The organism is Sphingopyxis sp. SE2, assembly GCF_032227185.1.
Taxonomy (GTDB): Bacteria; Pseudomonadota; Alphaproteobacteria; order Sphingomonadales; family Sphingomonadaceae; genus Sphingopyxis.
Genome location: NZ_JAPMXW010000002.1, coordinates 1 through 115,343, shown reverse-complemented (window position 1 = coordinate 115,343; position 115,343 = coordinate 1). Strand labels below are relative to the sequence as shown.

The window sequence follows — 115,343 nt, the reverse complement described above, 5'->3', positions numbered from 1 at the left end:
GATCGCATTGCATCTCTCGTCCAGAACGAGAGAGGCCGTCAACCGACTGGGCGAGGCGATCGACCTGCTTGTCGACGATGGTCAGGAAACACCGCCCGAGCCGTTGCTCTCCGTCCGGCAGATCGGCTCCCAGGCGATTAAATCCATCGGTTTTTCGCTCGGGTTGAAAGGGTTGGTTGGGGACCCCCAGATGCCGCTGGAGAGGCTTTTCGGCTCGACGAGCAGCCTTGAAGAGCTGATTTGGGGAGATCAGCAGCCGGCGCCGCTTGACGTCGTGGCCTTGGTCATGGCCGATCTCGACGTCCAGCTTCCCGAATATCCGCAAATCGCCGAGAGGCTGGCGCGAAGGCTTCGTGAATCGCCTGATCTCCTTGCCCAGAGCACACAGGGTGATCTTTTGACGAAGCTCGCCGTCCGCACACTCGATGTCACTAGCGGGGCTGATGATGCGATCCGCGAAGTTCGCGCTCTGGGTTTTGCGATTGCTGAGAGGGATGCAGGCCGTGACACGGCGGGTCAGAGATTCTCGTCGGCTTCAATCGTAGTCGAGCCGCGGTGGCAGGAGCTCGTCAAGTACCGGCTCCTCGCCCGCATCGTTGCGATGATCGCGGCGGGACGGGCGAGCGCCATCCCGATCGATATCTGGCGAGCCGCCGTCGAAACGGAAGAACTGAGCGACGTCCTCGCAATGGTCGACGACCTTGGACGGATGATCGACGGATCTGAGGATGCTTCAAGCCGCATTATGGGCGGCAACATTGACTGGAACGGCCATCTGCTGGCAGTCTTGATGGCACCCGTCCAACGCCCGATCAGCCCGGATCAACAGTTGGTCTGTCATGCCGTGGCCGCGCGGTATCTCAGTCAGGCAAAACTAGGAGAGTTTTGCGCCGAGCCGTTCTCGACCTTGGTAACCGACGCATGGCTGGACCGGTGCGACAGCCCGGCCCAGCTTGTGACGCCGCGCTTGACGGTTCCCGCAATCCAACGCGCAGTCACCAGTACAGCTACAGGTTGGCCGCGTGTCGTAGCAGTGCTGCAGGAAGCCAAGCATGCTGTATCGGCTTCGGCAGCATCGTCCGTGAACGAAACGCTCCACGAACTCCGGAAGGCCGTGGCCGCTTGAGGCTGTTGGCGACGGGAAGTCGGAAACGGCATCAGATCGCGGGTTTCCTGTCTTCTATCGTGATGCAAATCGGGACGATCTCATCGGTCATATAGCGTCGGGATCCTTAGCTGAAAGGACCAACGGTAAGCGTGGTCAGGAAGCGGCGATCGATTAACTGTCGCGAGATTTGGCGTCAGCGTAGGCTGCTCTTCCTAGCGCCCGGCGCTTGGCGAGGATCGCCATCCGTGCGTTGACCTCGTCGGGGCTAATATCGGCGGGATCGAATATGGCGCCATACCATTGGACCATGGACGCGCGCTCAGGATGGCGCGGCTTCGCCATAGCCTTAAGAAATTCTTCAAACCCCGGCGTGCCGCCGACATCTTCGGGCGGGGCTCGCCGTTCACCATCGACGAACCGTGGATAGTCCGTCGCGGGAATTGCTGACGTCACCTCTTCGATCTCCACACGATGGCGCCAATTGTCCCCGAAATCGTAGGTGTAGATGAAGCTGGTGACCCCGCGCTCGACGAGCGTGGCGATGCGCATATTGGCGGCGTCGCGGGTGCGGACCATGAACGCATCATCGTCGCGGAAGCGGATGCCATAGGCAGCATCGCCGACCTCGAAGCGGAACAGATGGTAGTTCTCGAAGAGCATGCAGGCCTGGATCGCGAGATGCAGGGTCTTGAGGCTGTTGGTGACGGGAAGTTCGACACGGCGCCAGATGGCGGGCTTCATGTCTTCGAGCGTGATACGAATCCGGGCGATCTGATCGGTCATATTGCTATCTTGAGAGCCAACCTTAGTCAAAGAATGCAGGCTTCGTTGTATCGGTGGCATATGCAAAGGCTGCGTGAATGTCGGCCTCGATCGTCCGCCCTCTCGACAAGGGCGGCAAATCGTCGATCCCGAAGAAACGCGCCTCGATGGTTTCGAGACCCGGTTTGGGAATGGCGTTATCAATCCGGTCGCAGAGGAAAAACATTTTGTAAAAGTCGCGGACGTCGGCGGGATAGCCTGAACTGGCTTTGTGCCGTACGCCGAACAGGCGCCGGGCTGAAACCATCAACCCTGCCTCTTCTCTCATCTCCTTCTCGATATTGCGAGCAGGGGAGAGACCAACGTCGGCGAAGCCGCCCGGTAGCGTCCACAATCCATCACATTCCTCGCGCACGAGAAGTATCATGTTCTCTTCGACGAGCGCCCCCCGCACGTCCACCTTGGGCGTCGCATATCCGCGCGCAAAATCCGGTACGAGATCTGAGATTCGTTCGATCGGGACATTGCCGAGAGTGGACAGCATTTCGTTGGCGATCGTGGCGATCTCTTCATAGCGCTCCCGGTCGAACCGATCCCGCGTGAAGTGGAGCCCGGTCGAAGCGATGCTTTGAAGCCGTTTCCCGTAGGTGAGCCATTGTGGTTCCAAGGACCGGTCTCCTTTTCTCCGTTAGGCGGAAATCTTGGCCAGGCTAGCGCCGACATGTCGAGCAGACAATGCCCGATCCTAGTGAATTTCCGTGCGTGTCTGCCTCTGCGGCCACTCTCACGTAGTCATGGCTTATGCGGTGTCGACGCCTTTTCACCATATGCCCGCAGGCGCGTTTCCTGCTCTTCGAGGGATGGAACGCGCAGCGCCTTTCGCATCGCGTCCGAAATCAATGCACGGTCATATGGTTCCTGAGTGACGGCACCCTTTTCCGGAATTGTATATTGCGTGCCAAGTATCTGCGGCTTGCCGACAGCTTGAAGATAGCGGTCGAGTGTCGCGGAGGCGATCCAGACGGCGTCGGGCCGGCCTCTCGCGATCGCGATTGTCGCGAGCAGATGCGCGAGAAGATAGTCGTCGGCCTCGTTGCCGTGCTGAAAAACGAACGCGGCGTGATAATAATCGTCTCCGCTTTGCAGGGCGCCGGCGTCGAGCAGCTGCTTCGTGCGGATCCGGCGCCTGTTGTCCACCGGGCCAATGGCGGACCAGTCAGTATCGGGGGATTGGCGATCCGCCTGATCGGCATCAAAAATCGCGGTCATCTCGGCGTTGGTCGGACGGGTGACCGTAGGGACATAACTGCGCCCGGAATCCCAAGGCCCCAATGGAGGTGCGCCCGCTTGCGCTTTGACGAGCGGGAAAGGCTCGAACGGAGCGCCCTGGAACGACAGTTCCGCATGACCGGCATCGACCGGGTGCAGACGAAGTACCGTCGGATCGGAGCCAGGGTCATCGAAGCTGATCTCGAAATCGGAGTTCACGACGCGAATGTTTCGCGTCTGTCGGCGGATCGTCCGACCTTCGATATGGGAAAATATCTCGCCATTGGTCTGGAAGCGCTGGGGCCGGTCCCATGTTGCCACAGGCCCGCCCGGTTCCTCCTTGATTTCGATACGAAACAGCATCTGGTCGCCCGCTCTCACGTCCCATGTGCCGGTCGGGCCGAGCATCATCGCCGACGCGGCGGTCAGGAGCGATGTCAGGAATGTCGGCATGTCTCACCTTCCATGGCTGCAGGTCTTGACGGTCGGACTCGCAGGATAAACGAAAACAGGTCTTTTAACGACGGTGTCGCGCTTCCGGTTCGCTGCGCCGAACAGGGGAGGAGAGGGGGGTGCGCCTCCCTTCGGGATCGCCGCTTTATCTCCGCTGCGCTTCGACCGAGCCCCGTACCGGGTCTCGTCCGTTCCGGCGACGATCGGCTGGCGGGGCGCGGCGCTGAATCTATGCCTTTGCTTCGGCCTCCAGCGCAGCGATCCGCGCCGAGCAGATTTCGTGAACGCGCTGACCGAGGATCTCGACGCGACCCGACAGCCAGTCCAGCTCCTCGCGCGAGATTTTGTAGTGACGTGAGTATCGCGCCTTCCGATAAGCGTCCTTGAGCTTTTGATACATTGCGCGCTCCGCTCGGGTGCCGCGCGGCCAGACATCGTACAGATGGCGATCCAGCTGTTCGGCCATCTCCCGCAGGAACAGGATATTGTGGTCGTAGGGCGTGTAGAATTTTAAGACCAGAAGCAGACCCTGGTAGAGGTTTTCGACGACCTGATGGAGGAGGAAGGCGCAGAGATTTAGGTGTTCGCGGGCGAGTGCATCTCGATACGCATCGAGAAACTCCGATGCATCTGACATGTATTCTGCGAAATAATCCTGCGCTGCCTGCAGGGCCATCTCGGGCGTCTTCGGCTTTGGCTTGCCAAGCTCCTTGTCGTCCGACTGGTAGAGGATGACGCCGTCCTTTACGATCTCCATGAAGAAGACGCGGCCATGGGCAAGCGCATCGTTCACTTCCTGAAGCGAGTGCACGATGAAGTTCGCCGGCGTCTTGATCACCTTCTCGAGCAGATAGGCATCGCTGATCCGGCGCTCGGCATCCTCCCAATAGGTCGCGCGGTCCGCGAGCTCATTCTGGTTGACGACGACGAGGATGTCATAGTCCGAACGATATTGGTTGGCGTCCTGCGGCGCCTCGACCCAATCGCCGCGGGCATAGGAGCCGAACAGGATGACCTTGAGAATCCTGCCGTTGCGCCGCGCGCCAACGGCATTCTCCGTTGCGGCGCGCAAGCCCTGAAACAAAATCTCGACGATAATATCCAGCTCGCGCTGCTTGCGATGCGGCAGGAAGTCGATCTCGGTACGCATCATGCGGCTCCGCGTCCGTTATGAGCGTGGTTGAGCGTCATCACCGCGCAACTTCGATGGCGACGCCGATGTCGAGATTCTTCCAGGCCCGGTCCATGGTGATTGCCGTCGCCCCGAGTGAGTGTGCGAGCGCAAGGCAAGCCCGGTCGCCGAGCGAAAGCCCGGCGAGTTTCGTTGTCTGTCGCAGCTTGCCCATGAACACCGCGCCTTCCTTGTCCAAAATGCGTGTGTCGAGATCGAGCAATGCAATCAGTTCATCGATTTCGTTGTCGCCAAGCCCCCGATCTTGCAGCTTGCCCACAATCTCGGCCAGATTCACCGCGCTAATGCAGCCAGTGTCCAGATGCGCTTCGATCCGCTCCGCTCCAGGCTCTTCCTGAATCACGGCGAGGACGGCGGAGGCATCGAGCACATAATCAGTCACGCTCCGCCTCCGACCGACGATCCGCGATCAATTCGTCGGCGAGCGAAGCGCTGGCCGGAACATGGTGGCGGACAAGAGCTCGCACACGGCCAAGCGCCGTCTGGAATGATCGGACGCGCAACTCTCCGTCGACAACCTCGAGGCGTACGTCGTCCCCATCGGCGATCCCGAGCGTCTTGCGCACGTCCGCCGGAATCTGAAGCCTTCCGCCCGACACGATACGAGCCTTGTGAACGCTCATGACGAAATCCCTAATTGATGTTCAATGATGCCAACAGTGTCGCTTAGGCACCGCCTGTAGGCAAGTCAAAACGGTCCATATCCGGTCTGTCATGTCGTAAACTTCCAGATTGGCACCATTAAGCGCGGGTCGCCGGTTTGCGAATATGGGCTTCTTGCCCTATTAACAGAGATGTAGAGATGTCCGGATCACCCGCCTGGTGCGATGTTTCGGACCATAACGATCGAATGCGATCGAGGGGAGCGAGCGATGTTGCGCGCTAATGGTTCGTCCCATTCCGATGGGGCGGCGACGCTATGCCGTGGGGTCGGAAGGGCCACCATGGAATTTCCGGCTCGCCAGGTTGCCGGGTGCTCTCGTGAGCGATGAGGCCGACTTCGAGCGTTGGTCGCGGTTGACGAACAAACACCGCGCCTGCCTCGACCCGCTGCTCGAACGAAAAACTTCCAAGGAGATCGCGCGCATGATCGGCCTGGCGAAGCCGACGGTCGACCAGCGCCTTACAAAGGCTCGATCCATCCTTGGTGTCGATACGCGCGATCAGGCTGCAGTCGAGTACGCACGCCTCAAGAAAAAGTATGATCGGATCACATATGATCCGATACACATTCCCGACAGGACGGAAATAGTGCCATCTGACTTCGCGGAGGGAGACCCCTCGACCGTAATCCATCTGACCGACATGGCAGTCGCCGCTCGGAGCACGGATGGACCGGTGGAAGGACTTTCCGATCCGCTCGGGCTCATCTGGAGACGAGATCATAAAGGTTTGGCGCGCCTCGCGCTCATGATGACGATGCTGGTCGCTTTGCTGCTTGTCGTTCATGCAAGTCTGGGAATTTCCGAGACTCTGACCCGGCTCGTCTCCGGCTGAACTTTTGAAAAGCAACGCCAACAAATGCCCGGAAGTCCTTCGCTTCCGGGGAAGGAGAAGTTATGCCTGAGAATCTCAAAGCAATGACCCTGCGACTTCAGCAGGACGTTCCCCTTGCCGAAGCAAGCCTCGACAGCGCCCTCATCGCCGTCTCGACCCTTATGACGAGCGTCGTCACTGCCCGGCAGCGCGTTGGCGTGGCGCCCAAGGCCGGCCAGGCATCGATCATGCGTCTCGCAAAGGCTCAGCTTTCGCTGGTCGAGGTAAGCGGTGACGTCTTGCGTGTCCATGGCGAGCTCGCGGACATCGCGCAGGAGACCGCGGGTCTTGATGTGCACGAATGCCCAAATCAGGCCAAAGCAACCGGCGCGCAGCTTGCCCTTGTCGCCTGAAACTTGACTGGGAGCCATCAGCATGATTTCGAGGAAGAATGTTGCGGATAGTCATATTCTTGATCTTGCTGCTGATGGCTTCGGCCTACGCGCTATGGAAGGGAGGGGGCCCCGAACGTGTGATGGCGACAATCCTCCTGGGCATGCTCGTCGTCGACCAGCTGGTTCATCTTCTGATCCCTGCGCAGTTCGCGAGCGTCGATACCGCCCATCTGGCTCTCGACCTGATTGCGGCACTTTTGACCTTCATGTTGGCGATGACAGCACATCGCTTCTGGCCGATGGTGGCAGCTGTCCTGCAGACTTTGCCACTTCTGGCGCACTTCAGCCGGCTGGCGGACGTGGGGATGCATCCGATTGCCTATTTGACGATGCAGGTTGCTGCCTCCTGGCTTCTGCCGCCGCTCCTCGCCGCCGCAACCTGGAGGCATCAGACCCGGTTGCGGAGGAGCGGCAGCGATCAGTCCTGGCAGCCCTCATCGCTGCAGTCGCACCTTCCGAGAGTCTTCAGATAGCTGACCGGCTGCTCTGCGAATTCCGCAGCCTCGACCGCGTCCTGACACAGAAGCCCGAGGCTCTCCGGCGAACCCTGGGAGGCCGAGACAGCGTTGCGGCCCTCATATTCGCGGCACGCGCCGCCAGTGTCGAAGCACTACGCTCCAGCCTTATGGGCCGGACTATCACGCCGACTGATCCGAAACTCATTGCCTATCTCAAGACCTCGATGGGGAGCCTTCCCGAAGAAGTACTTCGGGTTCTGTTCCTCGACGGAGCCTGCCGTCTCATAACGGACGAGCAGCTGCAGCAGGGCAGCCTGGCCCAGCTCATCCTCTATCCACGCATCATATTCAAACGAGCATTGGAGCTCGATGCGGCATCGATTGTGCTTGTGCACAATCATCCCAGTGGTGATCCGACCCCAAGCGAAGCGGATATCTCGTCTACGGAAAGACTCGCGGCTCTCGCCAGCAACTTGGGAATCGAGCTCACCGAACACATCGTCGTCAGCCGATCGGGCCACGCTCTGATCGGACAGCGGCCACATGGCCGCGGCCTCATGGAAATGGTCAAAAACCACCTTCTCCGGGATTCTGGCCGGTCGACCGGATTTCCTGATCGTGACCTCGCGCTGTCGAATGCAAGGCGTACTGCACGGAGGCGCTTGCTCCGCAGACATATTGTTGGATCTAGGAAATACTTAGGCGAGCCGGCGTGGGACATGCTGATCGACCTCTTCATCCAGCATTGCGAAGAGAGAAAGATCGCCACCGGCGATCTATGCGTATCTTCCGCATTGCCGCTGAGTACGGCTCTCCGCCTTGTCCAGCGAATGTGCGATGACGGGCTCATTCGCAAAATAGCCGACACCACCGACGGGCGTCGACAATTCGTCGAGTTGAACCCCGACCTCGCGTGGCGTCTCCTGGCCTACTTCGGCACGCCAATAGATGACTGAATGCTCCACTGAGACAGCAACGCCCGGCGTAAAGGAGTGAGAGAAGGGGAGGGGCTTTCGGGGCCAATATTGGCCCGAAAGAGGAGACCCTTCCATGATCATCGAAACCGACCAGGCGCCTGCTGCGGCAGCGCGCCAATATGCTGCGGCGTGCCAGATCGCAAAGTCGCTTCAGAATGATGCGCCACTCCCGAGAAGCCTCGCCACCGAGGCAATGACCGCAGCGTATGGGAGTAGCTCGGCCGACGGAACCTGGACGCAACGCGACAGCTTCGTCGCGATCGAGGTCGGAACGATACTCGCGCTGCGCTCGATGATGCTTCCTGAGACGCCAACAGGGATCGTCGAGAAGCTCGAGGAATTCGAGAGGCGGCTCCCGACGCAAACGGTCCGGAGCGAGGAGCAAATCTCGACCCAGCATTTTTCCACCCCATTGGCGCTCGCATGGCTGGTGTCCCACCTCGCCGCGATCGGCGACGACGATATCGTCCTTGAACCCAGCGCAGGCGTGGGAATGCTCGCCACATGGGCGGATCGCGCCAAAGCTGTCTGTATCAATGAGATTGATCCGGTCAGGGCAGGGCTGCTCCGACACCTGTTTCCCGGAATCAGCGTCACGTCATTCAACGCGGCTCAGATCAATCAGCACGTATCGGTCGCACCGACTGTCGTGATAATGAATCCGCCGTTCGCTCGCAACGCAGCCGGCGCCGTGGACCCGTTCGCCGCTCACCGCCATTTCGCCGCTGCGCTCGCTGCCCTTCAGACCGGCGGCCGTGTCGTCGCCATCATGCCGGACAACTTCCACCCGGGCGGAAAGCACGGCTCGCTGTTCGATCGCGCGGTTTCCGGTTCCCATGTCCGGTTGATGCTCCGGCTCGACAAGGGCTTTACAGGGAAGGGGACATCGGTCGCGGTACGCATTATCGTTGCCGACAAAGGATCCGGGGGCCGGCGCCCGCCCTCGACAATCAACCGGGCATCGGTTCGCAGCCTTCTCGAAGCCATTCGCGAAGTCCCGCCCCGCGCGGTTATTCAACCGGCTCCCCTGCCGCCGCCGCCGGGGGCGGCGAAGCCTGCGTCGCTATTTGGTGCGTTCCGAGCAGTCCCCGCCAAGTCTTTCCCGCGGGCCGCGCGACCGCTTCCGAGCTTCGAGATAGCTACTGTCGATTATCGGGTTCACGATCCCGTCGCCGCGGCCCATGATGATGCCGCCCTATATGTTCCATGGCGCAGTCAGCGCCTAGAATTCGACAACCCTTCCGAGCACCCGAGCCCGCTGGTCGAGTCTGCCGCGATGGCGGCCGTCGCGCTACCGGCGCCGAACTATAGGCCGCAGCTTCCCAAACGGGTGCTCGACGACAAGGTCTTGAGCGCGGCCCAGCTCGAGACGATCGTCCACGCACTCGCCGCGACCGACATCGACCTCCCGGGCCGCTATCGCCTGCCGGATAAGGGCCTTGCCCTCATCCCCCACGCCGAAGGTCAAAGTTATCGCCAGGGCTTCTTCCTTGGTGACGGAACCGGGGCAGGGAAGGGACGCCAGATCGCGGGGATCATCATGGATCAATGGCTTCGCGGTAACCGGCGCCACCTCTGGTTAAGCGATAGCAGCGCCCTGATTGAGGACGCCCGCCGCGACTGGCAGGCGCTCGGCGGGACGCCGCTCGACATTCAACCCTTGGGCCGTGTCCGTGCCGGCGCCGGGATCGAGATCGGCGATTCCATCTTGTTCGCTTCCTACGCCACCTTGCGAAGCGAAGCTGGTGGCGATCGCCGACTTGACCAGATCCTGACATGGCTCGGCGACGAGTTCGACGGATTGCTCCTGTTCGACGAAGCACATGCCATGGGCGGCGTCGCCGGTGGGGAAGGGCGATTCGGAGCGACATCGGGGTCTCAGCAAGGCATTGCCGGGGTCGAGCTTCAGAACCGCTTGCCCCGCGCGCGCGTCATATACGCTTCCGCTACGGGCGCCTCTGACGTTAACAATCTGGCCTATGCGACACGGCTTGGCCTATGGGGCGAGGGCACGGCGTTTGTCGACCGCGAGGCGTTTACCGCGCGCATTCGTGACGGCGGCGTTGCCGCGATGGAGCTTGTCGCGCGCGAGCTGAAGGCCATGGGTGTCTATACCGCGCGCGCGCTTTCCTACGCCGGTGTCGAATATGACATCCTCGAGCATGAGCTGACGCCGGGGCAGATCAGAGACTTCGACACCTATGCGGACGCCTGGGCGATCATTCATCGGAATATGGAAGAGGCGCTTGCGGCCGCCAGCGTCGTCGACCGGCTGACTGGCGCTACCCTCAACGGCCAAGCCTTGTCGGCCGCACGATCACGCTTCGAAAGTGCGAAACAGCGGTTCTTCTCCGCGCTCCTTCTCGCAATGAAACTGCCAAGCCTGCTCCCCGCGATCGATGTCGCTCTGCAGTCCGACCAGAGTGCCGTCATCCAGCTCGTCACGACAAGCGAAGCCCTGCTCTCGCGCCGCCTCGCCGATCTCGATCCCGCAGATCGCGCGGAGCTGGCGCTCGACCTCTCGCCTCGCGAGCTCGTGATGGACTATCTTCAGGCCGCCTTTCCCACGCGGGCGATGGAAATCGTCAGCGATGACGACGGCAATGAACGGTCGCGCCCATTGTCCGACGCCGACGGCAATCCGGTGCATAGTCAGGAGGCGCTGCGAATTCGCGAGGACACTCTCGAGCTGCTTGGCGCTATGCCGCCGATCGCGCCCGCCCTCGATGCCGTCATCGAGCGATTTGGTACCGACGCCGTAGCCGAGGTGACCGGACGGACAAAACGTCTCGTGCGCCTTCCCGATGGCAGTCAGAAGTTGCAGTCCCGCTCGCCTTCGGCGTGCATGGCTGATGCCGACGCCTTCATGAACGGCGCCAAGCGCATCCTCGTTTTCTCGGACGCAGGCGGTACGGGCCGATCCTATCATGCCAGCCTCGATCACCAAAACCAGCAGCGCCGCGTTCACTTCCTCCTCGAACCGGGCTGGCGGGCCGATCGCGCGGTTCAAGGGCTGGGCCGAACTAATCGCACCAATCAGGCTGAACCTCCGATCTTTCGCCCGGTGACGACCGATTGCCGCGGCGAACGCCGATTCATATCGACGATCGCGCGCCGGCTTGATGCGCTCGGCGCGCTTACCCGGGGGCAGCGCCAGACGGGTGGGCAAAATCTCTTCGATCCGATGGACAATCTCGAAAGCGACTATGCCAAGGATGCGCTGCTGACCTGGTATCGACTGTTGCATCGCGGCAAACTGACCAGCGTCACCTTCGGTGATTTCTGTCACCGCACCGGCTTGCGCCTTGAATATGAAGGCGAGCTGGTCGAAAAACTCCCGCCCATCCAACGGTGGCTTAACCGCATTCTTGCTCTGCCGATCGCGATCCAGAATGCAATCTTTGACGAATATCTCGGTCTTGTCGAAACCCGCATCGATGCCGCAAAGAAGGCTGGCACCTTCGATGCCGGCGTCGAAACCATCCGCGCCGACAAGCTGACAATCGCCGACGAGATAACCCTCCGCGGTGGGGCGGACACGTCGACCTCAACACGGCTCCTCACCGTTGAGGCCGAATGGCAGCGCGAAATGCGCTCGCTGGCGGACGTGTCCGCCTTGGCGGAACGTTTCGGCGCGCGGGCACTCCACTTGCGCAATGCGCGTTCGGGAAAGGTTGCGTTGCAAACGCCGGCGCGAACCCGATTGACCGACGCAGGCGAAGCCGTTGCAACCTGGCAGCTCACCCGCCCCGGGAACCGTCAATTTATCACCGCCGGGGATCTCGAGGAAAGCATGTGGGAGCCGGTCGACGCCGGGACCTTCGCAGACTGCTGGACGGCCGAGTGCGACGGGCTCCGCCAAAATCCCAATCGCGAGCGCTTCTTCCTCGCCGTCGGCCGCCTTCTTCCGATCTGGAACTTGCTTGGTGATGATCCTGAGGTTCGACGCCTCGTGACAGCCGACGGACGCGCGCTGCTGGGCCGCATAGTTCCGCGCGGCGACGTAAACGCGCTGCTCGGCAAGCTCGGTATCGCCGGCGCGATCGAACTTGCGCCCGCCGAAATTGTCGCCGCCGCATGGGAAGGAAAGACCGTCCCGATCGGGAGCAGCACGGGTCTGACGCTTCAGCGCCGGCGCGTTAACGGAGAATCGCGCCTCGAGCTCAACGGGTTCGATCCGCGGTCATTGCCATCGCTGAAAGCCCATGGCTGTTTCACAGAAATCATCCAGTTCAAGACCCGTATGTTCATTCCGGTGTCGCGAGCTGCCGACATTGTCTCGGCGCTATCGGCTAAATGACACCGGCGATCGGAAGATAGTTCAGGAAGAATGGGTCGCCGAAAATAGAGGCGGTTTGTCGGGCAGGTTCGCGGTAGTGCTTGAAATGTCGATGTGTCTTCATTTGACGGCACTATAAGCTTACACCTTTGTAAGTTATTGAATGTCAAATCATGGCGCTTTCCTGCAGCCTACCTCGCAGGTATAATGAAAAAACTGCTTGCAGGACGGCTCTCCAGTGAGGATTACGGCGCCGGTCGCAACCAACCATCAGGAAAAATCAAATGAACGATATTCCCCAGGATACGGGTGATCTGCTCACCCTCACCGCAGATATTGTTGCCGCGCATGTGGGCAACAATAGTGTCGCAATTTCGGACCTGTCACTTCTAATCAACAACGTGCATTCCGCACTCTCTGCACTATCTCATCCCGCTGAAAAGCCCGAAGAACCTCTTGTGCCGGCGGTCTCAATTCGTTCGTCGGTGAAACCTGACTACATTGTATGTCTTGAGGACGGAAAGAAGCTTAAAATGCTTCGGCGACATCTTATGACCCATTATGGGCTCACGCCCGAAGACTACCGCGCAAAATGGGGACTGCCTGCCGATTATCCCATGGTCGCACCAAGCTATGCGGAAAAACGGCGGGTGCTGGCAAAAGAAATCGGGCTCGGCACGAAAGGTCGCGGTGGCGGTCGTAAGCCTGCCCGGAGTGCTGCCAAACCAGCGGTAAAGCGCACCTGATTACCAATCAGGGTGGCGGGGCGGCCTATGACGGAGCCTCGCCACAACTTCCTGCCATTCGGTCTCATCTCGAGGCCCAAATTCGATTGTAGGCGCTTCTAACGTCGCAGCGACCTCGACTGGTCGGCGACGGCATATTGTGCAGCGCATATGCTCGATGACGTCTGTCGGCCGACTATCCCAGTGGTGCAGAGCAAACCAGCGCCACAAAATTCCGCCGTCCACGACGCCCCGATGCTCACAGAATCCGCATCGCACCGCGACATTTGAGCGGTTTCGCCTGATCTCTTCGAGCGATTCAAAACTCCCAGCCACACGCTCTCCCATAGGAGGATAGCACAAGCGCGCAATAACCTGGGCTGCGCGGAGCCATGGCGCGCCTTCGGCGCGCCAGGAATGAGAGGGAAGGGGGAAGGAAGGGGGCGAGGCCCCTTGGGAGTTAAGCCCATGAACCGGGTCTCGGTTGTTACCGGAGATTCATCATGCAGAACCAGCCGATTCCTTTCAACAAGCTCCGTCTCTCGCCGGCCAATGCCCGCAAAACCTTCACCCAAGCCGGTATCGATGCCCTCGCGGTTTCGATCGACGCGTATGGACTTCTACAACCCGTCATCGTCAGCCCGGCTACCGACAAGAAGTCGTTCTTCGACGTTCATGCGGGCGGCCGACGCTGGCGCGCGATCGCGCAGCTCATCAAAAGCGGCGAACTGCCGAAGAATGCCATGGTCGATGCGCGCGTGTGCAATGACGAAAAAGCCGCGCTCGCTGAAGAAATCAGTCTGGCCGAAAACATCATCCGCGAAGCCATGTCGCCCGCCGATGAATGCCGTGGCTACCGCGCCGCCATGGACAAGGGCGAAAGCGAAGAGGAGCTCGCGCGGCGGATGGGCGTCACGGTCCGTCACGTTCAGGGGCGTCTCCGCCTCGCCGATCTTGCCGAGCCGATCTTCGATGCGCTCGCCGAAGGGAAAATTACCCTCGACGTCGCCAAGGCATACGGAAGCACCGCCGATCGCGACACGCAGCTCGCCGCCTGGAATGTTTTCAAGGATAGCTGGCAGGGCGATCAACCCCACACGATCCGGCGCTATCTCAACGAGAGCGCGATCGAGGCGAGCAGCGCCGTCGCGAAACTGGTCGGTGAGGAGGAATATCTCGCCGCCGGTGGTCGCATTGAACGTGACCTCTTCGCCGGTGAGGGGGAAGGCCAATGGCTTGATCGCCCGATCGCCGAAGACATCGCCCGCGGGAAGCTCGAGCAAGCTGCCGAAGCCATCATGGCCGTCGGCACACTGGGATGGATTCGCGTTCTCCTCGCCCAGCATGTTCCGCATTCGGCGACCGCAGGCCTGCACGACTATTACATCCGGCGTGGCGAACTGAGCGAAGACGATCAGGCCCGCATGACCGCGATCGAAGAGCGGCTGCAGTCGATTGAGGAGGAACTGGAGGATGCAACCGATCCAGACGTGATTTCGCGTCTCGAGGCCGAGAATGAAGCGTTGGACGCCGAGCATACCGAGATCGATAAACGCAGCTATGTGATTCCGGAGGACGAACGGCCGCACGTTGGCACATTCCTCTTGCTCGCCGCCGATGGCACTCCGAAGGCGTCGCACCGCTACTTTTCGACGAAGGCGCCCAAGCGCGAAAAGCAGTCCCAAAAGGCCACCGGCGCTGACCGCGCTGCTCTGGAGGACGCTCTTCCCCGATCGCTCGAGGAGCAGCTTGCCAAGGAACGGCGCGACGTCTTGGCGTTGCACATCGCCCACGATCCCGCGCTCGCGATCGACCTCACCATCTTCCGCCTCGCGCGGAAATTTACGGGCCATGCCGCTTACAACGACACCGGCGTCATGGTGACGATCGGCGACCTCTTCGACCCCGCTGGCATCCCCGCCGCCCATTCTACTGCCGCACAAGATGGCCTCGATTCGATCCGCGCCGGTCTTCCATGCGATTGGGCAGGCGCCGAGGACAGCTTCAGCGCGTTCCTCGCCTTCCGCGAACTCGACGAAACAGACAAAGCAGCATGGCTCGCATTTGCTGTCAGCCAAAGCCTTCAGGCCAGCCTCGCTACCGGTGATCGCGCTAACCGCTTCCAGTCCGAGCTGGGTGCGCTGCTCGAGATCGATACGGCCGAACACTGGCGGCCGAGCGCGGATGTCTTCTTCGACAAGATCCGCAAGCCGCAGATTCTGTCCATCTTGGGCAAGCTCGATCCGGAACTCCCGGGTCGCTACGCCAGTGAAAAGAAGGCCGCCCTGTCATCTGCAGCCGCCAAACTCTGCGCCGGCGAAACCATTGTCACGCCTGAGGTGAAGGCGCGGGCGCTGAGGTGGATCCCGGACGTCATGACGTTTCGCGATGCTGAGACACCGGATGAACGGGAAGCGCCGCCGGTCGACGATGACAGGGGCGACGACCTACCTGCCATCGATGGCGCCGGTGACGAGCAGGTCGACGGGGCCGACCCCGGCGTGAACGACGTCGACCAGGCCGAAGTCGCTTTGGCCGACGCAGCCTGAGGCGCCACCGGGCGGCGCGGAAGCAAGGGTCTCGGCTTCCAGTTGGGAAGCCTGCCTCCGCGCCGCTGCCGACATTCGGAAATTTCTCTATTGGAGTCAATAAGATGCCTGATTGTGCATCCGCATCGATCGTCATCGGCGGTCGCGTGTCCGCCGACGATTTCGTCACGCTCTGTCGCCTGATCGCTGATGAGGGCCTTTGCACCGAGGAGGACGGCGAAGAATTCTCCCCCGAGCTTCGCATTGAAAGTCAACCGCTTCGCCTTTTCGACCATCAGGCGATCGGGGGGCGTTTCGGCTCTCTCGAGGCCTGGTGCGAGTATCGCGGCATTCCGTTCACGCGAACGTGCGCCGGCTACCCTGGAGCTTGGCGTGCCGAACGCGTCGTTTTCACGGGGCGCAGTCCCATCGAAGAATATCCCGCCGACGAAGACGGTAACGCCGTCGCCACAAGGAAGACGGTCGAGGCGCATGAACACATCTCGACATTGCGCGCCTGGTTCGCTGCGGCCGAATTCGAGGTTCCGCCGCTGGTGGTCATCGTCGGTGACGAAACCTCGCCGGGCACGATTACCCGCGCCAGCTCGGGACAGGAGGAGAGCGAGGGAGGGGACGGCGAGCATTGCTCGCAGCTTCAGAAAGGATCCGCGACATGAAACCCCGCCAAGACATCTATTCCACCATCACGGCGCAGCTCGTCGCGGCGATCGACGCCGGCGCTGGCGACTGGCAAATGCCGTGGCACCACCGCGGCGCGCCGATAATGCGGCCGCGCAGCGCAGCCGGTCGGGCATACAGCGGGATCAATCGCCTCGTCTTGTGGGCTTCGGCCGAAGCGCGTGGTTTCGAATCCGGCACTTGGGCGACCTTTCAGCAATGGAAATCGATCGATGCCACGGTCCGAAAGGGAGAGACCGGCACTCATGTCATCCTGTGGAAGCGTCATGAGCGCGAGGAAACCACAACCGGCGACGACGGCGATCGCGGTGCGCGCTTCTTTGCCCGGAGCTTCGTCGTCTTCAACCGCAGCCAGGTCGACGGGGTGAACGACGAGCCGGACGAAGTTCCGCCACCGATGTCAGATCGTATCGCGAGCGCAAAGTCCTTTCTCGAGCGCGCCGGTGTGCCTGTGAGCTTCGGCCTGCATGACGCCTATTATCGGCCCGACAAAGACCGAATTTACATGCCGGATCGATCGGCCTTCGACAGCGACGAGGCAATGATCGCCACCGAAGGCCATGAACTGGTACATGCGACTGGACACATCAGCAGGCTAGCGCGCGACACCCTCCGTGATTATCACAAGGAACGGGCAATCCGTGCTCGTGAGGAGCTAATAGCCGAGATCGGCGCTAGCTTCCTTATGGCGGACCTTGGCCTGGCTTATTCGCCAAGGCCGGATCATGCGGCTTATGTCTCGAGCTGGTTGACGGCGCTTGGGAACGACACGCGGGCGATCTTTCGCGCGGCTGGCGCGGCGCAATCGGCAACGGACTGGATCCACACTCATGCCACTTTAGGCCTCCAGATCGCGGCTTGATCGATGAGGGCGACTTAGCCCCGCACCCATCGGTTGCTCATCCTCGCCAGCTCGGCGCACACTTCTAGGAAGTGGCCGGGATTGTGGGACTATCTGCCGCGAGCGCATCGCCGAGTTTAAGGACGCCGCCCGCGCCGCAGGATGATCCATCCGCTCATCGCGCTAAGTGCTACGGGTAGCTGTCCGCCTCTTGCCCGTCGTCAACGGGCGGTTCATTGGGTTCACCCGCCTCGCCTTTCGGCGAGAACGTCGCGGCCTTGTTCCAGCCGCAGGCGCGAACCGGCGGGGCGATCCCTTCGGGAAGCAGCGATAGTTCGACGCTGCGCTCTGCATCGTCCGGGATGATCGCCGCGCGCTCGCGCCCGCAGGAGAGGACAGCGATCCTTTCGGGCGCGATGCCCTCCTGGTGAAGCGCGATTTCGACTTCGCTCGCGGCGATCAGCCCGTCTATCATTGCGGCATAGGGCGTGTCTCCGCGGCGGCTATGCCCCTCGATCAATATGCGCCAGCCCGGCTGGACAGTGGCCGTCGCATCATTGGGAAGGCTTTCGGTGAAGGTCTGCAGCTGCCGCCGCTGGGCTGCGTCCAGCCTCGCGGCTCCCAGCGGCCAGGTTATCATGTTGCGTCCGGGCAGCGTGAAGCGGATCTCGATCAAGGGCGGGCGGAGGCCATTGGCCATCGCCTCCTCTGGCGCCGCGTCGAAGATCGTCAGCCGGTCCGCTTCGCCGCCAGTGTCGAAACTCTGTCGCACTGCCTCCTGGGCACCGCGCCATGCCTCGCCGCCGGCATCTCCAGCTGCGGCGAAATTCCACCGACGTAGCTGCACGCCAAGCCCTGGGAAGGAGGCGGCTGCCCGCATCCAGGCCGGGCTCAGGTCGACCGGCGTGCCGGACCAAGCCTCCCGCGGCCTTGCGCCGGGCCGGAGAAGGGCGGTTTCGGGGAGTGCGCGAGGATCGACCGGATGCTGGATCCGTACCGTTGCATAGCCTCTTACGCGCGCTGTGAGGTCGATCAGCTCTACGCGCTGGCCGATGGCGATCTCGTCGATCTGCTCCGCCGGAACGCCGCGCCCGGCGATCGCCAGCGCGGTGACGCGCACCGAAACATGGGCCCAGGCCTGTGCCGCCGCGGATGCGCTGGCCGCTTCGGCCCAGCCGGTGACGACGATCCGCCCAGGGTCGCAAAGGCGCAGAGCTTCCGGCACGCCGTCGAACTCGCCCAATCCTCCCGGCGGCTCCGGAATGGGCGCGAGCGGGAAAACGACGGAAACACCATAATTCGCGCACTGTCCCGGGAGCCAGGGCGGTTCGGGTGGCGGTGGGGGAGGAGAAGGTGGCGCGGGTGGCGGCAGTGGCGGCTCAGGATATGCCTCGGCATCGTCCCAATCTCCCGATGACAAATCCCCGCCTGACGCCCAGTCGATATTGACTTCGTCGCCGGGGTCGTAGTCGCTACCCAAACCGGCGTCGGTTCCGGACGATTCTTCGCCCGGCGGAGGCGAAGGCTTTACTGTCACATTTGGGGACTTCGGACTTGGCATCGGAGCGCTGTGCGGTCGCATGTCGCCGAGGAGGTTCATTCCCGCATAAATGCCGACGAGCATCGCGCCTGCCGCCAGCACGCCCGTCACCACCAGCGGCCTGATCGTGTTTCGGGAGGATGTCGCGGGCGGCGGCGGTCCTGGCGGTACGGGCAGCGGCGGTGTGACGATCTTGATGCGATCGGCATCCTCCTCGTCGCTGTCGATCGAGGTGTAAAATGCTGGCGTCGTGAATTCGAGTGTTTTGGAGTCGGCAGCGAGAAGGAGGTTGCGCGCCCGCGCCACGGCTTCGGGAAGCGGCAAAGTCGCAAAGTCGCTGTAGAAGCTGCTCGCAAAATCGACCGCGGCATCGTCGGTGATCGCGCGCCGCATTGCGACCACGAACGGGATGCCGAGGCCGAGCAGTTCCTGCGCCAGCCCGCCGAAGCGTGCGCCCGTTCCGTCGACCGCACCTTCGCAGGCGTTGAGGAATACCATCCAGGGCCGGTTATTCTGGAAAATCGAGCGCAAGCCTCCCGAATCGACATAATCCGTCTCGGACGGATCGGAAGCCATGTGCAGATGGAGCCTTCCCGTTCCGTCCACAAAACTGCCATGGCCGATGAAATGGACGGCATGGGGGCGGGTGCGGAAGACCCGGTCGGCAAGCGTCCTGCGTGTGGCGCCCTGCAACTCGTCGATTTCGATGGGCAGCCCCTGCGCCATGCCGAGCGCGCCATGGATATTCCTGACCTCACGCGCCGTATCGAGCTTGCCGCTCGGGTCGGCGACCACGATCAGCAGCTTGAGCGGCGGCGCGACGGCCTCTGGCGCCCTATAGGCTAGGGGCGCGCGATAGCGCCAGAGGTCGAAATCCTCGAGCGTCGCTAGAAATTGTTTGGCTTTCTCATGGTCACTATACATCAGCTCCCACGGCAGTTCGGCGAGTTCCCCCGCTTCTGTGAGGTCTAGCCGCAGCCTGACGCTCTCCTTCTCATGGCGCTCGCCAAGAAGATCCTCGATCAGATCTTCAGCGTAATTTTTTGCGAGGCCCGGATCGGTGAGCAATGTGTCAAGCAGGCGTTGGCCGAACGTCGCTGCGGCTTCCATATCCGCCGCCGCATCGAGGATGCTTATATTGTCATGTTCGGCGAGGTCGCCGCGGACGGCGCCTCGTAGCGCGCCACTGCGAAACTCGGCGATCACATCGGGCGGCAGGATGACGCGGAAAGTGCGGGTTTTCGTCGCGGTCCGGAGATCGACCTGGCAGAGCCCATCCTCATCGGGCGCGAACAATTTGACGTGCCAGACGCGCATCGGCGACTATTCGGGGCCGGGTGGCGGACCGAGATCGGGAAGCGCGGCGATATAGCTGCGCTGCCATCCCCGCACTTTCGCCCGGATATCGGGAGCAAGGTCGCGAAGCGCATCGAGATTGATCGATACCTGCGCGCTATTGTTGCGCAGCGATGCCCGGCTTTTCGTCACCTTGAAGAGCAGGATCTTTGTCACCACAGTCTCGGACTTGAGCGCAAAGGCAATCAGCGACACCAGAAGCGCGCTATCGCCCGACGGCTGGACGAGGCTGATCTGGAAACGGGCGCTTTCGCCCTTGATCGCACGGCGATGAAACAGCGCGATCCACGGGCTGTCATCGCTCGCCGATTTGAGCGCATTGAGCGTGGCGGTGATCACGGCCAGCGCCGTTGGCGCGCCAGCGAGCAGGACGGCCGCGATGTCGAGTATCTTTTCATGAACCTCGAAGCCGTCGCCCGCCTCGGAAATTTCGGACCAGCCCCCGTCCTGGACCACCCAGCCGACGGTACGCAGCACGGCGAAATAGGCATCATACCAGCTGGTGACATCCTTGCGGTCGGGTATTTGCTGATCGGCGATCAACTGCGCGAGCAAGGCGGAATCGGATATTGCGCTGCGCAATTCACCATCGGTTCCCGACGTGAAGGCGAAGATATCCTGTCCGACGACCGCTGCCTGGTCTTTCAGCGAAGCGAAGACCGGCGTCTCTTCCGCCCCCTGCGATGTAAGGAGAGGTTTCGGAATATCGGCTTGTGCGATGAATTGGCGTGCATTTTCCAGATCGAATGCCATGACTCCTCCCCAAGTCGTCCAGGCGAAGTTTCTTGCCACTGTGTCGAAATACACCATGCCTTTACAGTAACCTCAATGAGACATAGCATAGTTATCCGTAAATGGGATGGCTTGTTCTGGTGTTTTCAACACCAGATTGGGGGGATAGGGATTGGCCAAGGCTTGCATCGCTATCGGCATCGAGCACACCGAGGGGCTAGACCCGTTGCCTGGTGCTGTTCGCGGCGCACAACAGATTGCGAACTGGGCCGGAAAAGCCGGATACGAAACCGAACTGCTGATCGATCGGGATGCTGCGGGCAAGCGCCGCGCGGTCGGAATCGATGCAGTCTCCGACGCCTTTTTGCGCTTGCTGCCGACCCCGAACGACGGACGCGATCGCGGCGGCCTCGCCGATCCGCCCGAACGGCTGATCGTCTATTTCGCGGGCCATGGCATGCAGTCGGGCTTCGGCGGCGACATGTGGCTTTTGTCCGACAGCTATAATGACCAGCGGGCGATCGGCGTGGCGCAATTGCAGGACATGCTGATGACCTATCTGCCCGGGCAGATCGCGATGATATCGGATGCGTGCCGGAGCCCCAATGCGCAGAGCCGGACGGTCGGGATCAATCCGCTCTCGATTCTGCCGCTCGGGGCCTATGATCCCGGCAAGTTCCAGCAAATCGATGTCGACCAGTTTTTCGCCGTCCCGGCGAGGCATTCGGCTTATATGATCAATTCGATCGGCGGCGCGGCGCCGCGCTGTATCTTCACATCGGTGCTGCTCGAGGCGCTGCACGGCGCAGGCAAGGACTGTTTCGACGCTCAGGGACGCGTCACCAGCGACAGGATAGCTCTGTATCTGAGAAAGAATGTTACCGCGCGCGCGCAAAGCTTCGGGGTCGACATGTTGCCGCGCAGCTATGCCTGCTGGCTCGACCCGCAGAACAGCTATGTCACCCGGGGCGAACTCGCGGCGATGGCGCTGCCCGCGCTCGATCCCTGGCCGGCTCCGGCTGCTCCGGAGGTACCCGATGACGCAGTGTCCCGGGCGGCCGGAGAGTCGCCGATCCGGGGCGGCAAGGAAAAGGATCGGAGCGAACCCGTTGCTGCTGGAGCGTCGCCGCCGCTCGAGGCCCTCGAACTCCGGGCGCAGCGCGAGGTCTTGACCCGGAAGCAGGCGGAGGTGAATGCGCGCGTTGCCGATCTGGAAATGGCTCTCGCGCGGCCCAACCGCGCAACCCACTATGAAACCAATTGCGGCCTGACGATAGCCGGAGGCGACGTCGCGCATATTCACGTCCCTGCTGACGTGAGCGCGGTGCGCGACAGGAATTTTCCGGCGAGTTGGCAGGTGACATTGACGCAGAATGACCCGGCTTCGAAGCGCTCGGAGCTTGGCGCGTCGATGTTGGTCGAAACAGCCGATGGCGACATGGTGGGGAGCCTTCTTCTCGAAGGCTTCTTTACCGACTGCATCTTGGACGACACCGGCTGCATCGCGAGCAGTTTTCGGCAGACCTATCTTTCACCGGACTTCCGCCTGACATCCGAAGAAGCGATCGCCGATATGGCACGCGGTGCGCTCGATCCCGAGGCGGCGCTCGAACTCGCGGCCTCGATGCGCAATGACAAGCATAAGGATCCGATGCTCGGCGTGATCGCCGCCTATCTCTATCATGCAGCAGGCGACATCGAGAGCGTGCGCCGGATGGCCTGGTATTATTCGCGTCATAGCCAGCCGGTTCCCTTCGACCTTGCCCTTCTGGCGCGCTGCGAAGCCGCGACAAGCCCCGGCGGGACGCTGCTGCTGCACGTGCCCATAGTCGAAGCGCGCGCGCCAAGAACCCCGAAAGAAAAGCAGATCATCGATCTGTTCGGAAAGACCGATGCGGTCGAAGTTGCGATTGCCGGAAGCTTTCCCATGATACGCGCGGGCTGGTTCATGCTGCCGTCCGCGGCAGCTTCGCTTGCACCCTCCGCGCTGGCTGAACTGGCGAGCGAGCTTCGCCCCGCGCCCTTCACCACATTGACGCCTGAAGGCGGGCGAAAACTGAGAGCCCTCATCGGAGCATAGTGCCATGACCAGACTCATATTCGTGCACGGCATCAATCAGCAGGGCAAGACCGCCGAAAGCCTGCGCGATGAATGGCTCGCCCCGCTTCGCAAGGGACTTGACCGCGCGGGCTATGCCGGAGGGGATCTGGAGCCCGAAGTGCCCTTTTATGGCGACGAGCTTTTTGCGCTATCGGACGGCGTTTCGACAGGCGGCGTGTCAGCGCAGGGGGCGGGAGCTGCAAGCGAGGATGAGGCCGAGTTCCTGGCGGAGGGGCTCGAGGAGATCATCGCGCGCGAGGCGCGGATCGACGCGAATGAAGTCGCCGCGCTGGCGGAGGATGAGGCTGGCAATGTCGTCGGCCAGGGCTTTCCCATGCATCGGCGCATCAATGCCATCGCCCGTGTCATCGAAAGGGTCTCGCCGCTACATGGCGACCTGACGCTTCGCTTGCTGCGTCAGGCATTTGTCTATCTGCGCCAGCCCGGCGCTGCGGACCGCATCGACGCCAAGGTTGCTCCCTTTTTCGTCGACGGGCCCTGCGTGATCGTGAGCCATTCACTCGGGACGATTGTCAGTTTCAAGCTCCTCCGGCGCCTCGCGCTCGAAGGGCGTTCTCTCAATGTGCCGTTGTTCGTCAGTTTGGGCTCGCCATTGTCACTGCGAACGGTGCGCAAGGCGCTCGGACCTTCATTTTCTCCGCCTGCAGGTATCGGACACTGGTTCAATGCCTACGACAAGGATGATTTCGTCGCGCTGGGGCAGGGATTGACGAGGTCGACGTTCGCAGAGGGCATCGAGAATTGGGGCGGCGTCAATAATCCTGCCGGCGAGGATCATGGCATCGCGGGCTATCTGGAAGATGGCAAGGTCAGCGCGGCCATTCTCGAAGCGTTGCAAAGAGCGTAGTTCGCTCGGAAGCGGGGAGCGGACGGAAACTCGTATAAAAGGAGCTGGCCTCTGCATCTCCTTGAGCAGTTCATTCTTTGCACAATTGGTTTAGCCACGTTGCGCTTGTGTCCGATTATCTCCCCCAAATACACGCGTGAATAAACAATACTCAATCTTGGTGCTAAAAACATTGGCCGTTTTACGCGAGCCTCTTGACGAACGCGCATTTCTGTAATTTACTTTACGGTATCCTTGTTTCTGCAAGGGTGGGGTAAAAAGGGGCGGGGGATATGCGGTGGATTTGCCTGATGATGGCGCTCGCCCTTTCGGGATGCGCCACTGTTGAAACGCGGCCGCTCGGATCGGGGGTGGCTGCATCGGGGATCGCTTACCAGCTTCCGGTCGGCAAGATGCGCTTGCGCGTCGTCGAGGCCAATGGCGTGATTTCGGTGCTGCTCGACGGCCCGCTCGTGACCGGGGATCCCGACCGTCGACTGGTCGCGCGCCTGCCGCAGAGCGGCGCGGCCGACAATAATGTGACCGTGACCGTTGACGGGAAGACCAACCTCCTGACGAAAGTCGAGGCAACCTCGACCGGACGTCTCACAGAAATCCTGACCGCTGCAACGAAGAGCGTCGTTTTCCTCCAATCGAGTTCGGCCGAAAGCGGTACCACACTCTTCGCCGGCGTCTATGAGATCGACGATCTGGACAGCGCCGCAGCGGCGGCGAATGCGAAGCTTGCCGAATATTATGACCAGCTATGCGGTCCAGCGGTCGCCGGCCGCAGCCTGCTCTTCGCCGCCCAGCTCAAAAAGGCGGGGCAGGAGGCCAAGGACGAGGCGTCCGCGACGAAAGAGCGTCTGCTGCGCTGCCGGACAATGGCCGAAACCGGCGCGGATCGTGCGACCGACGGCAGTGGCTTCATCCGGATCCGGGTCGAACCCCTGACGCCGGCCGTGGTCCCACCCGCTGCGCCGGGGCAGCAGAATCTCAAAGCTGACGATATTGCCGCATGCACCCGGGGCATCTGCTACCGGCCCTATAGACCGCGCGCGGTGACTCTCGACGTTCGCGGGGCTTTTGCCCTCAGCGACATCTTCCTGATCCCCGATCCGGACTCGCTCATCCATGTGTCGCTGCCCTCGGGCGTGACCGCCGAGCAGAAATATTTGCTCGAGTTCACCGACGGTGTGCTCACCAAATATCAGCGCGACGGGAAAACCGAACTGGTTGGCATCGCCTCGCTGCCGTTCAAGATCGTCGAGGCCGCGCTCTCGGCGCCGGTCGATGCGCTCGGCCTCAAACAGAAAAATCTCGAAGCGCGCGAATCCTATCTCGAAGCGGTAGGCAGCCTCGTCGAGAAGCAGAAGGCGGCGCGTGAGGCCTGCGAGACGGCCGCGACCGCGGTGAGCTGTCCCAACACGGCCTACAAGCTCATCGGCGGTCCCGTCACCCGCGATGTCGGCAAAGGCGATGGTCCGGCGGGCGACAGCGATGCCCCGACCCCAGCGCCTGCCGGCCAGACGGACGGGACCGTTCCCACTGACGAGGGCTGACCGGCCATGAGCTGCCCTGCAGGACTGTCGCCCGGCTTCGCGGTGTCCGCGAGTGAAAGCGCCGCCATCTGCTATCTCAAAAGCTATTTCGGGATCGGTTCCGACGGGCTCGGGGTCTATGCGACGGGAACCGGCCTGCTCATCGATTCCGGCCCTGCGGCGCGTCACATCGTGACTGCTGCGCACAATATCTGCCGGCACGGGATCGACCCTTCGGGGCGCAGCCGCGACGCGGTCTGGACAAGCCTCTGGTTCCGGCGCAACGGTTCCAATTCGCTCGCGACCCGCGACGTCGTCAAGTCGTCCTGTCCCGCCCGCTTTCGCGACGCGCCCAGCCCGCCCGCCGACAGCGACTATGCCATTCTGCGCGTGAACCCGCTCGCCGCCGACCGCTTCAGCGGGGTGACGCTGGCGGAGTCGACCGCCGGCGGCGAGACCGACAAGTTGCTGGTCGGCTATCCTGACGAGAACGGTTGCCAGGGCAGCGCGAAGCCATGGTACGCGCAGCTTGTGGTCGCGCCGAGCGGGCCTGCGAACTATGGCTATCGGCCGCAGCCCACCTATGCAGGCATGAGCGGTGGCCCCTTGTTCACGCGCGAGCAGCGCAACGGATCGCTGCGCTGCTGGGGCATTCACATCCGCGGCGGCGCCGCCGAGCCGCACCGCGCCATTCGCTTCTCGGCGCCTGTCCTGACGGAGATCGATACTTGGCTTTGAAACCGGCTTGCCCGCGAAGGCGCAATTTGAAAAATGACGATAGTCCCGGCCCCGCAATCGGCGCCGGCCTCTTTGTCCCGGCGCCTTCTGCACGGGCAGGGGGGGAAGCATGACGGCCTTGATGACGCCGCGTGTTGCATCCAACGCCGGCCATATCCTCATCATCAGCGTCGGGCGCTATGAGGACAATGCGCACGAACCGCTTCCGGGCGCGCGTCTGACCGCCGCTCGTCTCGCCGAATTCTGGCAAAGTTCGACCTTGTCCGACGGGCGGAGTCTCGGCTCGCTCGAAATTCTCGTTTCCTGCGACCAGCCGCTGACACTGGCGGGCGATCGCGGCGCGGCGGTCATCGTCGAACCGGCCAAATATGCGGCGGTGAAACGGGCCATTCAGGATTGGGCGGCGCGCTGCAAGGATGGATCGTTCGGCATTCTCCACTGGATCGGCCATGGCGAGACCCTGCAGCGGGCGGAAGAATATGCGCCGCGAGCGCCGGTCCTCTACACGGAAGATATGCTCGACGACGGGTTTCGGCGCTCGCAGAGCGGCTTCGAGCTCGACCGGATCGTCAACGGCCTGCAGCGCCGTGTCCGCGCGCCGTTGCTATGCTTTTTCGACGCCTGCCAGATCGTGCAGGGCCTCAATCGCGAGGGAAGCTATCCCTCGCCCTGGGATATTACGGAGGGTCTCGTCCTGTCGCGGCCGGCCGTCTTCCTTCCCGATCTCCATGAGCAGCGAACCTATTGCGCACGCCCCGACCAGGATGTCTGCGGCGACTTCACCGGCGGCGCCCTGTTTTCCGAAGCCGTGCGCCTTGCGCTCAGCCGTTTCGGCGCGCGCCGGGCTGTCGACGACAGCTGCTACGCTGTTCACCGGGACGGTATCCATCAGGCGGCGGCCAAGCGGATCGATCGCTGGATCAGCCGGTCGCGCGAACTCGAGGGACGAGGCAAGGTCCGACTCTCGCAGGGCGATATCGAATATGACTGGCCGATCGTCGACCTCGCGCAGCCGCACGGCATGATAAAGCTGAAGCCGCCGAGCGATCGGACGGCGAACCATCGATGTCCGATCACAGGTCCCACAGGTGCAACATATCATGGGCATGATGCGGCAACATGCTGGGAGGCGGATCTGCCTTACGACCGCGACTATCGGGCGGAACTGATGCGCGATCGATGGGGCAGTTCGAAGCAGATTGCGACCCGCGACTTCGATGTCGACGACGTCTATCGCGAATATGGGGTAGGCTGATGACGCGCATACCGATCCCGCTCTACATCGAAGCCCGCAACCCCGAGGGGGTGCAGGTCCGGCTGATCGCCGATCCGGCGCACCGCGTCGCGGAGGGGCCGTGGCTGTGCCGTGTCAAGGCGCCGAGCGGGCGCGAGGCCCATGGAACGCTCGCGACCCTCGATCCCGATGCTGCGGCCACCCTGTTCGGCGATATTGACCGGCTCGAGCTTCAAGTCGATCTGGACGGCCTCCACGCGCAGGGACCGGACCTGTTTCTTGAAACCCAGCTCTGCTTCTGGTCCGGCGAGACGCCGCTCGGCGACGGCACGGTTGAGCAAGTCTCTGTGGGCGGCGAACGGCTCCGCGGGCTTGCCATGGAAGCCCCGCAGGCCGATCGGCTCCAGGTCTGGACCGAAGATGGTGCCTCTCTCGTGACCGCATGGCCGGGAAGGGGGGTGCTGGTTCCGGTTCCTGGGTATCCCGGCGCCGAGCGGCGTGTTCAGCCGCTCGTGATCGGCGCCAATCCCCGATGCAGCGCCTATTGGGGTTTCTATCGTCACGGCGAATGGCGGGCAGCGTCGATCATCGGCCGCGAAATGCTCGCTCGCGTCAATAATCTGAAGTCGAGCCCGACGCATGACGAGCTCATCGTCGCGGGTCATTTCGCGCTCAACATCACGCCGCCCGAGCCATCGAAAATCCGGGTCCTTGTCGAACGCCTTGCCGCCGATCCGTCGCGCGGCGACGGCCTGCTCCTCTATTGGGCCTTCGCGTTTGACGGGCTCATCCCCCGCGAAGCCGAACGTCCGGAGAATGCATTGCTGGCGGCGCTGTCCGCCCTCCAGTGGGGGCGTTCTACGCGGACCGAGGTTTTCCGGCAGGTCATGCAGCGGCTCGGCGATGCCGAAGCCGCGCTCGACCGGGAGGGAGCCGGCCTGCCGCCAGATCTGGTGGCAGGGATCAGGGAACTCATTCCCTGGGTCCAGCGCCTCGCTAGCGCCACTTACTGGGACAGCGAATATCTCACCTATCGAGCAGGCGATCCTTCCGAACCGCTCCCAGATGCAACCAGCCGCGACATCGCGGCGGGAGCAAAAAAAAAATCTGAATGATGCGCGTGTGCTTACGCGGCAATGGCGTCACAACGCCCGGCGCCTGCGGGCTCCTGCGCCCGTGTCCGCTCCCGGCAAATCCCGGTCGGTCCCCGAAGTCGCTGACGCCGCGGATGTCGCAGCCGCATCGCGCCGCGGACGCGGCCGCCGCGACGATCGTCGGCCGCGCGACGAAGAAGGTGGCGAAGAGCTGATCGAAAAGCTCGTTCACATCAACCGCGTCTCGAAGACTGTGAAGGGCGGTAAGCGCTTCGGTTTTGCCGCGCTCGTCGTAGTTGGCGACGGCAAGGGCCGCGCCGGTTTCGGTCATGGCAAGGCACGCGAAGTACCCGAAGCCATTTCGAAGGCGACCGCTGCCGCGAAGAAGGCGATGATTCGCGTTCCGCTGCGCGATGGCCGCACGCTGCACCACGATGGCCGCGGTGTGTTCGGCGCCGGCAATGTGACGCTGCGTTCGGCACCCGCCGGTACCGGCATCATCGCCGGTGGCCCGATGCGCGCCGTGTTCGAATCGCTGGGCGTTGCCGACGTGGTGACCAAGTCGGTCGGCACCTCGAACCCCTACAATATGATCCGCGCGACCTTCGAGGCCCTCGGTGAACAGACCAGCCCGAAATCGGTCGCGCAGCGCCGCGGCAAGAAGGTTTCGCACATACTTGGGCGGAGGCGATCGGCTCTTGCAGCCGATGTCGAGGCCTTGGCTTAGTGGAAATGAAGGGGGAGAATATCGATGGGTGTCTTATCCATAAACGGGCCGAGCCCGCTGAGCCGGCTGCGGTCGGGCCGATCGCGGAGCACGCGCGGCTTCGACTCGCAGGGCAGCGCCACCCGCGACAATCTCAATGCCGGCGAAGCCTATGTCGCCAATCTGGCGCGGCTGATCCCTGGCGAAATCATCGCGCTGTACAGCCTGCTCAAGCAGGTGCCGCCGCCCACCGGCTGGGCCGCGACCCATCTCATTCCATTCTTCGCGGCATTCGTCCTGATCGTGCTGCGTGCTCTTGCGACGCGGGACAAGGGCCGCACGCGTTGGGGCCTTGTCCTTCTCTCCCTCGCGACTTTCATCTGCTGGGTCTATGTCGAAGGTGACTGGTTCTGGACCTGGAAGCTCAATGAGCTTGGGCTCTACATCAGTCATGTATCGCTTCTCGTGCTCGCATTTCTCGCCCCAGCGCTGGTTGGCGAGCGCTAGCGAAAATTGCAGCTGCCTTCGGCGTTCCGCCGCCGCCGGTTCCACCCTTGCGAAGCAGATCCGGGGATATGGCTCATACGCAGTACGGTCAGGCGATTGAATGGCCGCTCGCTATGGGCAGAGGCGATTGGTGCGCAACCATTTGCGTTATGGTGGACGACAACAAAGCCGACCTTCCCGCTCCGCCGGCGGCGGCTATACCAGAATCTCCTGCTTCTTTAGAAACACCGTGAACGGTTCCGGGAGCTCCCCGTCGCCGCGCGCCATAAGGTACGCTGTCATCGCATGAGCTAGCGCCCCTTCGGGATCAAAATCGGCCTCATCCAAGGTGGCTAGCGGATCCTGGTCAGCGTGCTTCAGGAAATTATACGGTCTGAAGATGTAGTCCAGCCACGCTCTAACTTGCTTCTTCGGTGTGACGATAATGATATCCGCCGGGGAGTTGACCGCCCCGGCTTCGATTCCGTCGACAATTTTATCGACTATGTCATTTACGGCTTGCGCCTCCGGCAACCCCGTTGGCAATCCTTGCAACCTTGCTTGGGCAGCGTGGAAAACTGCTTCGTTGAGCAAACGTGCTACATAGTCGTCGCCTTCGGTCGCAACGAGTTCCCGAAGCAAACTGAGCGCCGAAGTCGCGACGACATGCACCGCCAGCGGATCATCTTTCCGCTCGAGCATATCGATAGCTGACTGCATCAGTCGCTCTGCCGCCGTCATCTTGTCGACGATCGCCATGATCACCCCCAAATCTTTGCGCGTCAGTGCGCGGTCGATGATCCCGCAACCCTCACTAGGGTCGAACCGCTCTGCGCTGCCTGCAGGCGGTCACCGGGCCGCCACGTCACATGCTGGACGCCTTGCGTCCGCATGAGCTGCTCGAGCGCTTCGTCATATCGAGGCTCAGGCAGATTATGCGCGAGATAGACCGCCGTGGCTTCGCCGCCAGTGTCCGTGAGCGTCAAGCTTGCGATCGGCATTTCGAGACCGAGATTGACCCGCATCCCTTTCACGAAATGGCGTTTCTCTTCGATCGCTTGCGTAACCAGCATCCTCTCTTCGAGTCCCTCATAGGGGATCCATTCGCGGGTGACCGGCATCACCGACATCTCGAATATCTGCGCGAGGCCCGATGCGCCCATGGAGAAGCTGGCGGCCATGATCAGACTGCCGTCGCGATCGTCCGACCTCCAAAGCTCCTCTTCGGCCGCGAACCGCTTATGGAATCGTCGGGCCATATCGGCGTCCATAAGAAACGGACGTTGCGGCATATGCTTGATCAGGATCTTCTCGCCATAGCGGGCACTTTCGATCGAACGGATCTCGCCGATCAGGATCATGATCCTGTCCGGCTCCGACCGCGCGATGGCCAGTTCCGCGTCCTGACGGCCCGCAATCGCATCCTTGTCGTCGAGCCGGAACGTCTCGGGGACGAACAGTCGCTGCGCAAGCGGATCACCGCGGACCTTGCAGCCGAGCGCGGCGTTCAGGAGCTGCCGACGGACAATATACCAGTTGCGTTTGCCTGCCATGCGCGGGTGCCAGTGGGTGAGCTGCGCCCGATCCCACAGGAAATGAAGCATCCCCCGCATCGACAACCGCTGACCCGTCGCCTTCACGTCGGGCTTGTCGTTCGTGAACGACGCCGGCGCGGCGCGCGCGGGCCCCTTCGACAAGGGAAAGCCGAACTTGAGCGTCGTGACGCCATTGTCGATGTCATCGACGATCGCGCTGCCCAGCACCTGGCCGAGCCCCGTCAGATGATCGGGCGCCTCATAATGATCGCAGTGCGGGGCGTGCCGCGGGCCCGTCCCGGGCCAGCGCGACAGCACATGCCCGCCATGCCGATGGGCGATATAAAGATCGAGCGCGATGTCGCGCCGGCAGAGGCAGCGCACCGCCTGCTTGAGCGTATAGGCTCGCGCTACCATCGCCTCGAACCCGTCTTCGCCTGCGGCCATTTCCCGGTCGAGAACATAGTAGCGCTGCATGGTCAGTCCTCCGGGAGCAATTCTGAAGGCAGAAACGGGGTCCAATGGGAGCCCAGTTCGAAACGCTCGCTGAAGGACGCCCGCGGTCCCTCCGGCATCGTCGTCCAATATGGGTTGTCAGCCTTCGCGGGCGTGAGCCCTCGATCATCTGCCTCGACCCACAGCATCGCGCGAGCCGCCATCAATTTCTCGAGCTCGCCGAACGACGTCGCGACCGCGAGCGGATCGCGCCCTGCGACCGTGTACCAGAGGCAGCGCTGGTAATCGTCGCCGGCGCGGCCGAGGATGCTCGCCAGTTGCGACTTGCCCTCATTCTCGCCGCGAACGATCCTCTCCATTGCGGTGCTGAGCTCGATGACGGCCCGCAACCCCGCGATCGGATCGATGCCGATGCTCGCCCCGGCAAGCGCGCGCACTTCCCAAGCCTGTGTGTCGTCATCGCGAATATCGTACAGCGCCGAATCGACATCGATGCCTTCCAGCCATAGATCTTGCAGCGCCATAAAATTCCCCTCGCTTCTCTGCCGAACACGAAATGAAGATCGGCATATTATCAACTGGATCGCATCTGCGAATCCCTAATTCGCACTCGGCCGCTCTCGGCTCTTATCTTCCGCCTCAAGCCGAGCTCGCGCGCGTTCAAAGACTGCCGGAATTTCGTTGAACGCATCCCAGCCCGCGGAATCGCAATAGTTATAGAAGACCTGCTCAAGCGGAATCACAAAGTCATGCGTATCGTCGGCCGCAAAACCGATGACGGCGACCATCTCGGGCTCTTTGGGATCACGCCCCCCGATGTAGGGATTAGGGGCATATGCGAGGCCCGACTTCTCGATCACCTTTCGCCTGAAAATTTCATACACGGGCTCGATCGCTTCTTGCCAATCCATGTTTCCGATTTCGACCAGGCGGGTCTCGAATGCCTTGCGAACCGTTTCCAGCTTGCCAAGCTGGACGCCAACGAGAGCTTCATAGGCATCCTGAACAGCGGACCCATATTCGCTCCAGTCGTCTTGGAGCGTTTCCCACCTCTTTTCGTCGTCGGCCATGGTCTTCAGGTGAGCCGATATAGCGTCACGCGCGATCTCGGATTTGCTCCGACCGGATCTCTTGGCGGCAGCAGTTAGCTCCGCCTCGTCCTCACGGGAAAGCCGGACATTGAAAATCGTCATACGCATCTCCCGACCACAAGTCGGGCATGCGTAAGACAGATTCTATAAATCCGCAATCCTGTATTACAACAATCGGGGGCCAGCATATGATGCACGGGAAGCGCGAGAATGATCGCGTGAATTTAGCTTGGGGTTTCGTCAAACTGGTCGCAGATCGTCCAGATCGAAACGAGGGCATCGGCGATGCACAGTTCAACAGTGCGAACGTCGACGCCGATACACGTCGCAATCTCGCGGTAGCTCAGTTCATGAACGCAGTTCAGCAGATATACCGACCGTGCCAGCGGCCAAACGAGCTGGATCGCAAGCCTGACTTGCTCACGGATGTCGGGCGATGTGCCGATCATCTGCGCATACGACGCATACTGTTTCAGTTGGACGTGCAGCCAGTAGTTTCGCGCAATGCGATGATGCCAGGTCATCGACCTGATGCCCTGCCTTCGCCGCCAACCAGATGCGACCGAACGGTGATCAGCAGCTGCGACACCGCCACCTTTGCCTCGCCGGTGTCGATCTTTCCGACTTCGAAGAAAGATCCCATCGCCGGCGATCGCCACCGACCATATGGCGACAGCAGCGGGATCAGCTGGGCGAAGCAATCAGAATCGAAGCGCAGCCCTTTCGCCTTCGCATAGAAATAGGCCTTGCCGACGTCCTGCCCGATCCGGCGCCGGCAGTCTTCGTCTGTCCAACCATCCGCCATGACACACGCCGTCAGGGCGAGCTGCGACACAATGCCCAACTGATAGAGCAGGTCGCCGCTGCGCTCGAATTCTCGCTTCGGGAAAAACGCTGTTGCGTTCTGCAGTCGCCACAACGCTTCTTCGCGTACTTCGTTGTCGAACTCCTCGCGTTCAATGTCGGAGCAACTGATGCCGACGACACCTGAAGCGGCCAGCAATCCCCCTATCAGCGTCCGACGTTCCATGCGGTGACCTCCATGATGCACGCGGTTGGCGCACACGAGAAGGAACAGGCTCGGGACGACGAAATCACCCCCTGTAAAATGGTACTCCAATAAATGGGGAGTAACATGGGGGTGACCATGCCCGGAATTCGGCGCCTCATTCGAACTCCCGCCGGACCATTCTGACCGAATACAGTGCGTCGGCCACACAGCGTTCGACCGTCGCAACATCGACATCGACCGCGATCGCGATCACGCCATATGGAAGCTCGTCGACGCGGTGCATGAGAAAAACGCGCCGCGCGAAGGGCCACAACAGATCCATCGCCAGTTCGAGTTGCTCGAGCACCGGAGGGTCGGAGCCAAGCCGACGAGCATATAGTGGATAGCGCTTCGCGCGGATCCGCAGCCAATAGGCGCGCGACAAGTGATGACGCAGTTTCATCGCGCACGCGCCCCGATGCGTTGGCCGTCGAGCCGGCATCGCACAGTGGCGAGCAAGTCTTGCAACGCCGCCGATACGCGAAGCGGGTCGATCGCCTCGATAGCCGGCAGATCGGTCGCAAACGGTCCGCGCCATTGCCCGTAGGGCGATAGCAGCTGCACCAGCTCCGCCATGCCAGGCTCCAGATGGTTCAATCCGGCCTGGTTCGCGATCGCCAATGCCTTGTCGACGAACTGGCCGATCCTCTGCCGGCACCAATCGTCGGATGCACCGAGTTCGAGCAAATAGGCTCCAATGCCGAGCTGGGCCACGATCCCCGCCTGATAGAGTAGGTCGCGAGGGTCCCGATAAAGTCCAGCGGCTACGCCCCGGTTGAATTCCTCCGCTCGTTCGAAGCGATCGGCGCCGCGGCCGTGCAGCTTGCGCCCCCAATCGCTCACATTGTCGCAGATCGGCAGTATGCCGGTCAGCAAAAGTCCTCCGCTGGCGCGCGCAAGGCCCCGGCGCGACAAGCTCGTTGTCACGATCATCGTCTTCATCCTGCTGTTGTTCGGCCGCGGGTCCGCGTGGGCCTCGAACGACCGACGTCAATGAAATCAGACTTTTTGCTGTCGCGCTATACCCAGAAAGGGGGGTGTGACTTACGTCGATAATACGGCTTCGCCGACACCTCGCTGGCGCGAAAATAATCCGACATTTCGTCGAGAAAATGCGGAAATCTGCGGTGATGGATAGGGAGAGGCGTTGATGGGAGAGTTGCAGAGGGGAAAAGCGGGCCACCGACCGGCAATCGCCGGTCGGCAACCTGCTCTACTCGCTAGGGCCGCGATTCTGCGATCGCGACCAAGCTCGCCGAGCCCCTGCGGGTCTCGGCCCTTCGGGTAACGATCAGGGGCATGGGCAGATGGTCGGCCGCCCATCGGCGTCCGCCGTCATTCTCGAGGCCTCGTCACGCTGTTCGCGTGCCGAGGCGCCGGGGTGCGCGCAAACCTGTCCCTCGTCCTTCTACGCCGCCTTACAGGCTCCCGGCGTCGCATCCGGCGGCACGCGGGGTCGCGCCCTGCGGGCGCTCAAGCAGAAAACCGGCCCCTCCGGGGCCTACGGCTTTCCACCGCTACGCGGCGGAACCTTCCGTTTTTCAGCTTGCCCCGCGCTATCCCCCGTCTGCTTCTTGGGGCCTGCGACGGCGGCTCCGAAGGGGATGGACAGGTGAGGGCATAGCATCGCTTTCCCCGACCAATATGGAACCGGCCCTGGTCGGGCCGGGGGATCTTCGCTGGCCGCGCTACCGCGCGTCTGTTTGATGCTCCGGCTCACCAAAGAGGATCGGATTTTAGTCAATAAAACAATGAGATAGACCTGATTTGAGGCGGCAGCTATTAAGTAATGGTCAAGACGGCAACGCCGCTTTGACTTTCTGAAAAGGGGCATCGCCCTGCATTATGGAGATACATCATGGCTAATATTGGCAATCTCAAGAAGAACAGTGACGGCGTTTTCATCGGTCGGATCGATACCGTTGCATTTTCCAATGTCGTCGCGCTGCGTCCGGTGATCAGCCAGAATGAGGCGGCACCCAAATATGAGGTCATGGCGCTGACCCCGGCGCGCACCTGGGCCAAAGTCGGGGCGATGTTCGAGCAGGTGAAGCGGGCGACCGGCGAGGTCTTCTATCAGGGCCGTCTCGATGATCCGAGCATGGCGAACCCGATGGACATTGCGTTGTGGCACGATCGCGAAGGGGGATTTGCCGTCCTTTGGAGCCGTCGCCGTCCGCGCCGTGAAATCCCAGCGGGTCAGGCTGAACAGGACCTGCCGCCCGTCGGGGAGAGTTCGGACGATGGGATCGGCAACAACTCCGGCCTTGGCGAAAGCACCGCACCGGACGCGCCGCAGGGCGGCAAGGGCAAGGGTGGAGCAGGGAAGGGCGGTGAAACCGCCGACAAGCAGGCCGCCTGAATGAAGGAGGCCGGGAGAGGGTCTAGCTCTTCCGGCCTCTCATGGCTGAACATTGGTCAATGTCCGCTTCGATGCTTACTCCATTTTCCGAAGCGGCAACAAGGAATTTCCCCATGAGTCGTTTCGATAACTTCGCCGATCTTGCCGAGCATTACGCGAGCCTTACCAGCGCCGACACATTCGCAGGCACCTTCGCTAGCGAGATTGCCGCCAGCCAGCTTTCCATCCACGATGAACCGACCACCAGCGATTTGCCGGACGCCGACGCGGCCCGCATCGTTGCCGCCCACGTTACCGGCGAAGTCTTTGCCCTCTTTTCCGATACGCGCCTCGCCCCAGTTGCGCCGCGCATCGCTTGGGGCATCGTCAACAGCTTCCATAAGGTCGCCCAGCAGCTTTCCCGGCAAGAGGACGACGCCGCGCGCGAGCTTGGCGAGCTGGCGCGCATCGCAGACCCTTCCGAAATCCACGCGGTGAAGGTGGAGGAGACGCAACGCCTTTGCCAATCGCTTCACGAAGCCGTCGCGGCGATTGAGGCGATGCGCGACCACGCCGCCGAAATTTACCGCGTCGAATGCGGCCAGCCTTGGTCCGCGACCACCGGCAGCCGGACGAGTCGCACACTCACAGCGTCGCAGATCGACGCCCGCGACTATCTCGCGGCCCGTTCGGCGGAAAAGCGTGAGGCACATGCCCCGACAGGTCCCGTTGTCGTATTGTCGGGCGGTCAGGACTGGACTGAACATGAGGTAATTTGGGATCGGCTCGACACCATCAAGGCCCGCATTCCCGCAATGACGCTTGTCACGACCGCGCAGCACAAGGGCGCCGACGCCATCGGCGCGGCATGGGCCGCCGCGCGTGGGGTGCCGCTTGTCGCCTTCCGTCTCAACCGGCAGCTTGGGAACCGCGCGGCATTCGAGCGCAATCGTTCCATTCAGCGATTGCTCCCGGTCGAAGCCGTCATTTGCGAAGGCAGCGGCATCCAGATCAATCTCGCGCAGAATCTTCGCGCCGCTGGTGTCCCGCTCACCATTTTCAAGCACGAACATTTCGCGATCCGCGATCAGGCTAACGCCTGATCGCTTTCGCCCATTGGGAGAATTTCGATGCGCCTCTATCTGACCAGCGCTGGCGAATGGACGGGAAATCAAAGTGACGCAGCGGGATTGGTCCGCGCGAACGGCGGGACCTGGGAACAGATCGACGTTCCGACCGACAAGCCGGGCCTGATTGCTTGGCTCACCGACCAGTGGGCGCGTTTCGCGATTGTTCCGGCGCCGATGGCGCCGACGGGACCAGCCGACGCCGACGCGCTGCGCGCCGAAAACCTTCGCAGGATCAGCGTCGAGGAAGAGATACAGAGTTGCGACCTTCCCCGCCTCGCGGTGCTCGCGGAGAATGTCGCTTGGCGTTTCCACGAACTCGCGCGGGCCTCGAAACACGATCACGCCCGATGACTGACGACATTCGATTTTCTTGATACACCGACCGAAGGAGCCGAACCGATGAATGTGGAAATTCTCGCTCACCCCGAGGTGAAACCCGCGCTGAACCGCCTGATAGACCTTGCTCGTTCGGACACCGGTCAATCGGCCCGCGTCACGAATTTTTTGCTCGCATGGTGGGACGGCGACCGGTGGGGAAATTTCCCGCTGACTGACCTGTTCGGCGTTGACCGGGACGTTGCCGCTGACATGGCTACCGTCTTTGCGTTTCTCGGTCAGCATGGCGGGGCGGTCTATATCGATGCTTTCGGCGACCAGTATCGCGACCAGATGGCCGATCTGGTCGAGCGTTGGCGCCCCGACTAGGGCGCCAGCCGGTCGCGGCGCCTCTATCGTAATTTCCCAGCTTTTTTTTGTCGCAGCAGCCGTTGGAGCTTCCACCCCAGCGTGGCCGCGCTGCGTCGGATATACTGTCATGCGCTTCACACCCCATCAGGGCATCTATGCCTACGAGCGAACCAACCGGAAATTGAAGGCGGCTGAACGCCGCCTGCGTCTGGATCGCGAGAAATTCCCGCTCTTCGCCGCCGAGATCGCGGAGAGCCAACCGACGCCGGAAGAATTGCTCGACGCGCGCGGTAAGGCTTTCGTCGAAAACCAGCAGGCGAACCGCGCCCGCGAGGCACAGCACTGGTGGCGGGCGCGCGCCGAGTTGCGCGCCATCCCCGAGTCGGAACGCGCTGCCTTTCTCCGTTATTGGGATCGCTGCAAATGCCCCGGAAATGCAGGCTATTTGCTGACCTACATTAATATGTTTCGTGACGGCCGCCTGATCGTTCACGAAGGCGAGGTGCGGCCGCGCAGCGACGTCGAATGGGAGCGGGACCGCAAGGCCAAGATAGCGGCGATGACCGACCTCGAGCTCGACCTGATGATCCAGACCCATATCAGCCCGCTTTTCGCAGAATGGGCGCGCGAAGAACGCCGTCGCCGCGCAGAGCTGCACGGCGAGGATCGACCGGACAGGCGCCGCATTGAAAATCGGCGACAGCGGGGGACACGGCGATGACGAGCGCGGCCGACCTCGACGCAATGACCGACGAGGAATTCCTAGCCTATCTCGCTGCGCTCGACGAGGCGCAGCGGCCGACAACGCCGGAACAGCTATGGCGGGCGGCATATCGCGAAGAAATGCGCCAAAGGCGGATTGTCGGTTACCAACCCGACCTATTTGTCCGCGATCCGGTGACGCACTATCGGCGACACCGACCCGCCGCCGCGTTTCCTCGACCGCCGGTTGAACCGATCGCCGACAAGCTTGCGCGCATCGAGGGCGACCCGCTTGCGACCTTTGGTCCACCACGCGCTGACCGGCCCGCATATCTCTCGCCGGACGAAAAGACCGCGATCGTCAATGGCGCCGCCAATTGGCTGCACGTCAGCCAGCGGGTCAAGATCGTAGACGGGCCCGGGCCCGTCGATCCTGAATATGGCCCATATCGGTTTATCGGCCGCGAAGGTGTCGTTTGGCGCCTCTGTTCAACCGTATTCGCCGACCATTGCCGCGTTTTTCTCGATCCGGTCGGGGCCGAACGCACCGAGAAAATCGTCTTCGTAGAACTTCGTGACCTTCAGCCGCTGGCATCCCCGACCGGGTTTCGAACCCTTGGGCCGCGATAGGTCGCGCCGCCGCCGGGCCAAGGCCCAGCGGCGGCAATTTTGAAAGCATGGTGCAAGGATCGTGCTAGGATCCTTAAAATTCAGGAGGGGATACCGCCCATGCGGAAGCCGCAATCTCCCGTCGAGCGCTCACCGAACGACGTTGAGTGCATCGCGCTCGTGAAGCCCGGGTCAGCGCTCGCACGCCAATGGAACCTCGAAAAGCCGACCTTCGGCATTTACGAATACAGCAAGGCATTTGATAAGGACGAGCTCCGGTTCGGTGATGGAAGCTGGCAGCGGCTCATTCCTGCGCAATTTCCTGACGTTATCTTGCTCACGGACGATGGAACCGAGCTGGTCGAACGCCTGTTCGACTAGCGGGTGCCAGCAGTGGATTCCGGGCGTAGAGGGCTTGGCCCTCATGCCGGAATCCAGCTCGCGCGGGCAGGGGGTTGCAAATCCGCATTCCGTAGATTACGTAAAGTGCGGATTCTCAGTAATGGAATTGACGGGTAGTAGCACAATCTGGCGGAGAAGGCCGGATGCACTGACCAGGTAACGGTGATGAGGGAATCATGGAACTGCCAATCGAGAAGGTCACTTCCAGTGATGTATCGAAGCGCTTCGGCTTCTATTACGACGAAGCCATGACGCACCCCATCGGGATCGAGCGCAATGGCGCCACCCGCGTCGTCATGTTGCCCGCGTCAGAATATGAACGCCTCGCGCGCCTCGACCATATCGCTGTTACGCCCGAGGAACTGAGTGATGAAGCCATCCGCAGCCTCCGGACCGCCCAAGCGCGGCCCGAAGCAATTGCCCTCAACGAGCTCATGGACTGAGCCGCAACCGACCGACGTCATCAGCTATGTCTATCTCTGGCGCGCCGAGAAGGAACGCGGGCTGGAGGATGGTCGAAAGACAAGGCCGTGCCTTGTCCTGAGCACCTATAAAGCCCGGGGCCAGCTCCGCGTGATCACGGCGCCGATATCGACCCGGAATTACGATCCCGCATTCACCATTCCGATCCCGCCCCGGGTTGCCGCCCATCTCGGGCTGGACGATCGTTCCCGAATTGTGTGGAACGACCTCAACGAATTTGCGTGGGTTGGGCCCGACGTCCGAGGGACGCCGGACGGCAGCCCCTTTCTCGGGATCATGCCGGAAGCATTGTGGCGCCGGGTCATCGGCAATGTGATCAAGCGCCGGATCGATCCCACCCACCGTTCGGAATAGCCGACCGAAAGCTCCCGACCCTGCCCGGTGCAGCTGATGGCGTAGGCCGGGGAGGGGAAGGACACCACGACGCCGATCGCGGCTCCAGGATCGACGATTGCCGAGGCCAATAGGTTCCTGAAGCGTCCCGCTGAACATCTGCCGATACGGGTGCCGGCGACGGAACGCGCGACCTTCATACATCGACCCGAGCGCGAGGCGTCCAATGCGAAAGCCGAGTTACTGCTCATCTCCTTGGGCGGCCTCGTTGCTGTCTGACGCACGTAGGCAGCTCGCCCGCCTATTGCGGGACGGGCCTGTCAGCCCTCAAGCAGAAAACCGGCGCGTGCCGCGCCTACGGTTTCCACTTCGTGGACCCTCCGTTTTTCAGCTTGCCCGCGGCGAGCGGCCGCCTCCTCGAAGTGCGTCAGCAACGACACCACCCAAGGAGATACATCATGCAGAACATCGCTGAATTTCGCATCATCGGTCGCGTCGGCAAAGTCGATGCCAAAGAGAAAGTCACCCACATCGACATCGCCAGCAACTACCCCCGCAAGGACGGCGACAGCTGGAAGGACGACACCCACTGGAACCGCGTCACCTTCTTCGGCAAGCTGAACGAACGGGCCACGAAGATCGGCAAGGGCGACCTGGTTCACATCACCGGACGCGTTCGCCAGAACAGCTATGAAGCCGACGGCACCCGCCACTACACGGTCGACCTCATCGCCGATCGGATGGCCACCATCATCAAGAACGGCGGCGCACCCGCAGATCGCGACGATGACGACCAGGACGACAACGTTCCCTTCTAACAATCCCGGGGGCGGTCTCGGCCGCCCCTCCAGTCTTCTCAGGAGACGCATCATGGAACACGCAATCAACGCACGGATCGCTCATCTCGAAAGCGCCGCACGTTCCATCAGCCGGCAGATCGGTCGCACTGAATTTTTCGCGGACATGATCGACTGGCACGCCATGACGATCGAGGAATGCCGATTGATGTCGATGCAAGAGGATCATCTTGCCGAGACATTGGCAGAGACCGAAATGGAACTCGATTTCCGATACGAGCAGCTTTGTTTGACGGCGCATTGAGCGCCAATGGAACCGCCGCTCGACCGTCGGCGGTTCCCCTACTCGCTGCCGGTCCGTACCCTGCTCGCTTGCCGCCGAGCTAGGTCGGCGGACAGCGCATCGCAGGCAAATGCTCGCGACTCATGCGGCAAGAGCAAGATGCCAAACCGCAGACCGATCGCCTCGCTTGTCGCTTGCTTCGCTCGCGACCTGCGCATCGTCGATCGCTTCAAAGAGCCGCAAGAGCTTCCGCAATCTTGATCGATCCATGCTTCTCGATCGCTTTCGCAATGGACGTCGCAACGCCCCGGTCCATGCGAGCGATCTTCACCTTGGCAAGCGCGCCAAGCAGCACGTCCCGCCCCGCGTCGCGCTCCGCTTCGCGCGCACGGCGTTCCGCTTCCGTTAGCTCCGCAAGCTCCGCTTCCAACGCGGCGCGCTTCGCCGTGATCGCGTCCAGATTGCCCTCGATCTTTTTCGCTCTTGGCATGTCGTCTTTCCTTCTGCTCGGTCCCCGTTGTAGCCTTTGCTATCACGATGGAGATGAAACTCCAGTCCCATATAGGAACCGTCAGCAACTCGACCTTGGCTGGCTCCACGATCTCTCCCTTGTACCCGTTAGGGTTCCGGCTTGATCGCAGACGGCGAGAAAAATGAACTGGGTTTGGGCGCGCTACGCCAGCGTTCTGGGAGCGCGAAGCGGGAACCCAAAACGCGAGGCGCCTATTGGCGATTGCTCCCACAGGTGTCGCAATCGATCCTTCATCGGTCAGGCCGGATGATCCTTGGCGGGGCTCCGGTCCGGAACCCGTTCGGCATCGTTTCACCGAACGATCCTCATCGATCGTGCCGACCGTTCCGATCTCACGATGGGCAAGTGCGTGCCGAGGCTAACGCCTCATGCAGATTGCAACTCTCATGCCCGAACAGGGCACGATGTGCCCCGGTGCAGGCAAACTGAAGGGCTACGCCCGAATTCCCTTCGATAAGCAGAATGAGAAATCCGCTTCGGGGATCTCTCATTCTGAGAAGCACACGGTATGCGGCGAGCTGCAATGCGCGAAGCTCAAGATCTGGCGGAAATGCAAGGAAATGGAAGGGTGCATAAAGCACCCGATGGGGTGCAGATGCCACCCTACATCGGGGTGCAATCGGCACCCCCCAAAAGTGGCGAATTCCGGTCGGTTCTAAGACCTGATCGGGGTGCAAAATACACCAGCAATATCAGCGAGGCTCGGCCACCTTGACCCTTATTCCAGTTGCTGATATCCAAATGTCGCCTTTCGCAAGAACCCACCGCCTACCCCTGAGAGGGAGGGTGGTTTGGAATTTCATCGTCGTTCTGTGGCGCTCTCGCCTTCGGCTTGGCTTGCTCTAAACGAGCTCGCCAAATCGGAAGGAATTACCAAGTCAGAGCTTGTCCGCCGCATCGTAAACAGCTTCCTGACGGACCGGGATCGTCCCCAGTTCAATCCGCAACGGATGGCCATCATATGCGAGTATGTGCAGCTCGTTGCCGATGAATGGGTGAGGAAGAACGCGCCTGATCGGCGTGACGAATTTCTTGCAATGGTGGATACACGATTGGACCGCCACCATGGCAGATAAGTCGTCACGCCCCCGCCATCCGCGCCCCTGGTCAAGCCACGGCGAGGCTAATCGCAACTCGGGAAACTTCACGCGCGGCTCGCAGCTCATCGGCCATCAATTCTCGATGTGGTGGCGCGGCGCGCGCGTGCCATTGTTCTTCTGGTTCGGTCTGCTGGCCGCATTCACTTGGCTCAAACTGACACTCATCCTCGACGACTATGAGTTCCAAATGCTCGGCACCAAGGCGCTTGCGGCAACGTGGGACTTCATCGGCCTCGACGAAATGAAGCGCGCCAACGTCACGCTTCGTGATGGAAGCATCTATCCAACCTACATGGGATATGTTCCCTATATCCCGGACGTGCAGGTTGCGTGGGCAAAGCTGATGAACGCCTTGTTCGGAAGCTTGTTCTTTGCGACCATCGGCGCCGGCGCTTTCGCGTGGTGGTTCATTCCGTGGGCACGCGACCGGGGAGAATCCATTCTTGCCGATCACCACGAACGCGGCGTGGAGATCGTCGAGTATGACGTCCTCAAGATGATGCTCGATCGTCATAACCTTGACCGCGTTCGGACTCGCGCAAAGGAGGCATTCCCCGATTTGACGCTCGCTCAGGTCGAAGCCTTGCCGCTTGCGGAGCGCAAGGCTGCGGGGGTCATCCTTCCGTACAAGATTGCGACGTTGCCGTTCCCTTATGGCTTCGAACAGAGCCATGTCATGCTCACGGGTACGACAGGCACGGGCAAGACCACGCTCATTCGCCAGCTCGTGGCACAAGCGATAGAGCGGGGCGACCGGTGCGTGCTATTCGATCTTACCGGCCACTATATGGAAGCGTTCTACGACCCCGATCGGGACCATGTTCTGAACCTTAATGACGCGCGCTGCGAGTCATGGTCGCTGTTCAATGATTGCGAATCTCGCAGTGAATTCGTGAACGCCGCGACTGCACTTATTCCCGCCGACCATGGATCGGACGGAGGCTTTTGGGAGAAGGCCGCGCGTACCCTGTTTGTCGAAATGTGCGATAATCTGAAGAAGAAGGGGAAGGGAACGAACCGGCACCTCTCAGATGAACTGTTGAAGGCGAGCCTCAAGAAGATCTACGAAAGCCTGAAGGGCACGGTTGCCGATCCGCTCATTTCTCCCGACGCGGCAAAGATGGCGCAATCGATCCGAGCGGTGCTCAACGCCCATGCTGAAAGCATCCGCTTTCTGCCCGATAATGGTGAGCCATTCTCGATCAAAGACTGGGTAGAGCGCGACGATGGCAACGCGTCAATCCTGTTCATCACGGCACGATATGCCGACCTCGATATGTCGAAGTCGCTGCTGACGCTTTGGATGAATATCGCGATCAATACGATCATGACGCTCCCCCATTCGCGCCAACTTCGGACCTGGTACATCTTCGACGAATTGGCGGCGCTCCACAAGTTGCCGGCTCTTGAGCGCGGGCTTCAGACAGCACGCAGTTTCGGCGGCGCGTTCGTTCTTGGGCTCCACAATTTTGCAGGGCTCCGGGTCCCATATGGTGAGGATGGTGCCCGCAACATCATCAGTTTGACCAACACGAAGATCATGCTTCGCACCACCGATCGGGATACGGCCGAGGAATGCTCACGCCTGATCGGGTTCCGCAAAGTTCGTACTATGGACGAATCCTACAGCTACGGCGCGCACCAAACTCGCGACGCGTCGACGATCTCGCCGACGACCAAAGAGGAAGCGCTGGTAATCGCCGATGACATCACAAGCCTTCCCAATCTCAACGCCTATGTTCGGTTCCCCGAGAAGTTTCCCGCGACCTTAGTGTCGTTCCCCTATGTCGGCTTCTCGCCGGTTGCCGAAGGGTTCATCAAGGCTCCGGCGCCGCCCGAGCTAGAGCCGATCGCAGAGGACGATGGTGAAGGCGATGGGGAAGAGGGGGGCGGTCAGGACATCGCGAACGACCGTCCCGAACCCGGAACCACTCCAGCGGCGGAACGGAGCGACCGTCCCGAAGTCGCGGGCCTGCAGGCGGGTCGTGAGGTCCGCGCGCGCGACGTACTGGATGTTGGTCGTGGGAGTTCGGATAGCCGTTCGGATCTGTTCGGGGAGCCGGTCAAACCGCATCCCGCCGGCTCATTGGCCAAGCGGTCGATCGACGACGTTGCCCCGAATGGTGCCATCCCTCGCAATGCAGCCACCGGCAGTAGCGGCCAGCAGGATGCGCTTTCCTATAAGGAGCGGCTTCGCGGCGCCAAGGATCCGACTGAAGAGCGAAGTGGCGAACTGGCCCGCCGCGAATCCCGGATAGACTTCGGGGAGAGTGAGCATCGCCGCGCCGGCGGTGCCGAACTCGGCGCTGACGGCATGGCGCGCGGCAGCGACGACCTCGGCATGGACATGGATTGAGCGCGATGACGGTTTCGATCGGAAAAGTGCATTCGGCGGGAGGGGCCGCGGCCTACTTCGCGGCGGACAATTACTATACGGCCGAGCAATCAGAAGCCGTGTCCGCGTGGGCGGGGGAGGGGGCGAAGGATCTAGGGCTGTCGGGGACCGTCGATACCGCCACGTTCGAACGCATCCTGAACGGCGAACTGCCTGACGGAACGCAGATCGGGGATCCAGACACACGCGACAGCGGTCGCGACTTCACATTCTCCATGCCGAAGTCCGCCTCGCTCCTTGCGCTGGTTTCGGGCGACAAGCGGATCCTCGCCGCGCATATGGAAACAGTCAAACAGACGATGGTCTGGGCGGAGAGGAACCTCGCCGAAGCTCGCGTTCATGTCGACGGGAAGGATGTCGCTGTCCGCACCGGCAACCTAGTCTACGCGCTATTTCCGCATGACACGAGCCGGGCGACCGACCCGCAGAGCCATATCCATGCCGTCATCGCCAATCTGTCCCGGCTTCCCGAACAATTCCGAAACCCCGATCGCGTCGACGAGAAGACCGGCGAAGTCATCCGCGACGATGGCTGGCGCGCCTGGCACAACGGAACAATGTACAAGGCCAGCGCGACCCTCACCTCGATGGCGAACGCCATCCTGCGCGAGAAGATCGAGGCGCTGGGCTATAAGACCGAGATCACGGGTAAACATGGCGCTTTCGAGCTTCTTGGTCCCAATGGGGAGAAGATCAACAAGGAAGCTCTCGATGGCTTCTCCAAGCGCGGTAACGACATAAAGGCCAAGGCCGAGGAACTCGGCGTGCATAGTCCGGAAGGCCGCCGCGCTATTACGCAGCGCACGCGCGATCCGAAGATGGATGCCGGCGATCGTGCGGAGCTTGCCGAGCGTTGGCGCGCCGAGGCGCGGGACTATCGCTACAATGGCGACCAGATCTACGCCATGGCGCTCGCGAGGTCCCGAGAGCGCAGTTCTCCGATCGAACGCGGCATATTGGCGGTCAGCACCGCCATTCGAGATAGTCGCGACCGACTTGTAGACTATCTGAAGCGGCCAGAGGATCCATTGGTCGATTCCGGCCTTGCCAAACTCACACGCACGCCGGCGACGGCCCGTACCCAATATGCGACCGCGAGCGCCATTCGCATATTGGGGGAACGCGAGGCGGTCTTCAGCACGGCCGACGTCATAAAAACGGCTGTGGATCTTGGCGAGACGGGCGTGACGCCTGAACGCATCGAACGCCGTATCGCCGAGCTCGTTGAAAAGGGCGAGATCGTCCCGGAAACTTCGCAGCGGCTCGATAAAGCCATCGACATGATCACTACCCGGGAGGCGATCAAGCAAGAGCGCCGCATATTGAAGGCGATGGACACAGGCGCCGGCGAGGCGCGCCCGCTCATGTCGGCCGAAGTCGCTCGAGACCGTCTGCAGGAGCTCGCCGCCCCGCGGGAGCTCAACACCGAACAGCTCGCGGCCGCGATCCAGATCGTCTCATCTCCAGATCGCATCGTGCTCGTCCAGGGCCGCGCCGGCGCGGGCAAGTCGACCATGCTTCAGCCCGTCGCCAAGGCCGAGGCGATCGATGCCACTGCGCGCTTGCTGGGAGCCGAAGATGCCAAATCGATCCTGCTAACCGCCGATATGCGCGGCGATGCGCAGGCCCTCGCTTTCCAGAACAAGATGGTCGCGGATCTGAGGACAGACACCGGGATGGAGGCGCGCACCGTCGACAGCTTCATCTATTCCAATGAGAAATTTCTGAATGGCGAGGCGTCGGCCGAAGCCTTCGCCGCGCGAAAGGCTGATCTCGCCGGCGCATATCTCGTCGTCGACGAAGCATCGATGATCTCAAACGAGCGCATGGACAAGCTCACCGCGATCGCGAATCTGATGGAGGTCGGCCGCCTCGCCATCATCGGCGACCGCAAACAGCTCATGCCCGTAGACGCCGGCAAAAGCTTCTCCGTCATGCAGGCGCGCGCGATCCAGGACCAGCTGCCGGTGAGCGAGGTCAAGATCAACATGCGCCAGAAGACCGAAGACATGCGTCTTGTCGCGGATCTCGCCGATGCCGGCAATGTCCGCGGCGCGATCGCGATCCTTGGCGAACGCGTCATCGAGAGCAAAAATCGTATCGCCGCCGCCGCCGGCGCCTGGCTCGCGCTGCCGGCAGACGAACGTTATAAGACCACGCTCCTGCCTTCGAGCCGTGACGGCCGCTCGGAAGCCAACCAGATCATTCAGGACGGGCTGAAAGCCGAAGGCACATTGAAGGGGGAGGGACGCGCATTCAATGTTCGCGAAACTCTGCAGCTTACCCGCGAGGAGTATCGCTATGCACGCAACTGGAAAGCAGCGCATTTACTCGAAGTAGGGAGCCACGATAACGGGCTCGGTCTGCCGAAGGGCGATTACCATATCGAGCGCGTCTTCGAAAACGGCCGCGTCCAGCTCCGCGATATGCGCGGACGCAAGCACCGTGTCGAACCGTCCAAGATCGACCCTAACGGCAAGCTTAATCGGCTGAAGCTCAGCAACGAAAAACGTATCGAGGTTCACGAAGGCGAGCGCATCCGCTGGACCGATAGCGACAAGCGCGATGGACGCGGGATGATCAACGCGACGATCGCCAGCATAGAAAAGGTCGATCGGGACGGCATCATCGTCAAACTCTCCGATGGCGAGCGCCGCGAGCTGAAGAACGGCGACCCGATGCTCAAGCGAATGGATCTCGCATATGCGATCAACACGCATATGGCGCAGGGTATCACGAACGAAACCGTATTCTCCGTGATGGGGGCGGGGGAGACGAACCTCTCCAATGCTCGCGCTTTTCTCGTCAATCATACGCGCCAGCAAATGGATGTCAGGCTGTTCACCGACGACAAGGCTAAACTGATACGTCAGCTGGAGAGCAACCGCGGCGACAAGACTTCTGCGCTTGAGGCAATCGGCGAACTGGCAGTCGAACGGATCCTGTCCGGCAAAGATGGTTCCCGTGACGCGGCGATCGGGGAAGATGCAAGCAAGCCGTCACTGGCAGACCTCGAACGCAAACTGGATCTCGGTAGCACCCCCGGTGTCGCCGCCGAGGAGATGAACGAAAAATCTGCCAGCAACGGAGCGGACACCGACATCGCCAACCCGAGGGGAGAGAATGGTGCTGGAAGGCCCGCGGCCCCGGCCCCGCGCGAAGAAACTCAGCTCGATCGGTCGAAAGGGCTTGAGTTGTGATTGCGGCAAACGCACCCGCCCCGATTGAACTCCGCCCGTATAGCGTTTGCGCTAACGATCCATTTCGGGGGCTGACGCTCTGCCTTCGCAAACTTCCACAGACTGTCATGGATGACACTTTACCCTCCGGCAAAGTGTCATCCATGACAAAGTGCCCGATTTTTTGGGCTGGGGGATTCACTTTTCGTTCTAGATGTGCATGATTCCTACATGCTTCAGAACCTTGCGCAGCACGGCGATAATGGGCCGCCAATCGATATGCCGAGCATGATGGAAGCGCTGGCGCAAAACTCCGCCCGCCCGCGCTATGCTTTCATGGTTCTCAACCTCATTGCGAGTATCGCCGGCCCGGATGGAAGGGCGGGGCCGCTCGTTGTCACCGATGGTTCGGCGGCGACCATTCGGGATTGGCTTTGCGACGCCTTGGCCCCCATGGGCTCTCGCGATCCGCGTCGTAAGGCGCTAGCTGATCGCGTGAAATCTGAACTTGTAAGCGATGGGCGCCTCCCCGCCGATGCTGTTGCCGCCAAGACTATAATCGACGATGAGCTACGGCAGCGCGTTCGTACGGCGGGAAGGGCCAACGTCAGCCGGGCAGTCTCGGATCTCGTGCGCGCGGGAATGCTGCATCGGCATTATCAAGGCTATCGCGTCGACCACTACAATCGCGGCGCGCGCCGTCAGGCGGTCTACACGCTATCGCGGGTTGCACGCGAATTGCTGCAAACGGCGACGGTGGGTCGTTCGACCTCCGGGACGCCCGGTGAGGACAGCTTGCCGCTTTTTTCATACGCCCGCTAGCTTGAGTAGTTGCAGCGAAAAAGGGTCACTTCGCACTTGCAGCATAATCCTGCGCTTCCCATATACAGATCGCCTTTCAGGCATCCTCTCCCAAAACTTATCCGGGCCGGCGAAAGCTGGCCCCCTTTTTATCTGTGAAGATTCAATAGCGATTTTCTAGGCCCATACAGGGGTCTGTTCTGCGGCCATATCGGTCGTTCGCGCCAGTTGAATTTGCCTGTTAGCAGGCCTACGTCAAGAGTGCTGGGTGATTGCTCCATCGTAATGATTGGCTACTAAAAGCGGGGGCTGCGCAAATAGGACGCAAGTTCCCTTGTTTGTTTCTGAGGGCGCATGACACCACATGATTTTCTCCAAAAATGGCAAAACGTCGAGCTGAAGGAGCGCTCAGCCTCGCAAAGTCATTTCAATGATCTGTGTGCGTTGCTCGGTGTCCTCGACCCGGTCTCCGCCGATCGCAAGGGCGAGTGGTTCACCTTCGAAAAGGGCGCGAATAAGGCCAGCGGCGGCAACGGCTGGGCCGATGTCTGGCGCCGCGAATGTTTCGGCTGGGAGTATAAAGGGCGGCACGCCAATCTCGACAAGGCCTATAGCCAGCTGCTGCAATATTCGGTCGCGCTGGAGAATCCACCGCTGCTGATCGTATCCGACATGAACCGGATCGTGATCCGCACCAACTGGACCAACAGCGTCCAGGAAACGCACGAGATCGCGCTCAACGACCTGACAGACGGTGCGGTGCGCGATCGGCTCAAGGCCGCATTTCTCGAACCCGATCAGTTCAAGCCCGCGAAGTCACGCCAGGATTTGACCGAGGAGACCGCGCGCGAATTCGCCGGCATCGCCCAGCGGCTGTGGGATCGCGGGCACGAGGCGCACCGCGTCGCGCATTTCGTAAACCAGCTAGTCTTCTGCATGTTCGCTGAGGATGTCGGCCTCCTGCCCGACAACTTGTTCACCAAGATGCTGAGCGCCAGCCGGGTGCGGCCCGAACGCTTCGAGGGCAATGCCGCCAAGCTGTTCGGCGCGATGGCGGAGGGCGGCGACATCGACTTCACACCGATCGACTGGTTCAACGGCGGGCTATTCAGCGACAATAGCGTGCTGCCCGTCAGCAGTGAGGATATCGAGCAATTGCTCAGCGCCGCTCAACGCGACTGGAGCCAGATCGACCCCTCGATCCTGGGCACTTTGTTCGAGCGTGGACTCGATCCTGCCAAGCGCAGCCAATTGGGCGCACATTACACCGATCGCGATAAAATCATGATGATCGTGCGCCCGGTAATTATCGAACCGCTCGAAGCCGAATGGGCTGAGGTCCGCGAGAAAATCGCGTCGGCTATGGATAAAGTCGCTGCAGCAAAAGCCCGCGTACCGAAAACGCAGAGTGAAGCGCGGAAAGTCTTTGCGGCCGCCAGGCGGGCCGAAGAGGCAGCGTATCGCGAAGCGCAAAGGCTGCGGAACGAGTTTCTGGTTAGACTAAAGGAGTTTCGTGTTCTCGATCCTGCCTGTGGGTCGGGCAATTTTCTCTACGTGGCGCTGAAAGCGCTCAAGGATATCGAACACCGCGCCAACATCGATGCCGAAACGCTCGGCCTAGACAAGGCCACTCCAGCTGTCGGGCCCGAAAATGTGCTGGGGATCGAGCTCAACCCCTATGCCGCCGAACTGGCGCGTGTTTCGGTCTGGATTGGTGAGATCCAGTGGATGCGCCGCAACGGCTTCGAGGCGGCGAAGAATCCAATCCTGCGGCCGCTGGACACTATCGAGTGTCGGGATGCGGTGTTGAATGCGGACGGCACGCGGGCGGAGTGGCCGGAGGCGGATGCCGTAGTGGGGAATCCGCCGTTCTTAGGCAATAAGAAGATGATCCGCGAATTAGGGGAGGATTACACACGGACGCTGCGAAACTCGTGGCCGGAGGTGCCGGGAGGAGTCGATCTCGTCTGCTACTGGTTCGCGAAGGCATGGGCGATGATGGCCGCCGGACGGCTGCACCGTGCGGGACTTGTCAGCACCAATAGCATCCGGGGCGGCGTAAATCGCGAGGTCTTGAAGCCAATAGTCGACGGTGGGCGCATCTTCGAAGCATGGAGCGACGAGGGCTGGACAGTAGAAGGCGCGGCGGTGCGTGTGTCGATTGTTTGCTTCTCACGGGGTGTCGTGGGACCGTCGGCTGGCCTAAATGGACTACCGGTTCCGCGCATCAATGCTGATTTAACCGGCGGCGCCAAGACGGTTGATTTGACGCAAGCAGCATCGCTCGCGTCGAACAAGAACCTCGCATTTCAAGGTGTTAAGTTCGGTGGACCATTCGAGATCACCGGCGATGACGCACGGCGTCTCCTTATGTCCAGGGGGAACCCGAACGGTGCCAGCAACTCAGAAGTTGTGTGTCGCTGGATCACGGGTCTTGATCTAACACGACGGACAGAAGAGCGCTGGTGCATCAACTTCGATGGTATTTCGTCAGCCGCCGAAGCGGCATTATTCGAAGCGCCGTATGAACTGTTTGACCAGCAATGGGCGGCTGAAAATGCCCGGCGTGCCGCTGAGAATCCACCCCTGCCACAACTTCGTGCAAACGAAGCTGCCTCGCTGGCGACGCGGTGGCTGCATCAGCGGTCGCGCCCCGAGCTTCGTGCGCGCATGTACGGTCTCGCTCGGTTCATCGCGACGCCGGAAGTTTCGAAACACCGAATATTTTCTTGGCTGGCCGGGGGCACCCTGGCTTCGGGCTCCGTTTATTCAATCACCCGCGACGACGACACCAGCTTCGGCATCCTCCACTCGCGCTTCCACGAGTTGTGGTCGCTGCGCACGGGCACATCATTGGAGGACCGGCCCCGTTACACGCCCTCGAGCACCTTCGAGACCTTCCCCTTCCCCGAGGGCCTGACCCCGAACATGCCCGCCGCCGATTATGCGGACGATCCGCGCGCGCAGGCGATCGCAGCTGCGGCGTCGAGGCTCAACGAACTGCGAGACAACTGGCTTAACCCCGGCGATCTGGTGATGCGTGAGCCTGAAGTTGTGCCCGGCTATCCCGACCGCATCCTGCCCAAGGACGAGGAAGCGGCAAAGGAACTGAAGAAGCGCACGCTCACCAATCTCTACAATGCCCGCCCGCAATGGTTGGCGAACGCCCATGCCGCGCTCGATGAGGCGGTGGCCGATGCCTATGGCTGGGGCGAGGATTGGCGGGCAGGGGTACTGCACAATGACGTAATCCTCGCCCGCCTGTTCTCGCTGAACCAGATCCGTTCGGCTCGGGGAATTTGACGTTGAATTGTTCTACCGGAAGCCAGCGGAGCCATCGGTTGGGTTCCGGTCAACTAAGCGAAGAAGCGGCTAAATTGCGCCTCATAATCGCCATTCGCATCTAGGCACGGAGGTCCTGAAAGCCGAGGTTGGTCTGGATACTTACAGGAACTTCTCCGCCAACTCGCGCTTGCCGCGGGGATCAACGTGCGTGATTCTGCGATCCTCGGGATAGTAGAAGCCGGTGACGTAGAGGTCGAACCTTCCGATCTCCACGCGCACCGAGATCTCATGATTGTCGTTCCACGTGTCCCTAAGCGACGCCTTGCATGTCTCGCCCCGCAGCTCGAAGTCGAACGATGAGTTCTCTCCATCCCAGTTTGCGACGGCGGTTCGGATGAGCGTTTCGCTGATCGCATCGCGCTTCTTCTGAGAGAGCATCTCAAGCGAGGACTCCTTGATCGGGCCGAACATGCCGCTGGCGTTCATGGCCTCCAAGATCTTGCGCATGTGCACGCCGGTGTGCTGGTTCACGAAAAGAGACGATCGCGATCCGTGCGGACTGCCAAGTATGAGTGAGCGGACGTTCCACCAGGTCTCAGCCACCTGCGCGCCGGTGGCTTCGGCGGCTGAGAGCTGCACAAACCAGGCCAGGGCGTCCCTGCTCTTGATGGTGCCGTCGGCCTCCAGCTCGACGTTGACGGCCACCACGACGACCGGATGGGCGCTGTCCGCATAGAGCGGCTGCTCTAGCCGATAGGCGTCTAGGCCCGGCACCCGCCGCACCGCCTCCACGAGCCTGTCGGCTCCTTCGCCGGAATAAGGGCAGGTCACGAAACCCCTCACGAATTCCGTTGTATGGTCTGCCTCCGCATATGTTGCCACCTGGGAGAGGCTGCCGATATGCTCCGATCCGTGTCGAGGGGGAGCGGTAAGGATCGGATGCCAATCCGGGTAAGCGTCGACCGCGTTGCCCAGCTCTTCGATCAGGCCCTCGACTGCACGCCGGCCTGCCTCAGGATCCTTCAGGTTCTTCGTGAGGTAGTTGAGCGCCTTAGCGTTCTGCTGCGCGGCGACGGTAGGTGCGCGGAATTCCATGATTGATCCACCTTACGTAAGGAGTATATATTACGTGAATAGATCAATGCACGTAGTGTTGCAAGCGATGGCCGCGCCGGTACATTCAATTCGGCGCTTTCGTCCGGCGACATGCGGCCATTCGTCGGCTAAAGCTCTGCGCTAGGGGGGATGAGAATGCGGATAGTGCGGGCCAGAATTGAGAACTTCCGTCTTTTGCGGGATGTCGAAGTTGGGTTCGAGCAACGTACAACGCTCATCGTCGGGCGGAACAACAGCGGGAAGACTTCGATTGCGGAGCTGTTCCGGCGGCTCCTATCCGGCGGCAGTCTGGCGTTCCGGCTCGAGGACTTCTCTCTCGGGTGCCACGAGAGCTTCTGGCAGGCGCTGCAGACCTACCGCGCCGACCCGCAGGCCGCCGATGTCCTAGGGCAGCTGCCATCGATTCGGTTGGTTCTCGACATCGGATACGACACGGATGCGCCGGATCTCGGACCGCTGGGCAACTGCATCATCGACCTAAACGACGACTGTCACGAGGCCCGCCTGGAGTTTCGTTTCGGCCCGAAGGCGACAGCGCCCGAAGCTTTCTTTGCCGACCACCTGATACCGCTCGAAGACGCCGCAGACGACCGCTCCCGCTTCTTTCGGAACCTAAGCCAACGGCTCCCGTCCGCCTATGCGGGGACGCTTGAGGCCGTCGATCCCAACGATGCCACCAACCGCAAGTTGCTCGAGACCAAGTTGCTCACGACGCTGATCGGAGGCGGCTTCATCAACGCGCAGCGTGGTCTCGACGATGACACCATCCGCGAACGCGACGTCCTCGGCAAAGTTGTCGAGGTGCTGTTTCAGTCGGCTTTGACGGACGACATCAACCCCGAGAGGCGGACGACCGCGGAGCAACTTAAGGACGTGGTGGAGGCCATTCAGGGCGACGTCCACAACAGCTTCAATTCTGGGCTGACCTCGCTGCTGCCCACGTTCGATTTGTTTGGATACCCCGGTCTTTCAGATCCTGGGCTCGTGACCGAGACGAGCTTCGACGTGAACAAGCTCCTCAAGGACCACACGAGGGTTAGGTATCGGGGCGTCAACGGCATGACGTTGCCTGAGACCTACAACGGGCTGGGGACGAGGAACCTCGTCTATATGCTCCTTCAGCTACTGCGCTTCTTCCGGGAGTATCAGGCGACACCGACATCGGCCGGTGTCCACCTCATCTTCATAGAGGAGCCTGAGGCGCACCTTCATCCGCAGATGCAGGAGGTCTTCATCCGGCAGCTCGAGCGTGTCGCGGCCGCGTTCGTGGCGCAGCTGAACGCTGATCGGCCTTGGCCGGTGCAGTTCGTTGTGACGACACATTCCCCGCACATGGCGAACGAGGCGCGGTTCGAGAGCCTCCGCTACTTCCTCTCCATTCCCGACGGCGAGCGCATGCGCCGTTCGGTCGTGAAGGATCTGCGTCAGGGCATGGCGGGCGCCGAGCTTGCGGTGCGCGAATTCCTTCACCAGTATCTCACGCTCTCACGCTGTGACCTGTTCTTCGCCGACAAGGCGATCCTGATTGAGGGCACGTCGGAGCGGCTCCTGCTTCCCTCCATGATCCGCAAGACTGACGAGGCGGCGGCCGGGCAGCCGCAGCTCAGCAGCCAATACCTGACCGTAATGGAGGTCGGCGGTGCGTACGCGCACCGGTTCTACGACCTTCTCAACTTCCTCGAGTTGCGCACGCTTATAATCACCGACATCGACTCCGTGGCTCCCAATGCCAGTAACAAGCGCGTGGCGGTCCCCGTGGCGCAGGGGACTTTCACCAGCAACGCGTGCATCAAGGAGTGGTTCTCGCCCGACGTGTCCCCGGCGCAGCTTCTGGCGAAGACGGCGGATGAGAAGATCAGCGCCGGCAGGCGCCTTGCCTATCAAATCCCTGAGGAGGATGGCGGACCCTCCGCCCGCAGTTTCGAGGACGCGTTCATCCTCGCCAACCCGGAGCTGTTTGAACTTGGCGAGGGGGATCGGGCGGATCTCGCCTATGAGCATGCGGCCGAACAGAAGAAGTCTAGCTTCGCCCTAGAGCACGCGATCGAGAGCACGGCTTGGAGGACGCCCAGATACATCGCCGAAGGTCTGCGGTGGCTCGCCGAAGGAAATCCCGCTCCGGTTCTACCGCCCGAGGCGGTGGCAGAGGAACTGGTCGCCGAGGTGATCGGGGTAGAAGTTGCCGACGGCGGACAGCCCGCCCATGGCTGATGGGGAGAGCCCAGCCGACGCCGCCGGCCGCGTTGCGTTGGAGCGCGTCTTCACTTGCTTCGACGATGGTCGCAGCTTCCGTCTCGAGGCCGGCGCCGGTGCGGGCAAGACCTACTCGCTGGAGAAGGCACTCCGCAGGCTTCTCGTCCTGCGCGGGACCGAGCTCCTGCGTAACCGGCAGCAGATCGGCTGCATCACTTTCACGAACGTCGCGAAGGACGAGATCACGTCCCGCATCCAGGCGCATCCTGCGGTACGACCAGAAACGATCCACGGCTTCTGCTGGTCCCTGCTGCAGGACTTCCAGCCAGAGATCCGTGCGCTGGTGCCGACGCTCGGGGGCTGGACCGATCGGCTCGCCGAGGCGGATGTCGCCGATATCGGTGTCCGTACCATCCAATATGAACTCGGCTATCCCCGTGTGACCGAAACGGAAGTGTCGTTGCGGCACGAGGACGTGCTCACGCTCATGACCGCGCTCCTCGCACGGACCAAGTTTCGGGCCGTGATGACCGCGCGCTATCCAATTCTGCTGGTCGATGAGTATCAGGACACTGACGCCGGCTTCGTGGACGCCTTGAAGCAGTACTTCCTCGACACAGGCACCGGCCCTGTCGTGGGCCTCTTCGGCGATCACTGGCAGAAGATCTACGGCGAGGGATGCGGGGCGGTTGACCACGCCGCGCTTGAGGTAATAGACAAGAACGCCAACTTCCGGTCGGCCGGGCCTATTGTCTCGATGCTCAACCGCATGAGGCCTGCGCTTCCGCAGATTCCCAGCGACGCCGACGTGCCCGGCGAGGCGCGGCTCTTCCATACCAACGCTTGGCCGGGGCAGCGCCGCACAGGCCAGGGAGGCGGGCACTGGACCGGAGATACGAGCGCCGAGGCGGCCCGCGCCTACTTCGACCATCTCAAGGCCAGGCTCATCGGCGAAGGCTGGGATTTCTCAGTCGAGCGGACGAAGATCCTGATGCTCAGCCACAGCGTCCTCGCACGGGAGCAGGGCTATCCAACGATCCAGCAAATCTACGGTCAGTTCAACGACGCGTGGCTGAAGAAGGAGGATCCGCACATCAAGTTCCTCGCGGATCAGGTGGAGCCCGCGTGCGCCGCCTTCCGAGCGCAGCGCTACGGCGAGATGTTCGGATGTCTCGACGCCGGTCGGCCCAGCATCCGCCGTCATCAGGACAAGGCGGCTTGGTCCCAGTCCTTCCAGGAACTCATCGAGCTTAGGCAGAGGGGGACGATTGGGCAGGTAATCGACTTCATGAGGGCGCAGTCGCACATGCGCGTTCCCGAGGCGGTCGTCGACCGCGAGGATCGGCTTGCCGCCGTGGGAGCGGATCCGGTTGAAGACGAGCCGCGCCGGGTGACCCAGTTGCGGAAGCTCCGCGAGGTGCCCTATGCGGAGCTCATCGCCGTGGACGCCTTCATCGACGGCCACACGCCGTTCGCGACGAAGCATGGCGTCAAGGGTGCCGAGTTCGAGAACGTCCTCGTCATCGTGGGCCGCGGCTGGAACAAGTATAACTTCGCTCAGATGCTGGAATGGATGGATCCCGGGCCTCCCGAAGACAGGGTCGCCTTCTTTGAGAGCAACCGCAACCTGTTTTACGTGGCATGTTCGCGTCCGAAGAGGAGGCTGGCTCTCCTGTTCACGCAGGTGCTCAGCGCGGCAGCGCTAGCGAAGGTCAGTGAGCTTTTTGGTGACGAGAACGTGATCGCCTTGCCGGCTGACCCGAGCGCGGTCTGACTGACTTCATACGACCACCGACCGTCCAATGGGGCCCGATCCGTTCGCGGCCTTGTAAGTAGTGGTGAATTGCCCTCACATTCATCCTATTAGTGGCGGGGTTCCGAAAGTGAGGCGCCTATTCGTCAAAGGGGAATGAGCTTGACGAGCTTTAAGTTTCTGCACGCCGCTGACATCCATCTCGACAGCCCCTTGCACGGTTTGTCGAGATACGAGGGCCTGCCGGTCGACGAGATCCGCTCAGCGACGCGCGCGGCGTTTGACAACCTGGTGCAGTGCGCGATCGACGAGGACGTTGACTTCGTGGTCATCGCCGGGGACCTGTTCGATGGCGACTGGCGCGACATGGGGACCGGTCTCTACTTCGCGAAAGCGATGGGCCGCCTGGACCAAGCCGGTATTCCAGCGTTCCTGCTGGCCGGCAATCATGACGCGGCCTCCGTCATCTCGCGCACGGTCCCCTGGCCGCCGAACGTCCGGCTGTTCGGATCGCGGCGCCCTGAGACTCATCGCCTTCCCGAACTTTCCGTCGCCGTCCATGGCCAGAGCTTTTCGACGCCGGCGGTCACCGAAAACCTTGTACTGGCCTACCCGCCGGCCGAGCCGCACGCGTTCAACATCGGTATGCTCCATACAGCGCTGGCCGGTCGGCCGGGACATGCCGACTATGCGCCATGTAGCTTCGAGGAGTTGAAATCTCGGGGCTATGATTATTGGGCGCTCGGCCACGTCCACGAGTTCGAGGTGGTCAGCACCGAGCCCCACGTGATTTTTCCGGGCAACGTGCAGGGGCGAACCATCAGAGAGACCGGAGCCAAGGGCGCGGTCCTGGTTGCTGTTGACGACGGCGAGGTTGCCTCCGTCGAGCGGATCGAGCTCGACGTTATCCGATGGGTGCGTCTCGACGTGAACTGCGCCGAAGCGCGAATGGATGAGGTCGGGGATCTGCTGCGCTCTGCACTCGTGGGGCTTCACGGCGCGAACGCCTCGGGTCGGCCGTTAATCGCGCGCGTGACGCTGTGCGGCGAGACGGTCGAGGCGGGCGCGCTCCATGATAGTGCCGCGACGCTGCGCGACGATGTCCGCGCGATCGCATCTTCGATATCCCCGGCCCTGTTCGTCGAGAAGGTCCGGGTCGAAGTTACCGAGCCGGCGCGCACGGGCCTCGTCGTCGGCGACGACCTGGGCGCCATGATCGACGAGGCGGCGAGCGACCCGGACCTCATCGATGCGCTGAGCCGCGACCTCGAGCGCTTCATGCTGGCGGCCAGCACGTCCCTCGGCGATCCCGATGAGGGCGAACTTCGACTAGCCGCCGCCCGCGGCGACTGGTCGGGCGTCCTCCGTACCGCGTCGACCGCGTTGCGGTCGCGCCTCACGGCGGAGGGCTAACCATGCGCCTCTCCCGCCTATCGCTCGAGCGCTATGGGCGCTTTGAGGACTGCGAACTGAACTTCCGCCCGGGCATTCCGGATCTCCACGTCATCTACGGCGAGAACGAGGCGGGCAAGACGACGTCGCTGGCGGCCGTCTCCGACCTGCTGTTCGGGTTCCCCGTCCGCTCGCCGTACAACTTCCTCTTCGACTATTCTCTGCTGCGCGTCGGCGCGGTGCTGGAGGATGGCGGCACGACGCTTGCCTGCCGCCGAAAGAAAGGTACCAGCGGCACACTGCTCGGTGCCGACGACGTCCCGATCGACGAGGCTCCACTCGCTGCGATGCTGCGTGGCCAAACCCGGGATACATTCGGCCTATCCTTCAGTCTCGATCAGGAGACACTCCGCTCCGGCGGAAAGGCGATGGTGGAGGCGAAGAACGACGTCGGGCGGACGCTCTTCGCCGCCGGCTCCGGGCTGACCGGCGTATCCGACGAATTGCGGCGCCTGGAGACGGAGGCCGACGCTATATGGGGCCCGACCAACCGCGGGAGCCGCACGTTCACGGTGGCCCAGCGTCAGCTCGCAGAATCCACGCGGTTGGTTCGTGACGACGCATTGAAGCCGAAGGCGTGGTCGGACGCGCGGGCCGCCACCGAGCGGACCCGCGAGGCGCTCGAGGCCGCGCGCCTCGATCGTGACGCGGTGCAGGCGGAATCCCGGGCCGCCGAGCGCGTTCGACGCCTCGCGCCGCTCGTTCGGCGGCGCGAGGAGCAGACCATAGCGCTCGCTGGATATGACGGTGTCGTCGACCTGGGCCGGCAGCGCGAAACGGCTGCGGAGGAACTAGTGCGCGAGGCCGAGGAGGCAGTGCGGGCGATAGCGGCCGCTGAGGGCCTTCGGGCCGACATCGCCAACCGCCGCGCTGCGGTGTTGACCGACCCACAGGTGCTGGGCGTCGCCGATGAGATCGATCGCCTGGTCGCCGATGCGGGTGCCGAGGTGAAGGCGAAGCGCGACCTCGTTGGCCTTGAGGCTGAGCATGCCGATGCCGCGGCGACGGTCCGTCGGCTTCGCGCCGAGGCCGGCCGGAACGCCGGCGCGACGCTTCAACGCGAACTGGCGGCCCTGCTGCGCGAACTCGCCCGCGTGCACAGCGAGCAGCGCTTGGCCATGCGTCAGGTCGAGGACGACCGACAGCGCGTCGAGGAGCGGCGTGGCCGTGCTGCGGCGGCGCTCGCCGCGACAATCGTCAGCGACGCCGTCGATGCGCTGACCTCCGCCGTCGATCACGCGCGCGCGCTCGGAGCCGATGCCGACGCACGCTGCGATGCGTTGCGGGTCAAGCTGGACGGTGCAACGCGCCGAGCCGACGCCGCCCTCGCGCGACTCGCACCCTGGACGGGCGACGGGGACGCGTTGGCCTGCCTCCCAAGGGTTGACGACAGCGAGGTTCACGACGCGCGCGACGCACTGGCGGCGCTGGTGGCTGAGGTCCGCCGGGAGGAGGAGGCAGCGCAGCGAGCCTCGGACCAGTCGGCGGCCGCCGCGTTGGAGATCTCTCAATTGGCGACCGGCACCGCGGTGTCGCCCGAGGAAATGGCTGAGGTACGGACCGAGCGTGACCGTCTCTGGCGACCGCTGCGCGAGCATCTGCTGAATGGCGCGGCCTTGCAGGCACCCGCTGAAGCCATTGCGGGATACGAGTCGGGCGTAGCGGCGGCGGACGACCGCGCCGATGCGCGGTTCGCCAGCGCAGATGCCTCGGGCAAGCTCTCGCTTCTCGAACAGACGCGGGCGTCGCACGACCTCACTCGTAGGCAGGCGGAAACTCGCGCGCAGTCAGCGAGGGATTGTCACGAGGAGACGGTCGCCGGCTGGAAGCGACGGCTCGCCGATGTGGGCCTACCGGCACTCGAGCCCGGCAGATTCCACTCCTGGCAGGCGGACCGCGACGTCGCTGAGGCGGCACAGGCCGAGGTGCGCAACCTGATAGCGGACGTCGAGCTGTCCGAGGCCAAGCGCGACGCCGCTCGGGCGGCGATGAGTGCTGCGCTCGGCGTCGCGGACGGAGGCGGTCCGATCGCGCCGGTGCTCGCCAGGGCGGAGAGGCGCCGCGCGGAATTCGAGGACGTCGCCCGCAAGCGGCTTCTGGCACAAGCCGAACTCGACCAGCTCGACGTCGAGACGGCGGCCCTCGATCGCAGGCAGAGGGTGGCCGAGGACGCGCTGGATGCGAACGGCGATGCGTGGCGCGCAGCGTTGACCGAGGCCGGTCTGGACATCGACGTGTCGGCTTGTTCCGCGGTCCTCGACCTGCTCGACGAGTTGCGCGAGGCGACGGCGTCTGAGGCGTCGATGCGGCGGCGCATCGAGGGCATCGGCCGGGACACGCGCGAGCATGCGGCGGCGGTGAGGCAGCTTGCCGATGCGATCGGCGTCCCGGCGGGCGAGGTCCAGGAACGCCTGCGCTCACTGCGCGACCGGCTCGCGGCCGCGCGGAGCGCCGCGACGGTGAACGGATCCTTGCACGACGAGGACAAGCGCCGCCACGGCGAGCTTCAGGAGGCGCAGGCCAAGCTCCAAGCGACCGAGGAGGCCCTAGCGCCGCTGCTCGCCGAGACAGGTTCGGCGGACAGGGTCGCGCTCGGCGCGGCGATCGAGCGGTCACGGGCCAAGCGCGGGTTGGCCGATGAGATCGCCGCGACCGAGCGCGCGATCTTGGAGGCAGGCGACGGCCTCAGACTCGACGAGCTGCTGGCGGCCGTTGGCGCGGCCGATCCCGACCAGGTTGCTGCGCAACTGGAGTCACTCGGCTCCCGGCTCGAAGAGCTTAACGCCGCGGTCGACGAGGCTGCTACCGCGCATGGCGATGCACGGGCGACGTTCGCCGCCCTCGATACGGATGGGACCTCCGCAGTAGACGCAGCCGCCGACGCCGAGCAGGCCCGTTCCGAGCTGGAGGTGCTAGCGGAGGACTACATTCTGAAGCGGACTCAGGCCGTGACGCTTAAGTGGGCGATCGAGAAGTATCGCGAACGGCATCAGGATCCATTGCTCCTGCGGGCGGGCGAGCTTTTCTCGACGCTCACCACGGGGCGTTACGCTACGCTCAAGGTAGACACCGACGCTCCCAGCCCGCGACTTCTGGGTATGCGCGACGACACGCGGACCATGGTCGAGGTTGACGCGATGAGCGAGGGCACCACCGACCAGCTTTTCCTCGCGCTGCGGCTAGCCGCGCTCGAGCAGTCTGTCGCGGCTGGGGTCGGCCTGCCGTTCCTCGCCGACGACCTCTTCGTGAACTTCGACGACCGGCGCGCTGAGGCAGGCTTCCGTGTCCTCGCTGAGGTCGCTCGGACCACACAGGTGCTGTTCTTCACGCACCATCCGCACCTGGTCCAAATCGCAAAGTCGGTGGTCGGCACCGAGCTTCATTCGGAATGCGCTCTCTCGTGATCCACGGGCGATGTAATGCGGGAGGATGACGCCCAACACCTGCTGCTCCGCTTGCGGCCCCGTTGTAGTCGACGGCAAATGCCTGGCGAGCTATTCATGGCAGCTATGGCGGCGCCCCTCGCCGAATCCTACCATTCCGTTCGCGGCCCATCCCGTCGCCACCCTGCGAGCCAACGGAGACGAACACGAGAAAATGCCGGGGGCGGCTTTAAAGCGCGCGTGACTCCAACTCTATCTGTGGAACGGCACGCCGCTTTGTCCCTAACATGTCCGAATTCTCTCAGACGATGACGACAGTCTGCTGATATATTTGACGTTCGACTTCAACAAATGCATCAAGAACCTGATGATTGCGCTGTCGCGCCGGTTACAGACTAGTTCGATCCCACCGAGCGACGTGAAAGTTGGAATGCGTGGTCGATGGTTTTCCGCTGTTTGTCCGAAAGCGCCATGGAAAAGCCGGCGATCCCGACACAGGTGCAAGTTGGCGGCGTCCGGGCTCAGATTGCTGCTGCGATGGCGCAGGTGCCGCCAGCCTACGACGACCGCGCTCATCATCATGTTGCCGCCGAGCTGACGATGTAGGAGCTCACGGCTATGCTCTCGCTGCGGTGGGTCGCGATCCTGCGGGGCTTGCCAAGATGGCCGATGCGGCTGCAACAGCCTCGGCTGGGGCTTGACCTCCGGCGGGTCTCGCTCGCGGACCAGGGTGTTCGCCTGGCGCTAGAAAGCGGCGACATGGGCCAAGCATCGCCGACAAGACCGGCAGGCCCACGCCAGAACATGCTGATATTTAACATAATCTTTGTTATCGAACATAGATTTATCCCACATTTGACGAATTTCTAAAATTGTGGGATAAATCCTCATGGACACCCTTCGTGCCTTCAGCGATGAGCAATCCCGGCTTCTCGTCAACCTCCGGCAACGATATGAAGCCTGGGTCGTAACCGAACGCGCCCGGGCCGCGCTGCCTTATGATTTGCGCCGCAAGACCGTGGGCGAATATGAATATCTCTATCTGATCCATGATCGCAGCGGAAACGGCAAGTCGCTCGGTCGCATGGACGCCGCGCGGGAAGCCGAGTTCCAAGCCTATCGCGAGCAAAAGGCCGAGCTGAAAGAGCGCGGCGCACTCCTGAGCACCAGTCTTGCCGAAAGCGCCGCTCTGTACCGGGCCCTGCGTCTTCCCCTGCTTTCCAGTGATGCCGGTCCCATTCTTCGAGAATGCGATCGTCGCAATCTTCTTGGCTCGCACCTCCTCGTTGTAGGCACCAACGCGATCGCGGCCTATATGATCGAGGCCAATGGCTTCATTCTCCTGCCCGACGAAACCGAAGACTTCGATCTCGCCTGGGTCGCCGCAGAGCAAGAAGATTCCGAACAAACCGTCTGGCAGATGCTGAAGGCCGTCGACCCGACATTCACGATCAATAGCGAGCGTGATTTCCAGGCCCGGAATGCCCGGGCGTATGAGGTCGAGTTGCTCGTAGCCCCGTCTCGTGCCGGAACATTGAGCGATCGCGATCAACCGCGGCCGATACCATTGGCAGAGCAGGAGTGGCTGCTGCTTGGTCGACCGGTCGATCAGGTCGTCGGCTGCCGCGATGGGTCCCCTGCCCGGATCGTAGCGCCGGATCCTCGATGGTTCGCGCTTCACAAACTCTGGATGTCGGAGCAGGCAAAGCGAAACCCTCTCAAGCGCCCGAAGGACCGCAAGCAGGGTCTGGCGCTGCTCGACGCCGTCGCCGAAGCGATGCCGCATTATCCGCTCGATGAGGCATTCAAGGCAGCGATTCCGCCCGATTTGCAGGCAGTTTTCGAGAAGTGGCAGAAGAATACGAAGGCTGGACACAAGTCCAATTGGTGATGTGCCCTCTCATTGCGTGGGGTTATGCGGCTTTGCTTACCTCGTCGATCAGAGCCTGAATCTTTCCAATCGGCGTTTCGTCAATTGGGCGGATTGTCTCGCCGCAGCCCTGACATTCGATTGTTCGTTGCAGCCGCAGCGTTCTATACGAGACATGGAAAAGATGCCCGCATACAGGGCAGTCGCTCTGCGCTTTGATGTCGTCAAGCTCATAGGCCACGGGGCATAATATCATCCGGACGCCGCTGATGAAAGTATGAAGCGTGGTAAGGAAACCGCGACCGATCAGCCGACGCGGGATGCGGCGTCGGCTTGAGCAGCTTTCCCCTGTGCCCGACGCTTGGCGAGTTTCGCGATGCACGCCTCGATCTCACCAAGGCCGATGTCATCGGGATCGAATTCGGCGCCATGCCATCGGACCATTGAGGCGCGATCAGGATGGCGCGGCTTGGTCATGACCTTGAGAAACTCTTCAAATCCCGGAGTGCCGCCGACGTCCTCTGGCGGAGCCCCCTGTTCGCCATCAATGAACCGCGGATATTCCGTCCCGGCCTCCGCAGGCAGGATATCTTCGATTTCGACCCGATGACGCCAGTTATCCCCAAAATCATAGGGTAGGTGAAGCTGGCAATACCGTGCTCTACAGCCTGGTAATCCGCATATTGGCGGCGTCGCGCGTGCGGATCATGAAATCATCGTATCGAATCGATTGCCATAAGCGGCATCGCCGATGTCGAAGCGGAACAAATGGTAAATGGTAGTTCTCGAAGAGCATACACGCCTGGATCGCGAGGTGCAGGGCCTTGAGACTGCTGGTGACGGGAAGTTCGACACGGCGCCAGATGGCTGGCCTCGTGTCTTCGAGCGTGATGCGAATTTGGGCAATCTGATCGGTCATGCCGCATGCAGCCGGGCACGCTGAGCGATGTCCAGATCCGGGACATGAATTCGCCCCAACGAGACGCTTTCGCTCCGTCCGGTGGATGGCGTCAGTCGGCTCCCAGAGCTTCTTCCCTGGTATTGGGGATCGAGGTTGTTGTAAGAAGGGTCCCATTCCAGTAGCCTGCACCCATGCAATCCAGACCGCACCCCGAACTGATAGAGTCGTCCCTTAGTCGGCACATTACCCAAGACGGCGTACCACTGATCATCAACATTGTTCGGATAGCGACGGAACCCGGTTGGTCACTGGAGGTCGTCAATGCGCGCGGAACGTCGGTCGTTTGGAACGACGTTTTCGCTTCCGACCGGGAAGCTGATGTGGCCTTCCAAAGAACTCTCGCCGAAGAGGGTGTCCACGCCTTCCTTGACAAATGATCGATCGCCACCGCTGGCTGGCTGAGGCCGCGCAGCTTTGCCGAGTAGGAAGTTCTCGCCGATGTGATCAGGCAGCCAATGCGAGCGCGATGAGATTGCGGCTGATTTCTCGCGCGCTCGCAACGAGGCCGAATGTCGTTTTGCGAAGCATGAGTTGGCCGATAATACCTTCAACATAGGCTGGGTTCGTCTTATCGATTATCTCTAGCGCTGTTTGGCACTTCGCACGCTCGCATTGCCTCAACGCCGTTACGACGTACTCAGATCCAAAATGGTCGGCGACTGCCGCGAGGTCGAACATGTCGCGTGGCTGAAAGCTCCAACCGCGATAAAACACCTTCTTCGCGATAATTTCGGCGGGCGTTTCAATAGCAACAGCATGCCCACGGACATCGCTCGTCGTGGTGGGGTCGGGAAGGATATTATCGCAGCAAATGAAATCGATTTCTCCCAGATCTTCATACGCGAGCTTCAACACGTCCGTGCCGGCCTGATAACTGTCCGGAGCCCTATCGAGCTTTATGCCTTGCGTTTCTGGGTTGAGATACGGGAGGTATTGGGGATCATCCAGAAACAGGTCGATGTCATGGCTCTCGCGATGATCGATCTGCAGCATGAGCGCCGTCCCGCCGCCAAAACTCCAGTTTGGCAGAAACCCATTCGCCTTCTCGAAATGGGCAAGAATATCGATCGCTAGATCGAAAAGGACCGGCCATTCGCTCGGCCGCTTCCCGGGCACGGCCTCAGGCCGCCAAGGGCAATGCGTAACCCGAAAGCTCGGAAACCTGCTCTGCGACTTGACTTGCTAGGCCTGCGTTGACCCCCATAGCCGTCATGAATTGCTTCTGGACCTGCAGCGGCACTTCCGAGAAGAACGCAAAAACCGGCGCGTTGAAATCAATTGCGCTCTGGGAATCGACGATCATTGCGGCGAGCTGATGTGCAGAAACAGCCGCCCCATAGGGGGCGTTCACTGTCGTAAGCACTTGAGTTACAGCGTTTGCCATCATCTGACTCTTAACGAGATCCTCGCTGGATCGTTGCATTCATATAGCCTGCAGCGGTTATCAAAACAAGAATACACTCCAGAAGCTGTCGTGCGCATGACCGAACCTTGCCATTTCGGGGTGTTTCCTGTATGTTCGCTCGTGAAGGGTTGTGACATGGATCAGTACGACTGGAGCCACTACGATCGTGTGCAGCGCGATTTGCGCTGGGACGAAGATCAGCGTCGCTTGGATAATCTGCGTCGCGATGTCGTCGACCAAGGTCAATCTGCCGAATTGGGCCGTTACGGCAGAGCGGCCGTCTACGCCCTCTCGGGCCTAATTTTGGCCTATTTCGCGTTGGTTTTATTCTTCGGCGCTCATTAGAACCAGCCCCAGCTCGAAACTGTGGGCTGGATCTAGCGTTTGCGGCCGCGCCCACCGCGAGGCTTCGGATCATATTCCATGTGCAAATGATTGTTGGCTGGATTCTCTTTGTCTGTCTCGAACTGGACGTCGTAGTCGGGCCCTAGCCGTCCACGGACATCTCGAGCCCAGTGCTTGCCTTGGGCGACGCTGATATCGTTTCCCCGAAGATCGGCGCCTTTTCCAGCCGGATGCAAGCTTCCGCGCGTATGTTGGCTATCACGAGCCGATGTTACCACCCGCTGAGGCAGCCCGAGTGCGTGGGCCGAGGCCGCCGCCGCGGTCAACGCAGGTGCCATGCTTGAGTCCATCGAGCTGAGGTTCACCCCAGGCTTAATACCAAGACCAGCGGCCGACGCGACTCCTCCGAGATTGACCCTCTGTCCGCCAAGGGGCGCTTCGCCTGCACCGTCCAGACCGATCGCGCGCAGCGCGCCGGCAACGCCCGGCATCGTCCGTAGCACCCACGAATCGTTGCGAGCTTCTGCGGTTGCGCCGAGGTTATCGGCCTGTCGCCGATCGCCGAGCAGTGTTGCCCTCATTCCATGGCCATACTCATCGAGGCGAGCGACACTGCCGTCCAGTCGGCCGCTCACGTTGTCTTCAAGGCCAACGTCGCGCGCGGAACCGGTAACATCGACCGATGGCCCACGAGCAGCGATTTCCTGCATACCGGCAGCGCCGATCGCTCGAACTTCGTCGGCAGTTGAGAACGCCGGCCCGGCGATCGTCGCCGCCGGCGCATAGGAAACTACACCGAGATCACGGTGCATTTGCTCGACCCGATCATCCATGAACTGCTTCACCAAGGCATCCTGCGTAATAGCTTGGGTCGGCGTCATATTGATGAGACCGGGATGATAGCTCTGATCGAGATGGCGGTTCTGGGGATCCATCATAGCGGTTTGAGCATAACGCACGAAGTCTTGGCTGAGGTTCTTGTTGAGCGCGTAGCCATCCCGCTCGAATTGCGAGAATTCGTTCGACCAGCGCTGATATTGATCTTCCGCTCGCGATGCTTCCTCGCTGAGACTTTGCGAATGACGAAGATCCTGCGATACCTCCTGGCCAAGACCTCTAACCTGACTATCGGTCGATGAAGACGTTGCACGATAAAAGCTCTCGCGCGCTTGGCGCGCGGTCTCGGAGGACGATTCCTTCTCGAGCCATTGCAGCGCATCGGTATTCATATTTTGGGTCGAGAGGCCCTGTTCCGTATTCCTGGTATCGCTTGACCTGCCTTCAGTCCCTGCGCTGAGGCCACCTTTTGCTGAAACCGGGCCAAACTGGCCGCCCGCTCCCAAGCTTCCGTCACCACCGACCTTGCCAGTCAGAACCGTATCACGCGCCAATCGGTCTGCCTCGCTTTTCGTCATGCCGAACTGGGTTTGCAGCGTATTCGACCAGCTCGATGACAGATCTTGAACTTGCGCGATCGACGACTGCAGCGAGCGACCCTCCTCGGTGGTGGCGTTGGCCGACGTTTGCGCGGTGTCAAACAATCTCGCCGATTCCGTGCGGGCCGCTGCCCAGCTATCATTCGCCGCGACGCGCTTCTGCTCGACCACGCTGGATCCTTGGCTGAGACCCTTTTGTAGCTGAGACCCGAAATCTTTGCTGGCCGAGATACCGAACCCAAGGTTCGAAATACCCTGGCTCGTGTCATAGGCGAACGTGCCGTCTTCATTATAGCGCGTGAATGCCCCGTCGCTGGAACGCTGCAGGATCGTCCCGGCGCCGGTGTTGAAACTCGGTGCCGTAGAATATTGGTCGCGGTTTAGCGTGTTGATCTGCCGATTCATCAGCGAGGCGTTGCCATATGCGTAGTTGCCCGTTGTGGCTTCGGCGGCCGCCTGCTCCGCGGCATTCTGGCTTGGGGACAGAAAGCTGGCCGAATGCGACGCTATCGCCATGGCGCCCTTGGCCATGCCTGCCGCGATAAACGGAACCGACATAATCATATAGCCGGCGAGCGCGCCGACGTCCTGATTGACGGCAGAGATACCGGAGAAGTTCGCGGCGGTCATCCCGCCGCTTGCGCCCCACGACGCCAAGGAAACTTGCCAGCGCGACATGAAGATCATGTTCAGTATGACGAACAACGGTCCCCACGCAGCGAGATAGAAGAATCCCGTGATATAGCCCTTGGCAACGGTCATTCCGTTGGTCGGCAGCAGCATCAGCAGGAACAGGATCGGAAAGAGCGAATAGAAAACGACCGTCAGAACGACGTTCAGCAAGGGAACCCATTTCATCGCGCCCGAGGCGATCGTGGAATAGGTGTTACGGGTCTGAATGTCCGCGCGGGTCTGCGCGAACGCGTCGATCGAACCCTGTGCGGATCCGCTGGCAAAGCTGTCGCGCGCCTCCGTCAGCGCATTGATGAACATCGCCTGCCGCACGAGTTGGCCGCTGCTCGAGCCCATCCCCGCAGCATTCATATTGTTGATGTCATTGTTCAGGCGGGTCGACGCCTGCGCCACGGGGATGCCGGGGAAGAACTGCGCCGCAATTTTGGGAGCCGCGACGTTATAATAGTTGCTCCAGCCATTGCGGATGAAGTTATAGGCCGTCTCGCATGTGACGATGCCCGATGTGCCGTCGGGGTAGATATACTGTTGCGACAGCGCGACCGATCCGGGGCCCATCGCCGACAGCAGATCCGATGACTTCAGGATGTCGTCATAGGTTTTGCGGCCGAGCAGGATGTCATAAAAGACGCACTGCTTGAAATGCTCGTTCAGGTTGGTCGCATAGACCGGATCATCGATCCTCAGGCTCTGCGTCGCATCGAGCAGTTTCGCGCCATAGATCATGCCCCCGGTCGAATAATTGAGCACTTGCGGCATCGCGAAAACCGTCTCGGCCGCGCGCGTTAGATAATCGCCGATCTGGCTCGTGAAGCCGGCAACCAGGCCGAGGCCGATCGGAACATTGTCGACGACCGCTGCTGTCACGCCCGGGTTGGTGCGATCGGTCACCTTCACCGAGATCGTCGGCACCATGACGACCATATACATCAGGGTCGCCTGCATGAACCATTTGAGGAGCGCGCGCGGATCCATATTCCACGCCGTGACGAGGAGCGCCCAGGTGAACGCCATCACCATAACAACGCGGATCAGGCCCCGGTAGCCACCGGAGCCCGCCCACGAAGCCACCGCATTGAAGACGTTGACGAGATACTCCCCGCCGCCGACCGTGAAGACCTCGATCATCGCACGCGCTCCTTCAGCCCGAAATCAGGGCCGCAAACCTTGCGCCGACAAAGCGCGGGAGAAATTGAGAGATGCCGCCATCCCTGGCGCCATTCGGGTCTGCAGCGTGCTTTCGATCATCATCGCGCGATCGACGATCTCGAAGGTCCGCGTCACGCGCTGGTTCACCGTGCTTTCACGCTCGAACAGCCGTTGGCGTACGCGCGCAAGCTGTTCGTTGAACTGGCGCAAATTTTCGGAATCGGCTTGATTGCTGTTGTTCGACTGGCCCGAGGCCACCTGATCGAGCATCCGCTGGACGATCGAGTTGAGCAGGTCGATCGCAGTGACTTCCGCCAGCGAGTTGAGCTCGCCCGGCGACAGGTTGAAGCCCGAGGCCGCCTGCACGGCGACGACCTTGTAGAGCGGGATGCTGGCAACACCGAGAAGGTTCTTCTCTTCGGTCGTGAGTGCGGCATTGCTCCGCACCTTGTCGCTCATCGACTGGATCAACATTGCAACACGAGGCCGCAATGCCGTAGCCCCAAGAGCCGGGATCGTCCGCTTGCCCGGATTGAGGCACTTGTCGGTTTCGTCGCAGCCGAGGACGTCGATCGCCTTGTCGCCGTCAAGCAGCGCATCGAGAATCGCAGGATCGCCCTCGCCCCGGTAGATGATCGGGAGGGGATCATTGTCGGACGGCCGCTTGCCCACGACGATCGTGCCCGTAAGCGTCATGACCAGCTCGCGCATCTGCCGATCGGAGCTTTCAAGCGGCGATTGCTTGATCATGTCCCAGGCATAGTTTTTCGGTCCCGGGGTCATTGCCGCAAGTGCCGGATCGGTATTCGAATTGATGGTCGACGATCGCTCTCCGCCATTGCCGCATCCGCGACGCGACTTCGCCCAGTCGGAGAAGCGCCCTGCAGACGTGCCGATTGACTGGCAGATTCGATCCTCTGCCGCGTCGACCTTCGGCCAAACGGAGCCGACGGCCGCTGCCGCCGCCTCGCAGCTCTGCATGTTGAACTGGTTCACCTTATTGGCGATGTCCTGCATCTGATCGATCACGCCGCCGATTTGCGGACTGATGCTGTCGATCGCGAGCTTGAAGGCAAAGCCGATGGCGTTGTTCGCGATCGCCTTCAGGTTGGCGACGAATTCCGACATGTTGATGAAGGAAAAGGAGCCCGAGAATATGTCGATGCCGCCGCAGCCTGCACGGACTTTCGGAAGCTGGATGTTGGCGGGATAGACGCTTTTTTGCGGGAACCGGGCCCATACCGAGCCGAGCGAATAATAGCCCGCGGACTGGCCCTGATAGGCTGTCGCGCCGGTAGCGTTTGCCGACGCGCCCATATCGTTGAAGAAATTGCTCATTTCGTCGCCCACACCCGCCTGTGCCGGCGCCGCGGCGACGGAGAGCGCAATGACGCCGATCCCGATGCGGGAAACGGCCACGCGGATCCGCGCGATGAATTTGATGTCGGCCATTAGAAGTCGCTCCCCACTTTGGTACTCGTGAGCGTGAAAATGCGTTCGGTGATTTCGTCAGCCGACAAGATACCGGTCCCGATCGGTATCGGGCGACGAGTCACGGTGTCATAGAGCACCAGCGCCGGCGTGGCCTTCGTGGTGAGGCCCATCTTGGCGTGCTGCCCGACGTCGACCACGTAATTCGGGAATTCGCGGTTCGGTCCGCCGTCCATCGAGACGGCAACGACATTGAAGCCGCTGTTCATCGAAAGCGATTTCAGAATGGGTGCAAAGATCTCGCACGCGCCGCAGCTCTGCGCGTAGAAATAGAAGATCCCGTAGCGTTTCGAGAGATTCCGGAGCGCCTGCTCCTGTTCGGCCCTGCGATTGTCGATCCAGGCACGCTTGGCGAGCGTCGAAACGGGACGCTGAAGTGTATAGTCGAGCTCGGGGTTCTGCCACATCGACCGCTGCCAGACATCGGAGAACATCGAGGCCCGATCGAGCTGCTCGCGCTGGAAACGAATATAGGCTGTTACATTCTCTTCCGACGGCTCGAGGATTGCCCGCGCCTTCAGCTCGTCGAGCTCCTTGGCGATCGCAGCCAGCCGTTCGCTGGCGGCTGTCGACGACGGCGCCGGCGCTGACTTTGTGTTGGGCCGCGGTTTCGGTTTGTCGCAATAAAACCAGGTTCCGAGTTTGCGGGCGCCGCAGTAGAAATCTTGGTTGGGAGAGGGGTCAGTCGCATCGGGAGAGCGATCTTCGACCGAAGATTGTGCTCGAATAGGTACGCCGGAAACGACGAGCAGTGCGCCGGCAAGAGCAATCGCGTTACGGATCGCCGTCTTCATCATTCTTCTCCGTTTTGAAAGGCTGCTTCGCTGCGACCGCAGCGCCGCCCTGGCGAGCGGCGGTTTGTGCATTGCGAGAACTTCGCGGCCGACCAGGGTTGTCTGAGCCTCGCGCTCCTCGCCTATCGTGATCCACCGCTCTGACCTTGACCGAAAGCCGTCCAGATGGAATCATCTCGTCAAATCCCTCCCGGTCCATGCTGTTTGTAATAGGCGTCGATCTTCGCCTGAATGTCGCTCGCCATCTGCGCTTCTTCGGGAAGCTTCACGGCCTCGAGGAAGTCCGCGTAGATGTCAGAAAAATCCATCTTGCTGAGGTCGAGGCGCGAGAATTCGTCGACGGTGAAACCAGCACACTGCTCTTCCTTGGGTTTGCCCCACGGCTTGTTGATTTGCGGCCGCCCCTGCTCCTGCAGGATCCGCGTCAGCTTCGATTCAAAGCAGCAATATGCCTTCCGCTTCGTCTGGCAGACGCCGAGGAAGCTCGACGAACAATAGCTGCCGATCGAGACGCACAGACCGAGGCGATCCTTTACGTCGAGCTGCTTTTCTTCATTCGAGCACAGGAACGTGGTGAGAAACTGGGTGGCAACGCCTGCGAGCGCTGCAGGTCCGCCACTGAGCCCCGCCCAGGCGGCCGCCGCGGCGACGCCACCGGAGAACAGGCCCGACACCTTACCTGCGCAGCAATTGACCAACCCGAACACGGGCTTGTGACACGTCTCGCGCGTGCCTTTGAACAAACCCATTGTGTCGGGATCGAATTCCTTCCCGACCTGATCGATCGCGCCCATCGCAACGAGCGCATCCTTGAATTCGTTTGAGGCCTCGTCCTCGATCTCGCTGCAGCTCCCGTTGATGCAATACATCGACCCACCGCAGACATATTCCTTCACGTCCGTCGGCGGAGAATTCGGAATCGGGCATTTGAACGTGCGCTCGGTGACCTTGCAGGGGCCGTTCGGCTCCTCATCAAGGCACTTGTCCCGCACGTGACTGCATTTGGGATTTGACTCGAGCTCGGCGCACTCGCTCTGCCCCGCGCTCTCGCCGTAGCAGGTGCCATTCTGTTCGGTGGCGCCGGGCGGGCAGACCATGGTGACCGTCGCCGGCAGTGAGAGCGTCATCAAACAGGTCGTGCCCGACAGCGTGTAATTCGCCGGGCAGCTATAGTTGGGCTGCGCCGGATAGGTCTTGGTGCAGGTCGTGCCCGAAAGGGTGAAATCGGTCGGGCAGCTATAATTTGGGGTCGCCGGCTGCGTTTCCGTCTTGCTGCACATGTTGCCGCTGAGGCTGTGCCCAGAGGGGCAGGTATAGATCGGCGTCGCCGGTTGCGAGAGGACCGACCTGCACTTGTCCCCCTGGACTTCCCATCCGGTCGGGCAGCTGTACGTCACCTCAGCAGGCTGCGCGAGATCAATCGTGCAAACCGAACCGGACAGCGAGCCGCCATTGGGGCAGCTATAGGTGACCGTCGCGCTCGTCTCATCGGTCCGCGAGCACGTCGTTCCCGAAAGATTATAGCCAGACGGGCAATAATAGACCGGGGTGGCAGACGTCGACGTGACGATCGTGCACGTCGTACCGTTGAGCGTGCCGCCACTCGGGCAAGTATGCGTGACCGTCGCCGGCAGCGAGCTGCTCGTGTTACAGATGTTTCCGGCGAGCGTGCCGCCGCTCGGACAGCTGTAAGTGACCGTCGCTGGGCTGCTCGAGCTCGTCTGGCACTGCGTGCCATGAAGCGTTCCTCCGTTCGGACAGCTATAGCTGACGGTCCCCGGCGTCGCGGTGACCATCGTGCACATCGATCCCTCGACGACATAAGCGCCAGGGCAGGTATAATTGACCTTCGGATGGAAGAAGCACTTCGTCCCGCTGTAACCCTGCGCTTTTCCTTCCTTATAGAAGCCGGTCCAGGTGGTCGGGCAGGTCTTGCCCGTCTTGGCGAAGCCGCAGTAGGGCGCATTTTCGAAGGTATAGAGATCCATCGGCAACGCCCAGCCACTGCACTGATAGACCGGCGTCCCCGGCGTCTGAGTCGTCGTCATGCAGTTGGTGCCGTTCGGCGTACCCCCGTTCGGGCAGCTATAGCTCGCCGTTGCAGCATAGCTCCCCGAGGAAACGCATTCGGTCCCCTGCAGCGTACCGCCGTTCGGACAGCTATAATTGGGTGTCGCCCCATAGCTTCCGGTTGCCGTGCAAGTCGTTCCGACGAGAGTATAGCCTGATGGACAGCTATAATTCGGGACTGCCGTATAAGTGCCCGTCTGGGTACAGGTCGTGCCGTTCAGATCGTAACCCGCAGGGCAAGTATAATAGACGTCAGCCGGCTGAGACAGCGTGCGCGAACAGGTCGTGCCCGAAAGATTATACCCGGCGGGACAGCTATAGCTCGCCGTCGCGGCATAGGTCGATTTCGACCGACAGATTGTGCCTTCGAGGAGGTAACCGGCGGGGCAATTATAGTTCGGCGTCGCCGACTGCTCGAGCGTCCGCACGCAGCTTGTCCCGTCAAGCATATAGTCTGCCGGACAGCTGTAGCCGGTAATTACCGCGGGCTCGGTTGTCGTGCGCGTGCAATTCGTGCCCTGCAGCGTGAATCCGGCGGGGCAACTGTGGCTGGAGACCGAAGCGGGCTGGGTCACGACGCAGGTCGTTCCCTGCAGCACACCGCCGTCGGGGCACGTATAGGTGACGTCCGCGGGCTGAGTCACCCTCTTCGTGCAGGTCCGACCGACCAGCGTATAACCGTCGGGACAGCTCAGCTCCTCGACGCGATCGGGCGTCGTGACTGTGACGCCGACGTCGCAGGTCGCGTCATAATAGATCCTATGCAGGCCGGATCGGCTATGCCGTTGTTCCGTCAAACCCCACGGAGAACGCTAAATGGAGAACTCGTCGTCAGATTACTGCCCCAAGACTTCTGTCATTGTCAGCGTTGAGCTCAGCAAGCGCAACTGGCTTGTTGCTTCGCTCTCGCCAGGAGCCGCGAAGCCTTCGCTACGGACAATTCCTGCCGGGAACAGCGCGGCACTGATCAGTCACCTTCGCAATCTTGAGTGCAAGGCCGCTGATCGTATCGGTGAACCTGCCGCCATTCGCCTGTGCTTCGAGATTGGATATGATGGCTTCTGGCTCGCAAGGCTACTGCGGTCGAACGATATCGATACATATGTGCTGGATCCCGCCAGCTTCCTCGTGTCGCGGCGAGGCAGGCGCGCAAAAACCGACCGGATCGACGCCGAAGCAATGATCGGAATCCTCAAAGCCTATCTCGCTGGCGACAAAAGCGTGTGCCGTGTCGTGGACGTGCCCTCCCCCGAGGAGGAGGACGCGCGCAGAGTAATGCGGGAGCGCGGCGATCTCGTGCACGAGCGCACCCGAATTATCTCTCGGATCAGGGGGCTACTTGCATTACAGGGCATACGATCTGTCAAAGCCATCAAGGGCGGTGACTGGTCAAAACAGCTCGACGACATGCGCACCGGCGATGGGCGGCCTTTGCCACCAAACCTTCGTCGACAAATTGAGCGCTGTTTCGAACGGCTCGCGTTGCTCAACGATCAGATCAAGGACATCGAGCGGGACCGCGCTGAAGTTGTGCTCCATGAGGAGTCTACCTTCCCATGCCGAGAGAAAGCGGTTCGCCTTGAGCAGCTGAAGGGCATTGGTCCGAACAGCGCGGCAATGTTGGTTGCTGAGGTTTTTTGCCGAAAGTTCGAAAGCCGACGACACGTCGCGGCCTTCCTTGGGTTAGCTCCGGCGCCCTTCGCCAGCGGCGACGTGTCGCGTGATCAGGGCATCAGCAAAGCCGGTAACCGAAGCACACGTGTGCAGATGGTGGAACTTGCCTGGTGTTGGTTGAAATATCAGCCAAGTAGCGAACTGACCGTTTGGTATCGCAACCGGTTCAAAGGCAACGGCGCTCGCGCGGCAAAGGTGGGGATCGTTGCGCTCGCCCGAAAATTGTTGATCGCGCTTTGGCGCTTTGTGGAGACCGGTCTGGTCCCTCAAGGTGCCGAGCTCCGCGCCGCCTGATGCCTATGTTGCAACAGGCTCGATAAGGCGACGCGGATTGGTGTGATGCGTGACCGGGAAAGTTGATGGCGCCTGAAAACGCCCAGTAGTAGTTTGGTCCGCATCCGCCTTTGCTCGATCCGGGGATGTGAATACGGATTATGGTGCGCGGGAACGGCCGCGACCGGATACAAGTCTATGCACGGATAGTGCATCAGCTGACCTCGGAACGAATGAAGCCAATCCTTGAGCATTGCGTGTGGGGCCCCCAACGCGTCAACAGAAGGAACCGTTCAATGCGATCTTGACAAGGCCCGGATCATACAAATCCTGCTTTTCGCCAACCTTCACCTCTTCACAGGTGCCGGGCGTGTTGCTGATGTTCTCGCCGAGCTCAGAGCTGCCGGCGTTCTCGTTGATCTCCTCGCCCTTCTTGATGATGTCTTCGAACGAGGACGGATCGACGGTCGCGCGATTGGCGTCCGCGCCCATCATGAATTCCCAGGCTTCGTTACCGACCGCATTGCCGCCCGCGGAATTGAGCGCCCCATCATCGGTGCCGAAGAGGTTCGAAAGATCGCTCGGCGCCGTCGAATAGCCCGGAATGACGTCGCCGGTGACTTCCTGACCGGGAATCGAGGCGGCGCCCTCTTTCCCTGATTTGGCGAACGCTTCACCATCTTTGCCAGCGGCGGAAATCTCTCCGGATGGCTGCGATGTTTGCGCCTGACCAACCGGGATAGGACCGACCACCATGGCGACCGCCGCGACGATCGCGACGAGTGAACGGCCCAAGCGCCGAACGCCGGCGCCAGCAACGCCTTCAGGTTCGATCGAAATTGCTAGTCCAGAGCTGGCGTCGATCATGACCCCTGCCCTTTTTTCAGCCGCGCCAGCGCTTGGCCCGCAATCGCCGAACCGGGGCCACGACCGTCGACGAATGTCTCGAGTGCATATTCGAGCGGCACATTGCCGCTCATCCGATCATAGGGCGGGACGGACGTCCGGCAATTGAACCCGTCGCAAAGCTCGAATTCCGATGTCACGACGACGATCGCCGGCACCGCCGTCACGTCGAAGGCGCGAAACAATCGCGGATCGATACCGATGCTGCCGTATGCGTCCTGGTTGTCGACGACCTTCATGATCCCCTGCTGGAACGCCTTCATGGAGTTCCCGGGGAAACCGTTGAACACGACAGTGCCGCCTGCTTTCGCCGTCTCGCGGATAAGCTTTTTCAGGCTTTGCTCCGGCATTGACAGCGATGCGAAAACGATGAGCTGAGGCGCACCCTTGTCGCTGGCCTCAAGGTCTTTGGATGCGGCCAGCATCTGGTCGAAATCTATCGCCCCGGTTGGCCCTCCCCCGAGCACACCCCTATTTTCGCTGAGGTTGCGGTTTCCACCGTCGGCCGCCTCGCGCGCATCGGCACGCATTTCGTCACCCCGGCGCGCCACTTCGCGGATGAGCGCCTCCGCGTCGGGATCGGCCGCTTCACCGCGGCTCAGGATATGCTGAATATCGAGGCCATCGACATTCTGCGCGAGCGCGATGCTGCCACCGCAAGCCGCCAGAAGCACGGCCGCGGAAACAAACTTCCCTTTTCTGGAAAGATTTTTCAGAGAACGCAGCAATTGCGTTTCCTCCACACGAGATAGCCCATGTCCTCGCCGACGGCGGGATAGGTGTTGCCGGAACCCGGCTTCATGTCGGATGCGCCGATCGGCGGGCACGCCCAGCGCCCCTTGACCATCGGAGAGGGCACCGTCGCCTGGAACCGATATTGCTGCTTCCTCAGGATCGGCATGACATATTTGCCGCACAGCCCCTTCTTGCCCATCGTGCCCCAGGCGATCCCCTGCCGATGCAGCTTGTAGGCAAAGCGCGACAAGGCGAGCCGGCTCGACTGCACATGACCGATATGCTCGGCGATATTGCCGTTCATCGGATACATCGAGCCGAGACAGCCCGCGCACCAGAAGAGCGGGTCGAGCGGCAATTTGAGCGTCGCGGCCCCGCAATCCGCCGCGCACGCCGTCTGCGCGAGTGGGTTGGCGAACAGCGCGGCTTCGGGATTGATGAGCGCGGTCAGCACATCGTCCTGCCACAGCGGATCGATTTCGGTGACATAGGCGATGTCGAACGACGACTGCTCGAGGCAGGCGACGTCGGTCAGAATCTCCATCCAGTAGAGCAGTGGATAGACATACCAGTGGACATGCCATTTGGCGCCGCGATCATGACCATCGACGCTGTCGGCGGCGCGGCCGTGTCCGATCTTGAAACCCGGCGAGATCTTCTTGCCGCCGAGGCTGGCGAAGCACCACGGCTTCATTGTTACGTCCGCGAGCCTCACCGGCTCCCAAAAGCCCATCGCAACGCCGATGCGCGGAAGCGGAGAGCCGCAAGCGCATATCGGCAGATCGGGATTGTCGGTGTCGGGCCGATCGGAGGGAAAAATCTTCAGCCCGCCGACAGAAAGCGCAAAGAGGCATGACCAGCATACGTCGGTCACCGGATTCACGAACTTGCCCGTGCACTTCCCCGGGGTGCCATCGATGCCGGCGGCGCTGGCAATAGTGGGCGCCGCCATTGCGACGCCGGCGGCCGCCAGCGTCAAGAATGCGGCCGATCGAAGTCGCCGCAAGCCCGACCGGAACGAGGCGCGAATACGGCCGATCATTTCCGACCGACCCCGAGCGGGATTTCCGAAACCTTCATCGTTTTCCCATTCGGTTCCACGACCGCCGGCACCGCGCGGATCCCGAACCGCCCGACAAGAAATCCGCCCTGGTCGAAATAGAAGCGGCGCTGGTGCAAGGTCATTGCGTCGAGCGGAGCGCCCTTCACCATGATGAGCTTCGCCGACTGATCGTCGAACCGCCGCAAGGCCCAGCTCATCTGATCCTTGTCGTCCCCGTCAATGAAAACGAGCTTGTGGCGCACGGTCACGAAATCGAGCGGATTGACCCGCTGTCCCGCGCGGGCGATCACATTGCCCTTGTTGTCGAGAATATCCTGCTCGACACGGATCGCCGGATCAAAGATCCAGCTACGATCGCGCACCGCGAGGCTGATACCGGCGACGGGTCGTGGCCGACGTACGCCGGCTTCGGTTTTGCGGGTCAGCTCGGCATTCATCCGCTCGATGCCGCCACTTGCTTCCAGCGTCCGAAGCTTCTGTTCGATCGTGCGAAGAAGATCCGGCTCGGAGATCCGGAACACGGCCCCTTGCTGACCATAATCCTTGGCGCTCGCGATCGGCGCGATGCCGATCGCCGCGATCGCCGCGACGAACATGGTGGCCGCGCGGTTCACAGCAGCGACCACTTCGATACGCCGACAATCTGCTTGGTGCAGACGAATCCAATGGCTGCATAGCGGCTGTCGAACCCGTCAGGATGCGGACTGCCCATATAATAGCAGCCATTGGGTATGACGCCGGTCGGCCCCGGCTCCAATGCTTCGCCCGTGGACGACAGCGGCTTGAGCTTGGCTACGAGCTGCTCCGACGGCGCTTCGTTATCAGCACCCGCGGCCCAGCTCACAATCACGTCGGCACCGCGATGCGACACGATGTCTCCCGGCAAGCCATAGACGATCTTGCCGAACACCGGAGGCTCCGCGCCAAAATGGGCGTGGACGAGGGCATTTGACGGTGGTGCGAAAAACGCAACTTCGCCGCGCTTCACGGCCTTTCCGCGCTCGAAATAATAAGCCCAGTTGGGCAGCGAGGGCGAGCGATTGATGAAGAACCCATGCCGCTGCGCGTAGGTGTCGAGCGACAACCACGCGCTGGTCGCCGCAACCAGGCCGACCGCGATCAGCGAATTTCGCAGCAAGGGCGAGCGAATGCGTCCCATGATCTCACTGCCCGCCGCCGGGAAGCAGACCGCCGCCGCCGAACACCGGATTCGCCGCTGGCGGCGCCTGCATCGGAGCCGTGGGCATAATCCCGGGCATCGCCTGTGCCGGCGCAGGAGCGGCGGCCGCCACGCGCGGCGGCGGGTTGCGCTTGATGAACTCGCCGACCGCCGCGCGGATCTCCGGCGTGATGTCGGGCATCGAGGCCGCCACGACCGCCTCGCTCACGACGATCGTCTCGCCGGCGGCCGCGCGCTCCTGAAGGGTCCGTTGCATGGCGGCCATGAAATGGCGCGTATCGGAATCGACCTGCTCGGGGCTCGCGCCCGATCGGGCTTCGGCCATGATGAAATCATTCGCCATCCCCGCGAGGCTGATCGACACGATCCGTCGTTCCTTAAGGATCATGAGTTCGCGCGTGGCCCATCCGCCCCAGACGAGTGCAGCGACAAGGGCGGTGCCGCCCGCAATCTGCCCCCAAGAGAAGCCGGCGAAACCGCGGCGACGGGAAGGGGGCGCCGCCGCGGCCTCAGTCGGAGGAACAAGCGGTTCCCCGCCGATGGTCAAAGCCGGTTGCTCAGTCATTGGACATGTCCCCCTTGGATGTTGCGGTGCCCGAGAGCAGCGCAGCGCGCCGCGTGATGCAGAAGAACAGCACCAGCCCGCCGAAGAGATACAAAAGGATCTCCGCGAATTCGGAGCGGCGCGCGCCGTCGGCCGCGAGATAGTGGTTAGAGAGATTGGCCGTTTCGGCGAAAAACTGGTCGACGCTGAGATTCGCCATCAGAGCGAAAAAACCGAGCATCACCCCTGCAGCAGCAAGGCAATTTATTGCCAGCCAGCAACTGACCGACACGAACGAAAAGGCGATGTCCTGCAGCAGCCGCCGAGTCGCGATAGCAGGCGGCTGCTTCCGCGAGGTTGCCAACGCCGTCATTCTGCCGCTTCCGCATAGTCGGCGCCGCGGTCCCGGCGCTCCTTGGCCGCACCCGGGAAGGCCACATCTTCGATCGCCTCAGCCATGCTCATGCCAGCGGCTGTTTTCGCATCGATTGCGGCAAAGACTTGCGGGCTCGAGGAATAGAGCGTGGCCGAATAGGGATCGAGCACCAGACGACCCATCGCGAGCATCTCGGGCCCCTTGATGAGCATGTCCGAATATTCGGTGCCGTTCCGCTTGAGCGACCGCATCATCGATTCGACCGCATCATTCATGTCGAAGCGATCGAGCTTCTTGAAGTCCGCGATCGTCTCCGGTTTTTGCTGGAGAATCACGAACCAGTCGCTGTTCTCGAGCGCGGCAATCGACCCTTCGGACTTGTAATAGTCGTTGAGCGATTGGGTCGCCGTAATGAGCGACGCCCCATATTTGCGGCAAGTGCGGGCGTATGTCTCAACGAAGTCGGCCATCGACCCGCCCTTGAGAAGCTGCCACGCCTCATCAAGCAGCAGCGCCTTCCGGGTGCTCCGATCTTTCCGCATCGCCTGGCTCGAAAGGAACATGATGGCCGTCAGGACGACGGATCGCAGCTCTTCGCGCGCTGACAGATCGGACAGTTCGAACACGGTCAGATCGGCCCCGATCTTCAGCGTGGACTGGCCTGTGAAGAAACGGCCGTAGGTGCCGGCACTGGAAAATGGCCGCATCGCGATCGCGAGCTCTTCGCCCTGAATGTGCTCTCTTGCAATCAGCGCCTCGATCACGCCGTCGATCGAACCTTCCGCGCCGTTCTTCTCCCATTCGGCGTTGACCGCGGCGTCGATCAGGCCGCGCTCGGTATCGTTGAGACGGTCGATGTGGCGACCCATCTGACCGATGATGGCCTTCAGCATGGCAATGCAATCGAGCCGATAATCTTCGTCGCGTTCCGCCTCCGCCGCGTCGATCATCGAAAAAGGATTGAGGCAGAAGCCCGAGCTCATCGTGAACTCGACAAATGACCCGCCCTGCAGCTTGCAGCTATGCTCGAAGCTGCGGCCGTCATCGATCACGATGACTTTCGCGCCGGCGCCGACAAGCGCCGAGGTGATTTCCTGAAGGGCCACCGACTTGCCCGAACCGGACTTGCCGAACACCGCGACATTATGGTTGCCGGCGCTGTTCTCGAATGGCGACCAGAAGAAGGGCTGACCGCGGCGGCCGAGAAGCAAGAGATGCGGTATCGGCCCGCCATTATATTCACCCTGCAACGGCGCGATATTGGCAACCGTCGTCGTCAGCATCGTGCGGAAGCGCTTCAGCCGCTCAAAGTCTTTCGCGAGGCCGTTGGCCATCGTCAGCGGCATCACCGAGATCAGTCCGGCCATCTGCAGATAGCGTTCGTCCTGAAGCTCCCAACCCGCCGCCTTGTAGACCGCCTTGAGATTGCGTTCGTGCCGATCGCCCTCGCCATAAGGCGAGACACTCATCACGCTGTAGAACACGCGCACCAGTTTCTGACCTTGCCGAAGCTGGTCCTGGACATATTCCCACTCGCGCGATTGTTCACGAACTTGCGGCGTGAACTTCGCACTCTGCGAATTCGCGAGGCTCGTTGTGCGCATGAATTTGAAGGCCGCACGCGACGTCGCCGCCTGTTCGTCGGGATAGGTGATGGTGAGCATTGTCGCCACCGGACAGGGCATCCGGAGCTTGTCGAAATAGGGATCGCCGATGAGCTTCACCGTGTCCCACGGCGCCCAGCGCGGCGGCAGGTTGCGGATCGCGTAACAACGTATATCGAAGCGATCGGGCACGATCTCCCCGATGTCCGGCACGCCGTCCTGCAGCGCGCCGAGCGCGCGAAAACGCTCCGTTCGGATCAGGATGCGATTGGGATCGGTGACGATCTCCATGTCGCGGCGCACCGCTTGGTCCGCGATCGGATCGAAGCGATTGTAATCGACGACATCCTCCCCCGACACTGTGGTTGGCGACGTCAAATCGTCCACGAGTTTCAGAAGCCCGACGGGATCGAGAATATGCGCCTCGACGTCGATCGAGCGAAGCATCGACGCCATCGACTCCCGAAGGGTGATCAGCTCCTCGTCACTGACCTTCGCGCCCTCTGGAACGCCAAGCGAGATGAAGACGCGGTGCGAACGGAGATGAAAGGGGGCGTCGGCCGACAGACTCGACCACACGCCGCCCTCGAGATAATCGGCGCGATGTTGAGCAATCCGCTCATAGACGCCCTTCGCCATCTGGCGCGGGATGAACCACTGGACCATCCGTTCCGCGATGCGCGGACTCATCCATTGCAGGATCTGGATCGACGTCTTGTCCGGGATGCCTTCGGACAGAAACTGCGAAATGATCTCGCTCGTCCTGTCGTCGGCACCGACCAGCGGAGACACCTCGAGGATCCAGCCCCGCGATGCGCTGTTGTAATAGAGTCCGTTCTTCTGGTCGAAGCTCCGATAGGGCAGCCAGTCGGCGAACATCGGGATCGACGTCGACGGGACGGCCTTATCGACCTTGCGCGGCCCGCCGAGCAGGTCACCGAGTAGCTTGTCGAACCAGCCCGCCATTACTGACCATCCGGCGCGGGTTGAGCAGCGAGCGCAGGCGCCGACACGACCGCCTGGTCGGCGGCGGCCGCCGTGGCTTCGCTGTCGGAGGGCGGCACCGCCACCGGCTCGGGCCCCTTGCGACCTGCAGCCAACCGGCGTTCAACTTCGGCTCGGAAATTCTCGCCCGACACGGGCTTGCCCGACGTCGGTCCCGAAGCGCTCGCTATCTCGGCAGGCGCTGGCGCGCCCGCCGCGAGCTCGACCAGCGACAACCGTGCCGGCGCCGAGGAAACCGACGTTGCCAATTGGCGATCGTCGTTTGCGACGCCGGCAAGCTGCGGTTCGACGTAAACGACCGTTTCATCGCGCCAGCGACCGAACCGGTCGGTTCGTGCGGGCAGAACAACCTTCAGCGAACCCGCCGAGCGCGGCGCAGTGGGATTGGCCGTCACTGCGCCGGCAACCGCACCAGAAGCCACGCCGCCGGTCATCGACGCGATCGCCTGGTCATCGATATTCGATGTCGGCGAACAGATCCCGTCGGGCGCACGGCAAATGAAATTGCCTTTGACGTTGCCGCCCAGCGACGCACAGCCGCTGAGGGAGATTAGGCAAGCACCGGCAAGCAGACCAAAGCGACGCATAGTCTCAGATCCTCCAAAGACGAACGGCGGCCACGCGGCGACGGCGTTTGGCAAGTAAATTGGCGATCGCCGAGCCGCCCGTTGCGAGCACAACCATGAGCGCGCCGCACACCGCGACCGCGCGAATGAAGCCGAACAGAAGCGCGTAGCGCCCCCCGCCGCCGAATTCGGCCAAACCGGCGTCAGCCGTGAACCCCGCGCCGGCAAGACCCGCCATGCACAGCGTCAGCAACAGGGCTTCCGGGAGATCGCGCGGGCGCATCACTTTGCGCCCTTCAGCCAGGACTCCAGTACCGCGCGCGGGCGATAGCCTTCGAGAACGGTTCCGTCAGACCGGACGAGAACTGGCGTGCCGCTGAATCCATGCGAGCGAGCAAAATTCTCGTTCGCGTCGAGGCCGCTGGTGTCACAGCTTGCGGGGGCCACGTCGGCGCCGGCATAGGCCGCTCTCAGCGCCCGCAGCTTGTCCTTGGCGCAATAGACACGGTTGGAGAGATCGCGCGTCCCAAGCGTCGAAATCGGCCGCTCGATTACGCGGACGTGCATTTGCTCGAGCTCGCCCGCGAGCGCGCGGCAGAAGCCGCAATGAAGATCGGTGAAGATGGTGACCGGAGTGCCCGACGGATTGCCCCAGACGATCGCGCCAGTCGCGGGAAGCTTGGAAAGGTCGACCTTCTGCGCGGCAGCGGGCGGCGCCGCCGCCCGTCCAGCCGGACCCGCGGCCGCCAACTGCCGAACCGGCGTTTCACTCTCCTCCTCGAGGCCTGCTTTCGCCGCACCGCCGAGGAGCATGTCCGGATTCATCTCAAGCAGCTTTGCTGCCGTCAGATCCTGGCGCGACTCCATGTCGTACACGCGGCCGACGATCAGATAACGCGCCGTTCCGTCGACGTAGAAAAGTGTCTTGCCCGCGACGACCTCGCACAGCCCCGCAACCTTGTCGCAGTCGATCGCCGATACCTGCGTTTTCGGCAGGCGCGTCTTGAGGAGAGCAGAAACGCGGGTCGGCCCAAGCCGATCGGCGGCATAGACGGCAGTCGCGGCGCCCCCGAGGAGCAAAGCGGCGACCAAACCAAATTTGAGCTTCATGTTCAGCCCTTTCTTCAATTGCGAATGAAGGCGCCGTCGAGAAACACGATCTCGACTTCGACGCCCGTGGGCATCTCGATGACGGGCTGATATTGCTCAGCGCGTTCGATCAGATATTGGGACAGCACGTCGCCGGCCTGGCTCACGCCTTCGCCGATCCCGCCCTTGGCGATGTCGCCCGTCGACAGTTTCTGGCGCTCGCCGTTGACGACGGTTGTTGGGCCCGAGAGGAAGCTGTTCGAGTTGGCCGAGAAGCCGCGGCCGATCCCGCCGACGAGGCCGGCGAAGAAAGCCTGCATTGTCAAACTGCCTTCGCGGCTGACCACGCGGCCACGGACCCCGGTCTTGCCGCCGAATGCGATGAAGCCCTTGACCTCGCTTTCGGCATAGCGCCCGCCGGGTTGCGGGCAGGTCATCTTGGCAAGCTTCACATAGACTTTCTCGGAGGACAAATCGCCGCGCGCTGCGCCGTTAACCAAACACCCATCGATGCGCGTCGTGAGCACCTTGCCGTTCTGCGCAACCGAGCGCGCGGGCCCCACGATACGGAGGACAACCGGAAGCGGATCCGACTGCGATTGAACATTAGACGCTGCATCGACCCCGACGATCACCCGAGCCTTGGCGTAGCTGTTCGCCGGGAGATAATTTGGGCTGTCGGACGCGAAGAGATTACCGGTCGGAGCAGATTTGCTCCCGCCGCCGGTCGACGCCGTCGTTGCCGCGAAACTGATGACCTTGAGCTCGCGCCGCGCTTGCGCCGCCGCGATCGCGCCGCCGCCGGCTGCATCATAGGCTGCAGGACCACCGGCACCATAAAGCGCCGTCGGACCCGCAGAGGGCCGCGACGACGCTTGCGCCGCCGCGAGCTGCTCCTTCAGCTGGCGATTTTCATCATCATAGGCCGAAAGAACGCGCGTACCTTCGGATGCCATGTTGGAATTTTCCGAGCGCAGCGCATCAATCTGCGCCTGCATCTGCTCGAGCTGATCGCCCTGCCCCTGCATGCGGCGAAGCTGGTTATCCTGACTGTTCAGCCGGTTTTCCGACATAGACAGCCATTCTTTTTCCGAGAGGTTGCGCGCCGCGAGAGCGTCGGTCGAGACCTTGATGTTCTCCGATGCCAGATCCTTGCCCGGCGCATTCGGACCCTCGTCCGTGATGCCGGTGAAAAACAACCAGTAGACCGCGACGGTCAGGAGGAGACCGCCGACACCGAACAACAGCATCCGCTGACGCTTTTCGACGCCCTCGTTGACCGACAGGCTTGCGCCTTCGGGAACCGCCGGCGTTGCGGCCGCCTCACCGCGCGGCGAACCGCGTTTCAGGAATGACCCCAGACCTGCCATGACTAGCTCCCTTGTTTCCGGGTGACGACGTAGGCCGACGTCTCCTGTCGCGGCGCCAGCTTCGGGTTGGCGATCGACACCGCGATCGCGTCGGCGGGGGCTATCCGCCCCTCAGTGATTTCAAAGGGAGCGGCCGAGCTATTCTCGATCCGGACCACACGACCGACGACATCGAGGCCCTCATATTCGGCTACGAGCTGCACGGTGAGGTCACCGGCCTGTACCGGGACGAGTGCGGAGCGCCGCATACGATAGCCCGGAACGATTTCCTGCGACGCCATCGCCTGGATGAGGCGCACTGCCGTCTCGTCCGCGTCGGGTGCATCTTCTTCGGATTCCGTGACCGCATCAGCCTTTGCCAAGGCGAGCGGGTTCGACACGAATATCTGCTGCGCCTCGATCGCCTCGATCCGGCAGCCGAACTTGTAGACATAGCCTTTCTTCGTCGTTCCGAAGAACGATAGGACTTTCAGGCGAAAGCCCTCCGGCACCGATAAATAGATGTCGCCGCGGGTCGGCTCGTTGACGACCGAAAAATCGTCAAGCGGGTTCGTCGGTTGAACCTTGGACACGCTCGCGAACTCGTCGCCGATCAAGCTAATGCGCGTCAGATCCTTTTCCGACGCAACGCACGCCACGCGCGAATTATCCTCAACCATAACGGTTTCGTCCGCGCGCGCGCTCTGCGCGATTAAGACCGCCGCGCCAATCATCGTCACGCCGAGAACGCGCTGAAGCCGATCCATTGGGCGCGACGTAAAGAGCACGCCGCCAGTGCCGAGTGCCAAAGGCATGAGCATCTCCATCATTGGGAAGCGGGTTCGGTGGCGCCAATGGGCGCGTCTTCACCCGGCTTGTTCGGGACCACGATGCCGAAGCCGATCAATCGGAGCTCGACGCCCGTGTAATTCCAGTCGAAACGGAAGGTGCGCTTGACTGCGCCAACCTCTTGACGGCCGACCATAGTGTGGAGCGTGCCCGTCGTTTCCGACATCAGGCTCTGCGGATCCACCCGCATCGATTCCATCGTGAAATATTGCGACACACTAGAGCCGCGCTGGTCGTTGACGATCTTGAGCAAATCGCCCTTGATCCGACCGTAGGCGGAGGGATGAACGATCTTGAGGACCGAATCCATCCAGTAGTCGAGGTTCTGCGGACTACGATTGAGCATCATCACGGCAGCGTCACGCGTGACGAGCTCCAGATACTCTCTGCTGACCCCCGCGCTGCTGAGCTCGAGCTGCCGCGTCAGGACCGGCTGCAGAACAATCTCCCGATCACGCTCGGAGGCCGCAATCAGAGAGAAGATGGTGACGATCGCAAGGCCCGCACTCGCCATCACGAGCATATTGCGCTGTTTGAGAACGCGCTGCGCCTGCGCCTGGCTAAATCCCGCTTCCATCGCTTACCCCGCCATCAATCGAAGATATGAAGGCGGGACGGCCCGGATGCCCATGACACCGCCGGGAAGATACCAATAGGCCATATGGAGGAGCCACGAGCCAGCGCGGCCTGCCTTTGCCTTTCGCAAGACCCACCAACCCAGAATTCCGAAACATATGCCCCAGATGATATGCTGTACGAGGATCCCGATAAAAAAGGGCCCGGCCATCGCGACGAACTCGTCCATGGTCCAGAGCCCGATCCGTTCGGGTTCATCCAGCTTCCCGGGAATCACATAGCGATCCATAACCGCCCCGCCCCATTTGCCCGGTTACGCGCGCTTGGCGCACTTCCCGGACGCCCACATCAGATGATTGCCGTCACAGCCGAGGTGACGATCGGAACGCCCGTGCCGACACCGATGCCGACACCGACGGGAAGAGCGATCTGACCGAGGCTGAAGCGGCCCGAGGCCATGCCGGCGAGGCCGAGCGCCAGCGAGATGATCGTGATGATCTTGCCGCCCGAGCCTTCGAGAAACGCGGTGAATTTGTTAAACGCGGTGTCGAAGGTCGTATCAGTGCCGGCGAACGCCGGCCCTGCGAGCAACACGAACGCAAGGAACGTTACCGCGGCAAGAAGCGGAAGGTGATCGCGACCGGACGCCCCCTCCCGGTCTCTCATCAGTGACATGGTTTGCATGATTCTTTTCCCATCTTGTGAACGACGCCCCGAACGGGCGCCGGTCAGAAGGGGAAACCGTGGCAAATGCTGGTCAAGCCAATGCAGACCGATTATTACCCAATTTCATCAGAATGGGCATTTTTGCCTCAATATTTTGAAAGATTGCGAATGAATTTTTCGTCAGTTTGACCATGAAATTCGTTACTCGGATGAAGTTTCTGCTCGCGGCAACGAAAATTTCAGGCACTTTGGACTCGAAGACTGTGTGTGAAGATCGAAGTGCATAGTTACGAGGCCATCGAAAGCTTATGGAATGCCAAAGACACAAACAGTGACCCTGCGCTACAGGGCTAGCGAGGCGTTCTGGGAGATACAGTGTCGCGCGATATGCGAATTATCCATATGCGAACGACGGGCCTACTCCCTGCCAAGCCTGCTAGCGCACGTGGCCGAGAAAAAGCTCGGTGAATTGGGAAAACTCACCCCGAAGGACCTGCTCTATTTTGCGAGAACGGACCTGGTTTGTGGTGATATCCCAATCAACATCGGGGTAGATAAATGGGTCAACGATCGTCTTAGGAGGGTCCGGTGGCGCCTCTCTGAATCGTCGGGAACCCGCGTTACCAATATCCAGCTACACCGGCTCGCATTCTACATCATCACTGGGGCATAATATTCAAGCCAGAATTGAGGCCTTCTCTGCTTGACATTGGAGCGCTCTGCCGCTCGCCTGCATAGGAACGAATTAGTTCATATCATGGAATTTATTCATTTCTTCGGGGCGCAGAATGTCAGTGTCAAATCTCTACCGGTCTCTATGTCAGGAGCAGCAATCACGGACGGGCTTATCGATCAGGCAGGTCGCCAGTACCGCCAGATTAAGCCCTGGGACGATCGATCATTTTTTGGCGCGCGGTGGCACGCCCAGCTACGATCGATTGCTGGCGATCAGTGATGCATTGCGGATCGACCGGCTACGAGCCCAGATCGCTCTCGAGGTGTTGGGTTGCGCGGAATCATATTACTCCCCCGGTACGATACTCGTTTCGCGTCTCGTACCTCGCCTAGCCCAGGCCATTTCGCGTCCCGACAATGAGCTCGACGAAGAATTGAATAGTTGGCAAACTGAAGCGATCATCAACCAAGCCGAACAGGCGATCTGCAAAGGATTGGAAACCAACAAGCAGATCAAAGAGCGTTTTCTGGCGCTAGGTCGATGAAACGCAAGGTTATGCTCGCGAGCGGGTTACCCTTCTATGCGCTTTGCACTAGCGTCAGCGCCAATGAGACGTCCCATCGTCGAGCCGAACTGATCGATTTTGCAAAACCTCCGCTCCCTCGCGGCGACGCTCCTCAGATTTCCAGCGTTATAAGCATGGATTTTGGCAAGAAAGTCGATACTGTGGAGCCCAATCCCAACATTGTATTGCAACTGCGGACACGCGCGGCATCATCAAGTCCTCCAAACGATCGCATACGGGTACCTTCGTGGATGCAGCCCGAAAGATCAATTCGGTCCGCGAGCATGAGGCACAATCAGATTGAGTTGCTTGGCCGCTGTAGGCCGCGTCCCTATCTCCCATCTAACATCCTTGCACGTGACGCCGAGCGACGCCGAAAACTTCTCTATTCCCTCGTGCGCGAGGCCGCCTGCGAAGCCGGCATTCCGGTCGCTTTAATGGACGCTTTGCTCATGCAAGAAAGTCGCTACAATCCTGTCGCAGTCAGCCCTAAAGGTGCTTTTGGTCTCGGGCAGCTAATGCCCGGCACTGCGAAGCAACTCGGCGTAGATCGTTATAGTCTTCGCGGTAATCTTCGCGGGACCGCGCGTTACCTTGGCTGGCAGTTGCGCGAATTTGGCCGGGTCGACCTGGCCCTTGCAGCCTACAACGCTGGCCCAGGGCGCGTCCGAAAGGGTCGTCGCATCCCGCGCATAGTCGAGACCCGGAATTACGTCAGTAAGGTCCTTGCCAACTGGCGCGTAATTGAATCCAATTATCTGCCTCCTGCGTCCAGACAGGCGCCGCTCCCGCCTCGACGGGTCTTTGGTTGGGAAACTTTTCGTCCAGAACCAGAATCCGCGACAACAGACGACGATGCTTGACCAAGGGAAATTAAAGTTCCGTAGGTGCGCGGTTTGTCGAACGTGTCGAATGGCCGTTCTTGCTTTCGTAACGCTTCGCCCAAAGGGCGGATGCCATGTCCGCATTTTCGAGCGCCGAGCATGATTTCGAAAGCCTGAGTGAACGTGAGAGGAATGAGAAATGGTACGACAAGTCACCTTATTCGACACGACCTTGCGAGACGGCGAACAGGCGCCGATGAACGCCATGTCCGTCGATACGAAAGTTATGCTTTTCAAGCAGATTGCCGCAACGGGCATTGACAGGATCGAAGCCGGTTTTCCCGCAGCGTCTCAAAGCGATTACGAGGCGGCGTCACTGATCCTACAGGAAGAAACCGGAGCCGCAGTCAGCCTTTTCGCCCGCGCGACCCGCCGCGATATCGAATGCTGCCTCGAACTTGCCGGAAACCGGCGAGATCTCGAGATTCAGATTCTTGTTACGGGCTCAGAAGTGCACCTGAAGCACAAGCGGATGATATCATTGCAGCAGGCGCTTGATGAAACCCAGGATGCGGTCTCCTTCGCAGCAGCCCACGATGTCCAGATCTCCGTTGCGGTTGAAGACGCTTCGAGAGGTTCTCATTCGATGCTGGAACAAGTCATCAAAACGGGCATCGACGCCGGGGCGACAGCGATAGTTGTAACCGATACCGTCGGCAGCGCGATGCCGACACAGTTCGGAGCGATGGTTGCAGCTTCGCGGGAGTGGGTCGGCCCCAACAACAAGCTGTCGGTACACTGCCACAACGATCTAGGCCTTGCGGTGGCCAACAGCATCGCTGGGATCGCCGCTGGCGCCGATGAATGTCAGGGCACACTCTGCGGCATCGGGGAGCGCGCAGGCAACGCCGCACTAGAAGAAATTGTTGCCATTCTGCTGACCAAGCAGGAACAGCTCGAGGTAGCTTGCAACGTCGATCCGATAGCTCTTCGCAAAGCTTGCACATTGGTGAGTGAAGCGATCGACTTCCCCTTACCGCGGAACAAGCCGATATTGGGCCGCTGGGTCAACGCGACCGCTGCCGGACTGCATCAGAACGGAATGTTAAAGCATCCGAGCACCTACGAGCCCTTCGACCCAGCACTTTTTGGACGAGAGCGCGAATTCCTGATTACGCGCCATTCTGGCTCTGCCGCCATTCGCGACATGGTGAAGCGCCATCTGAACGACACTTTCGGCGACGTGGATCCCGATTATGTGCTGGCAAAAATGGGCTTGGAAGGAAAGTCCTTCTCGACTTCGCAGGGTGACGAATTCCGAAGTTTCGTTGCCGGCTGCCAGGCTGGGGCGAAGTGATGCGAGAGGCCCGAATTGCATCTCAATCCCTCGATCTCGACGAAAGTTGCGATCCTGCTATCGTTGACGAGGCCGCGCGCACCCTCGAACGCGGCGGTTTGGTACTGCTGCGCACGGTCGTTGGCTACGGAATTGTTGGAACGTCGGACGACGCCATCGCAGCGATGTACGAGTTGAAGGGTCGCCCCCTCACCAACCCGCTCATTGTGGTCGGGAATATCGATCTGTTCGACGCCTTGACCAAGCCCGTAGAGAAAACGGCTCGCGATTGGCTCGATCGTATAGTCACACGCACTACGCTTGCGGTCGTGAATGACATCGACACCGAGAGTTCATTGTTTCGGAACATGAGCGACGTTGCAAAGTCGCAGGCCACACGCGACGGATCGGTTGCCATATTCCTAAACACGGGCTGGCTGCCTGAACAACTGGCCAAGCGCATGGCTGAAAAGGGCCGGGTGCTCTTCGGCACGTCGGCGAACGCAACCGGTCAGGGCAATAGCCAATGCTTTGAAGAAGTTCCTGACGCGATTCGCCGTGCTGCAGATTTCTCGTTCGATCAGGGCGAAGTGTTTTACCGGACGCTCGACAAGTTAGCGACGACAATCGTTGATTTGAGAACAATGACAATCTCGCGCATCGGCGTATCCGCAGCAATGCTGATGCAGGATCTACGTAAACTTCACGTACAAATGTCCCACTCTGCCAACACTAACTGAACGAGGATCCCATGGACGACAAAGACTTCTTTTCGATAGATGCCGATTCTCATATTGAGGACCACGACGCTATCTTCGACTACCTCGACGCCCGATACATGCACCGCCGGCCACGCGTGGTCGACATCGGAGACATGGTGAAGCACCGACCGACACGCAACAAGGCTTGGATCATCGATGGTGAAATGCGGCCCAAAATGCAGGGTCCGAATGCTTCGTGCCATGCCACTCCGCCAACGAGCGAATATGCGAAACTCAAGCCTGTGCCCTACGGCGTTCAGACACTGTCCGATGTTCCAGCCTATCTGGAAAGTCTGGATTCGGTAGGTCTTGATGTGTCGGTCCTCTATACCACGTTATTTCTTCAACCTCTTACCAAGGACCCGCTGTTCGAGGCCGCGCTAGTATCCGCCTATAATTCTTACATGGCCGAACAGTGCGGAAAGGCACCAGACAGACTGAAATGGGGTGGCCTGATCCCAATAAGGTTGCCTGAGCTCGCTCTCAAAGAAGCAAAGCGAATCAAAGAGTTGGGCGCCTCAAGCTGCATGATGCTCCCCACCGCCGGGAACGTCTTACTTCACGATCGCCGCTTTGATGAATTGTTCGGCTATCTTGAAGCCAGCGGACTGCCGGTTTGCGTCCACGTAGGGTGGTCTCATGACGGCATCCAAGAAAGCTGCGATTTCCCTGCCGCCTCATTCATTCTGAATTTCGAAATGGCGATGGTTATGGGTTTCTTTTCATTCTTGGGTGGTGGAATACTTGACCGCTTTCCGAAACTCACGGTCGCCTTCTTGGAGGGCGGCATCGGTTGGTATCCGGCTGCCCTTTCGAGAATGGAACATTGGCAGGCCACCCCAGCTGCGGAACCCTGGCAAGCGCAGAAAACGGCAAGCGAGTATCTTCGGGACAACCAAGTGTACTTTACGGTCGAAGGCGATGAGCCTGATCTTCCGGCCTTCATTGAGTTTGCCGGAGAGGACCGGATACTAGGTTCGGCTGACTTTCCGCACGTTCATTACGCCGGCGGCCGCTTGAGCGTAGCCTTCGATGAAATCCGCACCCGGTCCGACCTGGCCGTCGGGACAAAGCGGAAGATTCTGTCTGAGAATTCCCAGAAATTCTACGGGATCAAGCAGCCGGTATCGGCATGAGGGTGCAGCTCATGCCCATATTGCCCGTGGGACCAATTTATTGAGGGTAAACGAATATGATGTCGGTTTCTCGGCAAACGTCGATCCACGCCCTATCGGCCGTTCTGGCAAGCGCTCTTGCCGCCGGCAGCTTATCAGGCGCATTGGAGAGTATAAACCATGTAATGAGTTTGGTATCTTCGGATACCGGAATATCGTCCCTCGGGGAAGAATTACATGGTCGTGTAATGCGAGCGGATTTTCCCGCGTTCTACTCCCATCGCACTGAATATCATCCCGACGGGACCTACGACATCGTCGACTCGAAGGGCGTTCGATCGGAAGGAAAATGGTGGATCGAAGATAAGATCAGATTGTGCTTCGTCCGGAAAGCCGACGGCATAAGAGCCTGCTGGCGATACAGGAAAATGTATGACGGACAAGTCTACACCACCGTTTCTCCATATGACGGATCCACAGTCTACGCTTACCTTGAGCCGGCTGGAAGCAGCTTGCGTTGATAATGCATTTGTCTATGCTGCTCCTTCATCGAGCGATCAGGAGGCCGTTGCTTGGCAATTGTGCAAGGTCAGTGCCGTTGCGGCGAGGTGCGTTATCGCTCCCAAGATTTGGGCGATATTGGTTATTACGCTTGCCATTGTCACGAATGCCAACGACTGCTTGGAACGGCATTTGCGCTGAACCTGCCGGTGCGCAAGGAAATGATCAATATAGACGGCGCAATCGATCGCCGAGATTATTCATCGGGACCCGGTCGCGGGAACCGACTGTATATGTGCCCGCGCTGCCAGTCTCATTTGTTCTACGCCAACAGCTGGCGCAAGGGGGTGCTTGGCATACGCGCCGGAAGCGTTTCGAACCTCGAGGAATGCGAAATGCTCTGTCACATCTGGACAGCAAGCAAGCAGCCTTGGCTTCCCATTGCGTCCGGAGCGAAGATATTCTTAGGAAGTCCAAGCGAGCAGGAGTGGCGCGAAGTCTACGGCAGACGAAACTTGCTATACGACTAACCCCAGCAGGGGGGATATGAACGGTGCGACTTAGAACCTGGGACGAAATTAGAGCACTGATCGGTGCCGAACTCGGGGAATCTGAGTGGGTTTTGATCAGCCAGACAATGATAAACCGGTTCGGATCAACCACCCGAGACACGCAGTTCATACACGTCGATCCCGTAGCAGCCGCGAAAACCGATTTCGGTGGGACGATAGCGCACGGCTTTCTTACACTTTCCCTTCTGACGCACATGATCGAGCAGGTCGCCCTATTTCCTCATGGAACGACCATGGCGATCAATCACGGATTCGACCGCGTGCGCTTCCTCGCTCCTGTTCGCTCGGGCGATCGTATCCGGGGCCGCTTTTCTATCGAGGATGTTGAAAACAAGCGACAGGACCGATGGAGGTTCACATACCGTGTCAGCGTCGAAATAGAGGGTATGCCCCGGCCTGCGCTCGTGGCCCGCTGGTTGAGTCTCGTGATTACGAATTCGCAATAGTGCTAATCGCGACTGTTTGGCTGCGGGTCAGGCTGCGATATCGCAAAGGAGAGCAGAAATGTGGGATGGTGCGGCATTCGTCCAATGGATGACGGACAATCGCGACAAGATCTACGAAAGACAGCCGCTATCTCGCGGGGTCAAAGAGGAATGTCAGAAAATCGATTCAGAATCGGGATACGCCTTGGTGTCTTTTGAGTTAACTGAAGAGCATTTGAATTTCCTGAGCCGCGTCCACGGAGGAATCGTTGCGCTCATGCTCGACGAAGTCTCCGGCATTGCAAGTATCGCCTACGCTGGTCATCGTTTCAAGGGCACGGTCGAAAGTAAGATAAGTTTTTTTCGGTCGCTGCGTGCCGGAAAGGTCGTCGCCGAGGCAACCGTCGTGCATGCGTCCTCTTCGATGTTGTTCGTAGAGGCGACAGTTTCTGATGAAAACGGGCAAATTGCGGCAAAATCAACCTCGACCTTCGCGGTCGCCAAGTCTCCTCCTAACAATGATCAGAGCGGGCTCGCCGGGGGTTACGTTTGATTACGCGAGCAGATGGCGCGGTCCATGTCTGAAAATAGGATTAACCGTTCCACGATTTCCGCTCGTCCCTTGGTGCTTTTTCAATGGTCCGCTAAGGCGGAACTGTGTCGTTCGTTTGCCATTCCGTGGATCGAAAGCAAACGGTCCGCGCTGTCGCAATGCGCATCCTTGGAGCCACTTTCCGCTCTCAACGCTCCAGATGACGATCTTCAACGGAGAAGCCTGCTCTTGGCCGGATAGATAACTCATGACTGAAGGCGAATGGCGCCCTCTCCGACCGCATGAATGTCATCGAATTTATCTCATCTCCACCACACTTCTGTTATTGTATTTCGAGGTCCGAAGTATCAATTCTAATCACCTCGAATAGAAAGTGACGAACACCGGGATTGGGGGATGAGTTTAAAAAATATTTCTGCATGGTCGATTCGAAATCCTATCCCGCCGCTCGTCCTGTTCACGGGGTTAACCATCGCTGGCCTCGTTTCGTTTCTTGTGATGGGCGTGCAAAACGATCCTGACATCGATTTTCCTGGCGCAATGGTTGTCATTGCACAGCCTGGAGCCGCACCCACGGAACTTGAGACTCAAGTTACCGAACGCGTCGAAGCGGCGGTCCGCACAATCGAGGGTATCGACGAACTGAATTCAACGGTCACGGAGGGGCAATCCCAGACCTATGTCCAGTTCGCGATCGGGACACCGATCGATCGCGCCGTAAACGATATTCGGGACAAGTTGTCCCAAATTCGTGGCAACTTACCCGACGGCATCCTTGAGCCGCAAGTCATCCGACTTTCTACTTCTGGCAATACGCTCGCCTATTGGTCGGCTTCTGCCACCGATATGACGCTGGAGGAACTCAGTTGGTACATCGACAACACAGTCTCCAAGCGACTGCTAGCGGTCGACGGTATGGGCGAGGTCTATCGCCGCGGCGGCGTAAGCAGAGAAATTCGGGTTGTCCTGAAGCCCGAACAACTGCGCGCGCACGGCCTAACGGCCGCCACCGTGAACGCTCAACTAGGCCCCTGTGCATTATGCGGACACAGATTCACGGTAGCGGTTTGATGAGCAGCGGCATGAGGCCATTGGCGTCGAGATCGAGGTGATCGGACCAGACATAATCGCCGGTGAGATTGATGCGATCCCAGCCCAATGGTGAGAGCCGAGACAGCATAGCCGGATCGATCTGGCTTCCGCGGCGGCGCATTTCTTCGACGGCGTGCCCAAGATAGCGACAGTTGAACAGGATGATCGCTGCGGTGACGAGGTTGAGGGCAGCCGCGCGGGTTTGCTGGTTCTCCAAGCCACGGTCGCGAAAGCGACCGAGCCGATGGAAGGCGACCGCTCGCGCCAGGCTGTTGCGCGCCTCGCCCTTGTTCAACTCGGCGGTGACCGTGCGGCGTAGCGCCGGATCGTCGAACCAGCGCAACGTGAACAGCGTGCGCTCGATCCGTCCTACCTCGCGGAGCGCCGCGGCGAGGCTGTTCTGCTGGCGGTAGGCGGATAGCTTTTTGAGGATCAGCGAGGGCGTAACGGTGCGATCACGCATCGCGCCGATGACGCGTTCGATATCCGGCCAGTGGCTGACGATCAGATCCCGGTTGAGCCTGTGACCGAACAGTGGCGCAAGCCTGCCATAGCGCTTCGAAGGTTCGAATGCGTAGAGGCGCCGGTCGGACAGGCGAGGAATGCGCGGCTCGAAATCGAGCCCGAGGAGATGCATCGTTGCGAACACGATGTCGGAAACGCCGCCTCCATCGACGTGCAGTGCGGTCAGATCGGCGTTGCTGTCATGGCCGAGGAGCCCATCGAGCGCATGGATGGCTTCTCCTGCCGTGCCGGCGATCACCGTCTGGTGCAGCGGCGCGTAGCGGTCGGTGATGGTGGTGTAGATCTTGACCACTGGGTCGCGACCATAATGGGCGTTGACCGCTCCGCCGGCTTCGCCCGGCCCGCCCAGGTAGAAGGCCTGGCCATCCGCGGAAGCCCGGTGTCCTTGCCCAAACCAGGCGGCGATCGGCTCGGCGTGGATGGCGTCGGTCAGACAGGCGAGCGCCGCCCGAAAGGTTTCCTCGCGCATGTGCCATGTCTGCATGCGCAGCAGCGCGCGGCGTGACCCTGCGCCGCATACCTCGGCCATGCGCGACAGCCCAAGATTGGTCGCTTCGGCAATCAGAGTGGCGAGGAAGGCCTGCTCATCGCCAGGCGGCAACCCGGTCGAGACGTGCCCGAAGTGCTGGGTGAAGCCGGTCCATCGTTCGACCTGCGACAGCACGTCGGTGATACGCGTGGCAGGCAGCATACCGTAGCAGGCAAGCGTCAGATGCCGTCCTTCGTCGTGCCCGGCATCATCGTCCTTCAGTTCCTTGGGGAAGCGCAATCGCTCGCCAGCGAACAGGGCAGCATCACGTCCGGCCAGATTCTGGGCGACGTCGCACAAGGCTTTGTCGAGTTGCGCGGCGCGCTGATCGAGCCATGCGTGTGGATCACCGAGCGAGAACACCGGTTGCAGCGCTGCGCCACTTGATGGCGCGAGCAGCACGTCCAGCGACCTGTGCAGCCGTGACCTCGGCACCCAGATATCACCCGATGCCAGTGCATTGGCGAGCGCCCCGTAGGTGGCCATCTCCCAATGCGTCCGGTCGATCTTGCCGGCGACCACGACATGGCGGTGCCAGCGCCGCTCGACATGACCGAGCGGAACGTCGGCAGGGAGCGGCTTGCGCCAGTCGCCATCAAGATCCGACAGGACCGTCATCGCATTGCGCAACGCCGCGGTGCCGACCCGGCCGTGGAAATCGAGCGTTTGCAGGAATAGAGGTCCTATTCGTTTGAAGGTCCGGTATTCGGCTGCGATCTCGCTCAACACATCGTCCCTGTGAGGTGCCGCGGTACGACGGATGATCGCGGCATCGGCATCGAGCATGTCGAGAGGCACGATATCCCTGAGGGCCGCGCCGATATCTTCACCGGTGCGTGCTACCCGGCTAACTGTTTCCAGCACGGTGGCGATGCGCATCAGTCGGTCACGGCCTTCGCGTCCCGAAATCGCGATTCCCTGTTCCAGGCGTTTGCGGGCACGAAGGTGAGCGCGTCCCATCAAGGCGCCGAACATGGCGATCGCCGCGTCGGTAAGCGTGGCTTCCATCTCGCGCAGCGTAGCAAGCAGGATGGCCCGCCTGCGGGAGGCGCGCATCTGTTGGAAGGCCTGGGCGGTATAGCGCACGCCTTCGCGGGCGAACTGCGTCATGCGTGGCTCGTGCAGGGGATCGACCGGAACACAGGAAATTCCGGTCCTGCGGATCAGAGCGATCTTCTCAAGGATTTCGGCGAGCGAGGCTGACGCGACGCGGGGCTGTGGTTCGCGCAGCCACGACAAGCGGCTCTGTCGATCATGCACCTTCTCATCGACCAGCGTATCGAGGCGCTGACGCATATCCGCATCGAGTTTATCATGGATTGCAGCGACCAGATCGGTTTCCACCCGCAGCATCGCCTCGGCCGCCATCCGCTCGACTACGCTGATGCCGGGGATAACGATGCGCCGCGTGCGCAGCTCGTCGAGCAGTCGATCGAGCAGAATACGCCCGTCCACGATGGGCATGGCTTCGATTTCCAGCCAGGTCATCATGATACCGCGCGCTGGCCGGCTCAGATCGGTGAAGCCGAAGCGCGCCTTGATGGCGGCAAGCTGATCGTAGCGGGTCGGCGCTCGCCGCGCGAAGTCGGCGATGGCGCCTGCATCCACCCCGACCTGCTCGGCGATATGGTCGAGCATGATCGCAGGCAACAGCTCGCCTGCGCGCAGATGCCGCCCCGGAAAGCGGAGGCAACAGAGTTGCAGGGCGTAGCTCAACCGGGTTGCCGGAGTGCGCGCGGTGCCGATTGCAGCAAGGTCCTCGGCATCGAGGCCATAGTGTCGCACCACCGCCGCCTCGCTGTCGGGCAAAGCAAGCAATGCGGCGCGCTGCCGCTGGGTCATCGGAATACGTGCGGGCATGTTTCATCCTTCAAAAACCTCTTGCCTTTTGCCCGCTTAATGAAAGAGGATTGTGAAAGGCCCAAGGCTGCGGAAATTGGTGCATCCTGTTTCCACCTCCGGATACGGCCGTTTGTGAAAGAGACGCAGATGACGCGCGAACCCTATCTGATCGGCTATGCCCGCGTATCGAAGGGCGACGACCAGTCGAACGCCGCGCAGCGGCGCGCGCTCGATGCCGCCGGCTGCAAGCGGATGTTCGAGGAGACCGCCAGCGGTGGGCGGTGGGACCGACCCAAGCTTCTGGAGATGATCGGCCAGTTGCGCGAGGGAGATGTCGTCGTCGTCTGGAAGCTCGACCGACTGTCGCGCAGCTTGAAGGACATGCTGCACATCATGGAGCGGATCGAGCACGCGGGAGCGGGCTTTCGTTCGCTGACCGAGGCGATCGACACCACCACCGCGGCAGGGCGGATGATGATGCAGATGGTGGGAAGCTTCGCCGAGTTTGAGCGGGCCATGATCCGCGAGCGTACCAGCGCCGGCCTTGCCCAGGCTCGCGCAGAAGGACGGATCGGCGGGCGTCGGCCCAAGCTCGGCGACAAGCAGCGCCGCGAAATCGCCGAGTCCGTCACGTCCGGCCGCAAGTCCGGTGCCGAGATGGCGCGGCTCTACGGCGTCAGCGAACCCACCGTCTCGCGCATCGTCGCCGCGCACCGCCAGCAATTCAGTCAGCAGCAGAGGGAACAGGCATGAAGCGTGGTCACGATCTGTCCGGCGTCATGAAGTTCGCCACCTCGCCGGCCTGGGGCGAGCATCTGGGCGAGGCGCTCGGCGATCATCTCGGGCTGGCGATGGAGGAGTTCGACTTCGAAGCGGACGAGCTGGCGGACATCGTCGGCGATCATTGGGCCGGCGTGTTGTGGGGATGCGCGTTCGAGGATCTGCTCACGCGCACCATCGAACCCGGGGACCGGAACATCGTTGATGACTATATTCGGCGCCGGGGCTGGAACGAGAGCGGCCCGACCAAAATCTACCTGCGTGCCCTCCGATCGTCGGTGATGAGCCTCCACGAGGTGAGCGAGGTCGAGCCCGGGAGCGGCTTCCTTGTGCGTGACCTGATCCAGGGCAGCGAGCCGCTTCGAGTATCCGAGCGCAGCGCCTCGCAGACGCTGAAGCAATGGGACAGGATCGGTGCCCGCGTCGTGCAGGTCGGAGGCAAGCACCTCCTGTCGGGGGGCGTGCTGTCGTTCACTATGGAGGCGGCCGAGGCGATCGTCGCCGATCTACGGCGCTCGAAGGGCAAGCGCAGCCCGCAAACCGCGTTGAACCTAGACGCCGACGATCTGGCTGCACTTCCGGCCCTCATCAGCACGGCATGGCTGTTCGATGTCGTTCCCAGGACCATGGGACCGGCGTCCATCCCCACGCTGCACAACAGTGATGGCGAGGAGGTGATGTTCCACCGCGTGCGCTTTCCCTTCGCACGCGGCGTGACCCAGGCGCTGGTCGGCGAGCGGCTTGATACTCTCCCTGCGCTTCAGCGGGAAACCACGCACTTTTGGAACTGGCTGGGCGAGAAACCGAACGGAAAAGCGAAAAGCACCGGGCGCATGGCGTGGGGTGTGACGATGGCGGACGGCACCCCGGTGCTCGGCAATGTCGAATTGAAAGGCCGCGCCCTGATGCTCGCCGTCACCTCGGCCGAGCGAGCGAAACGCGGCACCACGCTTATCAACGATGCGCTCGCCGGGTTGGTCGGCTCGCCGCTGACCACGATTGAGACGGTCGAACAGGCCATGGCGGCGCGGGCCGAGGGGCTGACATCATCCGAACCGGCACCCGCCATTGCGCCAGAGGTTGCAACCCCGCTCATCCATGCCATGCTCGACCGTCAGTACCGCGCGACGCTCGATGAACCCGTCGGCATGCTCGGCGACATCACCCCGCGCGCAGCCGTTCAAACTGCCGCAGGCCGGCACCGAGTAGCCGGGTGGCTCAAGCATCTCGAAAACCGCAGCAGCAGCCAACTCGACGCGAACGACCCGATGGCCACCTACGACTTCACTTGGATGTGGCGCGAACTTGGCATCGAGAACCTGCGCAAATAGTTCGCTACCCCTGACGTCGATGCCTACCGTGAATCCGTGTCCCTACAATGCACAGAGGCCCATATGTCTCCGGCTCGCAACCGCTCGCGTAGCTGTGAAAGGGCGCATAGCTCATAAGCGGCACGATCGACGATACCGTCCCGCAGGACGAACGGCCGCCATGCTGACGGCACAAAGCGCAGCGGTACGCCATCAGGCAAGCGGCGTTTGCCGGTCCGGTATAGCTCCGCGATAATCGTCAGCGCCGACAGGAGCCCCTGCACCGCACCGGCGCCGCGAAATTCGAAGGCATTCAGAAAAGCGCCGGCAAAGAGCTTCACCGTGCGATGCCGCTCGATCAGTTCAGCGGTGCGATCGACGGTTTCGGGTCGGCCGAGCACTTCGGCTTGCTCGACCGCCACGGCGAAGCGCTGCCAGTCCAGGGCATCGATCTGCGCCAGCGAATCCACGCCTTTGGTGCGCGCGTCGATGAGGATGCGGCAAGACCCCGTGAGTGTCCGAAGATGGCCCTGCAGTTCCCGCACCGTCTTGAGGGCTTTATCGCGGGTCCGGTTCTCGGCGCGGCGCACCATGCTGCCCAACAGCTTGTCGAACATCGTCAGGGTCGCGTCGGTCAGGCTTTCCTCAAGCCGTATGCCGGTTGCCGCCAGCGTCGCGTGTCGGCGCAGGGCATTGAGTTCGCCAAGGTGCTGGGGCGTGATGCGGCTGCCCTCGTCCGCCAGCCTGTCAAAAGTCGAAGCCGGGATCATGTCGGCGCGAGCGCGATCGAGGCCCAGCGCGCGGATAGAGGCAAGCCGTTCGATCAGTCGCAGGATGTTGCGCGCTGCCGGCGACTGTGGCGCGTTGCGCAGCCAGGATAGCCATGTCGCGGTTTCCCCCGTACGTCGGGCCAGCAGATCGTCCAGACCCTGTAGCGTGTCGGGTTGCAGGCCGTTTGTGAGCACTTCATAGGTAAGCTGCTCTGCTTGCTGGCGAGCCCTTCGGAGCACCGCTTCGAGAATCGACGGGGAAGGCAGGAGGATCTGTCGACGCCGGAGTTCGTCGACAATAACCCCTGCCATTTGGCCCGGGCGGATGATGGTCTGCGCGATCGGGATCGAAAAGGCCACGATTTCACGAAACGCTTGGCGATCGAAAGCCCTGAACCCGTGCGATCGTCGGATATCGACGAGATGCTCGCGGCGGGTCTGGTCCCGATGGGCATAGTCGGCAAAAGCTTCCGGCGAGACGCCGAGTTGCCGGCCCACATAGGCAAGCACCGGGCCGGGCGGAGGGCATAGCGTGGAAGGTACGCTAAACAACGCTAAGGGAGAACAACCGAGGAACGCTTAGGCGGCGCGGCTGTCCGGCGGAAGATTGAGGGCCTTGCGGCCAGCGGAAGCGGCGGCTCGATCCCAGAGGAAATCGCCGGAAAAGGCAATATGGGGTCAGGACATAGAACGGGCACAGATATACGCTCTCATGACTGCCATCTGCGTTACAAGGCGAGTTTACGCGTCCGCTGGCCTTTGGGCTAGCGGTGAATTTGGCATGGCCGGAGTGCCGCGGGCTCCTGATCGACGACGATTGATCACGCTCTCATCCGCGGATTGATTACCGCAATACCCGTTTCCGTCGCTGGACCTTCCTCACTCTAAGCACGGGCATCGGACTTGCCTGCCCCAACGTACACCGAGGATTGCCCATCACAGTCGGGCGCCCGCGACACACCGGCCATGCCTATGTCGCCAAAGGCCAGAGCCCAAGCTCTACCCCTGGCGGGTCAGACCGCCACCACCGGTTGCACGCGACGGGCGATGTCCCAGGCGAAACCCACAAGTTCACGGGCGATCGCCGTGTTGACCTTGGGTTGCGGCTTGCCTGTCGCCGAGAGGCGGCGGAACCGCTGGCATAGCCGCACCTGAGCCTTCCAACCGATCGCCTGAATATCTTCGGGAAGATCCGCAACGCGATCCCGGTAACGTCGCTCTTCGCGGGCAGGAAGTCGATAGGTCCATCCCGCCTCGACCAGCATGGTGCGGGCATGAGCGTTTCCGGCGCGCGTGATCCGGCCACGCTGAACTCGCGCGCCACTCGAATATTCCGACGGGACCAGCCCGAGGTAAGCCATCAACTGCTTGGGGTTCTGAAACCTCGTCAAGTCGCCGACCTCCGCGACCAGGGTTGCCGCGACAATCAGGCGAACACCGCGAAGGGCTTGCAAACTGCGAACCAGCGGTGCGAACCGCCAGCCATCGACCGCTTCGACGAGCGCCGCCTCGAGGCGTGCAGTTCGTGCCTGCGCCTCCAGGACACGACGCTTGGCCTCCTCAAAAGCCAGTTGCTGATGCGCGAAATCGAAACGTTGCTCCGACAGCCAGCGCCAGTAGGTTTTGGTCCATGCCGACTTTCCGGAAAATCTGCGATCATGGCGAAGCAGGAAGCTGCGCACCGATTGCTTGGCAGCCGAAGTGTCTTCCTGCGCCGACCGCCGCGCACGGATGAGATCGCGGATTGCCTCATGAGCTTCATCCGGCACCCAGATCGGGGCCAGCTCTCCGGCGCGGAGCAGGCGCGCCAGCGTCATTGCATCGCGCCGATCGGTCTTGATCTGGTCACCAGGACGTCTCGGCATCATTGAGGGGGAAATGACAATGCAGGGTTGCCCCTGTCGGGTCAGAAGGCGCTGCAGGCCGTAGCCGCAAGGTCCCGCCTCGTAACAAAAATCAAGGGTGATGCCAGGTCCAGCCAGACGCTTGACCATACCGCGTACGGCATCGTCTTCATTCGGGATCGTGCCATGAAAGCGAACCTCGCCGCCGCGTTCGCCCTCCGCCACGGCCACCGCGATCGTCTCCTTGTGCACGTCCAGCCCGATGTACTTCAATCTCTTTGCCATCGATCATCTCCGTTGCTGACCCTCCGCAGGTGAAGCATCGCAGATCAAAGCCCTCATGGCTCAGGCAGTCATTGGGTCTAAGCGTCTCTGCGCGCACTTATGGGTCGACTCTATGCGTCGACGACTCCAGCATTCCAAAGGCATCCATCGGACAGTTGTAGCATCGCCTCTCGTCGCAGAGCCGGCATATCGTCAGCGCCGAGACAGCGTCGTCAGACATCTGCGCAAGTATTGTCTCGGCAATACGTTCCAGCACGAGGCGGTCAGCATTCGAGACATGGCTAAGGATTTCGGATAAAGTCTCGTTTCTTCGTTGCAGGATCGCAGATAGGCGAGTCTCGCCTGCCTCAGTGAGCATCAGCGCTACTGCACGACGGTCCCGTAGCGCTTTGGATCGAACGGCGAACCCGGCTGCAACCAATCGATCGACAAGCCGCACCGTCCCCGCGTGGGACAAGCCTAGCACCCGTCCTAATTCGTCGATCGAAAGACCGGTCGCGTGACCGATGACGACGATCGCCGCGGTGGTTTCGCCACCGCCGGGTATCGTCGGGTCGAATGCCGCCTTCTTAATTCGATCGGTGATGCCCACTGCGAGGGCGCCGAACAGATTGACGAGCCGGTCCGAGAGTACGTTCAAAGGGTTGCCTCATTCATTGACGGCGTATAGTGTATGCGCAGCGCATATATCACGCCTGTCTAAGCATGAAGGCAGGTCATGCGCCATGATGAAAGCGAGGCACCATGTTTTCGACATTACACATAGCTGAAAAGACGACCGGCTCTCGCGGGTCTCTCGCGTTGCTGCGCTGGGCGCTGGTGGTCATCTTTCTCTGGTTCGGTTGCATGAAATTCACGAGCTATGAAGCGATGGGCATCGCGCCATTGATGAAGAACAGTCCGATCATGAGCTGGATTCCGGCCGTTTTTGGGGTGCAGGGTGGAAGCTATTTTATAGGCACCGTCGAGCTCGCGACGGCCGCTGCGCTGATTATCGGTGCTTTCAACAAGACGGCCTCCGCTCTCGGCGCGGCGATGTCATGCCTGACTTATGCCGTGACACTGACGTTTTTCCTGAGCACGCCTGGCGTCGCCGAGCCGACCGCTGGCGGGTTCCCGGCGATTTCGGCCGGAACCGGACAGTTCCTGTTGAAGGACCTGGTGCTTCTTGCGGCATCAGCGTGCCTTCTACTTGCGTCCATACGGACAGCAGACGCGTGACGGCAAACAGGTGATAGGCGACGCTCCGGACCTGCGCTTTTGCCGAACCATACCCGCCTCAGCCCATAACGATCGACAAACCCTGTCGCTTTGATAGGGTGTTCGAAAACATGCTTTCGAGGGTTTGTCGTACATGCTGGTCGGATATATGCGGGTGTCAACGACCGATGACCGCCAAACGGTCGATCTCCAGCGGGACGCGCTCGTCGCAACCGGGGTCGATCATCGGCATCTCCATACCGACAAGGCATCCGGCGCGCGCGACGACCGACCAGGCCTGAAAGCCTGCCTCGACTATCTGAACGCGGGCGACACACTGATCGTGTGGAAGCTCGACCGGCTCGGACGCTCGCTGCCGCACCTGCTGACGATCGTCACCGATCTGAAGGCGCGCGGCATCGCGTTCCGGTCGCTGACCGAGCAGATGGATACGACCACGCCGCACGGCGAATTGCTGTTCTCGCTGTTCGGTGCATTGGCACAATATGAGCGTGCGCTCACGCGCGAACGGGTGATGGCGGGACTGGCTGCTGCCAAACGCCGGGGACGCCAAGGTGGCCGCCCGCCGATGATCGACGCCGAAACGCTCGAGCGGATCACCGCCGCGCTGGATGGCGGGGCCAGCAAGGCGTCCGTCTGCCGGACCTTCAAGGTGCCGCGTTCGACCCTTCTCGGCACGCTTGCCCGGATCGGCTGGACCGCACCGGCCAAGGTCTAAGCCGATGCCGCGTCGCGCCGTCCTGTCGGACGAGCAACGCGCGGCGTTGCTCGCGCTTCCCGACGACGAAACCCTGCTCGTCCAGCACTGGACATTGAGCCGGGACGACTTGGCCATCATCGTCCGCCGGAGGCGACCGCATAACCGGCTGGGTTTCGCGATCCAGCTTTGCGCGCTGCGCTATCCTGGCCGTTTCCTGCGACCCGGTGAACTGATCCCTGATACGCCGCTCGCGTTCGTCGCAGAGCAATTGCAGGTCGGACCCGAGGTGCTGGCCGACTACGCGACGCGCGGCCCGACCCGGTACGAACAGCTCGATGCACTGCGCGATGCATTCGGCTTCATGCCGCTCAGTCGGCCGCTGCGAACGACGTTGCAGGAATGGCTCCTGCCGATCGCGCTGACGACGACCAGCGGGGCTAGGCTGGCGCGCGTGATGCTGGATGAGTGCCGGCGACGGCGCATCATTGTGCCGGGCATCAGTTCGGTCGAGCGGATGGTCGCACAGGCGTTGCTCGATGCCGAACGCCATGTCGCCGAGCATCTGACCCGAGGACTCGATGCTCGACAGCGCCGGCTGCTCGATGCGCTTCTCCTGCCCCACACAGGCACGAACTTGAGCGATCTGGCCTGGGTGCGGCAGTCACCCGGCAAGCCCGGCCGAAAGACATTCGCCGCCATCATCGAGCGACTGACACTGCTTCGGGCCATCGGGATCGATCCGGATATCGCCGTAGGCGTCCATCCCGAGCGCCTCCGACGCCTGTGCCAGGAAGGCGTGCGGCTGACCGCGCAACATGTTCGGACGCTGCAAGCGACGCGGCGTCGCGCCACATTGGTGGCGACCATCCTCGAAACCATCGTTACCCTCACCGACGATGCGGTGCTGATGTTCGATCGCCTGCTTGGGCAGATGTTCCGGCGCGAACAGAACAGCGCGGACACGACACTCAAGCGCAACCGGCGCACCATCAACGGCAAAATCCGGCTGCTTGCCCAACTCGGCGCTGCCTTGCTCGCCGCCAAGATATCAGGTGGCGATATCGGCGCTGCGGTCGAGGCAGCGATCGGATGGAATGATCTCGGCCGCGAGGTCGATGAAGCCCGCAAGCTGATCCGCCCCGATTCGGTCGATCCCGTCGCGGTCGCCGCGACCAATTACCCCGTCCTCCGACAGGTCGGTCCCTCGTTCATCGCCTCGTTCACATTCGGGGCGGTGCCAGCCTGCCATGCGCTCGCGCGAGCGGTCGCGATCATGCGCGACCTTCATTTTGGTCATCTGCGCAAATTGCCTGCAGGCACGCCAGTCGGCTTCATCCGGCAAGCTTGGCGTCGGGCGATCGGCACCGGCATTCCCGATCGCAGGATCTATGAATTGTGCGTGCTGGTCGAGCTTCGCGACCGGCTTCGCGCCGGCGACATGTGGGTCGAGGGAAGCCGACGCTATCGTGCTGTCGAGCAGCAACTCATTCCTGCCCCCGTATTCGCCAACATGCGCGCGGCCGGCCCCTTGCCGATACCGGCACCGGATACGGCCGATATCTGGCTGGCCGAACGACGCGCCCGCCTCGCCCGTCGATTGGCCGAGGTCGAGCGAAAGGCGGAGACGGACGCGCTGGAAGACGTGCAGCTCAGCTTGGGCAGGCTGCGGATTTCGCCCTTGAAGGCGATTACTCCCGAGGAATCCGATACCGCCCTTGCGCCGCTCTATGCGCATCTGCCCGCGATCCGCATCACCGACCTTCTTGCCGAAGTCGATCGATGGACCGGGTTCAGCCAGTGCTTCACGCATCTGCAAAGTGGCCGTGCCGCGGATGAACCACGTGCGATCCTCACGGCGGTGCTCGCCGATGCCACCAATCTGGGCCATACGCGCATGGCGGAAGCCTGCAATCTCGTGACCCAGCGCCAACTCGGTTGGCTCGCCTCGTGGCATCTGCGCGAGGAAACCTACGGTCGCGCGCTCGCCCGGCTTGTCGACGCCCAACACACCGCGCCGCTGGCCGCGCTGTTCGGGTCCGGCACCTCGTCCAGCTCAGACGGTCAGAACTTTCCGCTCGACCGCCGCGCCCAGGCAACCGGCGCAGTCAATCCGCACAAGGGGACAGAGCCGGCTGTCTCCTTTTACAGCCACGTCTCGGATCGCTACGCGCCGTTCCATTCCACAGTTATCTCCGCTTCGGCGAGCGAGGCGGCACAGGTGCTCGACGGGCTGCTCCACCACGGCGCCGATCTGCACATCGAAGAGCATCACGTCGATGGCGGGGGCGTCTCCGACCATGTGTTCGCGCTATGTCATCTGCTTGGGTTCCGGTTCGCGCCGCGTATCCCGAATATCGCCGCACGCCGTTTGCACCTGTTTAACGGCATCGAACCCGGCCCCGATATTGCGCCGCTGGTCGCGGGCCGCATCGACGAAGGTCTGATCGAGGCACACTGGGACGACGTGCTGCGACTGGGAACCTCGATCCGCACAGGCGTCGTCAGCGCCTCGATCATGCTGGAACGGCTCGGCTCCTATCCACGCGCCAACGGCCTGGCACTGGCGTTGCGCGAGATCGGTCGCGTCGAGCGTACCCTGTTCACGCTCGACTGGATCGAGCAGCCCGAACAGCGTCGCCGCGCCACCCGCGAACTCAACAAGGGAGAAGCGGAAAATGCCCTGAAACGCGCCATCTTCTTCCATCGCATCGGCCGTATCCGCGATCATGCGCTGCAAGCCCAAAGCCATCGGGCGAGCGCGCTGAACCTCGTCGCCGGTGCCATCGTCCTGTGGAACACGACCTACCTGCAAGCCGCCCGGATGCATCTCGCCAACCTCGGCCGGCCGGTCCCGCCGGACCTGCTGCAACACCTATCACCGCTCGGTTGGCAGCATATCAATCTCACCGGCGATTACCTCTGGACCGATCCCGATGCGCCATCCACCGCGCTCAGACCGCTTCGCCAGATGCGCGCCGTCGAAGGCACGGCAAAACCTTAGACCCAATGACTGCCTGAGCCATGAGGGCTTTGATCTGCGATGCTTCACCTGCGGAGGGTCAGCAACGGAGATGATCGATGGCAAAGAGATTGAAGTACATCGGGCTGGACGTGCACAAGGAGACGATCGCGGTGGCCGTGGCGGAGGGCGAACGCGGCGGCGAGGTTCGCTTTCATGGCACGATCCCGAATGAAGACGATGCCGTACGCGGTATGGTCAAGCGTCTGGCTGGACCTGGCATCACCCTTGATTTTTGTTACGAGGCGGGACCTTGCGGCTACGGCCTGCAGCGCCTTCTGACCCGACAGGGGCAACCCTGCATTGTCATTTCCCCCTCAATGATGCCGAGACGTCCTGGTGACCAGATCAAGACCGATCGGCGCGATGCAATGACGCTGGCGCGCCTGCTCCGCGCCGGAGAGCTGGCCCCGATCTGGGTGCCGGATGAAGCTCATGAGGCAATCCGCGATCTCATCCGTGCGCGGCGGTCGGCGCAGGAAGACACTTCGGCTGCCAAGCAATCGGTGCGCAGCTTCCTGCTTCGCCATGATCGCAGATTTTCCGGAAAGTCGGCATGGACCAAAACCTACTGGCGCTGGCTGTCGGAGCAACGTTTCGATTTCGCGCATCAGCAACTGGCTTTTGAGGAGGCCAAGCGTCGTGTCCTGGAGGCGCAGGCACGAACTGCACGCCTCGAGGCGGCGCTCGTCGAAGCGGTCGATGGCTGGCGGTTCGCACCGCTGGTTCGCAGTTTGCAAGCCCTTCGCGGTGTTCGCCTGATTGTCGCGGCAACCCTGGTCGCGGAGGTCGGCGACTTGACGAGGTTTCAGAACCCCAAGCAGTTGATGGCTTACCTCGGGCTGGTCCCGTCGGAATATTCGAGTGGCGCGCGAGTTCAGCGTGGCCGGATCACGCGCGCCGGAAACGCTCATGCCCGCACCATGCTGGTCGAGGCGGGATGGACCTATCGACTTCCTGCCCGCGAAGAGCGACGTTACCGGGATCGCGTTGCGGATCTTCCCGAAGATATTCAGGCGATCGGTTGGAAGGCTCAGGTGCGGCTATGCCAGCGGTTCCGCCGCCTCTCGGCGACAGGCAAGCCGCAACCCAAGGTCAACACGGCGATCGCCCGTGAACTTGTGGGTTTCGCCTGGGACATCGCCCGTCGCGTGCAACCGGTGGTGGCGGTCTGACCCGCCAGGGGTAGAGCTTGGGCTCTGGCCTTTGGCGACATAGGCATGGCCGGTGTGTCGCGGGCGCCCGACTGTGATGGGCAATCCTCGGTGTACGTTGGGGCAGGCAAGTCCGATGCCCGTGCTTAGAGTGAGGAAGGTCCAGCGACGGAAACGGGTATTGCGGTAATCAATCCGCGGATGAGAGCGTGATCAATCGTCGTCGATCAGGAGCCCGCGGCACTCCGGCCATGCCAAATTCACCGCTAGCCCAAAGGCCAGCGGACGCGTAAACTCGCCTTGTAACGCAGATGGCAGTCATGAGAGCGTATATCTGGGTCCGTTCTGTGTACCGACCCCAATATGCTCCCAGCCAACCGGCGACGTATGGACAAGCAGATCATCGGGGACCGGGGCCGCTGCCGATCGCAGATGCTGGGCGGCGTCGGCCATGTAGATCGTGTTCCAATAGACGATCGCCGCGATGACTAGGTTGAGGCCTGATGCCCGATATTGTTGAGCTTCATGGCTGCGGTCGATGATGCGGCCCTGGCGGAAGGTGTAGATCGCTTGCGTCAGGGCATGGCGCTGCTCGCTGTTGTTAAGGCCGGCATGGCATCGCCGGCGCAGATCGGGATTTTCAAGCCAGTCCAGCATGAACAGGGTCCGTTCGATCTTGCCGATCTCGGGGTCGGTTCCGGCTGAGGGCGGAATGACACCCTAAGCGCCGGCGTCCTTGGGCCAAAGGTACTCGCCAGTGAGGAGGATGTGTGCCCATCCGAGCGGCGAAATATGGGCGAGAAGATGGTCGGGGGTATCGAGCCCTTCGCGGCGCCGGGCCTCAACGGCATGGCCAAGGTGCAGGGTGTTCCAGTAGACGATGATGGCGGTGAGCAGGTTGAGGCCGGCGATCCGGTAATGCTGACCCTCCGTCGTGCGGTCGCGGATTTCGCCCTGACGGCCGATGCGCAGGGCATTTTTCAGCGCATGATGTGCCTCGCCTTTGTTGAGGCCGACCTGTGCACGGCGCTGCATGCCGACGTCGAGTATCCATTCGATGATGAACAGCGTCCGCTCGATCCGGCCCACCTCGCGCAGCGCGGAGGCAAGATCGTTCTGGCGCGGATAGGAGGCGAGCTTGCGCAAGATGCTGCTCGGCGCGACCTGTCCAGCGCTCATGGTGGCGGCGCAGCGGAACAGATCGGGCCAGTTGGAAACGATCAGCGCCTCACGCGCCTTGCCGCCCACCAGCGGGCGCAATTCGCTCGGCGTCGCGGCAGGGTCGAACACGTACAGTCGTTTGGATGGGAGGTCGCGGATGCGCAGTACAAGGCGGTAGCCGAGCATCGCGCTGATCCCGAACAGATGATCGGTGAACCCGCCAGTGTCGGCGTACTGCTCTTCGATCCGTCGCCCTGCCTCATTCATCGTCAGCCCGTCGAGTAGATAAGGTGCTTCGCTGACCGTGGCTGGAATGGTCCGCGATGCAAACGGCGCGAAGCGGTCGTTGACGTGGGTATAGGCCTTGATGCCGGGATCGTTGCCGTAGCGGGCGTTGATCGTATTCATCGCCTCGCCCTGCCGTGCGGCGGGGAAGAACTGGCCATCGGCCGATGCGGATCTGCCCATACCCCAGACCTGGGCCATCGGCAGCGCCCCTTGCGCCGCGACCACGTTGGCCAGCGCCTGGTCGATCGCCTCGCTTTCGACGTGCCAGCGAGCGAGACGGGAGAGTTGCCAATAGTCGTGAGTGTTGGAAGCCTCTGCCATCTTACGCAGGCCCAAATTCAGGCCCTCGGCGAGCAGGACGTTGAGCAGGCCGATCCGGTCTCCGCACGGCACGCCGGTGCGCAGATGCGTGAAGGCATCGGTGAAACCCAGCGCGGTATCGACTTCGAGCAGGAGATCGGTGATGCGGATGGGCGGCAGCCGGCGATACAAATCGAGCACCAGATCCTCGATCCCATCCGGCGCGTCAGCGGTGAGGCGATCAATGCGCAGCGTGCCGTCCTCGATGCTGCTTTTCGGAATTGTACCGCTGCGCGCGGCGCGACCGAGCCGGGCAAGGCCATCGGCGAGACGCACCTTGCGGTCAGCCAGCCAGACATACGGGTCGGACGGGACCGCTAGCTTCGCGGCATGCGCGACCGCCGTCGGCACGAGGACGTGGCGCAGGTCACCATACCGATGCGAGCGATCGAGCCATATGTCGCCCGAGCGCAGCGCGTCGCGCAAGTGGAACATGACCGCGACTTCCCGGAGGCGGGCATCATCATCGCCCTTCGCCCGCAATTGTCGCCGCCATTTGGAATTTGGGCGCAAGAAATCGTCGGCCGCCGGAACTGCGCCCTTGGTAGCGATGACGGTAGCCGCGTCCAGCAAAGGCCGTGCAACCGCCGCAGCTTTGAGGTCGAGGCATCGCAGCATGCGCGGGGCATACCGACGGAAGCGGTGATACCCCTGATCAACATGGGCCAGCGGATCGTCGCCCAAGGTGTCCGTCAACGTCTTGGCCGTAGCGACGAGGCTCGTGAGCCGTTCCCATCCCGCCCCGCGCGCGACCGCATCTTCCAGCGACGCGCCGTCGCCATGCGCTTCGAGCAATGATTGACCGAGTGCAGTGAAGCCGTTCAAAGTCGCAGTGGTAGCGCCTCTGGTTTCTACGACCCGCGCGTCATGCAGTTGCTTCGCGTCGCGCCAGGTGCGGCCAACGATCCGGTCATGTGTTTCAATCACCGCATCCGCCATCGCAGTGGCCCATTCAATGACACAGACCGCCATGATAGCGCGGCGCCGATCGGCGCCGAGGTCGCGCAGGCCATCGGCGAAGTAGCGCTCGCCCTGCCGGCGTAGCCGGGCGACGCGATGCGGTGGAACACCGGCAAGTAAACCATCATTGAGGTTCATCGCGCGCAGGAACTCGAGTCGGTCGAGCAGCCGGTTCGCCGCGGCGGAGTTGTTGCCCGGCTCAATCCGGCGCAGCCAGATGAAGCGGCTGATCGCCCCCGGCAGCATCTCGGTAGTCAGTCTGTCGAGCCCATCACAGGCGACGGGATCGAGACGGGCCGCGATCCGCTTCTCGATCCGACGTTCGGCGGCGACGAGCGCGTCCGCGCACAAACGCTCGATTGTCGTGATCGCCGGCAGGATGGTCATGGTTCCACGGCAGCGGGCAATGAAGCGCCGGGCAAGGTCGTCGTTTGAGCGTGCCTGCTCGGCTTCGGCGAGAAGCCAGTCGCGGAAAGCCCTGGCATACGGTCCCCGTCCGGGGAACATTCTGTATCCGTAGATACGGCGCAGCGCCTCCATGTGCTGGTGGCGGGTTTGGCGTCGAACGGCATAGGCCGCGAGCGTCTCGCCAGCGATGCCAAGCTGGGCGCCTAGAAAGGCAGATACGGTGTGGGGGATCAGTTCGCCGGGAGCAAGGGTCCGGCCTGGATATCGCAGCGCGCACAACTGCAGGGCGAACCCGATGCGGTTCTCCGGTCGGCGACGCCGGTCGATATGAATCAGGTCATCGTCTGCCAGAATATAATGGCGCAGCAGCGCCGCTTCGTCAGTCGGTAGGTCGAGTAGGGCCGAACGCTGT

102 protein-coding genes and 4 pseudogenes (1 of these 106 running past the window's edge) are annotated in these 115,343 nt (G+C 61.5%); 58 read left to right on the top strand and 48 right to left on the bottom strand.

Annotated features, from left to right (window positions below):
* Nucleotides 1-1,126, top strand: the 3' portion of a protein-coding gene (locus tag OVY29_RS21075) for a tetratricopeptide repeat protein (protein WP_313912151.1). 2,945 nt of this gene lie to the left of the window's left edge; 1,126 of the gene's 4,071 nt are visible here — the last part of the coding sequence; its start codon lies beyond the left edge, outside the window; it ends in the stop codon at nt 1,124-1,126.
* A gap of 153 nt (nt 1,127-1,279) precedes the next feature.
* Here OVY29_RS21075 and OVY29_RS21070 read toward each other — a convergent pair whose 3' ends face one another.
* The 6 genes from OVY29_RS21070 to OVY29_RS21045 form a co-directional block, all read right to left on the bottom strand.
* A complete protein-coding gene (locus OVY29_RS21070) occupies nt 1,280-1,891 on the bottom strand; it encodes a plasmid pRiA4b ORF-3 family protein (RefSeq protein WP_313912150.1) in 612 nt (203 codons plus the stop codon).
* A 22-nt stretch (nt 1,892-1,913) separates the two neighbouring features.
* Nucleotides 1,914-2,537 carry an NUDIX hydrolase gene (locus OVY29_RS21065; protein ID WP_313912149.1) on the bottom strand — a complete coding sequence of 208 codons (624 nt, stop codon included), beginning with the start codon at nt 2,535-2,537 and terminating at the stop codon, nt 1,914-1,916.
* A gap of 125 nt (nt 2,538-2,662) precedes the next feature.
* Entirely contained in the window at nt 2,663-3,592 is a 930-nt protein-coding gene (locus tag OVY29_RS21060; protein WP_313912148.1) for a hypothetical protein, read from the bottom strand.
* A gap of 229 nt (nt 3,593-3,821) precedes the next feature.
* The gene (locus tag OVY29_RS21055) at nt 3,822-4,742 is read right to left on the bottom strand and encodes a HEPN domain-containing protein (RefSeq protein ID WP_313912147.1); all 921 of its coding nucleotides are present in this window, start codon (nt 4,740-4,742) and stop codon (nt 3,822-3,824) included.
* A gap of 40 nt (nt 4,743-4,782) precedes the next feature.
* Entirely contained in the window at nt 4,783-5,166 is a 384-nt protein-coding gene (locus tag OVY29_RS21050; protein ID WP_313912146.1) for a type II toxin-antitoxin system VapC family toxin, read from the bottom strand.
* Nucleotides 5,159-5,407, bottom strand: a complete 249-nt coding sequence (locus OVY29_RS21045) for an AbrB/MazE/SpoVT family DNA-binding domain-containing protein (RefSeq protein WP_313912145.1) — start codon at nt 5,405-5,407, stop codon at nt 5,159-5,161. Before OVY29_RS21045 ends, OVY29_RS21050 begins: the two co-directional genes overlap by 8 nt.
* A gap of 358 nt (nt 5,408-5,765) precedes the next feature.
* Here OVY29_RS21045 and OVY29_RS21040 point away from each other — a divergent pair, with 358 nt between their 5' ends.
* The 9 genes from OVY29_RS21040 (at nt 5,766) to OVY29_RS21000 (ending at nt 17,243) form a co-directional block, all read left to right on the top strand.
* Nucleotides 5,766-6,281: a helix-turn-helix transcriptional regulator gene (locus tag OVY29_RS21040; RefSeq protein WP_095389367.1), complete on the top strand. Its 516-nt coding sequence runs from the start codon at nt 5,766-5,768 to the stop codon at nt 6,279-6,281.
* Nucleotides 6,282-6,343: 62 nt separating this feature from the next.
* On the top strand, nt 6,344-6,673 hold the full coding sequence (locus OVY29_RS21035; protein ID WP_255247302.1) for a hypothetical protein: 330 nt from the start codon (nt 6,344-6,346) through the stop codon (nt 6,671-6,673).
* Between the two features lie 59 nt (nt 6,674-6,732).
* Nucleotides 6,733-7,188 (top strand): hypothetical protein, encoded by a 456-nt coding sequence (locus tag OVY29_RS21030; protein ID WP_176473677.1) that lies wholly within the window; start codon nt 6,733-6,735, stop codon nt 7,186-7,188.
* Between the two features lie 152 nt (nt 7,189-7,340).
* Complete coding sequence (locus tag OVY29_RS21025) at nt 7,341-8,129, top strand: JAB domain-containing protein (RefSeq protein WP_176473678.1); 789 nt, start codon at nt 7,341-7,343, stop codon at nt 8,127-8,129.
* Nucleotides 8,130-8,223: 94 nt separating this feature from the next.
* On the top strand, nt 8,224-12,450 hold the full coding sequence (locus OVY29_RS21020) for a strawberry notch family protein (RefSeq protein ID WP_095389371.1): 4,227 nt from the start codon (nt 8,224-8,226) through the stop codon (nt 12,448-12,450).
* A gap of 263 nt (nt 12,451-12,713) precedes the next feature.
* The gene (locus tag OVY29_RS21015; RefSeq protein ID WP_095389373.1) at nt 12,714-13,175 is read left to right on the top strand and encodes a MucR family transcriptional regulator; all 462 of its coding nucleotides are present in this window, start codon (nt 12,714-12,716) and stop codon (nt 13,173-13,175) included.
* Between the two features lie 482 nt (nt 13,176-13,657).
* Nucleotides 13,658-15,703, top strand: a complete 2,046-nt coding sequence (locus OVY29_RS21010; protein ID WP_313912144.1) for a ParB/RepB/Spo0J family partition protein — start codon at nt 13,658-13,660, stop codon at nt 15,701-15,703.
* A 104-nt stretch (nt 15,704-15,807) separates the two neighbouring features.
* Nucleotides 15,808-16,359, top strand: coding sequence for a hypothetical protein (locus tag OVY29_RS21005; RefSeq protein WP_313912143.1), 552 nt, complete (start codon nt 15,808-15,810; stop codon nt 16,357-16,359).
* Nucleotides 16,356-17,243, top strand: coding sequence for an ArdC family protein (locus OVY29_RS21000; RefSeq protein WP_313912142.1), 888 nt, complete (start codon nt 16,356-16,358; stop codon nt 17,241-17,243). The genes OVY29_RS21005 and OVY29_RS21000 overlap by 4 nt, the downstream gene beginning before the upstream one ends.
* Before the next feature lie 169 nt (nt 17,244-17,412).
* Here OVY29_RS21000 and OVY29_RS20995 read toward each other — a convergent pair whose 3' ends face one another.
* The gene (locus OVY29_RS20995) at nt 17,413-20,079 is read right to left on the bottom strand and encodes a CHAT domain-containing protein (RefSeq protein WP_313912141.1); all 2,667 of its coding nucleotides are present in this window, start codon (nt 20,077-20,079) and stop codon (nt 17,413-17,415) included.
* Between the two features lie 6 nt (nt 20,080-20,085).
* A complete protein-coding gene (locus tag OVY29_RS20990; protein WP_313912140.1) occupies nt 20,086-20,871 on the bottom strand; it encodes a hypothetical protein in 786 nt (261 codons plus the stop codon).
* Nucleotides 20,872-21,022: 151 nt separating this feature from the next.
* Here OVY29_RS20990 and OVY29_RS20985 point away from each other — a divergent pair, with 151 nt between their 5' ends.
* The 8 genes from OVY29_RS20985 to OVY29_RS20950 all read left to right on the top strand — a co-directional run bounded on the left by OVY29_RS20985 (nt 21,023) and on the right by OVY29_RS20950 (nt 29,618).
* Nucleotides 21,023-22,930, top strand: coding sequence for a caspase family protein (locus OVY29_RS20985; protein WP_313912139.1), 1,908 nt, complete (start codon nt 21,023-21,025; stop codon nt 22,928-22,930).
* A 139-nt stretch (nt 22,931-23,069) separates the two neighbouring features.
* The gene (locus OVY29_RS20980; RefSeq protein WP_313912138.1) at nt 23,070-23,819 is read left to right on the top strand and encodes a hypothetical protein; all 750 of its coding nucleotides are present in this window, start codon (nt 23,070-23,072) and stop codon (nt 23,817-23,819) included.
* A 272-nt stretch (nt 23,820-24,091) separates the two neighbouring features.
* Nucleotides 24,092-25,360: a hypothetical protein gene (locus OVY29_RS20975; RefSeq protein ID WP_313912137.1), complete on the top strand. Its 1,269-nt coding sequence runs from the start codon at nt 24,092-24,094 to the stop codon at nt 25,358-25,360.
* 6 nt (nt 25,361-25,366) lie between these two features.
* The gene (locus OVY29_RS20970) at nt 25,367-26,077 is read left to right on the top strand and encodes a trypsin-like serine peptidase (RefSeq protein WP_313912136.1); all 711 of its coding nucleotides are present in this window, start codon (nt 25,367-25,369) and stop codon (nt 26,075-26,077) included.
* 109 nt (nt 26,078-26,186) lie between these two features.
* Nucleotides 26,187-27,332: a hypothetical protein gene (locus OVY29_RS20965; protein ID WP_313912135.1), complete on the top strand. Its 1,146-nt coding sequence runs from the start codon at nt 26,187-26,189 to the stop codon at nt 27,330-27,332.
* Entirely contained in the window at nt 27,332-28,426 is a 1,095-nt protein-coding gene (locus tag OVY29_RS20960) for a hypothetical protein (protein WP_313912134.1), read from the top strand. Before OVY29_RS20965 ends, OVY29_RS20960 begins: the two co-directional genes overlap by 1 nt.
* A 61-nt stretch (nt 28,427-28,487) precedes the next feature.
* The gene (gene rpsE / locus OVY29_RS20955) at nt 28,488-29,132 is read left to right on the top strand and encodes a 30S ribosomal protein S5 (protein ID WP_313912133.1); all 645 of its coding nucleotides are present in this window, start codon (nt 28,488-28,490) and stop codon (nt 29,130-29,132) included.
* A 24-nt stretch (nt 29,133-29,156) separates the two neighbouring features.
* Entirely contained in the window at nt 29,157-29,618 is a 462-nt protein-coding gene (locus OVY29_RS20950) for a hypothetical protein (protein ID WP_313912132.1), read from the top strand.
* Between the two features lie 195 nt (nt 29,619-29,813).
* Here the strand turns inward: OVY29_RS20950 and OVY29_RS20945 are convergent, their stop codons facing one another.
* The 8 genes from OVY29_RS20945 to OVY29_RS20910 all read right to left on the bottom strand — a co-directional run bounded on the left by OVY29_RS20945 (nt 29,814) and on the right by OVY29_RS20910 (nt 34,663).
* On the bottom strand, nt 29,814-30,356 hold the full coding sequence (locus tag OVY29_RS20945; protein ID WP_313912131.1) for a hypothetical protein: 543 nt from the start codon (nt 30,354-30,356) through the stop codon (nt 29,814-29,816).
* Between the two features lie 23 nt (nt 30,357-30,379).
* Nucleotides 30,380-31,609 (bottom strand): DUF1173 domain-containing protein, encoded by a 1,230-nt coding sequence (locus tag OVY29_RS20940; protein WP_313912130.1) that lies wholly within the window; start codon nt 31,607-31,609, stop codon nt 30,380-30,382.
* Between the two features lie 2 nt (nt 31,610-31,611).
* Nucleotides 31,612-32,112 (bottom strand): hypothetical protein, encoded by a 501-nt coding sequence (locus OVY29_RS20935; protein ID WP_313912129.1) that lies wholly within the window; start codon nt 32,110-32,112, stop codon nt 31,612-31,614.
* Between the two features lie 75 nt (nt 32,113-32,187).
* Nucleotides 32,188-32,781: a TraY domain-containing protein gene (locus tag OVY29_RS20930; protein ID WP_313912128.1), complete on the bottom strand. Its 594-nt coding sequence runs from the start codon at nt 32,779-32,781 to the stop codon at nt 32,188-32,190.
* Between the two features lie 122 nt (nt 32,782-32,903).
* Nucleotides 32,904-33,203: a sigma factor-like helix-turn-helix DNA-binding protein gene (locus tag OVY29_RS20925; protein WP_313912127.1), complete on the bottom strand. Its 300-nt coding sequence runs from the start codon at nt 33,201-33,203 to the stop codon at nt 32,904-32,906.
* Nucleotides 33,200-33,709 carry a hypothetical protein gene (locus OVY29_RS20920; protein ID WP_313912126.1) on the bottom strand — a complete coding sequence of 170 codons (510 nt, stop codon included), beginning with the start codon at nt 33,707-33,709 and terminating at the stop codon, nt 33,200-33,202. Before OVY29_RS20920 ends, OVY29_RS20925 begins: the two co-directional genes overlap by 4 nt.
* A 136-nt stretch (nt 33,710-33,845) precedes the next feature.
* Entirely contained in the window at nt 33,846-34,133 is a 288-nt protein-coding gene (locus OVY29_RS20915; protein WP_313912125.1) for a sigma factor-like helix-turn-helix DNA-binding protein, read from the bottom strand.
* On the bottom strand, nt 34,130-34,663 hold the full coding sequence (locus tag OVY29_RS20910; protein ID WP_313912124.1) for a hypothetical protein: 534 nt from the start codon (nt 34,661-34,663) through the stop codon (nt 34,130-34,132). Before OVY29_RS20910 ends, OVY29_RS20915 begins: the two co-directional genes overlap by 4 nt.
* Nucleotides 34,664-35,588: 925 nt before the next feature.
* Here OVY29_RS20910 and OVY29_RS20905 point away from each other — a divergent pair.
* From OVY29_RS20905 to OVY29_RS20855, 11 genes are all read left to right on the top strand, one after another.
* Nucleotides 35,589-36,092 carry a DUF736 domain-containing protein gene (locus tag OVY29_RS20905; RefSeq protein WP_037511959.1) on the top strand — a complete coding sequence of 168 codons (504 nt, stop codon included), beginning with the start codon at nt 35,589-35,591 and terminating at the stop codon, nt 36,090-36,092.
* A gap of 41 nt (nt 36,093-36,133) precedes the next feature.
* Nucleotides 36,134-37,174, top strand: coding sequence for an SLOG family protein (locus tag OVY29_RS20900; RefSeq protein ID WP_313912123.1), 1,041 nt, complete (start codon nt 36,134-36,136; stop codon nt 37,172-37,174).
* A 27-nt stretch (nt 37,175-37,201) separates the two neighbouring features.
* Nucleotides 37,202-37,552, top strand: a complete 351-nt coding sequence (locus tag OVY29_RS20895) for a hypothetical protein (protein WP_037511965.1) — start codon at nt 37,202-37,204, stop codon at nt 37,550-37,552.
* Nucleotides 37,553-37,600: 48 nt separating this feature from the next.
* Entirely contained in the window at nt 37,601-37,906 is a 306-nt protein-coding gene (locus OVY29_RS20890; RefSeq protein WP_052187267.1) for a hypothetical protein, read from the top strand.
* On the top strand, nt 37,842-38,609 hold the full coding sequence (locus OVY29_RS20885; RefSeq protein WP_313912122.1) for a hypothetical protein: 768 nt from the start codon (nt 37,842-37,844) through the stop codon (nt 38,607-38,609). The genes OVY29_RS20890 and OVY29_RS20885 overlap by 65 nt, the downstream gene beginning before the upstream one ends.
* Complete coding sequence (locus OVY29_RS20880) at nt 38,606-39,220, top strand: hypothetical protein (RefSeq protein WP_052187268.1); 615 nt, start codon at nt 38,606-38,608, stop codon at nt 39,218-39,220. The genes OVY29_RS20885 and OVY29_RS20880 overlap by 4 nt, the downstream gene beginning before the upstream one ends.
* A gap of 99 nt (nt 39,221-39,319) precedes the next feature.
* Nucleotides 39,320-39,580, top strand: coding sequence for a hypothetical protein (locus tag OVY29_RS20875; protein WP_037516788.1), 261 nt, complete (start codon nt 39,320-39,322; stop codon nt 39,578-39,580).
* A gap of 197 nt (nt 39,581-39,777) precedes the next feature.
* Entirely contained in the window at nt 39,778-40,044 is a 267-nt protein-coding gene (locus OVY29_RS20870; RefSeq protein ID WP_313912121.1) for a type II toxin-antitoxin system Phd/YefM family antitoxin, read from the top strand.
* Nucleotides 39,971-40,438 (top strand): type II toxin-antitoxin system PemK/MazF family toxin, encoded by a 468-nt coding sequence (locus OVY29_RS20865; RefSeq protein WP_313912120.1) that lies wholly within the window; start codon nt 39,971-39,973, stop codon nt 40,436-40,438. Before OVY29_RS20870 ends, OVY29_RS20865 begins: the two co-directional genes overlap by 74 nt.
* 437 nt (nt 40,439-40,875) lie before the next feature.
* Complete coding sequence (locus tag OVY29_RS20860; RefSeq protein WP_313912119.1) at nt 40,876-41,235, top strand: single-stranded DNA-binding protein; 360 nt, start codon at nt 40,876-40,878, stop codon at nt 41,233-41,235.
* 52 nt (nt 41,236-41,287) lie between these two features.
* Entirely contained in the window at nt 41,288-41,518 is a 231-nt protein-coding gene (locus OVY29_RS20855; RefSeq protein WP_037516777.1) for a hypothetical protein, read from the top strand.
* A 208-nt stretch (nt 41,519-41,726) separates the two neighbouring features.
* Here OVY29_RS20855 and OVY29_RS20850 read toward each other — a convergent pair whose 3' ends face one another.
* Nucleotides 41,727-41,987 carry a hypothetical protein gene (locus OVY29_RS20850; RefSeq protein WP_037516775.1) on the bottom strand — a complete coding sequence of 87 codons (261 nt, stop codon included), beginning with the start codon at nt 41,985-41,987 and terminating at the stop codon, nt 41,727-41,729.
* Between the two features lie 833 nt (nt 41,988-42,820).
* Here OVY29_RS20850 and OVY29_RS20845 point away from each other — a divergent pair.
* The 5 genes from OVY29_RS20845 (at nt 42,821) to OVY29_RS20825 (ending at nt 52,807) form a co-directional block, all read left to right on the top strand.
* Entirely contained in the window at nt 42,821-43,105 is a 285-nt protein-coding gene (locus OVY29_RS20845; RefSeq protein WP_141237238.1) for a ribbon-helix-helix domain-containing protein, read from the top strand.
* A complete protein-coding gene (locus OVY29_RS20840) occupies nt 43,095-45,485 on the top strand; it encodes a type IV secretion system DNA-binding domain-containing protein (RefSeq protein ID WP_095389410.1) in 2,391 nt (796 codons plus the stop codon). The genes OVY29_RS20845 and OVY29_RS20840 overlap by 11 nt, the downstream gene beginning before the upstream one ends.
* A 5-nt stretch (nt 45,486-45,490) precedes the next feature.
* Nucleotides 45,491-48,724, top strand: coding sequence for a MobF family relaxase (gene mobF / locus OVY29_RS20835; RefSeq protein WP_095389412.1), 3,234 nt, complete (start codon nt 45,491-45,493; stop codon nt 48,722-48,724).
* Nucleotides 48,725-48,934: 210 nt separating this feature from the next.
* Nucleotides 48,935-49,525 carry a hypothetical protein gene (locus OVY29_RS20830; protein WP_255247306.1) on the top strand — a complete coding sequence of 197 codons (591 nt, stop codon included), beginning with the start codon at nt 48,935-48,937 and terminating at the stop codon, nt 49,523-49,525.
* A 333-nt stretch (nt 49,526-49,858) separates the two neighbouring features.
* On the top strand, nt 49,859-52,807 hold the full coding sequence (locus OVY29_RS20825; protein ID WP_095389414.1) for a class I SAM-dependent DNA methyltransferase: 2,949 nt from the start codon (nt 49,859-49,861) through the stop codon (nt 52,805-52,807).
* Between the two features lie 141 nt (nt 52,808-52,948).
* Here the strand turns inward: OVY29_RS20825 and OVY29_RS20820 are convergent, their stop codons facing one another.
* On the bottom strand, nt 52,949-53,884 hold the full coding sequence (locus OVY29_RS20820; protein WP_313912118.1) for a hypothetical protein: 936 nt from the start codon (nt 53,882-53,884) through the stop codon (nt 52,949-52,951).
* Nucleotides 53,885-54,034: 150 nt separating this feature from the next.
* Between OVY29_RS20820 and OVY29_RS20815 the strand changes: the two genes are divergently transcribed.
* From OVY29_RS20815 to OVY29_RS20790, 6 genes are all read left to right on the top strand, one after another.
* On the top strand, nt 54,035-56,116 hold the full coding sequence (locus tag OVY29_RS20815) for an ATP-dependent endonuclease (protein ID WP_313912117.1): 2,082 nt from the start codon (nt 54,035-54,037) through the stop codon (nt 56,114-56,116).
* A complete protein-coding gene (locus OVY29_RS20810; RefSeq protein WP_095389429.1) occupies nt 56,109-57,872 on the top strand; it encodes a UvrD-helicase domain-containing protein in 1,764 nt (587 codons plus the stop codon). The genes OVY29_RS20815 and OVY29_RS20810 overlap by 8 nt, the downstream gene beginning before the upstream one ends.
* Nucleotides 57,873-58,013: 141 nt before the next feature.
* Nucleotides 58,014-59,264, top strand: a complete 1,251-nt coding sequence (locus OVY29_RS20805) for an exonuclease SbcCD subunit D (RefSeq protein WP_176473680.1) — start codon at nt 58,014-58,016, stop codon at nt 59,262-59,264.
* 2 nt (nt 59,265-59,266) lie between these two features.
* Complete coding sequence (locus tag OVY29_RS20800) at nt 59,267-62,707, top strand: ATP-binding protein (protein WP_095389290.1); 3,441 nt, start codon at nt 59,267-59,269, stop codon at nt 62,705-62,707.
* 420 nt (nt 62,708-63,127) lie between these two features.
* Nucleotides 63,128-63,292, top strand: a complete 165-nt coding sequence (locus OVY29_RS20795) for a hypothetical protein (protein WP_176473670.1) — start codon at nt 63,128-63,130, stop codon at nt 63,290-63,292.
* Nucleotides 63,293-63,575: 283 nt separating this feature from the next.
* A complete protein-coding gene (locus tag OVY29_RS20790) occupies nt 63,576-64,577 on the top strand; it encodes a GSU2403 family nucleotidyltransferase fold protein (protein ID WP_313912116.1) in 1,002 nt (333 codons plus the stop codon).
* A gap of 441 nt (nt 64,578-65,018) precedes the next feature.
* Here the strand turns inward: OVY29_RS20790 and OVY29_RS24745 are convergent.
* The 4 genes and pseudogenes from OVY29_RS24745 to OVY29_RS20775 form a co-directional block, all read right to left on the bottom strand.
* Nucleotides 65,019-65,144, bottom strand: a pseudogene (locus tag OVY29_RS24745) (IS1096 element passenger TnpR family protein); the annotation flags it as partial.
* A 73-nt stretch (nt 65,145-65,217) separates the two neighbouring features.
* Nucleotides 65,218-65,475 (bottom strand): IS1096 element passenger TnpR family protein, encoded by a 258-nt coding sequence (locus OVY29_RS20785; RefSeq protein WP_313912115.1) that lies wholly within the window; start codon nt 65,473-65,475, stop codon nt 65,218-65,220.
* Nucleotides 65,476-65,961: 486 nt separating this feature from the next.
* Nucleotides 65,962-66,633, bottom strand: a complete 672-nt coding sequence (locus OVY29_RS20780; protein ID WP_313912114.1) for a nucleotidyl transferase AbiEii/AbiGii toxin family protein — start codon at nt 66,631-66,633, stop codon at nt 65,962-65,964.
* A gap of 4 nt (nt 66,634-66,637) precedes the next feature.
* Nucleotides 66,638-66,940 (bottom strand): hypothetical protein, encoded by a 303-nt coding sequence (locus tag OVY29_RS20775; protein ID WP_313912113.1) that lies wholly within the window; start codon nt 66,938-66,940, stop codon nt 66,638-66,640.
* 117 nt (nt 66,941-67,057) lie between these two features.
* Here OVY29_RS20775 and OVY29_RS20770 point away from each other — a divergent pair, with 117 nt between their 5' ends.
* Nucleotides 67,058-67,267 (top strand): hypothetical protein, encoded by a 210-nt coding sequence (locus OVY29_RS20770; RefSeq protein ID WP_313912112.1) that lies wholly within the window; start codon nt 67,058-67,060, stop codon nt 67,265-67,267.
* A gap of 32 nt (nt 67,268-67,299) precedes the next feature.
* Here OVY29_RS20770 and OVY29_RS20765 read toward each other — a convergent pair whose 3' ends face one another.
* The 4 genes from OVY29_RS20765 to traN form a co-directional block, all read right to left on the bottom strand.
* Entirely contained in the window at nt 67,300-70,524 is a 3,225-nt protein-coding gene (locus tag OVY29_RS20765; RefSeq protein ID WP_313912111.1) for a conjugal transfer protein TraG N-terminal domain-containing protein, read from the bottom strand.
* Between the two features lie 24 nt (nt 70,525-70,548).
* The gene (locus tag OVY29_RS20760) at nt 70,549-71,997 is read right to left on the bottom strand and encodes a conjugal transfer protein TraH (protein WP_313912110.1); all 1,449 of its coding nucleotides are present in this window, start codon (nt 71,995-71,997) and stop codon (nt 70,549-70,551) included.
* Nucleotides 71,997-72,830 carry a conjugal transfer protein TraF gene (locus OVY29_RS20755; RefSeq protein WP_313912109.1) on the bottom strand — a complete coding sequence of 278 codons (834 nt, stop codon included), beginning with the start codon at nt 72,828-72,830 and terminating at the stop codon, nt 71,997-71,999. Before OVY29_RS20755 ends, OVY29_RS20760 begins: the two co-directional genes overlap by 1 nt.
* A 179-nt stretch (nt 72,831-73,009) precedes the next feature.
* Nucleotides 73,010-75,544 (bottom strand): conjugal transfer protein TraN, encoded by a 2,535-nt coding sequence (traN, locus tag OVY29_RS20750; RefSeq protein ID WP_313912108.1) that lies wholly within the window; start codon nt 75,542-75,544, stop codon nt 73,010-73,012.
* A 172-nt stretch (nt 75,545-75,716) separates the two neighbouring features.
* On the opposite strand from traN, the gene OVY29_RS20745 reads away from it, so the two are divergent.
* The gene (locus OVY29_RS20745) at nt 75,717-76,868 is read left to right on the top strand and encodes an IS110 family transposase (RefSeq protein WP_066564845.1); all 1,152 of its coding nucleotides are present in this window, start codon (nt 75,717-75,719) and stop codon (nt 76,866-76,868) included.
* Between the two features lie 255 nt (nt 76,869-77,123).
* Here OVY29_RS20745 and OVY29_RS20740 read toward each other — a convergent pair whose 3' ends face one another.
* From OVY29_RS20740 to OVY29_RS20665, 16 genes are read right to left on the bottom strand one after another with little or no spacing between them, the layout of a single operon-like run.
* A complete protein-coding gene (locus tag OVY29_RS20740; protein WP_313912107.1) occupies nt 77,124-77,714 on the bottom strand; it encodes a hypothetical protein in 591 nt (196 codons plus the stop codon).
* A complete protein-coding gene (trbC, locus tag OVY29_RS20735; protein ID WP_313912106.1) occupies nt 77,711-78,481 on the bottom strand; it encodes a type-F conjugative transfer system pilin assembly protein TrbC in 771 nt (256 codons plus the stop codon). The genes OVY29_RS20740 and trbC overlap by 4 nt, the downstream gene beginning before the upstream one ends.
* Nucleotides 78,466-79,494 (bottom strand): conjugal transfer pilus assembly protein TraU, encoded by a 1,029-nt coding sequence (gene traU, locus OVY29_RS20730; protein ID WP_409581494.1) that lies wholly within the window; start codon nt 79,492-79,494, stop codon nt 78,466-78,468. The genes trbC and traU overlap by 16 nt, the downstream gene beginning before the upstream one ends.
* Before the next feature lie 32 nt (nt 79,495-79,526).
* Nucleotides 79,527-80,165, bottom strand: a complete 639-nt coding sequence (gene traW, locus OVY29_RS20725) for a type-F conjugative transfer system protein TraW (RefSeq protein ID WP_313912105.1) — start codon at nt 80,163-80,165, stop codon at nt 79,527-79,529.
* Nucleotides 80,162-80,689, bottom strand: coding sequence for a S26 family signal peptidase (locus OVY29_RS20720; protein ID WP_313912104.1), 528 nt, complete (start codon nt 80,687-80,689; stop codon nt 80,162-80,164). The genes traW and OVY29_RS20720 overlap by 4 nt, the downstream gene beginning before the upstream one ends.
* 25 nt (nt 80,690-80,714) lie before the next feature.
* Nucleotides 80,715-81,296 carry a TrbI F-type domain-containing protein gene (locus OVY29_RS20715; protein WP_313912103.1) on the bottom strand — a complete coding sequence of 194 codons (582 nt, stop codon included), beginning with the start codon at nt 81,294-81,296 and terminating at the stop codon, nt 80,715-80,717.
* Complete coding sequence (locus OVY29_RS20710; RefSeq protein ID WP_313912102.1) at nt 81,289-81,648, bottom strand: hypothetical protein; 360 nt, start codon at nt 81,646-81,648, stop codon at nt 81,289-81,291. Before OVY29_RS20710 ends, OVY29_RS20715 begins: the two co-directional genes overlap by 8 nt.
* The gene (gene traC / locus OVY29_RS20705) at nt 81,645-84,221 is read right to left on the bottom strand and encodes a type IV secretion system protein TraC (protein WP_313912101.1); all 2,577 of its coding nucleotides are present in this window, start codon (nt 84,219-84,221) and stop codon (nt 81,645-81,647) included. Before traC ends, OVY29_RS20710 begins: the two co-directional genes overlap by 4 nt.
* Entirely contained in the window at nt 84,221-84,847 is a 627-nt protein-coding gene (locus OVY29_RS20700) for a hypothetical protein (RefSeq protein ID WP_313912100.1), read from the bottom strand. The genes traC and OVY29_RS20700 overlap by 1 nt, the downstream gene beginning before the upstream one ends.
* A gap of 4 nt (nt 84,848-84,851) precedes the next feature.
* Nucleotides 84,852-85,109, bottom strand: a complete 258-nt coding sequence (locus tag OVY29_RS20695; protein WP_037518294.1) for a hypothetical protein — start codon at nt 85,107-85,109, stop codon at nt 84,852-84,854.
* Nucleotides 85,109-85,936, bottom strand: a complete 828-nt coding sequence (locus OVY29_RS20690; RefSeq protein WP_313912099.1) for a DsbC family protein — start codon at nt 85,934-85,936, stop codon at nt 85,109-85,111. The genes OVY29_RS20695 and OVY29_RS20690 overlap by 1 nt, the downstream gene beginning before the upstream one ends.
* A 14-nt stretch (nt 85,937-85,950) precedes the next feature.
* Nucleotides 85,951-87,285 carry a TraB/VirB10 family protein gene (locus OVY29_RS20685; RefSeq protein ID WP_313912098.1) on the bottom strand — a complete coding sequence of 445 codons (1,335 nt, stop codon included), beginning with the start codon at nt 87,283-87,285 and terminating at the stop codon, nt 85,951-85,953.
* Between the two features lie 2 nt (nt 87,286-87,287).
* A complete protein-coding gene (locus OVY29_RS20680) occupies nt 87,288-88,094 on the bottom strand; it encodes a type-F conjugative transfer system secretin TraK (protein WP_313912097.1) in 807 nt (268 codons plus the stop codon).
* Entirely contained in the window at nt 88,091-88,690 is a 600-nt protein-coding gene (locus tag OVY29_RS20675; protein ID WP_052187922.1) for a type IV conjugative transfer system protein TraE, read from the bottom strand. Before OVY29_RS20675 ends, OVY29_RS20680 begins: the two co-directional genes overlap by 4 nt.
* A gap of 3 nt (nt 88,691-88,693) precedes the next feature.
* Nucleotides 88,694-88,978 carry a type IV conjugative transfer system protein TraL gene (traL, locus tag OVY29_RS20670; protein ID WP_037518303.1) on the bottom strand — a complete coding sequence of 95 codons (285 nt, stop codon included), beginning with the start codon at nt 88,976-88,978 and terminating at the stop codon, nt 88,694-88,696.
* Between the two features lie 59 nt (nt 88,979-89,037).
* Nucleotides 89,038-89,355, bottom strand: a complete 318-nt coding sequence (locus OVY29_RS20665; RefSeq protein WP_409581493.1) for a TrbC/VirB2 family protein — start codon at nt 89,353-89,355, stop codon at nt 89,038-89,040.
* A 905-nt stretch (nt 89,356-90,260) separates the two neighbouring features.
* On the opposite strand from OVY29_RS20665, the gene OVY29_RS20660 reads away from it, so the two are divergent.
* The 10 genes and pseudogenes from OVY29_RS20660 to OVY29_RS20620 form a co-directional block, all read left to right on the top strand.
* Nucleotides 90,261-90,575 (top strand): hypothetical protein, encoded by a 315-nt coding sequence (locus OVY29_RS20660; protein WP_313912096.1) that lies wholly within the window; start codon nt 90,261-90,263, stop codon nt 90,573-90,575.
* Nucleotides 90,572-91,459 carry a lytic transglycosylase domain-containing protein gene (locus tag OVY29_RS20655; RefSeq protein WP_081940686.1) on the top strand — a complete coding sequence of 296 codons (888 nt, stop codon included), beginning with the start codon at nt 90,572-90,574 and terminating at the stop codon, nt 91,457-91,459. The genes OVY29_RS20660 and OVY29_RS20655 overlap by 4 nt, the downstream gene beginning before the upstream one ends.
* Before the next feature lie 160 nt (nt 91,460-91,619).
* On the top strand, nt 91,620-92,777 hold the full coding sequence (locus OVY29_RS20650) for a hypothetical protein (protein ID WP_313912095.1): 1,158 nt from the start codon (nt 91,620-91,622) through the stop codon (nt 92,775-92,777).
* Entirely contained in the window at nt 92,777-93,496 is a 720-nt protein-coding gene (locus OVY29_RS20645; protein ID WP_313912094.1) for an L-threonylcarbamoyladenylate synthase, read from the top strand. Before OVY29_RS20650 ends, OVY29_RS20645 begins: the two co-directional genes overlap by 1 nt.
* Before the next feature lie 11 nt (nt 93,497-93,507).
* The gene (locus OVY29_RS20640) at nt 93,508-94,653 is read left to right on the top strand and encodes an amidohydrolase family protein (protein ID WP_313912093.1); all 1,146 of its coding nucleotides are present in this window, start codon (nt 93,508-93,510) and stop codon (nt 94,651-94,653) included.
* 411 nt (nt 94,654-95,064) lie between these two features.
* Nucleotides 95,065-95,334, top strand: a complete 270-nt coding sequence (locus tag OVY29_RS20635; RefSeq protein ID WP_313912092.1) for a hypothetical protein — start codon at nt 95,065-95,067, stop codon at nt 95,332-95,334.
* Nucleotides 95,241-95,663, top strand: coding sequence for a GFA family protein (locus tag OVY29_RS24740; protein ID WP_409581492.1), 423 nt, complete (start codon nt 95,241-95,243; stop codon nt 95,661-95,663). Before OVY29_RS20635 ends, OVY29_RS24740 begins: the two co-directional genes overlap by 94 nt.
* 23 nt (nt 95,664-95,686) lie before the next feature.
* A complete protein-coding gene (locus OVY29_RS20630; RefSeq protein WP_313912091.1) occupies nt 95,687-96,151 on the top strand; it encodes a MaoC family dehydratase in 465 nt (154 codons plus the stop codon).
* 58 nt (nt 96,152-96,209) lie between these two features.
* Nucleotides 96,210-96,683, top strand: coding sequence for a PaaI family thioesterase (locus OVY29_RS20625; RefSeq protein WP_313912090.1), 474 nt, complete (start codon nt 96,210-96,212; stop codon nt 96,681-96,683).
* 396 nt (nt 96,684-97,079) lie between these two features.
* Nucleotides 97,080-97,709 (top strand): annotated as a pseudogene (locus tag OVY29_RS20620) (efflux RND transporter permease subunit); the annotation flags it as partial.
* Nucleotides 97,710-97,737: 28 nt separating this feature from the next.
* Here OVY29_RS20620 and OVY29_RS20615 read toward each other — a convergent pair.
* Nucleotides 97,738-100,671, bottom strand: a complete 2,934-nt coding sequence (locus OVY29_RS20615; protein WP_058804985.1) for a Tn3 family transposase — start codon at nt 100,669-100,671, stop codon at nt 97,738-97,740.
* Nucleotides 100,672-100,818: 147 nt separating this feature from the next.
* On the opposite strand from OVY29_RS20615, the gene OVY29_RS20610 reads away from it, so the two are divergent.
* Complete coding sequence (locus tag OVY29_RS20610; RefSeq protein ID WP_099185149.1) at nt 100,819-101,424, top strand: recombinase family protein; 606 nt, start codon at nt 100,819-100,821, stop codon at nt 101,422-101,424.
* Nucleotides 101,421-102,782 carry a hypothetical protein gene (locus OVY29_RS20605; protein ID WP_313911833.1) on the top strand — a complete coding sequence of 454 codons (1,362 nt, stop codon included), beginning with the start codon at nt 101,421-101,423 and terminating at the stop codon, nt 102,780-102,782. The genes OVY29_RS20610 and OVY29_RS20605 overlap by 4 nt, the downstream gene beginning before the upstream one ends.
* A 29-nt stretch (nt 102,783-102,811) precedes the next feature.
* Here OVY29_RS20605 and OVY29_RS20600 read toward each other — a convergent pair.
* The 3 genes and pseudogenes from OVY29_RS20600 to OVY29_RS20590 all read right to left on the bottom strand — a co-directional run.
* Nucleotides 102,812-104,053 (bottom strand): annotated as a pseudogene (locus OVY29_RS20600) (DUF4158 domain-containing protein); the annotation flags it as partial.
* A gap of 491 nt (nt 104,054-104,544) precedes the next feature.
* Nucleotides 104,545-105,660: an IS110 family transposase gene (locus OVY29_RS20595; RefSeq protein WP_075151936.1), complete on the bottom strand. Its 1,116-nt coding sequence runs from the start codon at nt 105,658-105,660 to the stop codon at nt 104,545-104,547.
* Between the two features lie 97 nt (nt 105,661-105,757).
* Nucleotides 105,758-106,300 carry a MarR family winged helix-turn-helix transcriptional regulator gene (locus tag OVY29_RS20590; protein WP_010339851.1) on the bottom strand — a complete coding sequence of 181 codons (543 nt, stop codon included), beginning with the start codon at nt 106,298-106,300 and terminating at the stop codon, nt 105,758-105,760.
* Between the two features lie 104 nt (nt 106,301-106,404).
* On the opposite strand from OVY29_RS20590, the gene OVY29_RS20585 reads away from it, so the two are divergent.
* From OVY29_RS20585 to OVY29_RS20570, 4 genes are all read left to right on the top strand, one after another.
* Nucleotides 106,405-106,881 carry a YkgB family protein gene (locus tag OVY29_RS20585; RefSeq protein WP_010339850.1) on the top strand — a complete coding sequence of 159 codons (477 nt, stop codon included), beginning with the start codon at nt 106,405-106,407 and terminating at the stop codon, nt 106,879-106,881.
* A 133-nt stretch (nt 106,882-107,014) separates the two neighbouring features.
* Complete coding sequence (locus OVY29_RS20580) at nt 107,015-107,599, top strand: recombinase family protein (RefSeq protein WP_010339849.1); 585 nt, start codon at nt 107,015-107,017, stop codon at nt 107,597-107,599.
* Nucleotides 107,600-107,603: 4 nt separating this feature from the next.
* Nucleotides 107,604-110,582 carry a Tn3-like element ISMpo10 family transposase gene (locus OVY29_RS20575; protein WP_012449407.1) on the top strand — a complete coding sequence of 993 codons (2,979 nt, stop codon included), beginning with the start codon at nt 107,604-107,606 and terminating at the stop codon, nt 110,580-110,582.
* Between the two features lie 77 nt (nt 110,583-110,659).
* Nucleotides 110,660-111,775 carry an IS110 family transposase gene (locus OVY29_RS20570; protein WP_075151936.1) on the top strand — a complete coding sequence of 372 codons (1,116 nt, stop codon included), beginning with the start codon at nt 110,660-110,662 and terminating at the stop codon, nt 111,773-111,775.
* A gap of 333 nt (nt 111,776-112,108) precedes the next feature.
* Here OVY29_RS20570 and OVY29_RS20565 read toward each other — a convergent pair.
* Both OVY29_RS20565 and OVY29_RS20560 read right to left on the bottom strand, forming a co-directional pair.
* A pseudogene (locus tag OVY29_RS20565) lies at nt 112,109-112,441 on the bottom strand (Tn3 family transposase); the annotation flags it as partial.
* Nucleotides 112,442-112,474: 33 nt separating this feature from the next.
* Nucleotides 112,475-115,343, bottom strand: a 2,869-nt coding sequence (locus OVY29_RS20560; RefSeq protein WP_313912089.1) for a Tn3 family transposase, incomplete at its 5' end; no start/stop codon positions are given.

Excerpts from the sequence above, each read along its gene's own strand:
- OVY29_RS20895 (WP_037511965.1), top strand. The coding sequence starts at position 37,202 with ATGCGCCTCTATCTGACCAGCGCTGGCGAATGGACGGGAAATCAAAGT.
- OVY29_RS20890 (WP_052187267.1), top strand. The coding sequence starts at position 37,601 with ATGAATGTGGAAATTCTCGCTCACCCCGAGGTGAAACCCGCGCTGAAC.
- OVY29_RS20940 (WP_313912130.1), bottom strand. The coding sequence starts at position 31,609 with ATGCAGCGCTACTATGTTCTCGACCGGGAAATGGCCGCAGGCGAAGAC.
- OVY29_RS21045 (WP_313912145.1), bottom strand. The coding sequence starts at position 5,407 with ATGAGCGTTCACAAGGCTCGTATCGTGTCGGGCGGAAGGCTTCAGATT.
- OVY29_RS20875 (WP_037516788.1), top strand. The coding sequence starts at position 39,320 with ATGCGGAAGCCGCAATCTCCCGTCGAGCGCTCACCGAACGACGTTGAG.
- OVY29_RS21005 (WP_313912143.1), top strand. The coding sequence starts at position 15,808 with ATGCCTGATTGTGCATCCGCATCGATCGTCATCGGCGGTCGCGTGTCC.
- OVY29_RS21025 (WP_176473678.1), top strand. The coding sequence starts at position 7,341 with ATGGGCCGGACTATCACGCCGACTGATCCGAAACTCATTGCCTATCTC.
- OVY29_RS20650 (WP_313912095.1), top strand. The coding sequence starts at position 91,620 with ATGGTACGACAAGTCACCTTATTCGACACGACCTTGCGAGACGGCGAA.
- OVY29_RS20850 (WP_037516775.1), bottom strand. The coding sequence starts at position 41,987 with ATGCCAAGAGCGAAAAAGATCGAGGGCAATCTGGACGCGATCACGGCG.
- OVY29_RS20960 (WP_313912134.1), top strand. The coding sequence starts at position 27,332 with ATGACGCGCATACCGATCCCGCTCTACATCGAAGCCCGCAACCCCGAG.
- OVY29_RS21035 (WP_255247302.1), top strand. The coding sequence starts at position 6,344 with ATGCCTGAGAATCTCAAAGCAATGACCCTGCGACTTCAGCAGGACGTT.
- OVY29_RS20820 (WP_313912118.1), bottom strand. The coding sequence starts at position 53,884 with ATGGAATTCCGCGCACCTACCGTCGCCGCGCAGCAGAACGCTAAGGCG.
- OVY29_RS20785 (WP_313912115.1), bottom strand. The coding sequence starts at position 65,475 with ATGACCGATCAGATTGCCCAAATTCGCATCACGCTCGAAGACACGAGG.
- OVY29_RS20580 (WP_010339849.1), top strand. The coding sequence starts at position 107,015 with ATGCTGGTCGGATATATGCGGGTGTCAACGACCGATGACCGCCAAACG.
- OVY29_RS20990 (WP_313912140.1), bottom strand. The coding sequence starts at position 20,871 with ATGGCATTCGATCTGGAAAATGCACGCCAATTCATCGCACAAGCCGAT.
- OVY29_RS21020 (WP_095389371.1), top strand. The coding sequence starts at position 8,224 with ATGATCATCGAAACCGACCAGGCGCCTGCTGCGGCAGCGCGCCAATAT.
- OVY29_RS20765 (WP_313912111.1), bottom strand. The coding sequence starts at position 70,524 with ATGATCGAGGTCTTCACGGTCGGCGGCGGGGAGTATCTCGTCAACGTC.
- OVY29_RS21000 (WP_313912142.1), top strand. The coding sequence starts at position 16,356 with ATGAAACCCCGCCAAGACATCTATTCCACCATCACGGCGCAGCTCGTC.
- OVY29_RS21060 (WP_313912148.1), bottom strand. The coding sequence starts at position 3,592 with ATGCCGACATTCCTGACATCGCTCCTGACCGCCGCGTCGGCGATGATG.
- OVY29_RS20615 (WP_058804985.1), bottom strand. The coding sequence starts at position 100,671 with ATGACCCAGCGGCAGCGCGCCGCATTGCTTGCTTTGCCCGACAGCGAG.
- OVY29_RS20795 (WP_176473670.1), top strand. The coding sequence starts at position 63,128 with ATGGTTTTCCGCTGTTTGTCCGAAAGCGCCATGGAAAAGCCGGCGATC.
- OVY29_RS20970 (WP_313912136.1), top strand. The coding sequence starts at position 25,367 with ATGAGCTGCCCTGCAGGACTGTCGCCCGGCTTCGCGGTGTCCGCGAGT.
- OVY29_RS20770 (WP_313912112.1), top strand. The coding sequence starts at position 67,058 with ATGGATCAGTACGACTGGAGCCACTACGATCGTGTGCAGCGCGATTTG.
- OVY29_RS20900 (WP_313912123.1), top strand. The coding sequence starts at position 36,134 with ATGGCTGAACATTGGTCAATGTCCGCTTCGATGCTTACTCCATTTTCC.
- OVY29_RS20870 (WP_313912121.1), top strand. The coding sequence starts at position 39,778 with ATGGAACTGCCAATCGAGAAGGTCACTTCCAGTGATGTATCGAAGCGC.
- OVY29_RS20865 (WP_313912120.1), top strand. The coding sequence starts at position 39,971 with ATGAAGCCATCCGCAGCCTCCGGACCGCCCAAGCGCGGCCCGAAGCAA.
- OVY29_RS20950 (WP_313912132.1), top strand. The coding sequence starts at position 29,157 with ATGGGTGTCTTATCCATAAACGGGCCGAGCCCGCTGAGCCGGCTGCGG.
- OVY29_RS20625 (WP_313912090.1), top strand. The coding sequence starts at position 96,210 with ATGTGGGATGGTGCGGCATTCGTCCAATGGATGACGGACAATCGCGAC.
- OVY29_RS20830 (WP_255247306.1), top strand. The coding sequence starts at position 48,935 with ATGCTTCAGAACCTTGCGCAGCACGGCGATAATGGGCCGCCAATCGAT.
- OVY29_RS21070 (WP_313912150.1), bottom strand. The coding sequence starts at position 1,891 with ATGACCGATCAGATCGCCCGGATTCGTATCACGCTCGAAGACATGAAG.
- OVY29_RS21015 (WP_095389373.1), top strand. The coding sequence starts at position 12,714 with ATGAACGATATTCCCCAGGATACGGGTGATCTGCTCACCCTCACCGCA.
- OVY29_RS21055 (WP_313912147.1), bottom strand. The coding sequence starts at position 4,742 with ATGCGTACCGAGATCGACTTCCTGCCGCATCGCAAGCAGCGCGAGCTG.
- OVY29_RS21010 (WP_313912144.1), top strand. The coding sequence starts at position 13,658 with ATGCAGAACCAGCCGATTCCTTTCAACAAGCTCCGTCTCTCGCCGGCC.
- OVY29_RS20645 (WP_313912094.1), top strand. The coding sequence starts at position 92,777 with ATGCGAGAGGCCCGAATTGCATCTCAATCCCTCGATCTCGACGAAAGT.
- traC (WP_313912101.1), bottom strand. The coding sequence starts at position 84,221 with ATGGCGGGCTGGTTCGACAAGCTACTCGGTGACCTGCTCGGCGGGCCG.
- OVY29_RS20675 (WP_052187922.1), bottom strand. The coding sequence starts at position 88,690 with ATGGAAGCGGGATTTAGCCAGGCGCAGGCGCAGCGCGTTCTCAAACAG.
- OVY29_RS20935 (WP_313912129.1), bottom strand. The coding sequence starts at position 32,112 with ATGGCGCTGCAAGATCTATGGCTGGAAGGCATCGATGTCGATTCGGCG.
- OVY29_RS20815 (WP_313912117.1), top strand. The coding sequence starts at position 54,035 with ATGAGAATGCGGATAGTGCGGGCCAGAATTGAGAACTTCCGTCTTTTG.
- OVY29_RS20930 (WP_313912128.1), bottom strand. The coding sequence starts at position 32,781 with ATGACGATTTTCAATGTCCGGCTTTCCCGTGAGGACGAGGCGGAGCTA.
- OVY29_RS20605 (WP_313911833.1), top strand. The coding sequence starts at position 101,421 with ATGAAGCGTGGTCACGATCTGTCCGGCGTCATGAAGTTCGCCACCTCG.
- OVY29_RS20915 (WP_313912125.1), bottom strand. The coding sequence starts at position 34,133 with ATGAAACTGCGTCATCACTTGTCGCGCGCCTATTGGCTGCGGATCCGC.
- OVY29_RS20585 (WP_010339850.1), top strand. The coding sequence starts at position 106,405 with ATGTTTTCGACATTACACATAGCTGAAAAGACGACCGGCTCTCGCGGG.
- OVY29_RS20885 (WP_313912122.1), top strand. The coding sequence starts at position 37,842 with ATGCTTTCGGCGACCAGTATCGCGACCAGATGGCCGATCTGGTCGAGC.
- OVY29_RS20760 (WP_313912110.1), bottom strand. The coding sequence starts at position 71,997 with ATGGCCGACATCAAATTCATCGCGCGGATCCGCGTGGCCGTTTCCCGC.
- OVY29_RS20975 (WP_313912137.1), top strand. The coding sequence starts at position 24,092 with ATGCGGTGGATTTGCCTGATGATGGCGCTCGCCCTTTCGGGATGCGCC.
- OVY29_RS20945 (WP_313912131.1), bottom strand. The coding sequence starts at position 30,356 with ATGGCGATCGTCGACAAGATGACGGCGGCAGAGCGACTGATGCAGTCA.
- OVY29_RS20775 (WP_313912113.1), bottom strand. The coding sequence starts at position 66,940 with ATGCAACGATCCAGCGAGGATCTCGTTAAGAGTCAGATGATGGCAAAC.
- OVY29_RS20995 (WP_313912141.1), bottom strand. The coding sequence starts at position 20,079 with ATGCGCGTCTGGCACGTCAAATTGTTCGCGCCCGATGAGGATGGGCTC.
- OVY29_RS20665 (WP_409581493.1), bottom strand. The coding sequence starts at position 89,355 with ATGAGAGACCGGGAGGGGGCGTCCGGTCGCGATCACCTTCCGCTTCTT.
- OVY29_RS20745 (WP_066564845.1), top strand. The coding sequence starts at position 75,717 with ATGGAGAACTCGTCGTCAGATTACTGCCCCAAGACTTCTGTCATTGTC.
- OVY29_RS20635 (WP_313912092.1), top strand. The coding sequence starts at position 95,065 with ATGACGGACAAGTCTACACCACCGTTTCTCCATATGACGGATCCACAG.
- OVY29_RS20925 (WP_313912127.1), bottom strand. The coding sequence starts at position 33,203 with ATGACCTGGCATCATCGCATTGCGCGAAACTACTGGCTGCACGTCCAA.
- OVY29_RS20640 (WP_313912093.1), top strand. The coding sequence starts at position 93,508 with ATGGACGACAAAGACTTCTTTTCGATAGATGCCGATTCTCATATTGAG.
- OVY29_RS20655 (WP_081940686.1), top strand. The coding sequence starts at position 90,572 with ATGAAACGCAAGGTTATGCTCGCGAGCGGGTTACCCTTCTATGCGCTT.
- OVY29_RS20920 (WP_313912126.1), bottom strand. The coding sequence starts at position 33,709 with ATGGAACGTCGGACGCTGATAGGGGGATTGCTGGCCGCTTCAGGTGTC.
- OVY29_RS20855 (WP_037516777.1), top strand. The coding sequence starts at position 41,288 with ATGGAACACGCAATCAACGCACGGATCGCTCATCTCGAAAGCGCCGCA.
- OVY29_RS20860 (WP_313912119.1), top strand. The coding sequence starts at position 40,876 with ATGCAGAACATCGCTGAATTTCGCATCATCGGTCGCGTCGGCAAAGTC.
- OVY29_RS20595 (WP_075151936.1), bottom strand. The coding sequence starts at position 105,660 with ATGGCAAAGAGATTGAAGTACATCGGGCTGGACGTGCACAAGGAGACG.
- OVY29_RS20685 (WP_313912098.1), bottom strand. The coding sequence starts at position 87,285 with ATGGCAGGTCTGGGGTCATTCCTGAAACGCGGTTCGCCGCGCGGTGAG.
- OVY29_RS20965 (WP_313912135.1), top strand. The coding sequence starts at position 26,187 with ATGACGGCCTTGATGACGCCGCGTGTTGCATCCAACGCCGGCCATATC.
- OVY29_RS20800 (WP_095389290.1), top strand. The coding sequence starts at position 59,267 with ATGCGCCTCTCCCGCCTATCGCTCGAGCGCTATGGGCGCTTTGAGGAC.
- OVY29_RS20790 (WP_313912116.1), top strand. The coding sequence starts at position 63,576 with ATGGACACCCTTCGTGCCTTCAGCGATGAGCAATCCCGGCTTCTCGTC.
- OVY29_RS20610 (WP_099185149.1), top strand. The coding sequence starts at position 100,819 with ATGACGCGCGAACCCTATCTGATCGGCTATGCCCGCGTATCGAAGGGC.
- OVY29_RS20680 (WP_313912097.1), bottom strand. The coding sequence starts at position 88,094 with ATGATGGAGATGCTCATGCCTTTGGCACTCGGCACTGGCGGCGTGCTC.
- OVY29_RS20575 (WP_012449407.1), top strand. The coding sequence starts at position 107,604 with ATGCCGCGTCGCGCCGTCCTGTCGGACGAGCAACGCGCGGCGTTGCTC.
- OVY29_RS20570 (WP_075151936.1), top strand. The coding sequence starts at position 110,660 with ATGGCAAAGAGATTGAAGTACATCGGGCTGGACGTGCACAAGGAGACG.
- OVY29_RS20905 (WP_037511959.1), top strand. The coding sequence starts at position 35,589 with ATGGCTAATATTGGCAATCTCAAGAAGAACAGTGACGGCGTTTTCATC.
- OVY29_RS20880 (WP_052187268.1), top strand. The coding sequence starts at position 38,606 with ATGACGAGCGCGGCCGACCTCGACGCAATGACCGACGAGGAATTCCTA.
- OVY29_RS20810 (WP_095389429.1), top strand. The coding sequence starts at position 56,109 with ATGGCTGATGGGGAGAGCCCAGCCGACGCCGCCGGCCGCGTTGCGTTG.
- OVY29_RS20710 (WP_313912102.1), bottom strand. The coding sequence starts at position 81,648 with ATGACGGCGTTGGCAACCTCGCGGAAGCAGCCGCCTGCTATCGCGACT.
- traL (WP_037518303.1), bottom strand. The coding sequence starts at position 88,978 with ATGGATCGCTATGTGATTCCCGGGAAGCTGGATGAACCCGAACGGATC.
- OVY29_RS20715 (WP_313912103.1), bottom strand. The coding sequence starts at position 81,296 with ATGACTGAGCAACCGGCTTTGACCATCGGCGGGGAACCGCTTGTTCCT.
- OVY29_RS20840 (WP_095389410.1), top strand. The coding sequence starts at position 43,095 with ATGGCAGATAAGTCGTCACGCCCCCGCCATCCGCGCCCCTGGTCAAGC.
- OVY29_RS20690 (WP_313912099.1), bottom strand. The coding sequence starts at position 85,936 with ATGAAGCTCAAATTTGGTTTGGTCGCCGCTTTGCTCCTCGGGGGCGCC.
- OVY29_RS20695 (WP_037518294.1), bottom strand. The coding sequence starts at position 85,109 with ATGCGCCCGCGCGATCTCCCGGAAGCCCTGTTGCTGACGCTGTGCATG.
- OVY29_RS20700 (WP_313912100.1), bottom strand. The coding sequence starts at position 84,847 with ATGCGTCGCTTTGGTCTGCTTGCCGGTGCTTGCCTAATCTCCCTCAGC.
- OVY29_RS20755 (WP_313912109.1), bottom strand. The coding sequence starts at position 72,830 with ATGAAGACGGCGATCCGTAACGCGATTGCTCTTGCCGGCGCACTGCTC.
- OVY29_RS20825 (WP_095389414.1), top strand. The coding sequence starts at position 49,859 with ATGACACCACATGATTTTCTCCAAAAATGGCAAAACGTCGAGCTGAAG.
- OVY29_RS20740 (WP_313912107.1), bottom strand. The coding sequence starts at position 77,714 with ATGATCGACGCCAGCTCTGGACTAGCAATTTCGATCGAACCTGAAGGC.
- mobF (WP_095389412.1), top strand. The coding sequence starts at position 45,491 with ATGACGGTTTCGATCGGAAAAGTGCATTCGGCGGGAGGGGCCGCGGCC.
- OVY29_RS20910 (WP_313912124.1), bottom strand. The coding sequence starts at position 34,663 with ATGATCGTGACAACGAGCTTGTCGCGCCGGGGCCTTGCGCGCGCCAGC.